The sequence below is a fragment of the Sphingomonas sp. Leaf4 genome, assembly GCF_920939515.1.
Classification (GTDB): Bacteria; Pseudomonadota; Alphaproteobacteria; order Sphingomonadales; family Sphingomonadaceae; genus Sphingomonas.
In genome coordinates, this window is sequence record NZ_CAKLBB010000001.1 from 285,542 (window position 1) to 400,124 (window position 114,583).

The window sequence follows — 114,583 nt, forward strand, 5'->3', positions numbered from 1 at the left end:
GGACCCGCCAGTCGAGCCGCCCGGTCCCGCCGCTCTCGACCACCGGGATCGTCGCCAAGCCGAGGCGATCGGCGGCACGTTTCGCCTCATCCGCCCGTCCGCGCGCGGTCAGCCAGCGCGGGCTTTGCGGCAGGCCGGTGAGCAGCACGAGGAACAGCGCGGCGGGCACCGCCGCCACGCCCAGCTTCCACCGCCATGCGACATCGGCCGAGGCGATCTGCGCGACCAGATAATTGCTCAGATACGCGATCAGGATACCCAGCACGATATTGAACTGGAACAGCCCGACCAGCAGCCCGCGCCGCTCCGGCGGGCTGATCTCGGCGATATAGACCGGGACCAGCACCGACGACGCCCCGATCGCCAGCCCACCGAGGACGCGAAACGCGATGAACGCCGGCAGCGAGGTGGCAACCGCGCAGCCCACCGCCGAGACGACATAGAGCAGCCCGATGACGCGCAATACGGCAAGGCTGCCGAACCGGTCGCCCGGCGCCCCGCTGAACAGTGCGCCGACCAGCGTGCCCCACAGCGCCGCCGATACGGCAAGGCCGAGGCCGCCCGGCGACAGCAGATATTCCGCGCGCAACGCATCGGTGACGCCCGAGATGACGGCGGTGTCGAACCCGAACAGCAATCCGCCGAGGCTCATCGCGACGACCGCGCGGGTGTGGGTCGCGCCGCTCATGCGCCGACGCTCCGCCGCAGGAAATCGCCATGCGGTTCGCTCAGGGCCAGCGTCCGGCCGATCGCCTCGCGCATCCGCGCGAAGGTGCCGGCCAGATCGGCCGTCTCGCACTGGTCGGCCAGTGGCGAATGCCGCGCGGGCAGGTCGCCGAAGCCGGCATACATGCTCAGCCAGCTATGATCCTGAAACGTGTCCCACTCGTAGCGCACAAACTCTCCCCCGCTTCGCCATGCGTCGATCTTCACTTGCAGCCCCTCGGGCGGCTCGATGCCGCGCATCCGGTCCCAAAAGGGTTCGCCGTCACGCCGGTTCGACCAGTAATGCAGGAACAGGAAGTCGCGCAGCCGTTCGAACTCCAGCACCGATTGCCGGTTGTAGGTCGCCGCCAGGCGCGGATCGAACCCGCGATCGGGAAACAGCGCGACGAAACGCTCCAGCCCCGACTGGATCAGCGAGATGCTGGTCGATTCGAGCGGTTCGAGAAACCCCGACGCGAGGCCCAAGCCGACGACATTGCCGTCCCAGAAGCGTGCGCGATGCCCGGTCGTGAACCGCAGCCGGTTGGGGGCTGCCAGCGGCTCGCCCTCCAGCGTGCCGAGCAGCGTCGCCTCGGCCTCGTCGTCGCTCAGATGATCCGAACAATAGACATAGCCGTTACCGGTGCGGTGGCGCAGCGGGATGCGCCATTGCCACCCGGCGGTGCGCGCGGTGGCGATGGTATAGGGCAGCGGATCGCCCGGCGTAGCGACGCACGGGATCGCCACCGCCCGGTCGCACGGGAGCCAGTGGCGCCAGTCGACATAGGGCACGCCCATCGCGTCGCCGAGCAACAGGCTGCGGAACCCCGAACAGTCGATCCACAGGTCGCCCGCGATCTCGCGTCCGTCGGCCAGCGTCACCGCTTGCAGCAACCCCGTTTCGCCGTCGCGCGCGACATGGTCGATCCGCGCATCGATATGCGTCACGCCATTGGCGAGCGCGAGGCGGCGCAGTAGTTGCGCGAACTTCGCTGCATCGAAATGCAGCGCGAAGTCGAACACGCCCAGATCGTTCGCCGGCTGGTCGGCCGGCGGCAGGAACCGGCCATGCCGCGCCAGTTGCGTGGCAAGGCAATAGTCGGCCAGCGGCCCGGCCTGTCTCGCCGCGTTCAGCTTCAGCCAGTAGTGATGGAACGCGACCCCGCCCGATCCTACGCCGTACAGGCCGAAGGGATGGAAGAACCGGTGCCCGTCCTCGCGCCATCCGTCGAAGCGGATGCCATATTTGATCGTGCCCTCGGTCTCGCGCAGCACGTCGCTTTCGCCAAGGTCGATCGCGCGCAGGAAGTCGCGGATCGCGGGCACCGTCGCCTCGCCCACGCCAACCGTGCCGATCGCCGAACTTTCGACGACGGTGATCGTCAGCTTGAGGTGCGCCAGCCGCCGCGCGCAATAGGTCGCGGCCATCCACCCGGCGGTTCCCCCGCCGACGATCACGATCGAACGCACCGGTTCGTGTGCCATCGTCGGTTCCTCCCTGTGTCGCTCGTAGCTTGGCGGACGATGACGCCCGGTTTCTGATCCTTGCCCGACCTCTCCTCCTCCGTCACCCCAGCGCAGGCTGGGGTCTCTGTGGGGGGAACCGCGGCACCCGCCTCATGGAGACCCCAGCCTGCGCCGGGGTGACGTGGAGGAAAAGGTCGGGCGGGATCGAAGGCTGCCGACCCGCCGCTCCGGTCCTCAGAACTTCGCGCGGACGCCGGCGATGAAACGACGCTCGAAGATGTTCTCGTTGAACACCTGGTCCTGCCAGGTGAGGTAGAACCGTTCCGTCTCGCCGGTCAGGTTCGATGCCTGGCCATAGAGGCTGAAGTTCGGCGTCACGTCATAGCTGATCGAGGCGTCGAGATAGTTGGTCGGCTGCTGATACTGCGCCAGCCCCTGGATGCCGCCATAGTTGGACGAGGCGAGCCGCTTCGAGCGATAGTTATAGGCGACGCGCGCCTGCAACCCGTATTTCTCGAACCACAGCGCGGCGTTCACCTGATGCTTGCTGTTGTCCTGGAACGGCTGGTTGTTGCCCGCCAGATCGACCCGGCCGGCATCGCCCAGCGACAGCGTGTAGTTGGCGTCGACGCCGAACCCGCCGAACAGACCGTTCACGCCATAATCCGCCAGCGACTGCCGCGCCGAGGCTTCGATGCCCTTGAGCGTGCCGCCTTCGCCCTGCGCCAGCGTGTTGGTGACGACCTGCCGCCGGATCACGCCGTCGTTGTCGGGAATGTCGCTGCGCAATTCGGTGGTGGTGGTGATGAAGCTGTCGACCGCGATGTAGAACGCGCCGACCGCGACGAGGCTGGAGCGACCGGTGTAATATTCGAGGCTCGCCTCGGCATTGGTCGCGCGCCACGGGTTCAGGTTCGGGTTGCCGCGCGAATCTGCGGTCCGCGCCTCGAACCGTGCCGGGTTCACCTGCGTGTTGATCGCATAGTTGACGTTCAGACCGCCGCCCCATTGCAGGAAGTCGAGCACCGTCATCGTCTTGGAGAAGGCGGCGCGCGCGCGCAGCTTGTCCGTCAGGTCGAACGCGACGTTGAACGCCGGCAGGAAGTCGGTGAACTCGCGCTTGGTCACGACGTCACCGGCATCGACGCCCGATACGCCGTAAGGCTGCGGCGCGCCGACGATGTTCTGGCGCACGTTCAGCCGGGTGTTGACCACCTGCAGGCCACCGTTCGCGCGGAACGGCAAGCCCAGCAGCACGCCTTCGCCCGACACCTGGCCATAGCCCGAGATCTGCGAGACGTTGACCGTGAACGAATCCGCCGGGTTCACCAGATTCTGGCTGCCGGGGTAGAATTTGTTCTGCCACGCCTCGCTGTCGTCCATCGCCTTGGGATCGAGCGCATAGAGCGCGGGCGTGCCGCCGGCGGGCAGGGCGTATTGCTTGATGAGGCCGTCGAAGATCGCGTTGGTCGCCTGCCGGGTATAGCCGGCGGTATAGGCATTGCCCTGCGCGTCGCGCACGCGGCACTTCTCGTCGGTCAGGTTGACGTCGAACGCCTTCCACTTGACGAGGCAGCCGCCCGCCGGATTGGCGGCATTGTCGCGGTTGCCGGCATAGAAGGGCGAGACGCGGTCGAAGGTGAACTGGTCGACGCTGCGCTCGCCATAGCGCCCGCCGAACGCGACGCGCACGCCGCCGTCCGAGGTATATTCGCCATCGGCGCGCACCGCCCACAGGTCGCCGTTCTGATACTGGTTGCCCTCCGACGAGATCGTCTTGAGGCCATAGCGCGACGGATCGGCGGCTTGCGCCAGAAACGCGGGCGAGAAGCCGAATACCGGCGCGCCGCTCGAATAGTCGACGGTCGCGGTCTGGCTGTAGATCTGATAGCCGGTCGGGTTGAAGCGCACGTCGCCGCCGATCGAGGCGGGATAGTTGCCGACGCCGTTATACGCCCATTGCGATCCGTTGGTCAGGCTGAACTGGGTATAGGCCTGATCGCGCTTGCGCGACGCCTTGCCATAGATGCCGCGAACGGTGCCCTTGAACTGGTCGCTTGGCTGCCAGTCGAGTTGCAGATTATAGTTCTGCGACTCGCTCTTCGTGCGGAAGGTTTCCGAATAGCTGTCGAAGCTGGGCAGGCTGTAGGTATATTGCTGCACCGTGTTGACGTTGTATCCGCCCACGACCGCGCCGGTATCGCGCGACTTGGTCGGCAGGAACGGCGACGACAGCCAGTCGACGTTCTGGAACTGGAAGCCGGCGGTGCGGTCATACTGCGTCTGGCGGGTATAGAAGCCGTCGGCGGTCAGCTTCAGCGCGTCGCTGATCTCGAACTGGAGCGAGGCATTGGCGCCGAAACGCTCGCGGTTGGTGATGCGGTTCCATGCGGTGTGCGACTGCGGGGTGATGAAGGCGTCGTTGACGTCGCCGTCGCCGTTCACGTCATAGCCGAGCAGATTGCCGGCCGAATTGCGGATCGGCCGGCCCCGGCTGACGCCGTTGTTGCCGACCGCGAAGTTGCCAGGGTTGGCGGGCGTGACCGAACCGTCGCGGTTCAGCACCGGGTCGCTGCCCCGTTCGTTGTTGAGCGCGACGCCGTAATCCTGAATGCCGCGGAAGCTGTTGCCGAGCGTCAGGTCGCTGTACGCCGCCGACACCAGCACGCCGAAGCGCTCGCCATGATAGGCGATGAGGCCGTTGGCCGACGGGCTCCACTTCTCGGTCTTGTCGCCATATTGGCCCTCGACCGCCGCCGACATCGTCAGCCCGCGCTTCAGGTCCATCGGCCGGCGGGTCAGCAGGTCGACCGTGCCCGACAGGCCCGCCTGTTGCAGCGACGCGGTCGGCGACTTGAACACCGTCGCGCCCGAAAAGAGCTGCGAGGGGATGTCGGTGAAGTTCGGCTGGACCGTCGTGACCGAATTGGCGCCGAGGAACTGTTCGCCGTTCAGCAGCGTCGTGACTTGCGGCAGCCCGCGGATGTTCACGGCGGCGCCTTCGCCCGCGTCGCGACGGATTTGGACGCCGGGGATGCGCTGGAGCGAATCGGAGATGGTGACGTCGGGCAGCTTGCCGATGTCCTGCGCGCTGATCGCGTCGACCACGCTGTCGGCGTTGCGCTTCACCTCGATCGATCGTGCCTGCGACGCGCGGATGCCGGTGACGACGATTTCGTCGCCCGCGCCATCGGTCTGGGTTGCCGGGGCATCGGGGGTGGTGCCGGTCGGCGTCTGCGCGGCGGCCGGAACGGCGAGGCCCAATACGGTGATCGATGCCGCACCCGACAGCAACGAACGAACCAGCGGCGACGAAGCGTAACGCATCCAACCCTCCCGTAAGTGCGCCATTCATTCCGTGGCGCTTTATTTATTAAACTTGGTTTGTTTAATTCTTTTGTCGTACGCTGTCAACGTCGATCTCCCCGCCGGACCGGTCGGTCGGCCCCGCACTTCGATCAGATTATCCGCCTGGGTCAGAGGCTTGTGGGCAAGACGGTCGCTTGTCGTCGGCGCACGCGAAAAGGGCCGGCTCCCGTGAAGGAACCGGCCCGATCTTGCTCCGCCCCGTTACGCTACCGGGGGAGAAGCGAAGCTTTTTCAGCGGCGGCAGCCGCGCGGCGCGTCCGACTTGTCGATCGCCCGGCCGGCCAGCGCACCCGCGCCACCGCCAAGGATCGTGCCGAGCAGGCGGTTCCCGTTGCCACCGATCTGGTTGCCGAGCAGACCGCCGGCGATCGCACCGATCACCGTGCCGCCGTCGCCGTTCTCGCAGCCGCGCTGACGCGAGCGATAGTTGCGGTCGTTGTAATACCCGCGGTCGCCGCGATATTCGCGATAGCCGCGATCCCCACGATATTCCCGCTCGTAGCGGTCCCCGCGCCAGTTCTGTGCCGATGCGGCGGTGGGGGCGGCGGCGGTGGCGACCGTGGCAAGCGCGGCAGCGGCGAGCGTCAGCTTCTTGAACATGGGTCTTCTCCCTCAAAATCTGGCGACGGCGATACATCCCGGTGGGGAAGTCCGTCTGTGATCTGGGGTATGCACCGATTCGCTTGAGCCGATACTGAATGCACCTGTTAGCTGGCGTTCATGGTCGGGCAGGGTGGGCAGGCCCTTTTCCGTCACTCCCGCGCAGGCGGGAATTCAGTCGTCACTCCCGCGAAGGCGGGAGTCCATATGCGCTGGTGTCGCGATCCTGCCGGGCCGTCGGCGTCAATGGATTCCCGCCTCCGTGGGAATGACGATCGCCTGGGGCATCGAACCGGCCCGCGCGCCGATGCGGGTTTTGCTTTAGTTTGGCCCACCGCAACCCTATAGGATTACTATGGCAACGAACCCCAATCAGAACGATTACGGCGCGGACTCGATCAAGGTGTTGAAGGGGCTGGACGCGGTCCGCAAGCGTCCCGGCATGTATATCGGCGATACCGACGACGGCTCGGGCCTCCACCATATGGTGTTCGAGGTGAGCGACAACGCGATCGACGAGGCGCTGGCCGGACATTGCGACCGCATCCTCATCACGCTGAACGCCGATGGCTCCGTCTCGGTCGAGGATAACGGTCGCGGCATCCCCACCGGCATCCACACTGAGGAAGGCGTGTCGGCGGCCGAGGTCATCATGACCCAGCTCCACGCCGGCGGCAAATTCGAGAACACCAACGACGACAACGCCTACAAGGTATCGGGCGGCCTCCACGGCGTCGGCGTGTCGGTGGTGAACGCACTCAGCGATTTCCTCGACCTCACGATCTGGCGCGACGGGCAGGAGCATTACATGCGCTTCCGTCGCGGCGATGCCGAAGCGCCGCTGAAGGTCGTCGGCCCGTCGGATAAGCGCGGCACCCGCGTTACCTTCCTGCCGTCGCCCGACACGTTCAAGATCCTCGAATTCGATTTCGACAAGCTCGAACACCGGTTCCGCGAACTGGCGTTCCTCAACTCCGGCGTCCGGCTGGTGCTGGTCGATGCGCGGCACGAGGAGCCGCGCGAGGTGGAGCTGTTCTACGAAGGCGGAATCGCCGCGTTCGTGAAGTATCTCGATCGCACCAAGAACCCGCTGATGCCCGATCCGATCGCGATCCACGGCTTCCGCGACGACGTCGGCATCGACGTCGCGCTGGAATGGAACGACAGCTATTATGAGAACGTCCTCGCCTTCACCAACAACATTCCCCAGCGCGACGGCGGCACCCACATGGCGGCGTTCCGCGCCGCGCTGACGCGCACGCTCAACAACTATGCCGACAAGTCGGGCATGTTGAAGAAGGAAAAGGTGTCGCTGACCGGCGACGACATGCGCGAGGGGCTGACCGCGATCGTCTCGGTCAAGCTGCCCGACCCGAAATTCTCGTCGCAGACCAAGGACAAGCTGGTGTCGTCCGAAGTGCGCCAGCCCTTGGAAGCGCTGATGGCCGACAAGCTGGCCGAGTATCTCCAGGAAAATCCGGCAAACGCCAAGGCGATCATCATGAAGGTGATCGACGCGGCGGCGGCGCGCGAAGCCGCCAAGAAGGCGCGCGAGTTGACCCGGCGCAAGGGCGCGATGGACATCGCCTCGCTGCCCGGCAAGCTGGCCGATTGTCAGGAGCGTGACCCCGCCAAGTCCGAACTGTTCTTCGTCGAGGGTGATTCGGCCGGCGGTTCGGCCAAGCAGGGCCGCGACCGTCATTTCCAGGCGATCCTGCCCTTGCGCGGCAAAATCCTGAACGTCGAACGCGCCCGGTTCGACCGGATGCTCGCCAGCCGCGAGATCGGGACGATCATCACCGCGCTCGGCACCGGCATCCGCGACGACTTCAACCTCGACAAGCTGCGTTACCACAAGATCGTCATCATGACCGACGCCGACGTCGACGGCGCGCATATCCGCACGCTGCTGCTGACGTTCTTCTACCGCCAGATGCCTGAGATCATCGAGGCGGGGCACCTCTATATCGCCCAGCCGCCGCTGTATAAGGCCACCAAGGGCCGCTCGGAGGTGTACCTCAAGGACGACAACGCGCTCGACGAATATCTGGTCGAGGCGGGGGTCGCGGCACATGTGCTGGAAAGCCCGGCGGGCGCGCGCAGCGGCGACGATCTGAAAGGCCTGCTCGGCCACGCCCGGCGGATGCGCACGCTGATGCGCTACGTCCCCCGGCGCTACGACATGGGCATCGTCGAGGTGCTGGCGCTGGCCGGGGTGCTCGACCCGCAGATTTCGAACGCCGACCGCCAGACGCGGCTCGACGACGCCGTATCGCGCATCGGCCGCACCGATACCGAAGCGACGTGGACCGCGCGCGTGACCGAGGACGGCGGATTGCAGTTCCAGCGGCGGTGGCGCGGCGTCACCGACACCCATGCGATCGAACCGGCGTTCCTGCTGTCGGCGGAGGGGCGCAAGCTCCACACGCTGGCCGGCGAGGAAGCGGCCAGCTACGCCGGCGTCTCGCGGCTGGTGAGCGCGCGCAGCGCCGCTGCCGCCGATCCGGTTGCCGAAACCGAGGAAGGCGAAATCCCCGCCGTCGCGCAAAAGGGCGAGACGATGGTCGCCCGGCCGAGCCAGTTGCTCGACGCGATCCTCGCCGCCGGGCGCAAGGGCCTGTCGATCCAGCGCTACAAGGGGTTGGGCGAGATGAACGCCGAGCAATTGTGGGAAACCACGCTCGACCCGTCGAACCGGTCGATGCTGCGCGTCGCGATCGAACAGGCCGACGTCGCCGACGAGATCTTTACCCGGCTGATGGGCGACGTGGTCGAACCGCGCCGCGACTTCATTCAGGAAAACGCGCTGAACGTCGCCAACCTCGACGTGTGAACGCTATCGTCGTCCCCGCTCGCACGGGGACGACGATTGGCAGTCAGCGCTTGCCCAGCCGCTTCGCGTTGGCGGTCGCCTTCGCGTGAATCGGGGCCAACGCGCGGCCACCCGCGCCGATCATGCTGTCGGTCAGGCGCATTGCCCGGTCGCCGCGCGCCGCCATCTGCCGGGCGGAGGGCAGGCGCTGGCTGGTCCCGGCCTGCCACATGTCCTGCATCGTCTGCATCCACAGGCCCTGCATCGCCGCCATGTCCTTCGCCAGCGATTCGCCCGCCTTGGCGAACGCCTGCGTCTTTTCCGTCACCATGCCGCTCAATTCGACATGATCGGCGGTGAACGGGTTGCGCATTCCCGCGTCGATCATCGGCATCCGCTTGTCGATCACCACGGCGGAGGCGGCCATCGTCTCCCAGAAGCGCATGCCCGTTTGCGCGGCGTCGGCCCACATCTGCCACCAGGCGAGCATCGGTGTCTTCGTCATCGGCTCGTTCCTTAGTTTCGCTGACCCGGTGCAGCCCCGCCGCCCTACCAGCCAAGCGCAACTTTGGACAGCGGCGTCGCGTCCTCCCTTGACCCGCACCCTGCCGCATTGCAGCAAGTGTGCCCATGACGACTCTGCCCCCCATCACGAACAATCCCGACATCCGCTTTCTCGGCCGGCTGCTCGGCGATGTCATCCGCACCTATGGCGGGGAGGCACTGTTCAAGCGGATCGAGCATATCCGCTCGACCTCGGTCGACCGGCATCGCGGCGTGGCGGGCGCGGATGCGATCGATCTCGGCCTCGACAATCTCGGACTGGACGACACCATCGCCTTCGTGCGCGGGTTCATGCTGTTCTCGATGCTCGCCAATTTGGCCGAGGACCGGCAGGGGATCGCCGCCGAGCCGGGGGCCGATGTCGCCACCGCGATCGAGAAATTGAAAGCCGAGGGGATCGACCGGGCGGCGGTGCTGGCGCTGCTCGACCATGCGCTGATCGCCCCCGTGCTGACCGCGCACCCGACCGAGGTGCGGCGCAAGTCGATGATCGATCACAAGAACCGCATCGCCGACCTGATGCTGCTGAAGGATCAGGGCCATGACGAAACGCCCGAGGGCGACCGGGTGGACGAGGCGATCCTGCGCCAGATCGCGCTGCTGTGGCAGACCCGCGTGCTGCGCCGCGAGCGGCTGTACGTCGCCGACGAGGTCGAAACCGCGCTCAGCTATCTGCGCGACGTGTTCCTCCCCACATTGCCCGCGCTCTATGCCCGCTGGGAACGGGTGCTGGGCGAACGGCCGCCGTCGTTCCTGAAACCGGGGAGCTGGATCGGCGGCGACCGCGACGGCAATCCGTTCGTCGATGCCGCCGCGCTGCGGCTGGCACTGGCGAAGGCGGCCGAAGCGGTGCTCGGCTATTATCTCGACCAGTTGCACAGCCTCGGCGCCGAACTGTCGATCTCGACCGAACATGTCGCGGTCGATACGGCGATCGCCGGTCTGGCCGACAAGAGCGGCGACGACGCCCTGTCGCGCGCCGACGAACCGTTCCGCCGCGCGATCAGCGGCATCTATGCCCGGCTCGCCGCGACGCATGCCTCGCTGACCGGCAAGCCCGCGCCGCGTCCCGGCAATCTGACCGGCGAACCCTATCCCGACCCCTCGGCATTCCGCGCCGATCTGGCGACGCTGGCACGCGGGCTGGTGCAGGAGGGCAACGGCCCGTTGTCGACCGGCGGTGCGCTCGGCCGGCTGATCCGCGCGGTCGAGACGTTCGGCTTCCATCTCGCCACGCTCGACATGCGTCAGAACAGCGTGATCCACGAAGGCGTCGTCGCCGAACTGCTCAAGGTCGCCGGCGTCGAGGCGGACTATGTCGCGCTGGACGAGGATGCGCGCGTCGCGCTGCTGCGCCGCGAACTGGAAAGCCCGCGCCCGCTCGTCAGCCCCTATGCCGACTATTCGGAGCAGACCGCGTCCGAACTGGCGATCCTGAAGGCGGCGGCGGAAGCGCACCAGCGCTACGGCCGCGCGTGCATCCGCCACTACATCGTGTCGATGGCGCAGTCGGTGTCCGATCTGCTCGAAGTGCATCTGCTGATGAAGGAAAGCGGGCTGTACGTGCCGGGCGACGATCCGCAGGCGCATATCATGGCGATCCCGCTGTTCGAGACGGTCGCCGATCTGGAGGCCGCCCCGGCGATCATGACCCGGTGGCTGGCGCTGCCCGAGGTCGCGGCGATCGCGCGCGCGCGTGGCCATCAGGAAGTGATGATCGGCTATTCCGATTCGAACAAGGACGGCGGCTATCTGACCTCTACATGGCAATTGTCGAAGGGGTCGACCGCGCTGGCGCCGGTGTTCGAGGAAGCGGGTATCGGCATGCAGTTGTTTCACGGGCGCGGCGGTGCGGTGGGGCGCGGCGGCGGATCGTCGTTCGCCGCGATCCGCGCGCAGCCGCACGACACGGTGCAGGGCCGCATCCGCATCACCGAACAGGGCGAGGTGATCGCCGCCAAATACGGCACGCGCGAGAGTGCCGTCACCAATCTGGAGGCGATGACCTCGGCGACCTTGCTCGCCAGCCTCGAACCCGAACTGCTTGCGCAAGCCGATGCGACCCGCTTCGCCCGCGCGATGGACACGCTGTCGGACACCGCGTTCCGCGCGTACCGCGACCTCGTCTATGGCACCGACGGCTTTACCCGCTTCTTCCGCCAGGCAACGCCGATCGCCGAGATCGCCGGCCTCAAGATCGGATCGCGCCCCGCCAGCCGCAAGAAATCGGACGCGATCGAGGATTTGCGCGCGATTCCGTGGGTGTTCAGTTGGGCGCAGGCGCGGATCATGTTGCCGGGTTGGTACGGCGTCGGCGCGGCGCTGCAATCGTTCGAGGACAAGGGGCTGCTGCGCGAAATGGCCAGCGCATGGCCGCTGTTCGCCGCGACGCTGGCGAATATGGAGATGGTGCTCGCCAAGTCCGACATGGACGTCGCGGCGCGCTACGCCGGGCTGGTCGAGGACAAGGCCCTGAGCGAGACGATCTTCGGGCGGATCCAGGGCGGCTGGCAGGCGACGCATGACGGCCTGCTGTCGACCACCCGCCAGACGCGGTTGCTGGAAAAAAGCCCGGCGCTCGAAGCGTCGATCCGGCTGCGCACGCCCTATATCGAACCGCTCAACCTGCTCCAGATCGAACTGCTCAAGCGCCACCGCGCAGGCGAGGACGATGCGCGGATCGGGGAGGGCATTCTGCTTTCGATCAATGCGATTGCTACGGCATTGAGGAATAGTGGGTAACGCGCGCCGGGCGAGGTGCAGGTAACTGCACCAAGCCGCACGAGGCGCGCGCGGCCGGCGGCGCGAGAAGCGCCGACCGACGACGCGGGCTTAGCCCGCGTCGCTGGCCGTACCCTCCGACTCCTCGTCCCGCTCCGCCGCGACCCCGCGCTGCTCGGCCAATATCCGCCATCCGGTAATGAACAGCGCGCCCGCCACCGGTCCGACGACGATCCCCGACAGCCCCAGCAGGTCGATCCCGCCCAGCGTCGTCACCAGCACCATCCAGTCGGGAATGCCAGTATCGCGCCCGACCAGCATCGGCCGCAGGATATTGTCGGCCAGCCCGATCACCAGCACGCCCGACGCGATCACCACCGCGCCCTGCCACACCGCGCCGGTCGCCAGCAGATAGATCGCGACCGGTCCCCAGACGATCGCCGGGCCGATCGCCGGCAGCAATGCGGCGAAGACCATGATGACGCCCCACAGCAGTGCGGCGGGCAGGCCGACGATCCAGAAGGTGATCGCGCCCAACGCGCCCTGCACCAGCGCGACGACGCCCGATCCCTTGATTGTCGCACGCACCACCGCGACGAACTTGTGCGCCAGCCGCTGCGCGACATCCGTTTCCAGCGGCAGGGTGCGGACGATCGCCGGTCCGATCCGGTCGGCGTCGCGCAACAGGAAGAAGGTGGCGTACAGCCCGACGCCGAACGACAGCAGGAACGAGGCGGCATTGGCCCCGATCGAAAAGGCCCGCTGCGTCAGCGAACTGGCGCTGCTGCTCACCGCCTGCGACAGTCGGCTCTGGATGCGTTCGAGGCTGCCGAAGCCCGCGCTGTCGAGCCAGCCGCGAATCCGCTCGGGCAGGGCATTGTGGACCTGTTCGAAATAGGTCGCGAAGTTGATCTGCCCGCCGCGAATCTGGGTATAGACGCCCGCCGACTGCTCGACGACCATGCTGGCGATGACGAGCGCGGGCAGCACCACCGCGACGGTGATGATGAGCAGCGTCAGCGCGGCGGCCAGATTGCGCCGCCCCGGAAAGCGGACGAGCAGCCACCGGAACAACCCCTGGAACAGCAACGCCGCCAGCCCCGCCCACAGCAACGCACCGAGAAAGCTGTAGACGACCGCCAGCAGCGCGACAGTGATGAGGGCCAGGAACACGATAAAACCACCGCGTTCGATGCGGTGCCGGACGATCGCCATGCAGTTTCCGTTTCAGCTTGAAGGACCGCCCGCGAACGGCCGGGATTGTTGCGATAGCGCAACGCCTTCAATGGCGATCGGGTTGCGTGAAGACATTCGCTCCCTCGCCCCCGAAAGGGGGAGAGGGATGCGCAGACTTGGTCTTTGCGCGAGCAAAGGCCTGGGACCGGTCGACATTCGGCTATTCGCGGTGCCGCTCTTGGTCAAAAAGGCCTTCCGTATCGTCACCCCGGACTGGTTCCGGGGTCCACCGGGCCGCAAACGCCGTCGATAGAGGCTCAAAGCACACCGATCGCCCGGCGGCGGACCCCGGACCAAGTCCGGGGTGACGATCGGAGCGTGAATGTCGATCGGCTCTAGCCGGAGCCGGGAGAAGGGTTGGCGCTCGCGATAGCGCGCGCGCGAACCTCTGGCTCGCTTCGCCCCGCTCCCAACCTGCGCTAGCCAGCAAGCTGGCAAGCTCCGGTATCCCTCTCCACGGTCCGGGGAGAGGGCAAACAGGTCCTACCGCGCCCAGTCGGCCACCGCCGCCGCCACCGTGTTCGCCGCCTGGTTGATCGCCGGGCCGACCGTGGTCGCGTCGATCACGCTCACCGGCACGCGCGCGGTGAAGCGGCGCTTCTCGAACGTCGTCGCACCCACCCGCTGGAGCGTGGCATCGAACGTCACCACCGCCTCGCTGCGCGTCGCATCGACGCCGAATTCGCGGAGTTCACCCGACAGTTGCGCGCCGGGATCGGTGAAGCCCTGCCGCGGGCTCAGCACCACCATCCCGCTGCGCGCGGTCAGCGTGTCGGACAGCAGCCGCGCGAACAGCCGCGCCGGCGGTTCGACCCATTGCGCTTCCTTGACATAGGCGATGCTGGTGTCGCTCGACTGCACCGGCACCCGCGTCACCGCCAGCTCCTGCGGCACCACCGGCACCTGCACCGTGATCGACTTCGTTCCTGCTGACGACTGGGTCTGTCCGGCGGGAATCGCGGTGGCCGGGGCCAGCGTCAGCAATGCGGCGGGCGGTTCGGCGCCGAAGCGGATGCAGGCGGCGAGCGGCAGGAGGAGCAGGACCGACAGCTTCTTCATGGCGTCTCTCACTTCTTGGGCTCGTAATCGGGCAGCTTCGACCGGCCGACCAGCGCGGTCGCTCCACCCTGATCGACCTTCTCGGCGACCGAGGCGAGCGCGCTGGTCATCGCGCGCAGGTCGCCGACCAACTGGTTCACCTGCGGCACGGTCTGCTTGCTGAACGCCTTCAACCCCGGCTGCGCGTCGCCGATCGCCGAATTGAGCGTCTCGGCGCTCCGTTGCGCGCTGGCGATCGTGCGGTTCAACTGCTGGATCGTCGGCTGGATGTCGTTGGCCAGCACGCCGTTGGTGGTCGCCGCCAGCTCGCCGATCTGCTGCGAGGCGACGCCGGCGCGCTGGATCGCGATCCGCGTCTCGGCCAGCGTCGCGGCGATTTCCGGCCCGCGATCGGCCAGTGCGTCGGTCAGCCGGTTGGTGCTGTCGAGGATCGCGGCGATCGAATTCTGGTTGCGGTCGGACAGCACGTCGGCCAGCCGCTCGGTCAGCGTCGTGACGCGCTCGAGCAACTGCGGCGCCGAACTCAGCAGCGCGGCGACGCCGCCCGCCTTGGGCGGGATCACCGGCACGCCCATCGGGCACGACTGTTCGGGGTTCACCTCGGGGCACTGGATCGGCGGTGCGCCCTTGACCGCGCCGTCGAGCGTGATCGTCGACACGCCGGTGAAGCTGCCGATGATCGTCGCGGTCGTGCCGAGCAGGACCGGCGTCTCGTCCTTCACCTTGATCCGCACGCGCACGAACTGCGGGTCCTTGGGCCACAGCGCGATGTCCTCGACCTGCCCCGACGGCACGCCCGAGAACGACACCGGCGATCCCTTGGCCAGCCCGTCGACCGCCTGTTTGAAGAAGACGTCATATTCCTTCTCGCTGCCGCCGCCGACCCGCGCGAGCCACACGGTGAACAGCGCCAGCATGGCGAGCAGGATCAGCACCACGGCGCCGACGAGGACATGGTTCGACCGGGTTTCCATCAGCGCCTCTGGGCTTGGGGCTTGGCCAGCGTCACGCCGGCCTCGTCATGTTGGGGGGCCGAGCGCGCGATGCGCTCCTGCGCATCGGTCGCGGCACGGCCACGGGGTCCGTTGAAATATTCCTGGATCCACGGATGATCCAGCGCCAGCAGCTCGTCGATCGTGCCGACCGCGATCACCCGTTTGTCCGCCAGCACCGCCACCCGGTCACAGATGGCGTGCAGCGTGTCGAGATCATGGGTGATGAGGAACACGGTCAGCCCTAGCGTCTTTTGCAACGACGCGGTCAGCTCGTCGAACGCCGCCGCGCCGATCGGGTCGAGTCCCGCCGTCGGCTCATCCAGAAACAGCAACTGCGGATCGAGCGCCAGCGCGCGCGCCAGGCCGGCGCGCTTCTTCATGCCCCCCGACAGTTCGGAGGGGTATTTCGGCCCGGCATTGGCGGGCAGACCGGTCATCACGACCTTGTAGCCGGCGATCTCGTCGAGCAGCGCGGGTTTGAGCTTCGGGTAGAATTCCTTGAGCGGCACCTGCACATTCTCGGCGACGGTCAGCGTCGAGAACAACGCCCCGCCCTGGAACAGCACGCCCCATTTCTTGCGGATCTCGGTCGCCTCGGTCTCCTCGCGCCCGATCGTGGTCTCGCCGAACACCTCGATCGTGCCGGCGGTGGGCGTCTGCAACCCGATGATCGATCGCATCAGTACCGACTTGCCGGTGCCCGAGCCGCCGACCACGCCGAGGATCTCGCCGCGCCGCACGTCGAGATCGAGGTTCTCGTGGATCACCTGATCGCCGAACTGGTTTTTCAGGCCGCGCACGCGGATGATCGAGTCGTCGTCGCTCATATCCATCCGATCCATGCGAAGAAGATCGCGAAAAACGCATCGAGCACGATGACGAGGAAGATCGCCTGCACCACCGCCGCCGTCGTCCGGCTGCCGACCTGTTCGGCGTCGCTCTCCACCTGCATGCCGTGGAAACACCCCGCCATGCCGATGATCGCGCCGAACACCGGGGCCTTGATGAGCCCGATATACAGGTCGGTGATCGGCACCACCTCACGGATGCGCGTGACGAAGGTGATCGGCGGAATGCCGAGCTGCGCCCAGCTCAACAGCCCGCCGCCGATGATCGCGATGATCGACGCATAGAAGCCCAAAAGCAGCATCATCACGATCGCCGCGATCACGCGCGGCAGCACCAGCGCCTCCATCGGCGACACGCCGATCGTGCGCATCGCGTCGATCTCTTCGGTCAGCTTCATCGTGCCGAGCTGTGCGGCGAACGCCGATCCCGACCTGCCGGCGACCATGATCGCGGTCATCAGCACGCCCAGCTCGCGGAAGGTCAGCCGCCCGATCAGGTTGATCGTGAACACCTCCGCGCCGAACTGGCGGAGCTGCACCGCGCCCTGCTGCGCGATGACCATGCCGATCAGGAAGCTCATCAGCCCGATGATGCCGAGCGCCGAGACGCCGACCACCTCGAATCGTTGCACCGTCGCGTTGAAGCGGAACCGCTTGGGATTGAGCACCACGTTGATGAAGGCGAGGACCGTCGCCCCCATGAACCCCAGCAGCCCGAGCATCTGCCGCCCGCTGCCCGACACCGCCTCGCCGATTTCCTCCAGCACGCGCACCGGCGGGCTGGACGGCCGTTCCTTGCGCACCACCGGATCGTCGGCCGCCGCCACCTGATCGAACAGATGCTGGCTGTCGGCGCTCAGTCCCTCGATTCGGACATCACGGTCGCGGGCGAAGCGGTGGATCACCCACGCGCCCACCGTATCGATCCGGTCGATCCCCGACAGGTCGATTCGGTCGACCTTCTCCTCCACGGCACCAAGCCGGTCGGGCAGGTCGCCGATATGCGCGAGAGACAGGTCGCCCGAGAAGCGAAGCGCCTGCCCGCCATCGGTTCGGACGTGCGAAAAATCGGCGGAAGCGCTCATCACCGCCATCCATCGGCGATTTGCGGCGTCGCGGCAAGATGGTACGCGCTTCGCCCATGCGACACCGCGATCTCGCCATCTATGACATGGACAAGACCATCACCCGCGTCGCGACGTGGACGCCGTTCCTGCGCCATGCCGCGCGCGAGCGGGGACGCAGCGCGCTGCTGCTGCTGCCAATCGCCGGCGCGGCGGTGGCGGGCTATGCGCTCAAACTCTATGGCCGCGACCGGTTGAAGGAAATGACCCAGCGGCTGATCCTCGGCCGCGCGGTGCCGGGCGAGCGGCTGGCCGATACCGCGCGCCGATTCGCGCAGGCGACGGTCGCCACCGGGCTGCTCGACGGCGCGCGCGACCGGATTGAGGCCGACCGCGCCGAGGGACGGATGCTGATCCTCGCCACCGCCTCCTACCGCTTCTACGCGCAGGAGATCGCCGACCTGCTCGGCTTCGACGCGGTGATCGCCACCGAAAGCGTCGGGCGCGAGGACGGCCATGTCCTGCCGCGCATCCATGGCGAGAATTGTTACGGCGCGGCCAAGCTGCGCGCGATTCGTGCATGGGTCGAGGGCAACGGCATCGCGCGCGACGACGTGCGCGTGCGCTTCTACAGCGATCATGTGTCCGACGCTCCCGTATTCGACTGGGCCGACGAGCCGTTCCCGGTCAACGCCCACGCGCCGCTGAAAGCACTGGCGAAAAAGCGCGGCTGGCCGATCCTCGACTGGCGAGGCTGACCTTCCGTTCCAGCCGGGGAGGGGGAGAGGCTCGAAACCCGAACCTCACCCACAGCGTCACCCCGGACCGGTTCCGGGGTCCACATCGCCACGAGCGATGGCCGCCCTGCGTCCTGCCGTACAGCAACCCCGAAACCCTCCCCTCCCTGACAAGGGAGGGGCCGGGGGTGGGTAGGCCGGTTGTGACGCGCCAAGCTTCCCTCACGAGCCAACCCAACCCCTCCCTTCGAGGAAGGGGAGCAGGTCGCGCGAACGGCAGCCCGCACCCCCATCACAACCACACATCCACGACATGGATGACCAGCCCGACCAGCCCGCCGACCAGCGTCCCGTTGATGCGGATATATTGCAGGTCGCGCCCGACCGCATTTTCCAGCCGCAGCGTGATCGTCGCCGCGTCCCAGCCACGCACCGTGTCCGACACCAGCCGGACGATCCCGTCGCCATAATCGGCGATACCGCCCACCACCGCGCGCCGGGCGAAGCGGTTGACCTTCGCCCGCAGTACCGCGTCCGACTGCAACGTCGCGCCCAGTTGGCGCAGCGCCTCGCCGATCGGACCGTTCAGCGCTCGGTCGGGGTCGCGGGCATGCGCCAGCATCGCCGCGCGGATTCGCTCCCACACCCCCATCCACCATGCCGCCACCGCCGGATTGTCGAGCAGTTCGTTCTTGAACCGCTCGACCTTCGCCTGAAGCTCGGGACTGTGCTGCAAGTCGTGGGCAAGGAGCGCCAGCCCCTCGTTCGCCTTGGCGCGTAAGGGGTGCGCCGGATCGGCCGCCACCTCGTCGAGCATCTTGCGCAGGCCGTTCAGCACCGAATTGGCCAGCGTCTCGTCGAGTCCCGTCCAGCGCAGCACCGATCCCGCGCGCTTGCGGATCATGTCGCGCACCATGTCCTCGTTGGCGTCGAGCGTCTTGGCGGTCCACCGAACGACCGCGTCGATCAGCGGCAGGTGGCGATCACCCTCGACCAGCGTGGTGAGCGTGCGCCCCAGCGTCGGCGCGACCGGCCATGCCCGCATCCGGTTGGCCAGCGCGCCGCGCACCGTCGTGCCGAACTGCTCGGGGTCGAGCGCCTCCAGCATGCTGACCGCGAGGCGCGACGCGCCGTGGCGCAACCGCCCCGATCGCGCCAGGGGATCGGCCAGCCAGCGCCCGGCGGCCAGCGCTAGATCGAACCGCCGCATCCGCCGCGCGACGATATGCGCGGTCAGGAAATTGTCGCGCAGGAACGCCGCGAGCGTATCGCCGATCCGGTCCTTGTTGCGCGGCACGATCGCGGTATGCGGGATCGGCACGCCCAGCGGATGGCGGAACAGCGCCGTGACCGCGAACCAGTCGGCCAGCCCGCCGACCATCGCGGCCTCGGCGAACGCCTGAACATAGCCCCAGCCGGAATGGACGTCGTGCAGCCGCCGCGACAGCAGGAACAGCGCGGCCATCGCCACCAGCAGCCCGGTCGCGACACGCCGCATCCGGCGCAGTTGAGGAGGAACCGCATCGCCCCCGCGGACGACGCCCGCAGATCGTGGCATCCCCGTAACAAAGGTCGAGCGGCGGTTTGGTTCAATCGGCAACGGTCGCTTTCGCAATGACCGACCCTGCTCCCCTCCCTGAGAAGGGAGGGGCCGGGGGTGGGTAGGCCGGTTGTGGCGCGCGTACCTTCCCTCGCGGACCGACCCACCCCCAACTCCTCCCTTGTCAGGGAGGGGAGCGGGTCGCGAGTACGGCTACCCCGTCACTCCGCCGCCGGCAGCCCCTTCGGCCCGTCATCCTTGGCCAACCGCCCGCCCGGCTGGTGATCGATCAGCGGCCCGTACGGATCGCCATCACCGGGCCGATAGGTCAGCAGCCGCCGCGCCATCTTCGGCCCGATCCACCGCTCCAGCCCGACCGCGAGGCTGAACGCCCCCGGCACGATCAGTAGCGTCAGCAACGTCGAGAGCGTCAGCCCGCCGATCACGGTGATGCCCATCGGCGCGCGCGACGACGCATCGCCCGACAGCGCCAGCGCGGTCGGCACCATGCCGGCGATCATCGCCACCGTGGTCATCACGATCGGCTGCGCGCGCTTGTGCCCGGCGTCGAGGATCGCGACTTCCTTGTCGACACCCTTCTCCATCTCCTCCAGCGCGAAATCGATCAGCAGGATCGAATTCTTGGCGACGATGCCCAGCAGCATCAGCAGCCCGATATAGACCGGCATCGAGATCGGATTGCCCGTCACCCACAGCGCCAGCAATCCGCCCAAGGGGGCAAGGAACAGCGACCCCATATTCACGAACGGCGGCATCACCCGCTTGTAGAGCAGCACCAGCACGCCGAAGACGAGGAAGATGCCCGAGATCACCGCGACGATGAAGTTCTGGATCATCTCCGCCTGCCACTTCGCCTGACCGACGCTCAGTTCGGATACGCCCAGCGGCAGGTTCTTCATCGTCGGCGTGTTCTTGATCGCGGCCATCGCCACGCCGGACACGACGCCCGGTGCCAGGTCCGCGCCGACGACCAGCCGGCGCTGCTGGTTGATCCGGTCGATCTTGGTAGGCCCCGCGCCGAACCCGATGTCGGCGACGACCGACAGCGGCACCGATGCGCCGCTCGCGGTCGGCACCGGCAGGTTCTGGATCGTCGACAGCCGTGAGCGCGCATCGCGCGACAGCGCGACCCGGATCGGGATCTGCCGGTCGGACAGCGAGAAGCGCGCGCTGTTCTGGTCGATGTCGCCCAATGTCGCGATGCGGATCGCCCCCGACAGCGCGGCGGTGGTCACGCCCAGGCTGGCGGCAAGGTCGCTGCGCGGGCGGATGATGATCTCCGGCCGTTGCAGATCGCCCGACACGCGCGGGGCGACCACCATCGGCAGCTTTTCCATGTCCTTGACCAACTGGTTCGCGGTCTGGTTCAGCTTGACCGGATCGTCGCCGCCCAGCGTGATCGACAGGTCGCGGCTCGACCCGCCCCAGCCGAACTGCGACCGGAACGACACCCGCGCATCGGGAATCGCCGCCAGTTGCGGCGCCAGGCCACGCTCGAACTCGACGCTCTTGACCGATCGCATCGCATCGAAGGCGGCATCGTCCATCATGCCCAGCGCATGGCGTACCCGCATGCCGAAGGTCGGCTTGTCGAGCAGTTCGGCGGTGACGCGACCGTTGCCGGCATAGGACGACGAATAGACCGATTTGACCAGCGGCTGTCCGTTCAGCAGATTCTCGACCCGCTTCACCACCACGGCGGTCTGTTCCAGCGTGGTGCCCGGCACCATCTCGATACTCGCCGTCACCCGGTCGCGGTCCTGCGGCGGCTGGAACGTCTGCGGCAGCACCATGAACATGACCACGGTCAGCGCCAGCGCGGCGACGCCGCCGACGATCGGTGCCCAGCGGTGCCGCAGCGTCCAGCGCAGCACGTCCATGTACCGGTCCATCAGCCAGCCCTCGCCGTGGACGGCCGACCCATGGGCTTTCAGGAAATAGGCGGCGATCATCGGTGTGATGAGCCGCGCGACCGCAAGGCTCATCAGCACCGAAACGACGACGGTGAAGCCGAAATTCTTGAAGAACTGGCCTGCGATCCCCGGCATCATCCCCACCGGCAGGAACACCGCGACGATCGCCATGGTGGTCGCCAGCACCGCGATGCCGATCTCGTCCGCCGCGTCGATCGATGCCTGGTACGCGGTCTTGCCCATCCGCATGTGCCGGACGATGTTCTCGATCTCGACGATCGCATCGTCGACCAGCACGCCCGCCACCAGACTGAGCGCCAGCAGCGTCATCTGGTTGAGCGTGAACTCCATCATGTCCATGAACCAGAAGGCGGGGATCGCCGACAGCGGAATGGCCAGCGCCGAGATCAGCGTCGCGCGCCAGTCGCGCAGGAACAGGAACACGACGACGATCGCAAGGATCGCGCCCTCGACCATCGCCGACATCGCCGAATGATACTGGATTTCGGTGAACTTGACCGAATTGGACAGCAGCGCGAAGCGGACCTGCGGGTTGCGCTTCTGAAGGTCGGCGATCTTCTTTTCCGCCTCGTGGAACACGGTCACGTCCGACGCGCCCTTGGCGCGCTTGATGTCGAACGCCAGCACCGGCCGGCCGTTATATTCGGCAAGGCTGGTCGGCTCGGCATAGGCGTCGCGCACGTCGGCGATGTCCGCCAGCCGCACCGATCGCCCGCCGCCCACCGGCACCTGCGTCTGGCTGAGCGCATAGGCGGTGGCGGCGTTGCCCAGCACGCGCACCGACTGTTGCGATCCGGCGATCTCCGCCTTGCCGCCCGCCGCGTTCAGATTGACCTGCCGCAGCGCCTGATTGACCTGGCTCGCGGTCAGCCCCTGCGCCTGCAGCCGTGCCGGGTCGAGCGTCACGCGAATCTCGCGGTCGACGCCGCCGACCCGCTCGACGGTCGCCATGCCCTCGATCGACAGCAATTCCTTGCTGACGGTGTTATCGACGTACCAGCTAAGCTGTTCGGGCGTCATGTCGTCGGCGATCGCCGTCCACGACGCGAGGTCCTTGTCGGTGGTGTTGGCGCGAAACACCTGCGGCTCGAGGATGCCGTCGGGCAGCGCGCTGCGGATCTGGTTCACCGCCTCGCGCACGTCGTTGACCGCGCGGTCGATCGGCGTGCCGATGTCGAGCTGGATGACGGTCTGCGACTGGCCTTCGCTCACCGTCGATTCGATCTGGTCGATGCCCTGCAACGACCGCACCGCCGCCTCGACGCGCTGCGTGACCTGCGTTTCCAGTTCGGTGGGCGCGGCCCCCGGCTGGCTGATGACGACGATCGCGACCGGGAATTCGATGTCCGGGTCCTGGTTCACGTCCATCCGCATGAAGCTGACGATCCCCGCCAGCGTGAGCGCGAGGAACAGCACCAGCGGCGCCACCGGGTTGCGGATCGACCATGCCGAGATGTTGCGAAAGCCCATCAGCGCTATTCCTTGCGTGCGGCGGCGCGCACCGGCACCACCTGCTGCCCCGGGTTCAGGAACGCACCCGCGCTCGCCACCACCCGCTCGTCGCCGATCAGCCCCGATCCGATCAGCGCGCCCTCGTCGGACACCTCGGCCACGCGCACGTCGCGGCGCACGGCCTTGTTCTGCGCGTCGATAACATAGACATAGCTGCCCTTGTCGTCGCTCAGCACCGCCGATTCAGGGAGCAGCGGCGCGGTCGACGCCCCGGCACCCACCCGCGCGCTGGCGAAGCCGCCGGGGCGCAGCGCCGGATCATATTTCAGCGCGATGCGGGCGATGCCCTGCCGCGTCTGCGGATCGATGATCGGCGACACCTGCCACACCTCGCCCTTGAACACGCGGGTCCCGCCTACCGGGACCACCTCGGCCGGCACGCCGGCGCGCACGCTCGCCAGATCGGCCTCGCTCAACTGCGCGCGCATCTCCATCTGCCCGCCCATCGCGATGCGGAACAGCACGCCGCTGCCACTGCCGACCACCTGCCCCGGCTCGACCACGCGGGTGAGGACGAGGCCGGCGGCGGGCGCGCGAATGTCGAGCCGGCGGTTGCGCGCCTGCGTCTCGGCCAGTTGCGCCTCGGCCACCCGCACCCGGGCATTGGCCGAATCGCGCGTCGCGGTCTTGCGGTCGAGATCGGCCTTGGACACGAAACCGCGCCCGACCAACTGGTTCGACCGGTCGAGTTCGGTCTGCGCGATCCGCGCGTCGGCGCGCGCCACGCGCACCTGCGCGGCCAGCGATTCGGCGGTCTGCGCCTGTACCGACCGGTCGACGCTGGCCAGCACCTGACCCGCCGCCACCCAGCTACCCGGCTCCACCAGCACGCGCGTGACGAGGCCGCCTTCGCCAACCACGCCGACCGGCATCTCGCGCCGCGCGGCCAGCGATCCGGTGCCGGTGACGGTGCGCGTCACCGTCTCGCGGCCGGGCACCACCACCGTCACCTTGGGCAGCGCGCTCGCCGGGGCGGTGGCGGCGGCCTTGGTCGCCGCGCCGTCGCTCTTGCCCTTGCCAAAGTCCCACCATGCGCCGATCATCACCAGCACCACGACGATGACCCCCACGATCACCGCCCGCCGGCGCGAACGCGGTGCCCCCGGCCCGGTCAATGCGTGCCGTTCCCCCGCGATCGTCGTCGATTCGTAGTTCATTCAGGCCATCCCGCTCGCAGGCCCCCCCTGCGTATCGGCGCTGTATTATCGTAATAAAGCACCGGTTTCAATCGCACCATCGCGTTTTTCGATAAGGATCACAAGGATCGCATCGATTGCGTTCAGCCGGCGTTACTCGACGTGACCGTAACGACCGGCCTTGCCGAATTTCACGCGAAGGAAACTGCCGATGCTCCGTTCCGCCCTGATCCTCGCCGCGATCGCCGCCACCCCTGCGACCGCGCAGCAAGCGACGCCGCCGGCACCGATGGCGGCATGGCCCGCCGATGCGACGCTGCTCGACGTGACCGCCGAGGGCAAGGCGACGCGCAAGCCCGACATCGCGACGATCCGCGCCGGCGTCGTCTCGCAGGCGCCGACCGCCGCCGCCGCGCTGGCGGACAATGCCCAGCGAATGACCCGCGTCGTCGCCGCGCTGCGCCGTGCCGGCGTCGCCGACCGCGATCTCCAGACCGCGCAAATCCAGCTCCAGCCGCAATATCGTTATGCTGAGAACCAGCCGCCGGCGATCACCGGCTATCAGGCGAGCAACAGCGTCGCGATCCGCTTCCGCGACGTGGCGAAGAGCGGTACGATCCTCGACGCGCTGGTCGCGCAGGGCGCGAACCAGATCGACGGGCCGACCCTCTCGGTCGAGGCGGCCGACGCCGCCCTCGACGAAGCCCGCACCGACGCGATCCGCCGCGCCCGCGGCCGCGCCGAGCTGTACGCCCGCGCCGCCGGCCTGCGCGTCGACCGCATCCTGACCATCGCCGAGGGCGGTGCTTCGTTCCCGCAGCCGCCGATGCCGATGATGGCGCGCATGTCGGTCCAGCGCGACGAGGCGACCCCGATCGTCGCGGGCGAACAGGAACTCACCGCCAGCGTCTCGGTCCGCTTCGTGCTGCGGTAAGGCACGCACCTTCTCCCCTCCCTGGAAGGGAGGGGTCGGGGGTGGGTAGGCTTCCGCAAGCGGCACATGGACACACCTGAACACCACGCTGTCCTACACCCCATCATCCGGTGCAGGCTCCGGCAATGCCGCCCGTTCCCGTCCACCCCGATCGCGCCAGACACATCGTCACCCCGGACCCGTTCCGGGGTCCACGGTCCCGCACGCACTGTCGGCAGCGGCTCCCGCCCCGTCATCACAGCCTGCGATTCATTCGCAACAAATGCGTCGTTAGTGTAAACTTTGTAAACTTAGGGCGGAATTCGGCCCCGCCACGGGCAAAGCCCGCGTCGTCGGACGGCGCTTCTCGCGCCGCCGGCCGGGCGCGCCTTGGGCGGCTCGGACGTAGCTTCGCTACGCCTTGCCCGGCGCGCACCACCCACTCTCGTCATTCCGGCGAAGGCCGGAATCCATACATGCCGACGTTGCGGCTCCTGCCCGGCAACGGTTCCACCGGTCCCGAACACCCGCCACGGGCAAAGCCCGTGCCGTCGGACGGCGCTTCTCGCGCCGCCGGCCGAGCGCGCCTTGGGCGGCTCGGCGTAGCTTCGCTACGCCTTGCCCGGCGCGCCGAGCACCTGCCTCGCCCTCCGGCAATCCTCCGCCATCTGCACCGTCAACGCCTCCAGCGAATCGAACTTCACTTCGGGCCGCAGATACTCGATCAGCGCCACCTCGATCCGCTGCCCGTACAGGTCGCCCGAGAAATCGAGGAAATACGTTTCCAGCAACTCGATCGGTGCCCCCTCGATCGTCGGGCGGATGCCAAGGCTCGCCGCCCCGTTCAACACCCGCCCATCGGCCAGCCGCCCGGTCGCGGCATAGATGCCGTAGGCGGGCCGCAGATAGCTGCCCAGCGTCAGATTGGCGGTCGGATAGCCGAGCGTCCGCCCGAGCTTCGCGCCATGCTCCACCACGCCTTCGACCGCGAACGGCCGGGTCAGCAGCGCCGCCGCCGCGCGCGGCTCGCCGCTGCGCAACAGGTCGCGGATGCGCGACGACGATACGACCGCCTGCCCGTCGCCGACCGGCGCGACCGTCTCGGCGACGAAGCCATGCGCTTCGCCCAGCGCCTTCAGCGTTGCGACATCGCCGTCGCGCCCCCGGCCGAAGGTGAAGTCGGTGCCGGTCACGACCCCGCCCGCCCCGATCAGCGCGACCAGCCGGTCGAGCGCGAACCGTTCGGCCGACAGCCCGGCAAGCGCGGCGTCGAAGCCGAACACCAGCATCGCATCCGCCCCGGCGGCGGCGAACAACCGCTCGCGCTGGTCGAGGCTGGTCAACCGGAACGGCGGTGTATCGGGCCGGAAGAAGCGGCGCGGATGGGGATCGAACGTCGCGACGATCGCCGGCCGGCCGGCGTCGCGCGCCCGCGCCACCGCGCGGGCGACCACCGCCTGATGCCCGGCATGAAATCCATCGAAATTGCCGAGCGCGACGATCCCGCCACGCAGAGGCGCCGGCACCGGGGCGCTGCCGTCCAGCCGCTCCATCGCCGCCCCTTACCCGGCGGCCGCCCGCCGCGAAAGGGGCTGTATACCGGCGCGCAGCACCCTGAGCGCATTGCCGCCCATCACCTTGTCCAGCTCGCGCTGGTTCAGCCCTGCCGCCCGCAGCGCCTCGGGCACCACCGCCAGATGCGCGGCGTCGAACGCGGTCGTTACCGCCCCGTCGAAATCCGATCCCAGCGCGACATGATCGATCCCCGCGACCTTGCGGACGTGCAGGATCGCGCGGACGATCGCCTGCGGGTCGGTCGAACACACCGCGCCCGCCCAATAGCCGATGCCGACCACGCCGCCGGTACGGGCGATGCCGCGCACCTCGTCGTCGGTCAGGTTGCGGTTGACCGGGCAGGTCGCCTGCACCCCGCCATGGCTGGAGACGACCGGCCGGCGCGCGCGGGCCAATACCTCGGCCAGTCCCGCGTGGCTCAGATGCGCGACATCGACGATCATGCCGACGTCTTCCATCCGCGCCATCACCGTCCGCCCGAACGGCGTGAGGCCGCCCTTGGCGCGGCCGTGCATCGATCCGGCGACCTCGTTGTCGTAGAAATGGGTGAGGCCGCCCATGCGGAACCCGCTGCGATACAGCCGGTCGAGATTGGCGAGGCTCCCGTCCAGTCCGTTCAGCCCCTCGATCGACAGCAGCGCGCCGACCGGTCGCACCCCTTGCGCCGCCGCCCGCGCCGCCAGCAGCGCATCCAGTTCGGCCGGGTTCGTCACCAGCCGCAGCGCCCCGTTCGAGGTGCGCGCGGTCCGGCGCAGCTTGGTCGCGTGCCACACCGATCGTTCGAGCAGCGACCCCCATGTCCGCACCGGCTGCAACTGCGCGACCACCAGCGGGGTGATGTTGTCGCTGTCGCCGTCGTTGGCGTCGTAATTCTGCCCGCGCGGCGTCTTCGTCACCGACGAAAAGACCTGGAGCGCGACATTGCCCGCCGCCAGCCGGGGCACGTCGACCTGGCCCCGCTGCGCCCGCGTCATCAGATCGCGCGACCACAGCAGCGTATCGGCATGGAGATCGACGATCGGCCCGGTAGCGGCCGGGGCGGGCGGCCCCTTGGCGAAGCGCGCGGCGAGCGCCGGGGTCGGCTCTACCTTGTTCATCGATCGCTCGACGATGCCGGGCACCAGCGCGAAGAACGCGGCCGCCGCGATCGCCAGCAACGCCACGCCCCACCAGATCGCCTTGCGCATCGCCGCCCTGTTCCCTTGGCGCCCAGCTTGGCGCTGGCGCGGCCCTTAGACCCGCGTGTCGGGCAGAGTCGAGCGGATCAGCGTCACGAAGCTGTACGCCGGCCGATCGCCCGTCGCACTGTGGTCCTCGCGCCACGTTTCGCGCCAACCGGCGAACGGGGGCACCACCGCATCCCCCGGCGGCGCGGCATGGACCTCGGTCAGCTCGATCCGCTCGATCCGGTCGAGCAACAGCGCGAAGATCTCCGCCCCGCCGATCACCGCCGCGTCCGGCCCGGCCAGCGCCAGCGCCGCATCCGGGTCCTGCGCGACCTCGGCCCCCGCCGCCGTCCAGTCGCGATCGCGGGTCAGCACGATATGCCGCCGACCGGGCAGGGGGGCGGGAAAGCTCTCGAACGTCTTGCGCCCCATCACCATCGCCCGCCCCATGGTCAGCGCCTTGAACCGCTTCAGGTCGGCCGGCAGATGCCACGGCAACTGCCCGTCACGCCCGATCACGCCATTGGTCGCGCGGGCAAGGATGGCATCGATCATCGGTGGCTCGGCCCTTCTGCTCGCCGCGCGTCCCCGGCGGCGTCCGTTATCGGCGTCGCTACAGCACCGTCCCGTCAAATACGACGCCGCATCGCCGGATCGGGCGGAAAGTTCGATGCGATTGGCTCCATAACGAAGCAATCGCGGAACCGCCGTGCCGCCGGCCCGCACCCCCGCCGATCCGCCGGTCGTTGCGCCGCCGTCCGGCCGCACCGGCCCGGTCGGCGATGGCAACGCCGGCCGGATCGGCCGGTGTTCGCTCGATAGCGGACCTAACGGCACGCGACGCCCGCCCCCGGCCGGTGGCATCGGGGCTCCGGCCACGATCCATATCGCTTCGATACGGTGGTGGGGCGGGGAACGTGCAATGTCGGGACTGGTAGAGTCCGCCAGCGCCATCATGCGGATGGCCGAGCGGCGGTTGGATGTCGTCGCCCATAATGTCGCCAATCTGGCGACGCCGGGCTACAAGCGACGGGTCGGCTTCGCACAGGCGCTGCGCGATGGCGCCAGCGTCGACGCACCGGCGATCGCCACCCGGTTGCAGCAGGATCAGGGCCGGATCACCGAAACGGGCAACCCGTTCGATCTGGCGATCAGCGGCGATGGCTATTTCCGGCTGCGCGCGGGCGAGACCACGCTTTTCACCCGGCAGGGCCAGTTCCGGCGCGATGCCGACGGACGGCTGATGACGCCGCAGGGCTATGCACTACAACAGGCGGGCGGCGGCGACGTGATCCTCGATGCCGCGACGATGCGGCTGGAGCGCGACGGCACGATGATGGCGAACGGCCGCGCGCTCGCCCGGCTCGCGATCGAACGGCCGGTCGATCCCGCCGCGCTGCGCATCGTTGGCGAAACCTTCGTCGCGGGCGAGATGCAGGAGGCATCCGACGCGATCGTGCGGCAAGGCGCGATCGAAGCGTCCAACGTCTCGCTCGGCGACGAGATGACCGGCAGCATGGCGGCGGTCCGCGAGGCGGAGAACGGCGCGAAGCTGATCCAGCTCTACGACGAACTGATGGGCCGGGTCGTCACGACCTTCGCCGGGGGCGGGCGATGAGCAGCGCCTATCACGTCGGCGCGGTCGGCCTGCGCACCCAGCAACTGGCGCTCGACGCGCTGGCCAACAACATCGCCAACATCAACACCGCCGGCTTCAAACGCTCCGACGTGCGCTTCGCCGATGTGGTCGCCAGCGCGGCGGACGGCGGCATGCCGATCGCCGACCTCGCCTCCGCCGCGCCGACGCTGGCCGGGGTCGCGCTCGACGTGCAGTTCATGCTGAACGACCAGGGCGAGGTGCAGCGCACCGGCACCACGATGGACGTGGCGATCGAAGGTGCCGGCCTGATCGAACTGATGGGCGCGGATGGCCGCACATTGTTGTGGCGCGGCGGTCGCCTGACCATCGGCGAGAGCGGGCAATTGTCCGGCCCCGCCGGCCTCGCGCTCAAATCGGCGATCACCGTGCCCGACGAAGCGTCCGACCTGACCATCGCCGCCGATGGCACCGTCCGCGCGGTGCTGGCGCAGGACGCCGAACCGGTCGTGCTCGGCCAGATCCAGTTGGTGCGGGTGAACGATTCGGCATCGCTCGAGCGGCTCGACGGCGGGCTGTACCGCGTGGCCGACGATAGCACGCTCGATGCCTTCGCCCCCGGCGAGGACGGGACCGGACGGCTGGTGCAGGGCGCGATCGAACGATCGAACGTGCAACTGACCGAAGAGATGGTGCGGATGATGCTGGTGCAGCGCGCCTATGCCGCGAATGCCCAGATCCTTCAGGCGGCCGATCAGATGATGGGCATCGCCAACGGCCTGCGCCGCTAGGGCCTTGGGGGAGCAAGCGACATGATGCTGGGCCTGGGAATGAGCTTCGTCATCGCCGCGACGGTGACGGTCGATCGGCGCGAGGTGACGGTCGGCGATCTGGTGCGCCACGCCGATGGCCGGCACTTTGCCGGGACGGGCGAAGCGCTGGCGGTGCTGCGCCTGCCAGCGGCGCGGCGGCAGACCGTGCTACCTGCGGCATCGCTCGCCGCGCTGGTGCGGCGGCGGTTGCCGGCGCTCGCCATCACGTCCGATGGCACGACGACGATCACGCTGCGACCGAACCCCGATACGGCCATGCAATGCTGGGCTACGCTCCGCGCGATTGCCGCAGATGAGGCGGTGACGCGCCGCGAAGTCGCCGCCGTGCCCTGCCTGACCGGACAACCCACCGCTGCCATGCGCACCGCGCGCGATGGCACCGCCTTCCTTGCGACCGCGCAACCCGCCGGCACGCCGCTCGGTCGCTTCCTGCCCGCGCCGGTGACGCGGATCGCTGCGGGAACCGCGCTGACCCTGCGGTCGGTCCATGGGCCGGTCGCGATCGAACGCCCGGTCGTAACGATGCAGCCGGGTCGTTCGGGCAATCGGGTGTTCGTCCGCGACGGCGCGGGCCGTGTCTTCGCCGCGCCGCTGACGATCGCGGAGGACGCGCGATGATCGCCGCCATCCTCGCCGCCACGCTGCTGCTGCCCGCCGACGATCTGTATCGCCGCGGCCGGTGGAACGCGCTCGCGACCGATCAGCGCGCGGGCGAGATCGGCGACGCGCTGACCGTCATCGTCTTTCAATCGGCGGAGGCGAGCAACACGCAACAGACCACGACGCGCAAGGCGACCGATCTCGATGCCTCGATCGACGCCGGATCGCTCCGCGAAGGCGGCCGGGCGACGATCGGCGGCGGCTTCACCGGTCGCGGCGATGCCCGGCGCAGCGAACGACTGGTCACGCGCCTCAGTGTCACCGTCAGCGACGTCCTGCCCAACGGCGACCTGATCGTGACGGGGACGCAGCGGATGCAGGTGAACGGCGAGCGGACCGAAGTCCGCCTGCGCGGCCGCATCCGCCCGATCGACATCACGCCCGACAACGCCATCTTTTCCAGCCGGATCGCCGATGCCGAGATCGATTACGGCGGGCGCGGCTTCGTGTCGCGCGGGGCGGGGCCGGGATTGCTCAACCGGCTGTTCAGCCTGCTGGGGCTCGGCTGATGCGGCGCGTGTTTGCCTTGTTGCTGGCGCTCGCCGCCCCGCTGCCCGCCGCCGCGCAGGAGGTGCCGCTCAAGGCGCTCGGCCGGTTCGACGGCTGGCGTGAGAATGCGTTGGTCGGCTACGGCCTCGTCATCGGCCTGTCGGGATCGGGCGATACCCGGCAAAGCGCGGTGACGCGGCAGGCGCTGCGCAATGCGCTCGGACGCCTGGGCACCAACGTCGAATCCGCCGAGATCAGCAGCCGCAACGTCGCGGTGGTGATGGTCACGGCTACGCTACCGCCCTCGGCCAACGTCGGCGACCGGATCGATGCGACGATCGCCTCGATCGGCGATGCCCGCAGCCTTGCCGGCGGTACGCTCATCATGACGCCGATGCTGGGGCCGGACGGACGCACCTATGCGCTGGCGCAGGGGCAGTTGCTGGTCGGCGGCCACCGCTTCGACAGCCAGTTGAACCGCGAACAGCGCAACTATCCGACATCGGCGATCCTTCAGGGCGGGGCGACGATCGAGGCGTCGGTCGACAGTTCGATCCTGAAGCCCGGCGGCGAATTGTCGTTCCTGCTCGCCGAACCCAGCTTCTCGACCGCCGAGCGGATCGCGGCGGGGATCGCGGGACGGCTGGGTCCCGGTATCGCGTGGGCGCGCAACGCCGATGAGGTGCGGGTGCGCTATGCCGGACCGGCGGCGAACCTCACCGCGTTCCTTGCCGACATCGAACGGGTAACGGTGCGGCCCGACGCCCCGCCGCGCGTCGTCATCAACGAACGCACCGGCACCGTCGTGGCGGGCGGCGACGTGACGCTGTCGTCGGTGGTCATCGCGCAGGGCGACATCAAGATTTCGGTGGTGGCCGAAAATGTCGCATCGCAGCCTGATTTCTATGCCGGTTTCGCCAGCGATCCCGGCGGCGTGCGCAGTCTGGTCGTCACCAACACCCGGCTGAGCGTCGCGCAAGGGGCGGGCGACCGCACCTTCCGCTTCCCGAGCACCACCATCGCCGATCTCGTGCAGGCGCTGTCCAACGCCCGCGTCGATACCCAGCGGATGATCGGCATCCTTCAGGCGATCAAGGCGGCGGGTGCGCTGCACGCCGACCTCGTCATTCGTTGACCGGAGCTTTCGTGATGAACGCCGATACCTCGCAACTGATCGTCAAGGCGCTCGACGGCCTGACCGCCCGTGCCGAGGCGACCGCGGCCAATATCGCCAATGCCTCGTCGCCCGGCTATCGCCCGGTGCGGGTCGCGTTCGAGGACGCGCTGCGCCGTGCGGCACCGCAGGGGCCGGCCGCGATCGCCGCGGTCCGGGCCGAGACGCTGCTCGCCGCGACGCCCGCCTATGGCACCGAGATGCGAGTCGACCTCGAACTTGCCACCGCATCGGACACCGCGCTGCGCTACTCTGCGCTGCTCGACATGCTCGGCCGGCAGGGCGCGATCCTGCGCAGCGCCATCGCCGGGGGGCGCTGAGTCATGAACGCCGCCGCGATCAGCCGGAGCGGGCTCGACGTCGAATGGCAGCGGTTGCAGGTCATTGCCGCCAACCTCGCCCATATGAACACCAGTGCCGCCGATGGTCAGCCCTATCGCGCGCAACGCCTTCTGTCCGGCCCGGCCGGTGGTTTCCCCGGCGCGATGCGCGGCGCGCAGGGTGTCGTCGCACAGGGACTGGCCCCGATGGCCGGCAGTCTGCGCCGCGTCCACGAACCCGGCCATCCCCATGCCGATGCTGAGGGGTTCGTAACCTATCCCGACATCGATCAGGCGGGGGAGATGGCGCTGATGATCCGTACCGCCCGCGCGTACGAGGCGAACCTGACCGCGCTCGGCATCGCGCATCAGATGATGACCCGCGCGCTCGATCTGGGGAAACAGGCATGAGCGTCGCCGCCATCCCCGCGCTGGCCGGTATCGATGCAGCACCGCTCGCGCTGCAACTGGGACCCGTGCTGTCCGCGCCGCCGCCCGCTACCGTCGCCGCGCCCGACTTCGGCGCGATGGTCATGGCTGGCCTGCGCGGCGTCGATGCGAAGCTCGCCAGTGCAGACGCGCTCGTCCGCCGTTTCGCGGTCGGCGACGACGTGCCGCTGCACCAGGTCACGATCGCGCTCGAACAGGCGCGGCTGTCGGTCGAACTCGCGATGCAGGTCCGCGCCCGGCTGGTCGAGGGCTACCGCGAACTGATGAACATGCAGTTGTGAGCGACGCGGTGCTTCCCTCCTCGCGGCGGCAGTGGGTCGTCATCGGCGCGGTGTTCGCGGCGGTCGTACTGCTGCTCGGCCTCGGCTATTTCCTGTTCCTGCGCGGCGGCTATGTCGTGCTGGCCGACGGCGTCCGGCCGGGCGAGGCGGCGGCGATCGTCGCCGAACTCGACAAGCGCGGCACGCCCTATGACCTGCGCGACGGCGGCACCACCATCCTCGTCCCCGATGACGAGGCCGACGCGACCCGCCTGGCGCTCGTCCGCTCGGATGCGGCGATGGCCGGGCAGATCGGCTTCGAACTCTTCAACAAGTCCGACATGGGGCTGACCAACTTCGCGCAGAAAATCAATTACCAGCGCGCGCTTCAGGGGGAACTGGTCCGGACCATCATGGCGATGGACGGCGTCGAGACGGCGCGGGTGCATCTCGCGCTGCCCGAGCGGGCGTTGTTCCGCGACGACCGGACCGCGCCGAGCGCCGCCGTCACCGTCGCGATGCGCGCCGGGCTGACCCCCGATCCGGGGCGGGTGGCGGGTATCCAGCGGCTGGTGTCGGCGGCGGTCGCCGATCTGCCGGCCGAGCGGGTGGTCGTGCTCGACGGCGATGGCCGCGTCATCAGCCAGGGCGCCAGTGCCGCACCGGTCGCCGATGCGGGCGCGAAGGGCGCGGTCGAGCAATATTACCGCGCACGGGCGCAGGCGGCGATCGATAGCGCGCGGCCGGACCTGCGCTATCTGCTCCGCGTCCTCGCGCTGCCGCAGGGCGACACGGTGATCGATCCGGCGCGCTGGACACCGGGGGAACAGGGCGGCAGCCGCGATTTCCGGCTGCGGATGACGCTGGTCACGACGCAGGCCGTCGACGCCGACACCCAGCGCCGCTTGCATGAGGTCGTCACCCCGGCGGTCGGCCTGAGCGAAACGCAGGGCGACGTGCTGCTGTTCGAGACGGGATCGATCGATCAGCCCGCCGCCGCACCCATGATGACCGCGACGCCGCGCATCGTGACCACCCCGCTGCCGACGACCGATCCGGTCGAACCGGCGACTGGCTGGCCCAGTGCGTGGTGGCTCGCACTCGTCGCGCTGCTCGTCGTGGCCGGCATGACGTGGCGTCGCCGCACCGCGAAGGCGATGCCCGAGCATGAACGCGATGCCTTTGCCGATGCGTTGCGCCGGCAGTTGGCGCGGGAAGGGGCCGATGATGGCCGCCGCTGAATTGACGCTCACGGCACTGGTCGAGCGGTTGCGCACGCTCGCCACCCCCGACCGACAGGCGATTCTCGACACCCTGCCACCGGCCGAACGCCGCCGGATCGCGGCGCGGATCGATGAGGCGGCCCCGTCACCCTATGGTCCGGCGATCGCCGCGCGGATCGCCGCCTGTACGGACGATGACGCCATGACTCCCGCCGCGCGTGAGGCGCTGGCACGGGCAGCGCGGCGTCCCGATACCGTCGCGGTGGTGGCGCGTGGCCCGACGCTGTTCGACCGGATGGTCGGACGAACCGGAGCGCGCCGGTCATGACCATGGTCCTGAAAGATGCCGCCGGACAGGGCGGCACCGTCCGTCGGCTGAGTGCGACGGTGCCCGCCGTCCCGGTGCCGCCGCCGATCGATCGCCACGCGGAAGCGCTGGCGGCGGCACAGGCTGAAATCACTCGACTGCGGACCGAGAGCGAGCGGTTGCGCCGGCAACTGGCGGACGCCGCCACCGCGACCCGCACCGCCGTCGTCGAGGCGAGGAAGGCCGGTCACGCCGAAGGCCATGCGGCCGGCCTCGCCGCCGCCGCCGACCGTGCGGCGGACCGGATCGCGCTGCTGGCCAAAGGTGTAGGAGAGGCGGGCGCAAGGATCGACGCGCGGCTGGCCGATATGGACCGGCTGGCGGCGGCATTGATTCACGCCGCGCTCGCGAAGCTGTTCGCCGACCCCGACGCGATGGCGGCAATGGTGGTCGCTACCGTCGCGCGGCACGCTGCGGTGCTGCGCGACGGCGCGTTGCTGTCGCTGCGGGTGAGCGGTCGCGATTTCGCCGATACCATGGCGATCGAAGCAGCGCTGGGCGATGGCGCGGTGCCGGTCGTGCTGTCGATCGATCCCGCCCTGCCGTCGGGCGCATGCCGTGCATCGTTGCGGTTGGGGGCGGTCGATCTCGACGTGCCGGCACAGGCCACGCGGCTGCTGCGGCTGATCGATGCGATGGCGGACGCATGACGCCGCACCGCTTCCTCGACGCCATCGCCGCCCATGCGGCGGTCGTGCCCTATGGCGAGGTCCGCCGGGTCGCCCCCGGCCGGATCGAGGCGAGCGGCCCTGCCGCGACGGTCGGCGATCTGTGCGCGATCGGCGAGGCCATGCTGCTCGCCGAGGTCGCGGCGGCGGGCGAGGACGGGTTGATCCTCGTCCCCGTTGCCGAAGCCGGGGACATCGGCGTCGGCGCGCGGGTCGAACGGTGGCGCGCGGCGGAATCGGTCGGCGTCGGCGATAGTTATGCCGGGCGGGCGATCGATGCGCTGGGGCGGCCGATCGACGGCGGCGGGCCGATTGCCGCGACGCGCTTCCAGCGTCCGCGCGGCGATCTGCCGCCGACGCTCGATCGCGTCGCGCCGCACCGCGTGCTGGAAACCGGCATCCGCGCGATCGACGGGTTGCTGACGCTCGGTATCGGCCAGCGCATCGGCATCTTCGCGGCGAGCGGGGTCGGCAAGACCAGCCTGGTCGAACAACTGGTCGCGCAGAGCGATGCGACGCGCTGTATCCTCTGCCTCGTCGGCGAGCGCGGGCGGGAGGTCGAACAGTTCTGGGCAAGCGTCGCGTCGCGGCGCGACCGGGATCGCTTCACGATCGTCGCGGCGACATCGGACGAAAGCGCGGTGTTGCGCGCGCGGTCGGTATCGGTCGCGCTGTGCCTTGCCGATCATTGGCGCGGGCAGGGCGAGCATGTGCTGCTGGTGATCGATTCGGTCACGCGGCTGGCGATGGCGCTGCGCGAGATCGGGCTGGCGGCGGGCGAGCCGCCGACGGCGCGCGCCTATACCCCCAATGTCTTCGCCGCGCTGCCACGGATGGTCGAGCGCTGCGGCGCGGTGCGTGGGCAGGGCGCGATCACCGCGGTGATGACGGTGCTCAGCGAAACCGACGAGGTCGACGATCCGATCGTCGAGACGATGAAGTCGCTGCTCGACGGCCATATCGTGCTGTCGCGCACGCTGGCCGAACAGGGGCATTTTCCGGCGATCGACCTGCCGCGCAGCGTCAGCCGGCTGGCGGGCGGATTGATGGCACCCGATCAGGCACATGCCGCACGCGCCGCCGTCGCGCAGTTGAGCCTGTTCGATGAGGCGCGGGTGATGATCCAGAGCGGCATCTATCAACGCGGCAGCGATGCCGCGACCGACGCGGTCATCGCCGGGCGCGAGGCGCTGCTGGCATTCCTGCGCCAGCCGAACGACCGCGCCGTCCCGATCGCCGAGACGAAGCGCGCGCTGCTCGCGATGATGCGGGGAGCGGCGCATGGCTGACCGGCGGCAGGCGATGCTGGCACAATGCCGCAGCGCGATTGGCGCGCGCCGGCGGCAGGCCGAGGTGCGGCACGCCGATGCGCTCCGCGCGCTGGATGCGGCCGAGGCGGCGCGGATGCAGGCCGGCGAAATGCTGCACGCCGCCGAGCGCGATTGGAACGGGCAGATGCGCGCGCGGTTCGATCCGTTGCTGGGCGTGCTGCTTGGTCGCGAGCTGCGCGAGCGGGCCGAACAGGTGGTGCGGGCGGACCGGCTGGCACGCGATGCCGCCACCGCCCGCGCCGGAACCGAAGCGGCATGGCGCTGCGAGGATGGTCGCTGGCGGATGCTCGACGACGCGGTCGCCGCCGCGAGGGCCGATGCAGCGCGACGGGCCGACGAGGCGCTGCTGACGGCGGCGGCCGACCGGCTGTGTTTCCAATGGAGCGCGCGATGATCCCGCCGCTGTGGGTCCAGCCACCGGCCGGTCCGGCCCGATCGCTCGTCGCGCCGCCGCAGGATGGCATGGCGGGAGCGCCGACCTTCGCGATGCTGCTCGTGCCGCCAGCGGTTGCCGAACCGTCGTCGTCGGTGCCGGTCGCGCTGGCCGTCGCCTCGGCGCAGACGGATGACGCGGAGCCGCCGACGATGGCGGGGCCGTCGGCGCTGTCAGCCGAAATACCGTCCTCCCCGTCATCGCTCGAAAGCCATCCGGTGGTGCCGCGTGACCTTGCGCCGGTCGTGGTCGACGCGATCGTTTCGCCGCTGCACGACGTGACCGTGGCCGGAGTGCAGCCTGCCGATACCCGGCTTGCTGCGGTCGATGGCGTGCCGATCGGGGCTGCATCGAATCATGTAACAGATGCCCGGGCGCGCGTTTTCAATCAGGACGGATTTTTCGGGACGGGGGTCATCGTTGCAGAAGCAACCGAACCGCCCGTGCAGGCTTCGTCGGCTGCCCTGCCGCAAGCGGCGGTGCTCATAGTCGGTAAGATGTCCGGAGAAGCTGCCCTGCCGGCGCTGGCCGAACGGACGACGATAACCGCCAAAGCATCGTTCGCCGGGACGATGGCCTCGCCCCCGCCGGTCCCGACACGCAACGGGCAAGCCGCATCGGGCGGATCGATCCTGCCGGTCGTCCTCGCCCGGACGTTCGCGAAGAACACGCCAGCGCGGGTCGCGGTTCTCACGCCACCGCGTCGCCCTATAGTACCGCCCCCGACCGCGTTCGTCGCAGTGGCGGTGCAGGCGGTAGCGCACGGGATCGACGTCGTCGCGCGGATCGATCGCCACGATCCGGCCGCCGGCCGCCTGTCGGACGAGATTGCCGCGCTGCTGTCGCGCCATGGCTATGCGCCGGGCCGGATCGCGGTGCTCGGGCCCCTCCAGCTACCCAGGGAACGCTGATGCAGATCGCCCCCACTACCCCGGCCACCGGCAGCGACCCCGCGCCGGCCACGACCACCGGCGCAACCGCTGCCAGCAGCGCCTTCGGGCTCGGCTTCGATGCGCTGCTGAAGATCATCCTGACCCAGTTGACCTATCAGGACCCGCTGAAGCCGATGGACAATTTCCAGTTCGTCTCGCAGCTCGCGCAATTCTCGCAGGTCCAGCAGGGGCAGACGACCAACGACCGGCTTCAGGCGCTGGTCGCGGCGCAGGCGACCACCCAGGCGGCGAGCCTGCTCGGCAAATATGTCGACGTGCCCGCCGGGACCGCGACCCTGAGCGGCACGGTCAGCGCGGTCGCGCTGTCGAACGGCACGCCCAGCGTCACCATCGAAACCGACGACAAGCGAACCATCAGTGGCATCGCCATCGCCAGCCTATCGCAGATCAGGGAGAAGAAATGATGTTCGGTGCGATCTATATCGGGCTGAGCGGCCTCAACGCCTATTCGCGCGGGCTGCAACAGGTCAGCAACAACGTCGCCAATCTGAACACCACCGGGTTCAAGGGGGCGAACGTGACGTTCCAGAACCTGACCGGGGCGGGCGGCGGCGGCGGGCTGGCGCTGACCGGGGCGAAGGGTGACGGCGACGGGGTGGAGGTCGGCGAGGGCAAGCTGAGCTTCAAGCAGGGCGAGTTGCGCGCCAGCGACCGCGATCTCGACCTGTCGGTCGACGGCAACGGGTTCCTCGTGCTGCTCGACGGCGACCGGACGCTGTTCGCGCGCACCGGCAGCTTCGAGGTGAACGGCGATGGCCATGTCGTGCTCGCCGGCACCGATTATCGGCTGGCGACACTGGGCGCGGACAACCGCCCGGTCAGCCTGTCGATCGATCGCCAGCGCACCAGCCCGCCCAAGGCGACGACGAGCGTCACCTTCGCCGATAATCTGTCGTCGGGCGCGGCCAGCTTTACCGTCGGCGACCTCAAGGTGACGGACGCCGGCGGGACGCAGCACGTCTGGACGGCGGCCTTCGCCAAGGATGCGGCGGCCACCGGCAATGCGTGGAACGTCACCGTCACCGACGCCAAGGGCGCGACGATCGGCACCAGGGCGCTGACCTTCACCGGCGGCATCGTCGATCCGGCGAGCGCGAAGCTGCGCTTCGGCGATGCGGCGGCGGGGCTCGACGTCGAGTTCGACTTTTCGGCCGGGGTCACGTCGTTTTCGGGCGGCGAGGTGTCGACGCTGCGCGCGAGCAAGGTGGACGGCTATGCCGCCGGCACCGTCACCGGGGTCGCGACCAACGCCTCGGGCCATCTGGAACTCAGCTATTCGAACGGCCAGAAGGTCGATCTGGGCGCGGTGGCGCTGGCCGACTTCCGCGATCCCGGCACGCTCGAACAGCGGCAGGGCGGAGTGTTCGCGCAGACGAGTCCGGGCGAGCACGCCTTCCTCGCCAGCAGCGATCCGCGCGTCGGGCAGGTGCGTTCGCGCCGGCTGGAGGCGTCGAACGTCGATCTGTCGCAGCAGTTCGGCGACCTGATCCTGATCCAGCGCGGGTTCCAGGCGTCGTCGCAGATTGTCAGCGTGTCGAACGACATGATCCAGCAGCTCTTTGGCATCCGGGGGCAGGGGTGAGCGACGCCACCCCTTGGCTGCCGGCCGGTGCCGTGCCACCGGCCTCGCTCCACGCCGGCCTTGCGGCACGGGTCGAGCGCTGGGCGGGCCGCTGGTTCGCGCTGCGGCCGCCGGCGTTGCAGGCGCCGGTCCGCGGCAGCCCGGCGGGGTTGCAGTGGCGTGGCAGCGGCGGAGTGATGATCGGCACCGCCGTCGACGCGATGATCGCCATCGGCGCGCGGATGCTCGACGTGCCCGCCGAGGATCGCAGCGAGGCCGAGCGGCAGTTGCTGGCGGAGGTCGCCGAGCCGTGCCTTGCCGAGCTGCGCACGCTGATCGCCGAGCGCGGCGACTGGCGGCCGGTGACGACGCTTCCGGCATGGAGCGCGACGATCGGCGAGGTACTCGCCATCGGCTGGAGTGCCGGGCAGTTCGCGACGCTGATCCGGCAGGGGCTGCCCGCAGCCGCACCGTCGCCGTTCGCCTCGCCGGTGCCGGCGCTCGCGGCGTTGCGGGTGCGGGTCGGCGCGGCGGCGGGGCGGGTGGCGATGACCGTCGCCGATCTCGCCGCCCTCGCGCCGGGCGATGTCGTGGTGCTGGACACCGGGGTCGCCGATCCGCTGCCGATCACGCTTAACGGCCGCGCCGCCGCGCGCGGGCGGGTGATGGTCGTCGCCGCCGACCCCGCGCCGTTCCTGAAAATCGTCGAACCTCTAGGCTGAACGAGATGCGCGTTGACCGATAGCAAAACCTCCACTTCCAAGATCAGCCCCAAGCTGATCGAAACCGTCGCGGTCGAACTGGACGCGGTGCTGGGCCAGGCCGGCATGACCGTTGGTGAATTGACCGCGTTGAAGGCGGGCGGCGTCGTCGCGCTCGACGCGCCGCTCAACCGGCAGGTCGAGCTGCGGCTGAACGGCGTCGCCGTCGCGCGCGGCGAGCTGGTCGCGGTCGACGACCGGTTCGGCGTTCGGATCGAGGATATTGTGGCATGGCCGGCCTGATGCTGCTCGCCGCCAGCGCGGCGAGCGCACCGCGACTGGCGGGCGGCGGCGCGCTCGACATTTCGCTGACTCGCATCGTCGCGGCACTGGTGCTGTGCCTGATGGCGGCCGCGCTGGCGGCGATCCTGCTCAAGCGTGGCGGGGGACGGATCGACCTGTCGCGGCTGGGCATGCTGCGACGGACGGTGCGCGAACGGCGAATCGCGGTGATCGAAAGCCGCCGGATCAGCCCGCACGCCGACCTGTGCCTGCTGCGCTGCGACGGCAACGAATATCTGATCCTGTCGTCGGCCACCGGGCAACAGATCGTCCGCGCCCGGCCGGTCGGCGAGGGCGCGGCATGACCATTGCTCCGCTGCTCGACGGTGCGATCGGCAGCGATGTCGTGCGCACCGCGCTCATCCTGACGCTGCTGGCGGTGGTGCCGGCAGCGATCATCAGCATGACCAGTTTTGTGCGTACCGTCATCGTGCTGTCGATGGTGCGCCATGCGTTCGGCATGCCCGAAACGCCGCCCAATCCGGTGCTGGTCGCGCTGGCGCTGTTCCTGACCGCGTTCACGATGGCGCCGACGTTCGAGCGGATCAACGCCGACGCACTGCAACCGCTGATCGCCGGGCGGATCGGCGTGGAGCAGGCGATGACCGCCGGCACCGCGCCGCTGCGCCGGTTCATGCTGGCGCAGACCCGCGACGCCGATCTGGAGGCGATCTACGCGATCAGCAAGACGCCGCTGCCCGCGCGCGCGGAGGATGTCGAGACGCTGAAGCTCGCCCCCGCGTTCATCCTCAACGAACTGCGCGTGTCGTTTACCATCGGCTTCGTCATCCTTCTGCCGTTCCTGCTGATCGATCTGGTCGTCGCCAGCATCCTGCTGGCGCTGGGCATGATGATGGTGCCGCCCGCCACCATCTCGCTGCCGATCAAGATATTGATGTTCGTGCTGATCGACGGCTGGGGGCTGGTGTTGCAGGGGGTGCTCGGCAGTTTCCGATGAAGGCACGTTCGGGCCTCGACATGCTGCTGGTGCCGCCGCGGGTCGAGGCGTCGCTGTGGCGCCGGCTGCGGCAGAACCGCGAATGGCGCTGTCGCGAGGCGTTGTTCGAGCGATACCGCGCGCTGGCGCGGGGTATCGCCCGGCGACAGCTCCATCGCCGGCCGCACCACGGCACCGAACTCGGCGATCTGGAACATTTCGCCTATGCCGGACTGCTCCAGGCGATCGATCGCTATGATCCATGGCGCGACGTGCCGTTCGGGGCCTATGCCCGGCGGCGGATCGTTGGATCGATCGCCGACGGCGCAGCGCGGATGAACGAAACCGACGCCTGCTACCGCGAACGGCGGCGGCAGGAGGTGGAGCGCGGCGGATCGCTCGTCGAAGACAGTGACGCGGCCGATCCGGTCGCCGCGCTCGGCGCGCTGGCGGCGGGGCTGGCGATCGGGCTGATGCTCGAACAGACGACGCTCGTGGTGGTGGGGGAGGGGGTGGACCCCCGGCCCGATGCGTATCAGTCGCTGGCATGGCGCGAACGCAGCGCGCTGCTGGGGCTGGCGATCGACGATCTGCCCGAACGCGAGGCGACGATCATCCGCCAGCATTATGGCGCGGGGGTGAGCTTCACCCATCTCGCGCAATTGCTCGGCCTGTCGAAAGGGCGGGTTTCGCAACTACATGCCGCAGCACTCGCCCGGTTGCGGCGACGGCTACACGACACCTAGAGCGGCTTTCGACCATGTTGCACCATCGTCATCGCCCTGGCGGGCGACCGCCGACGCGGCGGGCCGCTTTCGATCCGTGGCGGCGTTGCTCGTCGGTTACGATGCTTTGGCATCGCGCCCTCCTCGCGCCTTGCCACGAACCGAAATCGTCGCCGTGCCGATGATCCAATATGATCGAAAACCGCTTCAAGGAGGAACGATGACCGAGTGCAGCGACGAGGATATGGGGCGGCTGATCGCGGCGGCGCAGGACGGCGGTGGTGACGCGCTGGCGATCGCCAACCGGCTGATCGAGCGCCATCCGGGCGATGCGCGGCTGCATTTCCTGCGCGGGTCGTTCCTCGCCGCCGCCAACCGCCCGATCGAGGCGCATGCGGCGCTGGCGCAGGCGGTGGCGCTCGCCCCGGACTTCGCGCTGGCCCGGTTTCAACTGGGGCTGTTCGAACTGACGTCGGGTGAGGCAGCGCGGGCGATGGCAACATGGCAGCCGCTTGGGTCTTTGCCGGAAACGCACTATCTGACGCGGTTCGTCGCCGGGCTGACCCACCTGATCCACGATCGCTTCGCAGACGCGCGCGAGGCGTTGCTGGCGGGGATTGCCGTCAACAACGAAAATCTGCCGCTCAACCGTGACATGCAGTTGATCGTCGACCAATGCGCCGCCCTTCTGCCGACCATCGAAACGCCGGCACCCGGCGAGGCGGCATCGGCGACGTCGTTCCTGCTCGGCCAGTCGGGCGGGCATGGCACGATGCACTGATGACGCGGGTTACGGGGACCGATCAGGTCCTGCTGCTGCTGCGCGAACGACTGGCGCGGGGCGGCGCGACCAGAGATGCGTCGCGGAGCGGGCCGCTTGCCCGGCGCGAGCGTGCGCCGGTCGCCCGGCTGCGGGCGATGGCCGGCTTCGACGCGCTCGACCCCGACGAGCGCCGCCGGGCGGTGGTGCAGGGGCTGCTGATCGAGGAACTGGGCGAGGCGGTGGCCAATGACGCCGGGTTTCAGGCGATTCTCGGCGACGTGATGCGGATCATCGGTGAGATGCCCGGCGGCCCGGACCTGATCGACCGCGCGGCGACGGCGCTGCGCGGCCGGTAGTTATTGCTGGCGGCTGATCTGCCCGAGCGCGTCGGCGATCGTCCGGCCATCGGCGTTGATCGGTGTCGCCAGCGCGAGCGCCACGATCCGCTCGGCCTGTACAGCATCGCCGTCGCTTGCCGCCAGCATCGCGGCGGCGAGCGCGGCGGAAAAGGATTGCTGGTCGAGCCGGACCGCCACTGCGATGCCCGACCGGGCGGCGGCGGTATCGCCCGCCAGCAGGTCGAGCACCGCCATCGAGCCATGCGCCTCGGCAAAATTGTCGTCGATCGTCAGCGCCCGCGCGAAGCGTTCGCGTGCCGCCGCCCGGTCGCCCGCCAGCAGCCATGCCCAGCCGGCCGCGATCCACGATCCGAGATGCTCGCCGAAGATCGCCGCACCGCGATCCAGATCGGCGGCGGCGGCGGCGAAATCCTGGCGGTGGAGCCCAACGAGGCCCCGGCCGACCCAGGCGCGGCCGTTGCCCGGATCGCTCGTCAGCGCGGCATCGAACCGGTGCGCGGCGGTATCGGCATCCGCCGCATCGAGCGCGAGCACGCCCTGCGTGACCAGCGCGGCAGGATGCGATCCGGCGCGCTGCGCTGTCATGCGGGCCAGCGCCATGTCCTCAAGGTCGATCGCCAGCGTCGAAACATCGGCGTTCAGCCCGATATGATCGGGGAAACGATCGATCGCGGCACGCGCGGCGGCTTCGGCGGCGTCGAGGTCGCCGTGGTGGTGGAGCAGACCGACGTGCAATTGCGCCGCCTGCGGGATCTGCGCGACCACCGCGTCGTCGAGCAACGCCAGCGCCGCGTCGGGACGCCCGGCCATCGCGTGTGACCATGCGAGATTGAAGCGGATCGCCGGTGCGTCGACGCCGAGGTCGAGCAACCGGGCGAACGTGTCGCACGCCGCGTCCCAGTCCTGCCGCGCCATCGCCAGCAACCCGCGCAAATGGGTCATCGCCGGGCCGGGGCCGGCCAGCGCGTCGTGCCGGTCGGCGAGCGTTTCGGCCATGTCCCATTCGCCGGCGGCGAGGGCGGCCTGCGCGGTGTCGGCGAGCAGCGCGATATTGTCGGGATCGGTCGCGAGATAGGCGGCGAGCCGCGCATGGGCTTCGGCGGGCGTGGTCATGGGATCAACCCTGCGGTTCGAGGCGGACGATGTCGAAGGATTTGAGCGTGATCCGCATCGGGATCTCCCCCACCGACAGGATCGACAGATTGGGCAGGCTCCGCCGGGTGAGCGTGCGCAGATGGCGGCGCAGTTCCGCGCCGCACAGCAGCACCGGCGCGCGGCCTTCGCGGAACATCGCTTCGGTCAGCGGCACCAGCTTGCGCAGCAGTTGCTCGGCGAGGCGCGGATCGAACGCCATCGCCGTGCCGCCGCCGGCCGAGCCGAGGTTGGCGGACAATTGGTTTTCCAGCCGGGGATCGAGGCTCAGCACCGCCAGATCGGCGTGGCGGCCGCGCAGCTTGTGGCAGATCGCATAGGCGAGGCGCTGGCGCACCGCTTCGGTCAGCTCGATCGGGTCTTTCTGCGTTCGCGCCAGATCGACCAGATGCTCGACGATCAGGTCGAGATTGGCGATCGACACCCCTTCGGACAGCAAATTCTGCAACACCCGCTGGATGTCGGAGACGGAGAGGATCTGCGGCACCAGTTCCTCGACCAGTCCGGGCTGCCGTTTGCGCACGCCGTCGAGCAGTGCGACGACGGTGGCGCGGGTCAGCAGCGTCGCGACTTCCCCCCGGACGATCTCGCCGAAATGGGTGGTGAGCACCGTCAGCGGATCTATGATCGTGCAGCCGCTGGCGCGGGCGGCATCGGCGGCGGCGGGGGCGATCCACCATGCGGGCAGACCGAAGGCGGGGTCGACCGTCTCGATCCCGTCGAGCGCGGGACGCTGGCCGTTGGCGGGAACCGCCAGCACGCGATCGGGATGGATGTCGGCGGCGCCGTGGCGCGCGCCGAACAGGCGGATTTCATACTGATCGTCGCCCAGCCCCTCGCCATCCTCCAGCCGGACGGCGGGGAAGGCGATGCCGAACTGGTCCTCCTGCACCCGACGCAATCCGGCGATCCGGTCCATCAGCAGCGCGGCGTCGCCGGTCCAAGTGGCGGACAGGCGGCTGCCCAGCCGGATTTCGATCGGTGGCATGTTGCCGGTGTCGGCGGCGACCTCCTCGTCGAGCGGTGTGCCGACCGCTTGCCGGCGGGCGCGGCGGATGCGCCACCATGCGCTGCCGGCGAGGAGGGCGATGACCACGATCGGCCATTTGGGCATGCCGGGCAGCAGGAGCAGCGCCAGCAGGACGATCGCGACGATTACCGGGATGCGCGGCACCGATCCCAACTGGCGGAACACTTCGGTCGACAGTTCGCGGTCCGACGCGGAGCGGGTGACGATGATGCCGGTCGCGATCGAGATGATGAGGGCGGGCAACTGCGTGGCGATGCCGTCGCCGATGGTCAGCAGCGTGAAATGCTGGAGCGCTTCGGACCATGGCATGTCCAGCTGCGTCACGCCGACGATCCAGCCGGCGATGATGTTGATGAGCAGGATGATGATCCCGGCGATCGCGTCGCCCTTCACGAACTTGCTGGCGCCGTCCATCGCGCCATAGAAAGAGGCTTCCTTCTCCAGCCCCTTGCGCCGCGCCACCGCCTCGTCGCGGTCGATCAGGCCCATGTTGAGGTCGGCGTCGATGCTCATCTGTTGCCCCGGCATCGAATCGAGCGTGAAGCGCGCGGCGACTTCGGACACGCGCTGCGCGCCGCTGGTGACGACGACGTACTGGACGACGACGAGGATCGAGAAGACGACCAGCCCAATGACGAAATTGCCACGCACCGCGAATGCGCCGATCGATCCGATCACCTCCCCCGCGTCGCCGCCGGTCAGGATCAGCCGCGTCGCCGCGACGTTGAGCGACAGGCGATACAGCGTCGCGACCAGCAGCAGCGAGGGGAAGGTGGAGAATTCCACCGGCTTGGCGACGTAGAAGGTCAGCAGCATGATCGTCAGCCCCAGCCCGAAATTGGCGATGATCGCCAGATCGAGCAGCGCGGGCGGGATCGGCGCGAACAGGATGACGAGGATGCCGATCGTCGCGATGACGAGGGTCAGGTCCTTGTTGCCCTTGGGCAGCGTGGGCAACGCCGGGGTGGCGGTGGGCATGGGGGTCAGGTCCGTTGTAGCGCGATATAGAGGGCGGCGACGGCTTCGAACCGGTCGGGCGGGATGGTCGCGCCGATCGCGCAGTCGCGGAACAGCGCGCGGGCGAGCGGCGGATCGGGAAAGATGCGCAACCCCCGCCACCCCGCTTCCTCGCGCAGCCGCAGCGCATAGGCGTTGCGGCCCTTGGCGCTGACCTGCGGTGCGATCATGCCGGCGGGATCGTAGCGCAGCGCGACCGCGAAATGCTCGGGGTTCACGACCAGCAGGTCGGCCCCGACCAGCGTGCCCTTGCCCGCTTGGGTCATTTCGCGGTGCAGTTGCTTGCGGCGTTGCTTGATGCGGGGTTCGCCCTCGCGTTCGCGCGATTCGCGCGTCACGTCGCGGCGGCTCATCCGCATCTGCTTGGTGAACTCCCGGCGGACGAGCAACTGGTCGAGGATCGCGAAGCCGACCCCGACCAGCAGGAAGAAAAAGACCAGTCGCAGCCCGGCCGCGCGCAGCAACCCGGCGATCCGTTCGCCGTCCCCCGCCGCCTCGGCCTGCGTTGCGACCGCGCCACGCACCACCAGCCAGGTGACGGTGGCATAGGCGGCGAACTTGGCGATGCTCTTCAGCGTCTCTTTCAACAGGCGGAGCGAAAACAGCCGTTTCAGACCCTTTGCCGGGTTCAGCCGCGACCAGTCGGGTTTGAGCGGATGGAGCGTGAACAGGAACCCGCGCAACTGGATCAGTTCGAGCAGCACGACGATCGCGACCAGCGTGCCGCCGAGCAGCATCAGCGGCGACAGGATCGTGCCATAGAGCTGGCCGAGCAGTCCGGCCGCCCCGGTGGGTTCGTCGGCGATCGCGAACCCGCTCGACAAGGCGGTCCGCATCGCCTGCGCCAGCGTCGCGATCAGCGCAGGGCCGGCGATGAGGACGAAAGCGGCGAGCGTGACCAGCGTCGCGAGATAGCCCAGCTCGATGCTGCGCGCGACCTGTCCCTTCTCGCGCGCCTTTTGCAGTTTGAACGGGGTGGGCGCCTCGCTGCGATTCTGTTCGGACCCCTCGGCCATCAGGCGATCGCCGCCATCGTGTCGAGCGCATAGGCGATCAGCGTCGCGAACAGCGATCCCGACAAGGCCAGCGCGATCGGCAGCATGATGAGGGTCGCCAGCGTCTTGACCTGAAAGCCGAGCAGCAGGACGTTCATCTGTGGCAGGGTGCGCGACATCAGCGCGATGGCGAGGTCGAGCAGGAACAGCACCAGCAACACCAGCCCCGCCAGCCCGAAGGCGAGCAGGAACACCGCCGAGACATAGCCGATCAGCACGTCGCTGCGCGCCATGTCGAACGCGCTGCCGAGCGGCGCGCGTTCGAGCGACGCCGCCCAGATCGCCAGCAGCCGCGCCGGGCCATCGGTGGCGAAGAATACCGCCCCCCCGGCATAGGCGAGGACGGTGCCGATCAGCGGCAACTGGCTGCGCAGCGACGGATCGACCAGCACGGCAAGGCCATAGCCCGCCTGTATATCGATCGTCCGTCCGGCCACGAGTAGTGCTGCAAACGCCAGTTGCAGCGCAAGCGCCAGCGCGATGCCGAGCAGCAGTTCGCCCGCCGCCACTGCCGGAAGCGCGGCTTGCCAGCCGGGCGCGCGCCACGTTGCCTGCGGGTTGCCCGCGACCAGCCATGTCGCGAGCGCCACGGCCAGCAGCACGCGCACGATCGCGGGAATACGGATCAGCGTGAACGGCTGGGCAAAGGCGAGCGTCGGCGCGATGCGCAGCGACACCAGCAGCGTCGCCACCGCCTGAAGCACGAAGCCGTTCATCCGACCAGTGCCGGAATGGCGAGATAGAGGCCGCGCGCGAAATCGGTCACGCGGGTCATCATCCACGGACCGAGCACGATGACGAGCCCCGCCGCGACCAGCAGCTTGGGCACGTAGCTGAGCGTCGCTTCCTGAATCTGCGTCGCGACCTGAAACACGCTGATGACGAGCCCGATCGCGAGGGTGGCGAGCAGGATGGGCGCGGTGACGATCAGTCCCTGCCACAGCATGTCGTCCAGCAGATTGAGCGCCCGGTCGGCTTCCATCCCAGTCCCCGTCATTCCCGTCGGCGGCCATAGGCGCAGGCGGGAGGCGGGGCATTGCCAACTGCCACCATTTTCGATCGAACGGCCGCTAAACTTCTCCGCTTTGCCCGCGACTGGGGAATGGCGACACCGGCATGGGAGCGGTGTCGACTTGGGCGGGGACAAGGGCGATGGTTGCGATCTTTACCGGGGCGGGCACGGGTTTCGAGCGCGGTTCGGGCAATGTGCTGGGGGCGGGCGGCACCGCCGGCAATGCCGGCACGGGGCGGAATGGCGAGCAGGTGATGCTCAACGCCGCCAACGGCAATCTGGCGGTCAGCCAGCGCGACGATTTCCTCGTCGGGCGCGGTCCCGACGCGGCGATCCTGCGCACCTATAACAGCCACGGCGACTGGGTCGACGACAACAGCGACAACTGGCGGATGAGCAACCAGCGCCGGATCCATACGCTGACCGGTAGCGTCAACACCGCCGGCAGCACGGTGAAGCGCACCGGTGCCGACGGGTCGGTCACGACCTTCACATGGAGCACCGCCGAGAGCGCCTATGTCTCGACCGAGGGGAGCGGGGCATTCGACCAGATCCGCTTCGATCAGCAGTGGCGTTGGACCGATGGCGATACCCGGATCGTCGAAACCTATGCCGGTCCCGACAACCAGATCAGCGAGATCGCCGACCCCAGCGGCAACAGGATCAGCTTCTCGTATTCCGGCCTCAAGCTGACGCGGACGAGGACCGAGGATGGCGGGACGATCGATTATGAGTGGTCGGGCAACAATATCACCAAGATCACGACCGGCTACCGCGACGTGGCGACCAGCCTGACCGCCTCCGCCGTACGCACCCGTTATGGATATGATTCGCTCAACCGGTTGCAGACGGTCGAGGTCGATCTCAGCCCCGACGACAATTATACCGGCGATGGCAACACTTATGTCACGACCTATGCCTATCACGGCAATACCCGCAATCTGGCGGCGATCACCCAGTCGGACGGATCGTGGACCGCGTTCGATTACGACGCGGCGAGCCGGGTCAACCGCATTACCCAAGCGGTAACGGGCACGACCAACCGCGTCACGACGATCGCTTATGACAGCGGCGCGACGGTCGTTACCGATCCTGCCGGACAGGCGACGAAGTTCGAATACAACGCCGACGGATCGCTGCGCACGCTGATCGCGCCGCCGGCCAGCGCCGGTGAGGCGCAGCAGATCACGCGGTTCAGCTATACCGCCAGCGGCGACGTGGCGAGCGTCACCGATCCGGCGGGGCGCACCACGCGCCACGTCTATGACACGCGCGGCAACGCGGTCGCCACGCTGGAACCCGATGGCGGCGTGGTTGTGCGGACGTTCAACGCCGACAATCAGGTGCTGACCGAAGCGCGCGACGCCAACCGGGTGCCCAATGCCGCCGTCTCCTTCTCGTCGGAGGGATGGTATTATCCCTATGATCCCCACCACATCGCCAACGGTCCGATCCAGACCGGCAACTGGCAGAACAAGAACTTCATCCGCGGGCATTACAAGGCCACCGCGGCGGGACAGGTCATCTCGATCGGATCGAGCAACTTCGCGGTCCAGGGGGGCGAGCGGCTGTTCGTCGGCACCGGCCTGGAGGCATGGACGCCGATCAGCAGCCAGACGCTGAAGGTATGGTGGTCGGACAGCAGCGGCGCCGTGATCGGTGGGACCGACATCGCCTCGGTCAACGGACCGCAATATTATGATACCAAGGTTTCGGCGTTCATCGACGTACCGGCCAACGCCGTGAAGGGGCGTATCGAACTCTATGGCTGGTCGGCCGGTGCCGGCGAAGGGCATATGCTGCTCGTCGAGCCGACCGTCGTTCGCGTTCCGGTCGGGACGACCCAGGCACCGGCGTTCGGCGCCTATGCCGCCGACAGCGGTCCTTCGGTCAACCGCTATGTCTATGATTCGGCCAAGCGGCTGGCCTACGTCATCGACGGCGAGGGCGGCGTCACCGAGCATGTCTACAACGGCTTCGGTCAGGTCGGATGGACCGCGACCATGACCAACAAGTGGGTCGACAACGGATGGTTCGGGCCGACCGGTACGCCGAGCCTGACCGACATGCAGAACTGGATGAACGCGCAGGACCGGAGCGGCGCGATGGTCGCCGCCTATACCTATGATGCGCAGGGCAATCTGAACTCGGAGGTCCGTTACGGCACGACCGGATCGAACGGCTACGGCAGCGGCGCGGACGGCTACAGCTACACCACTTTCCAGTACGATCGTGCCGGCCAGTTGATCGGCCGGGTGAACGGGCGTGGCTGGCTTCAGGAGGCGCAGGAAGGGCGGCTGGGACGCTTTTTGCAGGAAGCGGGCATCCGCACCGGCGGGCAGACGCTGAGCAAGCGCTACACGCTCAACCCGGCAAGCGCACGAACCGCGATCGATGCCGATCTCATCAAGCTCGACAGTTGGGACGGCGAGCAGATGACGGTGTATCTGAACGGCACGGCCGCCTTCTCGTTCGTGCCGGAAACGGCTTTGGGAACCGGCGTCGATGCATTGTCGGGGCAGTTATCGGTCGGCGGCGTGACTGGCACCTGGTCGATCATTTCGCCCGGGCAGGATTTGCATGTCGCCGGTGCGGGGAACTTCAGCGACCGGGTCTATCGTCTGCACCTTGATCTGCGAGGAGCCGGTGGGGGGATCACGCTGGGCCTTGGTTCGACGCTCGATCAGGAGCGGGCGGATGAATCCTTCGGCATCGACAATATCGTCGTCACGCAGGACGGAGCGTTCGACGATTTCGAGAACGGGTCGCCCGCCGGCTGGACGCTGAACGGATCGCCCGCGCCGATCCTGCCGGTGCAGCGCGGCCAAAGCTCGGGAATGAGCGCGTCGCTGGGACTGATCGGCGGCAGCGGCGGGGCGGAAGCGCTGTCCAAGACCTATGGCCTGAACGCCGGGCAGCCCAAGGCGAATGTCGATTTCGACTTCACCAAGACCGATAGCTGGGACGGTGAGAGGCTGTCGGTATTCCTCAACGGCACGCGGATGTTCGATTTCGTGCCCCGCGCCTATTGGGGGCCGGGTGCGAACATGGCGAACGGCAGCTTCGATGTCGGCGGCCTGCGCGGCACCTATCGCATCACGCCGCTGGGCGAGGAACGTTTCGTCACCACCACTCCCGACTGGGAGGAACTGAGCTACCACGTCCAGATCGAGGTCGAGGGGACCGGCGGTTCGTTGCGGGTCGGCTTCGGCGCGACGCTCGACGAGGCGGTGTCGAACGAAGCCTATACGATCGACAGCGTCCGCGTGGGCCAGCCCGCGCAGGTCGACACCTTCACCGGCGACAGCCTGTCGGGCTGGGGTTCGCCCGGCGGTGCGCCGATCCTGGTCGGCAGCGGGGCGGGCGATCCGACCGTCCTGCCGGCGCAGGAAAGCTTCGTGTACGACGGTCTGGGGCGGTTGATCGCCTCGACCGACGCGAGCGGCGCGACGACGCGGATCGTGTTCGACGATCGCAATTCGCGCACGATCATGGCGGTGGCGACCGGGCTGACCACCGTGTCGACCTACAACCGTGCCGGCGAACTGATCGCCAGCAACCGGTCGGGCAGCTTCATGACGAGCGGCGCCGAGACGTTCGTGTACGACACGCTCGGCCGCCCGCGCATGCGCGTCGATGCGTCGGGCAACGCCAGCTACTGGCTGTACGATGCCGCCGGCCGCAAGGTCGCCGACATCGGCCACGGCGGGCAGATGACCGAATATCGCTACAATATCGCCGGGCAACTGACCGCGACGATCCAGCATGCCTTCACGGTCGCTGCCAACCACCTGAATACGCTGGCGAGCGGTGCCGCGATCGACATCGGCACGCTGCGGCCGGATCATCATAGCCAAGATGTCATCGTCTGGAATGTCTATGATGCCACCGGTCGGTTGACCGGACGGGTCGACGGGGCCGGCACGGTCGTCGAATATGGCTATGCCGCCAACCAGCAGGTGGCGTGGACCCGCGCGTATCGCAACCGGCTGAGCGTGGATACGGTCTGGCCGTTTCGCAACAATCCTCCGACCGGTCTGGTCCGGCCGCCAGTCAGTGCCACCGATTCGGTTTCGCGCAACTTCTATGACCGGGCGGGGCGGCTGATCGGCGCACTTGACGGCGAGGGGTATCTGACCCGGTACGAATATGATGCCGCCGGGCGCAAGACGCGCGAATTGCGTCCGTCGAAGGTAACGGCGGCCAACCTGCGCCAGTCGGGAAGCTATGCCGAACTGGCGGCGAGCGTCGGCCCCGATGGCCTCGATCACGACGAACGCTACATTTATGACAATCAGGGGCTGCTCCGCTTCAGGACGGATGGCGCGGGCCGGCTCACCGAATATCGCTACGACAGCGGGCAGAGCGTTACCTCGCCCAGCGGTCCGGTCCAGACCATCGTGTACGAACGGTCGGTCGGTGCGCTGAACGCCTATGATTTCGTGACGGTGCGGGATGCGATCGCGCAGCAGGGTCTCGGCACCTTGCCCGGCAACCGGACGAGCCATGCCGTGTACGATCGTGCCGGACGGCTCGCCTATACCATCGATGCCGAGGGCACCGTTGCCGGCATCGGCTATGACGCGGCCGGACAGCAGGTGCGATCGACGGTGTATGCACAGCGTCGCCCGACCGGATCGTTACCGTCCAAGGCCGAGATGGACCAGTGGGCGCGCGGCAACGCCAATGGCGGCGACCGGACCGTCCGCACGTTGCGCAATGCGGCGGGGCAGGTGCGCTTCACCGTCGATGGCGAAGGCTATGTCACCGGCAATGATTATGACGCCGATGGCCGCGTGCTGCGCACGATGCGCTGGGATACGCAGGTATCGATCGATGACGCCGCAACCGTCGCCACCCTTGCCGCGACGCTCGGCAATCCGGCCACGGCGAACCACTTCGTCTATGACGCGCTCGGCCGGCTGGTCGAGCAGGCCGATGGCGAAGGCAACCGCACCCGCCGCTTCTATGGCGCGACCGGCGTGCTGCAATATGAGATCACGCCCTTCGCGTCGGCCGGTCAGGTCACGACATGGTATGATTACGACGGTGCCGGTCGCGTGCGGCAACGGATCGATGCCGCCGGCAGTAGCGATGCGGCGACGACGCAGTTCGAATATGACGGTCTGGGCAATCTGACCGCCGAAACCGACCCGCTCGGCCGGACGACCCGCCACGAATATGACCGCGCCGGGCGGCGCACTGCGACGGTCGATGCGCTGAACGGGCGAAGCGTCTTCGAATATGACGCCTTCGACAATGTCGTCCGCGCGACCGATGCGCGGGGCAATGCGACGCTGCGCTATTACGACAAGCTCGACCGGGTCGTCGCGGTACGCGACGCCGAGAATTACGTCACCGAAACCAGCTACACCGCCTTTGGCGAAATCGCACAGGTCACGCGCCGCGCCAGCCGGGCGACCAACGCCGCCTCGCCGACCGATCGGCCGACCGTCGCCAGCGACGCGCGCGATGCTACGACCCGCTTCCGCTACGACAAGCGCGGGCAGGTGATCGTCACCACCGATGCCGAGGGTTTTTCCGAACATCGCTGGTACGACGGTTTCGGCAATGTCGTGCAAGTGCAGAACAAGGTCGGCGGTATCGTCCGGCGTTCCTATGACCGTCGCGGACTGATGGTCGGGGAAACGACGGCGCATGGATCGAGCGCCCCGGACGGGACGCGCCGTGCCGCCGATGTGTCGATCGCCGAACTGGATGTAGCGTTCTATCGCACGACCTATCCCGATCTGGCGGGCGTGGACGACAATGGTCTTCGCGCGCACTGGACGAACCACGGCTGGAAGGAAGGACGCCGCCCCAACGCCTTCTTCGATCCGGCCTATTATCTCAGCACCTATTCCGACGTCGCCGCCGCACAGATCGACCCGCTGAAGCACTATCGCGAATACGGCATGGCGTACGAAGCGCGGCGCGGTGCCGCCGCTGCCTCCACCATGCCGCTCCAGTCGACCGGTGGCACGGTAAGCTGGCTGCAATATGACGCCCGCGGCAATCTGACCCGGCGGATCGAGGCGGCGGGACTTCCCGAGCAGCGCTTCACCACCCTCGTCTACGACAAGGCCGATCGCCTGATCGAGACGCGCGGCGATACGTTCAGCACGGTCGATCCGACCACCTATCATTTCCAGCCGGCGACGGCACCGGTCGAGCGCACGATCTATGACCGACGCGGCAATGCGATCGAACGGATCGATGCGCGCGGCGGGCGTACGCTGGCGTGGTACGACGCGCTGAACCGCAAGATCGCCGAGGCGAACCCGGTCGGCACGCTGTCGACCTGGACCTACGACAAGATGGGCAACGTCATGTCGGCCAAGGTGTACGAAAAGCCGATCGCGCTGCCCGCCGATGCGCGCGGGGTGCCGCCGACACCGGTATCGGGATCGGACGTGCGCGAGACGCGGTTCGGCTATGACCAGTTGAACCGGCTGCAATGGCAGGAAATGGTCGGTGTCCGTTGGGGCGCGGGCGGTCCGGGGGCGTACCAGACGGCCATCGGCAATCTCCGCACGAGCTATGTCTACGACGCGAACGGCAACGTCCTGTCGTCGACCGACGGCGCGGGGATCACGCTCCATTCGACCTATGACCGGGCGAACCGCAAGCTCCGCCAGGCCGATGGCGAGCGGTTCGTCACCGAATGGCAATATGATGCGGAATCGAACGTGGTGCAGGAGCGGCGCTATGCCACTGCCGCCACGCAGGTCGCGCCGGGCGTCATCACCCCCGCCGACCAGTCGGGCGACGACCGGGTCACCAGCTTCACCTATGACTGCAACGGCCGGCGTACGAAGGAAACGCGCCACGGCGTCGTCGCCTATGCGACCAATGGCAATGGTGGCATCGTCGAGGTGGCCGCGCGCGACCAGAGCATCCGCTACGACTATACCGCGCTGGGACAGGTCTATGCCAAGACCGAGGCGACCGGCGAGGAAACCCGCTACGCCCATGATATGTCGGGGCGGCTGCGGTATGAATCGCGCGCGGCCTATGCCGACGCCGCGGGGCAGACGGTCAATCCGGCGGTAAGCTATTTCTACGACGCGGTCGGCAATCTCGTGCGGACCGAGCAGCACGGCAGCGCGGGCGTCAGCGCCCGCGTCACGACCTATGCCTATGGTCCCGGATCGCTGCTGTCATCGATGACCGATGCGGCGGGGGCCACCACCAGCTATTACTACAACGTCGCCGGCGACCTGCTACGGCAAGCCTATACCCGGACGACGATCGACGCTGCGGGCAGCAGCGACAAGGCCGAGGGCATTTTCTACACCCGCGACATCCTCGGTCGCGTGACCAGCGAGGCCAAGGGGAGCTGGGACGGATCGCAATGGGCGCGCGGCGATACCGTCCGTTCGCGCTACAACGGCTTTGGCGAGGTTGCGGCACGCGGCGTCGGCACGGCGGCCAGCACCAAGTTTCAGGAAAGCTTCCGCTACGATGGCGCCGGGCGACTGGCGGCAAGCAACACCGGCGACGGCGTCTGGCGCTACTATGTCTATGACGCTGCCGGACGTCAGACGCTGACGATCGCCAATCTGACGCGCGAGGACCTGCTCGACAAGACGCAGGACCAGGCGATGGAGGTCGCGCGGGGCGGCGGCAGCATGATCGGCGCGCAGAACGTCGGCGGGCTGCACCTGACGTTCCAGTTCCACGACGCGCGTGGCCTGTTGCTCGGAAGCAGCGAGCCCTTCGCCCAGACCGGGGCCACGACGACCGGCCGCTCGCGTTCGCTCGGCTATACCGCGTTTGGCGAGGTCGCGTTCGAAACCGACTTCCTCGGCAACCGGACAGACTACGGCTACAATACGATGGGTCGCGTCGCGACCGTGCGGCGGGCGCAGGTCGAAGCGTACGGCGAAGACGGAACGATGGCGCTGGTGCGCCCGCAGGAACGCAACTTCCACGACCGCTCGGGCCGGCTGATCGGCAGCGAGGATGCGCTGGGCCGGTGGCAGAGCCGCGAATTGCTGGCGGGGACCGGCTATGCCGGCAGCGAGGCGATCGCGACGCGGACATGGGCGAACGGCCCCGGCCGGGGCGTGCTGGTCCAGCGTTACGACGGGTTCGGCGACCTGCGCAGAAGCATCGACGAACTGAACAACGAAACCGCCATGGACTATGACGCCATGGGCCGGCTCACCGCCGTCTATCGTCCGGGCAACATCCGCGAATATTACCGCTACGACCAGCTTGGCCAGCGCATCAAGCACTGGAACGTCGGCTATGGCGAGGACAAGGCCGCGCTTACCCAATATGATATGCAGGGGCGCACGATCTGGACCCGCGCGCTCGGCGGGGCGGGGGCCGATACTGTTTCGACCACGCGGGCATGGGCGGATTCGATCGGCGTCAGCCATTTCGCGCAGCAAGGCGGATGGGCGGAGACGGCGACCTACGCCAACGGCAAGACGACCATCACCCGGACCGACCGCTTCGATCGCACGCTCGAGACGGTCGACATGGGCGGGGGGGCGAACGTGTATGGCTATGACTATGGTGGCCGGCTCACGAGTGAACTCCGCAAGGCGAGTTCCAGCGGCGCGGTGCTGCGCGAAACCATCTACGAAACGCTCAACACCGGCGTCGTCAGCCGCGTGCTTCGTCAGGAGGTCGAACCCTACGGCCCCCGGTCGGATTCGATGGAAACGACGGCCGGCTACGACCTGAACGGTCGCAAGACCAGCGAGAAATCGTGGCGGTGGGAAGCGGGAACGAAGATCCAGACGCAGAACGCGACCTCGACCTATGATGCGCTGGGACGCCGGACGAGCTGGATCGAGGCGGGCAGTGGCCGCGACGCCCCGGCCGCATCGATAACGCATCGCTATGACGCGGTCGGCAACATCCGCAGCACGAAAACGGCGTCGAAGGGGCTCAACGATCAGGGGAATGAATATGCGAGCTTCGAAACGAACGAGTGGTTCCGCTACGATCATCGTAACCGGGTAGTTCACAGCAGCAAACGCAATCCCGACGGCACGACGATCCAGGGGAAGAGCGTCGACACGCTGTACAACGACGCCGGGCAACGGGTGACGGCAACCTATGCGATCTGGTTGCCGGCGACGGTCAACAATCCATGGGATTATGATGATCGTCAGTCGAGCATCGAGACTTCGTTCGAGGGGAAGCGTCGGGAAGACTATACCTATACTGCGCAGGGAACCTTGTCCGAAGTTCGGATCGCCGAATCCGGCTATTCCGACAATGGCGACGGCACGGCGACCGGCATCGATCCCACCGCTCCGGGACGTCTGACCGCACGCTATACCTATGACGAACTGGGTCGTATGCGGCGTCAGGTCGAATGGTCCGGCGACGGCTCGCGGGTCATCCACGACCGGCAGACGCATTACGATGCGTTCGGCCGTTTCGCCTGGGAAAGTAGCGTCACGCGCGATGTCAGCAATGTCATCCGCCGGACGAACAGCTTCAACAGCTACACGCGCGGCGGCGAATATGCGCTGGGCACGGTTCTGACGCAGTTGGTGAAGACCTTTACCATCGCTTCGACCAACGCGAACGCCTCGTCGAGCGAGATCACCGAGGAGGGCAAGTTCGAGTATGAGGCGACGACGCAGAGCTATGTCGGGTGGTACGGCGGTGCGGTGACGGCCTCGACGGTCACGAAGCAGAAGGACAAGACCGACCGCACCAGCAGCTATGGCTACGACGTCTCCGGCACGCTGACGTCGGTCGCGATCACCGATGCGCGTTCGCGTACCGTATCCTATCGCAACGATCTCGCCGGACAGGTGCTGGAGCGGCGCGAGCAGGACGGGAACACGGGCAAGGGCGATCCGCGCGCCGTCACCTACCGCTTCGACGGCCAGCAGCAACTGGAGATCGGCAACGACGGCACCGACGCGGTCGATTATCAGACCTCGCTCGACCGGCGGCGGGCGGTGCAGGGGACGAATGCTTTCCGGAACGGCGCGCTCTCCGGCGAGAGTCACATGCAGGGCGGGCAGGGCGCGGACGTCATCAACAGCGTGTCGCAAGGCTCGGCGGCGGGCAGCTACACGGTGCGCGGTGGCGAGACGCTGGGCGATATCGCCCGGCAACTGTGGGGCGATGCGAGCCTGTGGTACAAGCTGGGCGAGGCCAATGGGCTGGGCGCCGGTGCCGCGCTGTTCGAGGGGCAGCGGCTGACGATCCCGCCGAACGTCCTGCGCGTGGCCAACGGCGCGACGACGTTCGAGCCCTACGACCCGGCATCGGCGATCGGCGACACCAGCCCGACGGCGGCGGTGCCCAAGGGGCGGCGCAACAAGTGCGGTGGCCTGGGCGCGGTGCTGGTCGCGGCGGTCGCGATCGTGGCGGCGGTGTATCTCGCGCCGGCGATTATCGGGGGTACCGCAGCCACAGGTGCCACCGGGCTGACTGCTCTTCTTGGTGGTACGACTGCCGCGAGCGGCTCGGCTGCGGCGATCGGCGCGGGAGTCATCGGCGGTTCGATCGCTGGCGCGGCCGGTTCGATCGCGGGTCAGGGGCTGGCATTCATGACCGGCCTGCAGGACCGCTTCAACTGGAGCAGTGTCGCGCTGGCGGCGATCGGCGGGGGCATCGGCGGGGGCATCGGCGGTGCCGGTATCCTGAATGCGACGAAGGGCGTCTCGGCGTTTCTCGAAGGCGGCGTGCGCGGGGCGTTCGGCAACGTCCTGACGCAGGGTGCGTCGATGGCGTTCGGCCTCCAGAAGAAGTTCGACTGGGCGGGGCTTGCCGTCGCCGGTGTCGCCGGCGGTGTCGGGCAGGGGATCAGCGGATCGAACACCTCGACCGGCCGGCAGATCGTGTCGGGATCGGCCGCGACGATCGCCGGTGCCGCGATCCGCGCGGCGGTGACGGGCAAGAGCTTCGGCGACAATGTGCTGGCCGTGTTGCCCGACGTGATCGGGACGACCGTCGGGCGGCTGGTCGGGAATGCGGTGGCGCGGCAGGCGGCGGTAACGGTGGAATCGACAGCCGCCGTTAGTCAAGATGACGGCAGTTACGCGGACAATAGCAGTTACGCCGTGGAGGAAACTTCGCTTGAGGACATCGCTCAAGCCAGTCGTATCCAGACGGCACTGACACTTGCCGACGGTAACGTCGACAGCGCACGGCAGTTATTGAAAATACTCCACGGCAATAGCTACGATGTAGCATCACAGGCTGCATCTGAAGCAGCGCAAAGCACCAACATCGTCAACGGTACGATATTGGATGGAGACCACAAGGGATACACCGGACCCATCGCCATAGGTAATTTCGGTGACCATTGGGACCGGAACGCGACCAGCTTCGGACACTATCAAGAGACCAAGGGTAAGTACCATTGGGTAGAGAACACGACGGTAATGGTCAAGGCCAACGCCGACCTCGCATCGTTCGATCGGCAGGTCGGCATCGCCCTTGCGGCTCCGATCGTGCTGAGCGGGCTGGCTGCGGCGGGTGCGCCGATCGTGCTTTCGGGTGCGCGCATGGCCATGTCCGGGATACGCGGGTTTGCTTACTCCAATGCGCTTCGTCTCAGTGTGCTGGGTGAAATCGGCGGAGAAGTAATTACCGGTGTGCCCAGTGTCGTTTCGGTCGCGGCAGTCGGCACAGGTGGGGTGGCGCATTCATCAAAGATAACGAATTTCAGGATTGCGTCGCTCTTTGACATGGGCACTAGTTCGCCCCGGTTGACGTTTAAGTCCCCACTGCTTGCCGCAGAGAGGGCAGTGCTGGGTGAGGCTAATTTCGCCCAGAAATCTTTCAAGGCTACTTTCAGTGAGGAAGGGGCATTTGCTGGTCGGAGGGTAAGCGATGTGGCTAGTGATATTCGTGCTGGCCGCATCTCGCCTTCTGATGTGCCGCTTGATTATATAGTTCGCGAGGGTAAACCTATCATACTGAACACGCGGTCCGCACAGGCACTCGAACAAGCAGGTGTGCAGAGAAGCCAATGGAACGGCGTCAATAGAACAGGAGATGCGTTTTTCGAGGAACTGCTAAGCGGCCAACTGAGCCGCAACAAGCTGGGGCCTCAAGGAACGCCTACAGTTCGACCAGGAAGCGGGCGACACTAGTATGACTAACCGAACTGCCTTGTATAAAATACCAGTTCCATCGACCGATTTTGTCGATGACGCGGTTTTATGCGGAAATATTGTAAGATATGGATATCTGAAAGGCAATGTTGAATTGAAATCTGGAATAGTTTTTAGCAATGTCAAGGCAAAGAAGACTCGTGCTCAAATCGCATGCACTCCTTGGCATATTAAAGATGCATATGATGTTCTGGTCGAGATAGAGGAATCGGATTGGGTAAACGAGATTCTACTCGAAACAAGAGATAGGCGAAAGCGGAGTGGTGAGGTATGGGAGCTTCATCATTATCTGATGTATCTAGATGGGTCGGGCTGTATTGAAGTTGTCGCAGCATCTTGGAAGGCTCTCGAAGAGGAGCGCGGATCGTGGACTTAACCCCTTTGAGCCGCGTCGTCTCACATGCTCTTCGCCACGAGCCGTGGCTGTATGAGCTGGAACTGGACGATAGTGGGTGGGTGTCCGTGGATGCCCTGCTTGCCGCGCTTCGTGCCGAAAAACCTGCTTGGGCGGGCTTGAGCGAGGCCGATCTGTCGCGGATGATCGAGCAATCGGACAAAAAACGTCACGAACTGCGCGCTGGTGGAATCCGTGCGCTATACGGCCATTCGACCGTCCGGAAGCTCATGAAGGAACCTGCTCAGCCACCTGCCGTATTGTTTCATGGCACGGCCCCTGAAACCGCAAGGCTGATACGGGAAGAAGGGCTGAAGCCGATGGGGCGGCAGTATGTCCACCTATCAACCGACAAGGTTACTGCTAAGCAGGTTGGCAGGCGCAAGGCCGAAGACCCGATAATCTTGCATATTCAGGCGGATGAGGCATACAAGTCAGGCGTTCCCTTTTACCGTGGTAATGATTTGGTTTGGCTGGCCGATATCATAGTGCCTGAGTTCATTGGATAAGGCTGCTAATAGAGATCAATATGAAATAATATGTCGAGACTTGTTCACAGTCGGTGCCGGTAGTGGTCATCACCGTTAGGATTTAAGTTCTGATCAACCAGACTGAAAGACGACTCACACCGCCACCTCGCCCCGGATCGCCGCATGGGGAGCATATCCCTCCACAACGAAATCCCCGATCGCATAGCCATCGATCCCCGCCGCCCGCCGCGCCAGCCGCATCGTCGGTAATGCCCTCGGCTCCCGCCCACATTGCTCGCGCGCCTGGTCGAGATGGTTCAGGTACAGGTGCGCATCCCCCGCCACCCACACCAGTTCCCCCGGTCGCAGGTCGGCCTGATCGGCGAGCATCAGTTGCAGCGCGGTCGCGCCGACGAAGTTGAACGGTGCGCCGAGCAGCAGGTCGACCGAGCGCTGGAACAACAGGCAGTTGAGGCGGCCGTCCGAGGTGACGTGATACTGGTACACCATGTGGCACGGCGGCAGCGCCATCTGGCCCAGCTCGCCGACGTTCCAGCCGTGGAACAGCATCCGCCGGCTCGCCGGATTGGTGCGCAGCGCGTGGACGAGGTCGGCGATCTGGTCGTGTTCGCGGCCGTCGCTGCCTAGCCAGCGGCGCCATTGCTTGCCGTATACCGGCCCCAGGTCGCCCCAGCGCGCGGCGAAGGCGTCGTCCTCGACGATGCGTTGTTCGAACGCTTCCTGCGTGATCGTCTCGCCGGTGTCGCGGCGATAGGCGGCGAGCGGCCAGTCGGTCCAGATGCGGACGTTGTCGCGCAGCAGCGGTTGGATGTTGGTGTTGCCGGTCAGGAACCACAGCATCTCGCGGACCGCCGTTTTCCAGTAGACGCGCTTGGTCGTCAGGATCGGCACCTGCCCCTGGCTCAGATCGAAACGCAGCATCGCGCCGAAGACCGAGCGGGTGCCGACCCCGGTGCGGTCGATCCGTTCGTCGCCATGGTCCAGCACCTGCCCCAGCAGATCGAGATACTGGTGTTCGGGGTGGCGCATCGTCGGGGTCTTTCGCTTCACGGCGTAGGGTTGCGCCGGCCTAGGCCAGCGGCCGCCAATAAAAAAGAGGGCCGGTGCGTCGCCGCACCGGCCCAGTGTTTTTCCGCAGGAGGAAACTGTTGGTCGGGTGGGGGAAGGTCGCCCCGCCACCCGAAAGAAAGATCAGATGTTGTAGGCGCGTTCGCCGTGTTCGCCGAGGTCGAGACCTTCCAGTTCGACTTCCTTCGAGACACGGCCACCGGTGAGCGCCTTGGCAACGAACCACGCGATGGTGGTGCCGACGGCGGCCCAGACGATGGTGACGAGCACCGCGAAGACCTGCACGCCGAGCTTGGCGCCCATGTCATAGTCCGCCGCACCCGGTCCGCCGAGCGACGGGGCATAGACCACCGCCGTGCCGATCGCGCCGATGATGCCGCCGATCCCGTGGATGCCGAAGGCGTCGAGCGAGTCGTCATAGCCAAGCTTGGGCTTCACAACGGTGACGGCGAAGAAGCAGACGACCGAGGCGACGGCACCGAGCACGATCGCGCCGAACGGACCCGAGTTACCCGCTGCCGGGGTGACCGCGACGAGGCCGGCGATGATCCCCGAGCAGAAGCCCAGTGCCGAACCCTTATGCCCCGAGAACTTCTCGGCAAGCATCCAGAACAGGCCGGCCGATGCGGTGGCGACGAAGGTGTTAATCATGGCGAGGCCGGCGGTGCCGTTGGCTTCGAGCGCCGAGCCGGCGTTGAAGCCGAACCAGCCCACCCACAGCAGCCCGGTGCCGACCATGGTGAGGGTCAGCGAGTGCGGTGCCATGCGCTCGGTCGGGAAGCCGAGGCGCTTGCCGAGGAGCACCGCCAGCACCAGCGACGAGACGCCGGCGTTGATGTGGACCACGGTGCCGCCGGCGAAGTCGAGCGCGCCCGCCTTGAAGAAATAGCCGCTCGATGCCCACACCATGTGCGCGATCGGCAGGTAGGTGATCGTCAGCCACACGATCGCGAAGACCATGACCGCCGCGAACTTGATCCGCTCGACGACCGAGCCAAGCACCAGCGAGATGGTGATCGCGGCGAAGGTCATCTGGAAGCAGATGAAGACATATTCGGGGATTTCGACCCCGGCGGTGAAGGTCGCCGCCTGCGAGGCCGGCGTGACCCCGGCGAGGAACGCCTTGGCCGGGCTGGCGATGAAATTGGCCAGCGTCGCGCTCGACACGTCGGGGCCGAAGGCGAGCGAATAGCCGTACATCACCCACAGCAGCATCGCGAGCGCGCTGACCGCGCCGATCTGCGTCATGACCGACAGCATGTTCTTGGTGCGGGTAAGTCCGCCGTAGAACAGCGCGAGGCCGGGCAGGATCATCATCAGCACGAGGATGGTCGACACCATCATCCAGGCGGTATCGCCCTTGTCGACGGTTGCCGCCGGTGCGGCGGCGGGTGCCTGAAGTGCGGCATCCTGCGCCCATGCGGGCAGCGCGGCAAACAGGCCGAGGCCGGCACCGGCCAGCAATTTCATTGGATGTTTCATGATGCCCCCCATCACAAAGCGGTCAGATCGGTTTCGCCGGTGCGGATGCGCACCGCCTGGCCGACGTCGAGCACGAAGATCTTGCCGTCGCCGATCGCGCCGGTGTTGGCGGCGACCTGCACCGCCTCCACGACGCGCGCTGCGATGTCGCTGTCGCAGACGACCTCGATCTTGATCTTGGGCACCATGTTGGTGCTGTATTCCGCGCCGCGATAGATTTCGGTCTGGCCCTTCTGCCGGCCGAATCCCTTGACCTCGGTCACGGTCATGCCCGCGACCCCGATCTCGGTCAGCGCTTCGCGTACCTCATCCAGCTTGAACGGCTTGATGATGGCGATGACTAGTTTCATGTCGCCCCCTCGTCGCTTGTTTCCCTTAGGCGGCTACATCGCAAGGGGCGTGCCAACCGCAAGAACGGCGCGTTTCGGGCGGTTCCGCCGCTGCCTCAATCGTTACCAAGCGGTAAAATTGTGCAACGCGGCAGAGTTGCCTATTTTTCAGGCAGGATCGGCCAGCAACGCGCGGGCAGCAGCGAGGTCATCCTCGTCGACCATGACGCGCACCGGGACCAGCAACCAACTCCCCTCGGCGAAACTGGTTTCGCTGTCGAAGGCGATCGCGGGCAATCCTTCGCTTGTTAGCCGGCCGACGATGATCTGCGCCTCGACGCGGGGAAAGCGGCCGAGTTCGACCAGCGCCATCAGGCGGTGCCGCCGACGGTCAACCCGCCGACCAGCAATGTCGGCTGGCCGACGCCGGCGGGGACCGATTGCCCGGCCTTGCCGCACATGCCGATGCCTTCGTCGAGCGCGAAATCGTTGCCGACGCCGAGCACCTTGGTCAGCACGCTGGGGCCGTCGCCGATCAGCGTCGCACCCTTGATCGGGGCGCCGATCCGGCCGTTCTCGACCCGGTACGCCTCGGTGCAGGAGAACACGAACTTGCCCGAGACGATGTCGACCTGCCCGCCGCCGAAGGATTTGGCGAAGATGCCGTTCTTCACCCGCGAGAGCAGCTCGGCCGGATCGTCGTTGCCGGCGGTCATGAAGGTGTTGGTCATGCGCGGCATCGGCGCATGGGCGAAATCCTGTCGCCGGCCGTTGCCGGTGGGGGCGACGCCCACCAGCCGCGCGTTCAGTCGGTCGTGGATATAGCCTTTGAGGATGCCGTCCTCGATCAGCACATTTTCCTGCGTCGGCGTGCCCTCGTCGTCGATCGAGAGCGAGCCGCGCCGGTCGGCGATCGATCCGTCGTCGATCACGGTCACGCCGGGGGCGGCGACGCGCTCGCCGATGCGACCCGAAAAAGCACTGGTGCCCTTGCGGTTGAAGTCGCCTTCGAGGCCGTGGCCGATCGCTTCGTGGAGCAGGATGCCGGGCCAGCCGGGGCTGAGCAGCACGGTCATCTCGCCCGCCGGGGCGGCGACCGCGTCGAGGTTCACCAGCGCCTGGGCGAGCGCCACGTCGATCGCGCGGTTCCACGTCGCCGGGTCCATCAGCGAATCGTAGAGATAGCGGCCGCCGATGCCGAAGCTGCCGGTTTCGCGGCGGCCGTTCTGTTCCACGACGATCGAGACGTTGAGGCGAACGAGCGGACGGACGTCGGTGGCGACGAAGCCGTCGGGGCGGACGATCTCGACGACGCTCCACGATCCGAGCAGGCTGGCCGAAACCTGGCAGACGCGCGGGTCGCGGGCGCGGGCGGTCGCGTCGATCGCCTGACACAGCGCCACCTTGTCGGCGAAGGGCACGAGGTCGAGCGGGTCGGCGGCGGTATAGAGATGGCGGTTGTTCCCGCGCGGCGGCGGGGCCTTGGCACCCTTCGCCGGATCGATCAGCGCCATCGTTTCGCCGGCGCGGCGGATGGCGGCTTCGGACAGTTCGTTGGCATGGGCGAAGGCGGTCGTCTCACCCGACACCGCGCGCAGACCGAAGCCGGCGTTGGTGTCGTAGGACGCGGTCTTCAGCCGCCCGTCGTCGAAGCCGAATGCTTCCGAGCGGCGGTACTGGAGGTAGAGTTCGCCGTCCTCTGCGTTCGCGAGCGTAGCCTGCGTGGCGCGTAGCGCGGCGGCGGGATCGAGGTCGCCGGAATAGAGGTACGAGCGGGGGTCGGTTGGGGTCATTTACCCAATATAGGGCGGCGGGAGTGTGGGGGAATGGGGCGGCAAAGTTTACACTAACCGAGGTGTCCGGCGGGGTGCGCGGTCAGGTTGTCTGGTCAGGTTCGCACGATTTTGCCGGGGCCAAAGGTTACACGCCGGTCGTTCGCCAAGGGCCGGATCATTCCGCCGGCGGGTGATCCCGGGATGGCGAGTCATCGCAATCGCGTGCTTTTCCGACCGACGGGCTGGTGTCAGTGGGGGTCGTCCGCGCTGTAAATATCGAGGTCGAGCAGCAGGCCGCGCTCGCCGGTCCTGGTTAGCGTTTCCGGCTGGAAGGTCACACCCTCGTTGCCGCTGGCGAGGAACAGGCCGCAGAAAATCCGTCCGCGATACCGCCCGGCCAGCGAGCGCCACCGGGGCAGATCATCCGACAGGCGATCGAGCAAGTCGTTGATCTGACCATCGGGATCACCGGGCTGGCGGCGTTCGGATACCAGCCGCCACTGGCCCCGGGTGGCGATTTTCTCCGCGCCGGTGGCGGTGTGCCAAGGGTCGCCTTTCCTGACGCCGACGGTGGGTGTCGCGCCGAGCGCCTGCGTAATCTCTACTGGATCGAGATCGTCGCCGAAGAAGCCGAGCGAAACTGCCGAGGTGTGGAGTTGTCCCATACGTGTTGGATTGCACGATCACCGGACGACCGGCAACGCGCGGGTGCAGAGGTGAGGGCTGCACGATTCAAGGAACGTGCGGTAGCCTGTCAGGTTGCGGGCGTGTAGGACAGGGGGGTCGGGCGCGCCGCGGCGAAGCCGCGTCGTCGGTCGCGGGGCAAGGGCGAGCTTGCCCTGCGCCGGCCGGCCGGGCGCTGGTATTCGCTCGACCTTCGGTCGATCTCAGCGCCCGGCGCCGTCCCCATGATCCTTCAACGTCGACTGGTCCGCGCCATCGGCCGGGCTGCCCGCCAGGATGAAGCGGCGGTCGCAATAGCCGCAGTCGACATAGCCGGTTTCGTCGATCTGGAGCCAGACGCGCGGATGGCCGAGTGCGGGCGCGATCTCGCCGCCACCGTCGCAGGCGACGCGAGGGGAGGTGACGCGGAAGGTTTCGGGCGGTGGCAACATGGATAGCGCGAATAGCAACGTGGCCGCCGCGCGACAAGTTGGATCGGCACTTGGCGGCGCACGCCCATGCGCGTAATCGCCACAGCCATGACCAGCCCCCACACCGACGCCGCCATTTCGATCCGCGACCTGTGCAAGACCTATGCGGGGGGCAAGGGCGGGGCGGAACCCAAGCGCGCGCTGGATGGGGTGTCGTTCGATGTGCCTCGCGGGCAGATTTTCGGGCTGCTGGGGCCGAACGGGGCGGGCAAGTCGACGCTCATCAACACGCTGGCGGGCCTCGTGAACAAGACATCGGGCACGGCGTCGATCTGGGGCTTCGACATCGACAAGCACCCGCGCAACGCCAAGGCGTCGATCGGGATCGTGAACCAGGAAATCCTGTTCGATCCGTTCTTCACACCGTCCGAGACGCTGGAGATTCAGGCCGGGCTGTACGGCGTGCCCAAGGGGCAGCGGCGGACGATGGACCTGCTGCGCGCGGTACATCTGGAGGACAAGGCCAACGCCTATGCCCGGACGCTGTCGGGCGGCATGAAGCGGCGGTTGATGGTGGCCAAGGCGATGGTCCATTCGCCGCCGGTGCTCGTGCTCGACGAGCCGACCGCCGGGGTGGACATCCAGCTTCGCCAGCAACTCTGGGATTATGTGCGCGACCTCAACGCGCAGGGGGTGACGGTGGTGCTGACCACCCATTACCTCGAGGAAGCCGAGCAATTGTGCGACCGGATCGCGATCATCAACCACGGCCGGGTGGTGGCGAATGAACCGACGCGCGCGCTGATCGGGCTGGCGCAGGAGAAGGTGGTCGAACTGACGCTGGACCGCGACGTGGCCGCGCTGCCCGATGCGGGCTGTTTCGAGAAGGTCGAGCGCAAGGGCGAGCGGGTGCTGGCGGTGACGTATCGCAAGGACGTGGCGAACGCGGGCGAGGTGCTGGCGGCGGTCGCGGGGCAGGGATACGGCATCGTCGACGTAGTGACGCGCGAGGCCGATCTGGAGGATGTGTTCCTCAATCTGACCAACGTTTGAGGGGTTAAGAAGGCCGGTTCACGCGAAGGCGCGGAGACGCGGAGGGGGTGCGTGGCCGGATGCGCCCTCGTTTCTTCCCCGGCGGTGATGGTGGCGGACGTGATCGGCAGGCGGGACCGCTCTGCGCCTCCGCGCCTCTGCGCGAACAACCTTCTTTCAGCCTTGCCGGGTTTTCGGGACCATCGCCCAATCCGATCACCTCCGTCATCCCGGCGAAGGCCGGGATCCATGGTTCCGCGAGCGCCGACGCCGGCGGGTGCGCGGCGCGGTGGATCCCGGCCTTCGCCGGGATGACGAAATGGGTGTGGCGGGTGTCCAGGGGTCATCGCTGGCGTGGATAAGAGGTTCGCGCGGAGGCGCGGAGGCGCAGAGGGGCGCTCGCTCGTGGTGGCTGGCGTGGTTGTCGTGAACGGGTTGTGGTAACGGCGGCGCTTGTGGGACGCCGGACCCCCTTCGTGTCTCCGCGCCTTCGCGTGAACGCCTGGCTCCCCCTACCGCCTTGTAACCCGCCGGCAAACCCGCGTAGGCGGGGGTGAAACGAACCGCGGAGAGCCCCTTGCCCAACGATGCGTGCCAGTCCGACGTCCTCATCATCGGATCGGGTGCGGCGGGGCTTACCGCCGCGCTGAACCTTGCCGAGCGGTTCCGGGTGACGGTGCTGGCCAAGGGCGCGCTGAACGAAGGGTCGACCGCGTGGGCGCAGGGCGGGATCGCCGCCGTGCTCGAACCCGGCGACACGTTCGAGAACCATGTCGAGGACACGATGGTCGCGGGCGCCGGCCTCAACGACCGCTCGGCGGTGGAGTTCGTGGTCGAGGGCGCGCCGGCGGCGATCGAGCGGCTGGCGAAGCTGGGCGTGCCGTTCAACATGAACGGCGACGCGCTGCACCTGACGCGCGAGGGCGGCCATTCGCACCGCCGCATCGTCCATGTCGACGACGCCACCGGATGGGCGGTGCAGGAAGCGCTGATCCGCGCGGCGAAGGCGCATCCCAACATCACCCTGCTGCCCGACATGGTCGCGGTCGACCTTGCGACCAGCCGGCACGAGCAGCGTTATTCGGGGGCAGGGAATGTATGGGGGGCCTATGCCTTCAACCGCGCGACCGACCGGGTGGAGCTGTACACCGCGCGGGCGACGATCCTCGCCACCGGGGGGGCGGGGCGGACCTATCTGTTCAGCACCGCGCCGCGCGGGGCGACCGGCGACGGCATCGCGATGGCGTGGCGCGCGGGGTGCCGCGTGTCGAACATGGAATTCATGCAGTTCCACCCGACCTGCCTCTACAATCTGGAGGTCAAGAACTTCCTGATTACCGAGGCGGTGCGCGGCGAGGGCGGCAAGCTCCTCAATCCCACGACGGGCAAGAATTTCATGCCCTATTATGATCCCCGCGCCGAACTGGCACCGCGCGACATCGTCGCGCGGGCGATCGATGCCGAGATCAAGCGCTTTGGCCTCGATTACGTCCATCTCGACATCAGTCACATGGACCCGGACTTCGTGCGCGGGCACTTCCCCAACATCCACGACAAGCTTTTGGGGCTAGGCATCGACATGACGCGGCAGGGCATCCCGGTGGTGCCGGCGCAGCATTATACCTGCGGCGGGGTGGTGATCGACCGCGCGGGGCGGGCCGACCTGCCCGGGTTGTATGCGGTGGGCGAGGTATCGCAATCGGGACTGCACGGCGCCAATCGCCTCGCGTCCAACTCGCTGCTCGAATGTTTCGTGTTCGGCGAGGCGGCGGCGGCGGACATCGCCGCCCGCTGGGGCGACCTGCCGCCGCCGCCCGCGATCCGGCCGTGGGACGAAAGCCGCGTGGCCGATTCGGACGAGGAAGTCGTCATCAAGCAGAACTGGACCGAAATCCGCCGGTTCATGTGGAATTACGTCGGCATCGTGCGCACGACCAAGCGGCTGGAGCGCGCGCGGCACCGCATCGCGATGCTGAACGAGGAAGTGGCCGACTATTACGGGCATTTCCGGGTGACGCCCGACCTGATCGAACTGCGCAACCTGTTGCAGTCGGCCGATCTGATCGTGCGATCGGCGTTGCACCGCAAGGAAAGCCGGGGGCTGCACTATACGCTCGATTATCCCGAGACGGCGGCGGCGGCGGTGGACACGATTCTGGTGCCCTGAAAGCGGTTTCGCGGTTCGTCGTTCGTACCGGGTATTTCGTCGCAACCGCTCGGTCGCGCGCTTTGCCGTTCACCCGATACCAACCATGGTGCGGGTAGCGGGGTGTGATGGGCGTAGGCATGAAGAAGTTGGTCCGGTCGCGTGGAGCGATGTTGGCGGTGGGACTGGTGAGCGTAGGCGCGATCGGCGTGGCGACACGGACGATGCCGCCACAGGCGCATGCCAGCGCCGAACGCTATTCGGTGGCAGTGCCGCTGCCCGCGCAGACCCGGCCCGCGCCGGCAGCACTGGTGCAGGCGATCAACGCGCTGGGCGGCGGGTTCCAGGGCCATGTCGGCATTGCCGTGCGCAGCATCGACGACGGCTGGGTCGTCGGCCATGCGATGGACCGGCGGATGCCGCAGCAATCGGTCAGCAAGCTGTGGGTGGCGATGACCACCATGAGCGCGATCGACGAGGGCCGGCTGGCGCTGACCACCCCGGTCGCGATCACGCGCAGCGACCTGACGCTGTTCCACCAGCCGATCGCCTATCTGATGAAGGACGGCGTGTTCAACACGACGGTCGGCGACCTGCTGCGCCGGGCGCTGACGATGAGCGACAATACCGCCAACGACAAGCTGCTCAACCTCGTCGGCGGGCCGGTGGCGGTGCGCGACTTCATCGCCAGCCGGGGGCTGGGCAACATCCGCTTCGGTCCGGGTGAGCGGTTGTTGCAGGCGAGGACCGCCGGCCTGCCGTGGAAGCAGGAATATTCGCAGGGCAATGCGTTCGCGCAGGCGCGGTCGCGGCTCGACCCCAACGTGCGGCGCGCGGCCTATCAGGCCTATGTCGCCGATCCGCCCGATGGCGCGGGCGCGGGGGCGATTGCCGACGCGCTGGCGCGGCTGCACCACGGCATGCTGTTGTCGCAGCAGTCGACCGCGTGGCTGCTCGACACGATGGCGCATACCCGTACCGGGCGCGCGCGCATCCGCGCCGCGCTGCCGCCTGGGTGGAGCGTCGCGCACAAGACCGGGACCGGACAGGATCTGGCCGGGCGCACCGCCGGGTTCAACGACATCGGCATCATCACCGCGCCGGACGGCAAGGCCTATGCGATCGCGGTGATGATCGGCGATACCGCGCGGCCGGTGCCCGAACGCCAGCAGTTGATCCAGACGGTGGTGTCGTCGATCGTGGCGGTCCACGGCTGAGCTTGCCGGCAGGCGGGGGAGGCGGCATCCTGCGCTGAACAGGCGGGGGGCGGGGATGTGCTGCGATCGATCGCGACGGTGCTGGGGGCGATGGTCTGGCTGTCGGCGACGGTCGAGCCGTCGTGTGCCGATAGCTGGGAACTGCCGGAGGTCATGACCTATCCATCGGCCAACGGGCGGGCGCGGATGATCGTGACGCCGCGCGATCTCGACAGCCAGTTGGCGTATTTCGAGGATATGGTCGACGGCAAGGCAACGCCGGGGCAGCGTGAGGACGGGTCGAAGGCAGCGCGGGCACGCGTCGAGACGATCCAGGGCGGCCAATGGCGCGTGGTATGGGACCGGCCAATCCCCAACGGGGTGGCCCCGGTCAAGGCGATCGTGCGCGACGACGGGCGCTACGCCGCGACGTTCGACGACTGGCACGGCACCGGTTACGGCCCGAACGCGGTCGTGCTGTATGGGCCGGACGGCAAGGTCGTGCGGCGGCTGTCGCTCGGTGATGTTTTGCCGGCATTCTATGTCGATGCGTTGCCGCACTCGGTCAGTTCGATCGACTGGCGGGGCGTGCCGCGCTTTTCCGACAATGGGTCGCGGATCATGCTGCCGATCGTCATTCCCGAGCACGGCTATGTGCGCGACGCGCGTACCGTCGACCTGACGATTCGCGTGTCGGACGGGGCGGCGTCATTCGCCGATGCGTGGGACTGGGGGCGGGCGCGCACGGCGGGCTGCCGCGTCTACCGCGCGAAGCTGGCGGCCGAGGCCGAGCACAAGGCAGCGTTCCTCGCCCCGTTGCGCCGACCAACGATCAACGATGAGCGAAGCTGGCACGACTATCTGAACGAGGCGAGGGCGCGCCGGTTCGGCGACGGCCGCAGTTCGTGGACGACAGTGCTGCGCAAGCCAGACGCGCCCGACTATGCCGTATCCGAAGGCTGGGTGCGCGAGCGGCTGACCGATCCGACGATGGGCGATGCAGCGTTCGCTACCTTGTCGGAGGAGCATCTGGTCGCGGTGGTGCGCCGGATCGCGGCGAGCGTGCCGGCGTGGCGGATGCGCGGCACGACGCTGTATTTCGCGGTTTCCGCCGATCGCTGGTCCGCGATCGAAGCGGCGCTGCGCCACACCGGCGCGACGCTGGTGCAGTTCGATCCCGATGTGTCGATCGCGCAGCGCCGCGATCGGATCGCGTCGCGCTATGGTGCCTGAAGGTCAGCGATAGTCGGTGATCGCGTAGGTTCCCTCTTCTGCGGCGACACGCGGTCCGACGATGGCGACGGCGGCGCCCGCCGCCTTGCCCGCCGCGACGCCGGCCGGCGAGTCCTCGAACACCAGACAATCCTCCGGGGCGACGCCCAGTCGCTGCGCGGCGAGGCGGAAGCCCTGCGGGTCGGGCTTGCCTTCGCTCACATCCTCGGCGGTGACGAACACCGGCGGCAGCGGCAGGCCGATCGCGTGCAAGCGGACTTCGGCGAGGTTGCGCGGCGCGGAGGTGACGATCGCCCAGTCGGTCAGGGCGAGGGTGGCGATCAGTTCCCGGATGCCGTCGATCGCGACGATGCCGTCGACATCCGCCAACTCGGCGGCGTTGAGCCATGCCGCCTCGGCGTCGACATCCATGCCCGGCGTGGCGAAGCGGCGTACCGTGTCTTCGCCGCGGACGCCGTGGCAGACCGCGATCAGCGCGTCGGCGTCGATGCCGTGGCGCTCGCACCAGCGCCGCCACACGCGCTCGACCGCCGCGCTGGAATCGAGGAGCGTGCCGTCCATGTCGAACAGGAAGGCGGCGTAGGGCGTATCGCGGAACATCGGCATGGAGTGCCGGTAGCGTGGGCGGTGGGGTGAGGCAATTGCGGCGGACGTTGCGGTTCCTCGCTGGCCCCCCTCCCCCGGCCCCTCCCCTGTTCGGGGAGGGGGGAGTTTCGGGATCAGTGGCGGAAGTGGCGCATGCCGGTGAAGACCATCGCCAGACCCGCTTCGTCGGCCGCCGCGATCACCTCGTCGTCGCGGATCGAGCCGCCGGGCTGGATCACCGCCGTGGCCCCGGCTTCCACCGCCGCGAGCAGGCCGTCGGCGAAGGGGAAGAAGGCGTCCGACGCGACCGCCGAGCCGAGGGTGCGGGGGCTGTCCCAGCCAGCCTTGTCGGCGGCGTCCTTCGCCTTCCATGCGGCGATGCGCGCGGATTCCAACCGGTTCATCTGCCCCGCGCCGATGCCGGCGGTGCTGCCGTCCTTGGCATAGACGATCGCGTTCGACTTGACGTGCTTGGCGACGGTCCAGGCGAAGCGGCAGTCGGTGAGTTCCTGTTCCGTCGGCTGGCGCCTGGTCACGACCTTCAACTCGACCTGCGCCAGATTGCCGGCGTCGCGCGACTGGACGAGGAGGCCGCCGGCGATGCTCTTGACGGTCAGGCCGCCGCGCGCCGGATCGGGCAGGTCGCCGGTCAGGAGCAGGCGCAGGTTCTTTTTCGCGGCGAACACTGCCTTCGCCTCGTCATCGGCATCGGGCGCGGCGACGACTTCGGTGAAGATGCCGCTGATCGCGCGCGCCGTCTCACCATCGAGCGGCCGGTTGACCGCGATGATCCCGCCGAACGCCGACACGCTGTCGCACGCCAGCGCGGCCTTGTACGCTTCGATCAGCGTGGTCCCGCTGGCGACGCCGCAGGGGTTGGCGTGTTTGACGATGACGACGGTCGGCGGACCGTCGCGGAATTCGCTGACCAGTTCCAGCGCGGCATCGGCGTCGTTGTAGTTGTTGTAGCTCAGCGCCTTGCCCTGCACCTGCTGGGCTTGCGCGATGCCCCGTGCGCCGGGTCCGCGCGGGATATAGAGCGAGGCGGACTGGTGCGGGTTCTCGCCGTAGCGCAGCTCGGCACCGCGGGTGAAGGCGAGCGGGAGCGTGTCGGGGAACGCCTGTCCCTGATCGGCGAAAGCGAACCACTGGGCGATCGCCGAGTCATAGGCGGCGGTGGCGGCATAGGCTTTCGCGGCGAAGCGGCGGCGGGTGGTGAGCGTGGTCGCACCGCCCGTCTCGGCCAGTTCGGCGATCAGCGCGGCGTAATCGGCCGGGTCGGTGACGATCGCCACCGCATCATGGTTCTTGGCCGCCGAGCGCACCATCGACGGGCCGCCGATGTCGATATTCTCGATGATCGTGTCGCGGTCGGCACCCTTGGTCACCGTCGCCTCGAACGGATAGAGGTTCACGACGACAATATCGATCGCGCCGATGGCGTGTTCGTCCATCGACGCGACATGCTCGGGATTGTCGCGCACCGCGAGCAGCCCGCCGTGGACGATCGGGTGCAGCGTCTTGACGCGGCCATCCATCATCTCGGGGAAACCGGTCAGGTCGGCAATGTCGCGGACGGCGAGCCCGGCGTCGCGCAGCGCGGCGGCGGTGCCGCCGGTCGAGACGAGCTCGACGCCGTGGCCCACAAGGGCGGTGGCGAGATCGACGATACCGGTCTTGTCGGAGACCGAGAGCAGGGCGCGTTTCGCGGGGACGTTTTCCATGGGCGCGCCCTTTCGCGCGAATGGCGGGGGAGGGCAAGGGGGCGGGAGGCGGACGATTGCGATCCGGTCGCTACCGCGTCTTGTGGAACCGCCACGACAGGTCGTGGCCGCCGGGCGGGGTGGTGCCCGCCAGCACCAACTGGAACGTCTCTACGGGCAGGCCGTCGGGGCCGATCCACAGGCTTTCCTCGACCGAGAGCAGCGCGCCCTTCGCGCGGAATTGCCAGACGGGGCCGTTTGGCAGGCGCAGGAAGGCGGTCTGGTCGTCGGGGCCGGCTTCGATCGCGATGCCGGGGGCGAGGTGGAAGCGGACGACGAACGGCGTGTCGCCACGCCGCGCGCGGCGGCCGGTGGGGATCAGCATGTCCTCGCCCTGCACGTCGCGGCCGTCGGCGCTGAGCGTCAGGACGCGGCGGTGCTGGAAGCCGAGGCGCCTGGCATAGCCGTCGTGGCTCCCCTCGATCCGGCTGATCGCGTCGCTTTCCTGCCGGGCCATGTCGACCACGCCGACGCCCTTGCCGAGCGAGCCGTCGGGCTGGATCGCGGTCGAATTGGTGTCGGACAGCACCAGGGTCGAATGTGCGGCGGTGGAGCGCAGCGCGCGGCGCAGATCGGCCGACAGCGTCAGCGCGGCGATGTTCGCCCCGCCGCAGTTGACGACGATCCGCTGCCCGCCGTCGGACAGTTCGAACGCGAGCGTCGAGGCGCATCCCTCGTGCGCGGCGCGGGCGACCGGGGGCGGGGCGGCGTCGATGATCGCGATGGTGCGCCCCGCCGCCAGCCGCTGATAACCCCAGTCGCCGGCATGGCGAAGCGGGCGGGTGCGGACTCCGGTGGCGGCGACGACGTCGGCGATACGCTCGCCCGGCACCGGCCCCGCGCCCTGCCAGCATGACAGGCCACCGTCGCCGTGACACACGCCGAGCAGCGCCGACACCATGATCGTCAGATGCGCGGCGACCGGTTCGGGCATGGTCATCCGCCGCGCGGCATAGATTTCGCGCAACGCCGCGAGCGTCATCACCGCGTCGAGCTGATCGGCGGGCGAGCGGCCGACGAGGCCGCCGGTCTCGAACACGCTGGTCGTCAGCGCGCGGATCAGGCCGGTTTCGCCGAAGGCGCGGCGAGCATCACCGCCGGGAATGACGAGGCCGGCGGCGACCACCCCGGTCCATGCGACGATCGCGGCGATCCCCGCCGGGGCCTTGCCCGCTTCGCCGTCGAGATGGCGCGCGGTGCGGGCAAAGGCGTGCAGCACCTGCGAGCGATAGAGGAGGTCGGTCGACGACAGGATCAGCGGCGCGTGCGCGATCCATGACAGCATCCGCCGGCCGCAGGTGGCGGCGTTCCATGCCGGTTCGGTAATGCGTTCGCCATGATCGGCCAGCCATTGCAGCATGATCGTCTCGGCGATCGGCACCGCCGTCACGCGCGGCGCGACGCTGGAGAGGTCGCGCAGCCATGCGAAGCCGTGGAGATGTTCGGCGAAGGCGGCGGAGAATTTGGGGCGGGCCAGTTCCAGCCGGTCGAGCGGCAGCGCTTCGCCGCGCACCATCAGCTTGCCCGCGAGCAGCGCCGCGCCGCGATCCAGATCGCCGAGGAACGGATCGTCGGCGACCGCGATCAGCTTGAGCGGATGGCGGCCCTTCAGCCGCAGCCCGTGGAGCGGGGTGCGCCACGCGAGGCGTTGCAGCTTGTCGCGCACCCGTTCGGACAGCGACAGCCCGGTGCCGCCGCCCTGCCGCACCAGCCGCTTGCCGACATCGATTCCGTCGCGCGGCTCGTCGATCGGCGGCGGTTCGGTCATGCGCCGCGCAGGGCGGCGATGTTCGCGGCATAGGCGGCGGGGCCGCCGGTGAAGGTCGCGGTGCCGGCGACGAGGCAGTCGGCCCCGGCGGCGATCGCGCGCGGCGCCGTCACGCGGTCGACGCCGCCGTCGACCTGCAGGTCGATTTGGCGGCCGGTCGCATCGATACGGCGGCGCAGGCTCTCGATCTTGGTCAACTGGCTGTCGATGAACTTCTGTCCGCCGAAGCCGGGATTGACGCTCATGACCAGCAGCAGGTCGACCAGGTCGATGACCTGATCGACCACCTCGACCGGGGTCGCGGGGTTCAGCACCACGCCGGCGCGCTTGCCCAGCGCCTTGATCCGCTGGAGCGTGCGGTGAAGGTGCGGGCCGGATTCGGGATGGACCGAGAGGATGTCGGCCCCGGCCTCGGCAAAGGCGTCGATCAGTGGGTCGACCGGCGTCACCATCAGATGGACGTCGAACGGCTTGGCGGAGTGGGGGCGCAGCGCCTTTACCACCATCGGGCCGATGGTGAGGTTGGGGACGAAATGATTGTCCATGACGTCGACATGGATCCAGTCGGCCCCCGCCTCGTCGATGGCGCGGACCTCCTCGCCCAGCCGGGCGAAATCGGCGGAAAGGATCGAGGGGGCGATGCGGACGGATGACATAGGTTGTTGTCCTAGCATGGTCTTTGGGGGCGGCAAGGGTCGGGGCGGGTGTGGCGATCGATTGGGTTCACGCGAAGGCGCGAAGGGCGCGAAGGGAGAAGAAGTTCTGGTTCACGCGGAGGCGCGGAGGCGCGGAGTAGAAAGTAGATTGGTTCGCGCAGAGGCGCAGAGGCGCGGAGAGAATGCGTTCGGGGCGGAGTTCGCTGCGTAGCGGCTGTCCGGTGCGAACGTCTCCCGCTAGCGAGCGGGTCGCCCGGGGCAATACTTCCTCTGCGCCTCCGCGCCTCTGCGCGAACCAATCTACTTTACTTCTTCGCGCCCTTCGCGCCTTCGCGTGAAACCCCTTACCCGGCCCGACGCAGACGGACGACGAAGAAACCGTCCATGCCGCCGGCCTCGGCCAGCATGCCGGGCAGCGTGCGGACATAGCCGCGTTCGTGCGGCATGACGCCTTCGGGCAGTTCGTCCACGCGCGCCGGTTCGACCGTGAAATTGCTGCGCTCGCTTAGGAAACGGTCGAGTTGCACTTCGCCCTCCGCCGGTTCGAGCGAGCAGGTGGCATAGACCAGCCGCCCGCCCGGCTTCACCCAGTCGGCGGCGCGACCCAGCAGGCGCTTTTGCAGCGCCGCCGTTTCGGCGATCACCGAGGGGCGGACGCGGTGGAGCACGTCGGGGTGGCGGCGGAAGATGCCGGTCGCGCTGCACGGCGCGTCGAGCAGCACCGCGTCGGCCGGCTCGGCCGGTTTCCACACCAAAGCATCGCCGGTGACGATCTTCGCCGACAGGCCGGTGCGCGCCATATTCTCCTCCAGCCGCGCAAGCCGCGCTGCCGACGAATCGAGCGCGGTCACGTCCCATCCGGCGGCGGCGAGTTGCAGCGTCTTGCCGCCCGGCGCGGCACACAGGTCGAGCGCGGTGCCCGGCCCCGGTCCCAGCAGCCGCGCGGGGATCGAGGCGGCGAGGTCCTGCACCCACCAGTCGCCCGCCGCATAGCCCGGCAGGTCGGCGATCGGCCCTGCTTCGCTCAAACGGCGGTGACGCGGGGCAAGCGTGGTGCCGTCCGGCCCCGCATCGCCCTTCAACGACAGGTCGAGCGGAGGTTGCTGCGCGATCGCCTGCGCGGCGGCGATCACCATGTCCTCGCCCCATGCCGTTACCCAGCGGGCATCGGTGTCGGCGGGCAGGCTGGCGGCATCGGGCAGGCGGGCGTTGCCGCGCATCAGCGTGCCGAACACGCCGTGCACCAGCTTGCGCGGGCCGCCGTCGACCAGCGGCAGCACGGTGGCGATCGCGGCATGCGGCGGGGTGCCGAGCACCAGCGCCTGCCCCAAGGCGATGCGCAGCGCGAAACGCGCCTTGGCATCGTCGGGCAGCGGGCGCTGCGTCGCGCTGTCGATCAGCGCGTCGAGATCGGGCAGGCGGCGCAGCACGGCGGCGGCGATCGCGTGGGCAAGCCCGCGATCCTCGCGCCGGTCGAGATCGCCGGTGGCGGATGCGAGCGCCGCTTCGAGCGGCAGGCCGCGTCGCAGCACGGCATCGAGCAGGCGCAGCGCGGCGCGGCGGGCGGGAACACCGGGCGCTTCGGGAGCGAGGCGGGGGCGGGCCATGTCAGCGCACCTCCGAACGGGGCATGAAAAGATCGATCACTTGAATCCTGTCGCTGGTCCGCCGAGATCATGCCCGACGGAACCGGATAAGGAGTCCCCTATGGGCAACCGCCCCGCTCATGTGAAGCCGCCTGCGCATCTCTCCAAGTCGCCGCCGGTGCCCACCCCCGAACCGCTGCCGCCCAAAAACGACACCGACGATCCCTTGGGCCTCAGCCCGACGCGCTATGGCGACTGGACGCACAAGGGCATCGCGGTCGATTTTTAGCGGGGCGCGTCGCAAGACATCCTACACTCGTCATTCCCGCGAAGGCGGGAATCCATACACGCCGGGGTTTCGGCTGGTTGCGCGACGGCAGCGTTTATGGACCCCCGCCTGCGCGGGGGTGACGATGAAAGAAGGCGGTCGGTTGTCAGGTGCTTCCTTCGCTTTGGGGAAAGAGGTGTCGGGCGGACGCAACCTTCACCCCTGTCAGTAATTCCATTGCGCCCATGGAACGAACCGCCGGGTTCGGGCTTGTCGCTCCATGGCTTCGCTTCCCCGATTCTGGCGGTATCTTCTGGGCGGTTTCGCTGCCCTTCTGTTGCTCGTGCTGCTGGTCCTCGCCGCCTTTCCATGGGGGGTGCTGCGCGACCGGGTAAGTGCGAAACTGGCCGAGCGGTTCGGGGCTGACGTGTCGATCGGCACGATCGAGCGCGTTCAGCCGCTGTCGTTCTCGCCGACACTGATCGTGCGTGATCTGCGCATCGCGCAGCCGAGCTGGGCTGGCCCCGGCGATCTGGTGCGGCTCCACCGGATCGACCTGCGCTTCCGCGTCCTCCCGCTGCTGCGCGGCAAGTTCGACCTGACCGCGCTGGCGGTCGACGGCGGGCGGGTGGCGATGGTGCGCGCCAAGGACGGCACCAAGAACTGGGCGCCCGACAAGCGCGGCAAGGGCGGATCGGCGTCGGACATCACCAGCCTGACCGTGCGCGACCTCGTGATCGATTATCGCGACGCGGTGCAGAACCGGCAGTTCGCGGTGACGGTCACGTCGAACGACCAGGGCTTCCGCGCGAGCGGGACCGGGGCAATCGACAATCGCCCGGTGCGGGTGGCGCTGACCGGCCCGGTGATCCGCAGCGACGGCGACTGGCCGTTCGTCGCGCGGGTCGACGGGCCGACGATCACCGTCGACGCCAAGGGGGTGATGGCCGCACCGCTCAACACGAAGCGGATGACGGTCGAGCTGACCGCACGCGCCGACAATCTCAAGACGCTCGATGCGCTGATCGAGGCCGGGCTGTTCGGGACGCAGCCGGTGCGGTTGAGCGCGAAGGTGCGCCACGACGATCCGACATGGACGGTCGAGCGGCTGTCGGGGACGATCGGTGCGTCGCGGCTGTCCGATGCGCGGGCGAGCGTGACCAAGGATGGCGACACGACGAAGATCGACGGCCGGCTGCGCTTCGCCTCGCTGGCGTTCGCCGATCTGGAAACCGACGAGGGGCGGGCGCGGGCGGCGGCGATCGAGGCGCGGATCGGGTCGCGCGTGGTGCCCGGCACGCGGATCAACCTTGCCAAGCTCGCCAATCTCGACGGGCGGCTGGCGGTGCACGTCGACCGGCTGCGCGAGGCGGATGCGGTGCGCGGCCTTGATGCGACGCTAGCGATCGCCGATCGGCGGCTGACCGTCGCGCCGCTGACGATCGCGCTGTCGCAGGGGAAGATCGCGGGACAAGTGATCGTCGACCAGCGCGGGCGGCGCGTGCCGCGCGCGACCTTCGACCTGACGCTGTCCGATTCGCGCATCTCGACCTTTGCCGGGGGGGCGCCGGTCGACGCGCCGCTGCGCGCGCGGCTGAAGCTGGTCGGCAGCGGCGATACGGTGCGCGCGGCGATCGGCCGGGCGGACGGCACGATCGGTTTCGCCGCCCGCGACGGCACGCTGCCCGCCAAGCTGGCCTCGCTGCTCGGTGCCGATGTCGCGCGCGGGGTGACGACCGATGACGATGCGCAGGCGCGGCTGCGCTGCCTCGCGCTGCGGCTCGACGTGACCAACGGGATCGGCCGGGTCGATCCGCTGGTGATCGACACCTCGCGCGCGCAGACGCGGGGGAGCGGCCGGGTGAATCTCGTCGACGAGACGCTGGCACTGTTGCTGACCGGCGCGCCGAAACAGGCGACGCTGCTGCGGCTCGACCGGCCGGTGATGGTAACGGGGCGGCTGCAATCGCCGCAGGTGGCGATTCCGCCGGGCACCAAAAGCGTCGGCGGCGTGCTGCGGATGCTGGGCAAGGCGATCGGCGGCCGGCAGGACCCGCTGGCAAGCGATGCGAATTGCGGCGCATTGATCGCGCGGGCGATGCGGTAGCGCGAATCGACATTCAACTTTGGCAGGGGAAATTTGCCGTCGAACCCCGCGTCATCCCCGCGCAGGCGGGGATCCATATACGCCGACGCCGGTGATAGCATCGCGCCCGTTGCGTCTATGGCTTCCCGCCTGCGCGGGAACGACGAAACGCGGTGGCATTGGCTGAAGGTCGATCTGTCTTGGGATTTGATCGACGCGCGCGGATGCGGCAGCATGGCGTCGATCCTGCCGGGAGCGATGACGATGACCGATTTCCCCGCCGAGCGCGAACTGGTGCTCGACCGGCTGCTACAGGCCCCGCGCGAGGCTCTCTTCCGCTGCTGGACCGAGGCGCATCTGTTGCGGCGCTGGTTCGTGCCCGCGCCATGGACGATCGCCGATGCGGTGGTCGATCCGCGGCCGGGCGGGGCGTTCGACGTGACGATGCGCAGCCCCGAGGGGGCGGACATGCCGCATCACGGCGTCTTTCTGGACGTGGTGGCGAACGAGCGGATCGTGACGACCGATGCGTTCACCGCCGGCTTCGTGCCGCGCGACGGCGCGCCGTTCATGGTCGCGACGATGACCTTCGCCGACGAGGATGGCGGCACCCGCTATATCGCCCGCGCCCGCCACTGGACCGCCGAGACGCGCGATCAGCATGCGGCGATGGGGTTCGAGCCGGGCTGGAACCAGTGCGCCGACCAGTTGGAGGCGCTGGCGGCGAGTTTGTGATTACCGCCCCTCCGACCTGAGCGGGCGGCTGAGCAGCGCTTCGATCACTTGGCCCACCGGGGTGCCGGTCAGCAGCGCGCCGACCGCCTGCGTTACCGGCATGTCGATCCGCGCGTCGGCCGCCGCCTGCGCCAGCACCGGGGCGGTGAACGCGCCTTCGGCCACGGTGCGGCGATCGGACAGCAGCTCGGCGGCGGCGCGGCCCTGCCCCAGCCCGACGCCCAGCGAATAGTTGCGCGAGGCGGTCGACGAACAGGTCAGCACCAGATCGCCCAAGCCCGACAGGCCGGCGAGCGTCTCCGCCCGCGCGCCGCGCGCCATGCCGAAGCGGGTCATCTCGGCGAAGCCGCGCGCGATCACCGACGCGCGGGCGTTCTGCCCCAGCCCCGCGCCCTCCACCACGCCGCAGGCGATGGCGAGGACGTTCTTGACCGCGCCGCCGATCTCCGCGCCGATCACGTCGTCGCTGGCATAGGGGCGGAACCCCGGCGCGGCGAGGCGCGCGGCAAGGCGATCACGCAAGACCGGATCGGCGCAGGCGAGGGTGACGGCGGTCGGCTTGGCGCGGGCGACCTCGTGCGCGAAGGTGGGGCCGGAGAGGACCGCGACCGGGGCGTTCGGGTGGACGGCGCGGGCAACCTCGCCGACCAGCAGCTTGCTGCCCGCCTCGATCCCCTTGGCGCACAGCACCAGTGCGCGGGTGCCGACGTCGATTTGAGAGAGGACCGCGCGGACGTGCTGCGCCGGGCAGACGACCAGCAACGCATCGGCGTCGCCCAGCGCCGCGCTGTCGGTCGTCGCGTGAATCGCGGGGGAAAGCGGGATACCGGGCAGGTAGAGCGGGTTCTCGCGCGCGGTGTTGATCGTGTCGGCCAGCGCGCCGTCGCGGACCCACAGGGTCACGTCGCCACCGCGCGCCGCGACCTGCGCCAGCGCGGTGCCCCACGCCCCGCCGCCGATGACGCCGATCCTCATGCCTTCACTCCCGCACCGCGCACCTTTTCCGCATTCGGGTCGAGCGGCCAGCGCGGGCGGGCGGCGACGTCGAGCGGATCGCTGTGCCCCGCCATGAACCGTTCGGCCCCGGCCCATGCGATCATCGCGCCATTGTCGGTACACAGCCATAACGGCGGGGCGACGAAGCGCAGGCCGTGCGTGGTGGCGAGCGCCTCCAGCGCGCCGCGCACGCCGCGATTGGCGGCGACCCCGCCCGCCACCACCAAAGCCTCGACTGGGCCGGCCAGCGCCAGCGCCAGTCTGGTGCGGTCGACGAGGCAGTCGATCACCGCCTGGCTGAACGAGGCGGCGATGTCCGGCACGCTGTAGCGGCCCGATTCATGCGCGCGCAGCACCGCGCTTTTCAGGCCGGCGAACGAGAAATGCGGATCGGGCGTGCCGGTCAGCGGGCGGGGCAGCGGGACGGCGCGCGGATCGCCCTGCGCCGCCGCCGCCTCGACCCGGGGACCGCCGGGATAGCCGAGGCCGAGGACCTTGGCGGTCTTGTCGAACGCCTCGCCCGCCGCGTCGTCGATGGTCGTGCCGAGCCGGCGATAGGTGCCGACCCCGTCGACGCGCAGCAACTGGCAATGCCCGCCCGACACCAGCAGCAGCAGGTACGGAAAGGCGAGGTCGGGATCGGTCAGGCGCGGCGACAGCGCATGCCCCTCCAGATGATTGACCGCGACCAGCGGCTTGCCCGCCGCCAGCGCCAGCGCCTTGGCGGTGACGAGGCCGACCATCACCCCGCCGATCAGGCCGGGGCCGGCGGTGGCGGCGATCGCATCGACCTGATGGAGCGTGACGCCCGCATCGGCGAGCGCGCCTTCGACTAGCGCGGGCAGGATCTCGACATGGGCGCGCGCCGCGATCTCGGGCACGACGCCGCCATAGGGGGCGTGGGCGGCTTCCTGTCCGGCGAGGCGGTGCGACAGGATGGTACGGTCGCCACGCACGATCGCGACGGCGGTCTCGTCGCAACTGGATTCGATGCCGAGGATGAGGGGATAGGGCATTTTTGCTGCTCTAGCGTGGTTTGGAGGCGGGGGCGATATTTGGTTCACGCGACGGGCGCGAAGAAGGGCGGTTCACGCGAAGGCGCGGAGACGCGGAGGGGTTGCGTTCGGGACTGGCCTTGCCGCGTAGCGGCTATCGTCGTTCGTCTGCCGGAGGCGACCGGTTTACCCGGAACGCAACATTCTCCGCGCCTCTGCGCCTCTGCGCCTCTGCGCGAAAATTCCTTCCCTTTTTCTCCGTCTGCCAGAAAGCAGGAAGAAGTGATTTTCGCGCAGAGGCGCAGAGGCGCAGAGGCGCAGAGGCGCAGAGGCGCAGAGGCGCAGAGGCGCAGAGGCGCGGAGGGGGTCGCGTTCGGGGCGGGGCTTGCCCCGTCGTCCGCTGGCGTTGTCGTCTCCCGGTCGCGGGCGGCTGGCCCGGATCGCAACTCCCTCCGCGTCTCCGCGCCTCCGCGTGAACCAACCCCTTCGCGTCCTTCGCGCCTTCGCGTGAACCCATCCGCCTTGCCCAACACGCCAACGATGCGTAGCGAGCAACGCCATGATGTTCAGACTGGGCACGCGCGGATCGCCGCTGGCGCTGGTACAGGCCCATGCCACGCGCGCGGCGCTGGCGGCGGCGCATGGGGTGGACCCGGGCGAAATCGAGATCGTGCCGATCCGCACCACCGGCGACCGGGTGCAGGACCGCGCGCTGGCCGAAATCGGCGGCAAGGCGCTGTGGACCAAGGAACTCGACCGGGCGCTGTGTGGCGGAGAGATCGACGCGGCGGTCCATTCGATGAAGGATGTCGAGACGATCCGCCCGACCGAGATCCGCATCGCCGCGATGCTGCCGCGCGCCGACGTGCGCGACCGGCTGGTCGGGATCGCGAGCTTGGCCGATCTGCCGCCGAACGGCGTGGTCGGCACCAGTAGTCCGCGCCGCGCGGCGCAGGTGCTGCGCCACCGCCCCGATGCGCGGATCGTGCTGTTTCGCGGCAATGTCGACACGCGCCTCGCCAAGCTGGCGGCGGGCGAGGTCGATGCGACGCTGCTCGCCGCCGCCGGGCTCGAACGGCTGGGGCGGCACGCCGTCGGCCATGCCGTGCCGGTCGACACGCTGCTGCCCGCCCCGTCCCAGGGCGCGGTCGGGATCGAGGTGCGCGCCGAGGATGCCGCCGCGCTCGCTTTCGTCGCGGCGATCGATGACCTGCCGACGCATCAGGCGGTGCGTGCCGAGCGCGGGTTCCTGGCAGCGCTGGGCGCCGATTGCCATTCGCCGGTCGGCGCGCTGGCGCGGATCGAGGGCGACGTGCTCACGCTGACCGCGCAATTGCTGGCGCAGGACGGCAGCGCGCATGTCACCGGCAGCACGAGCGGCGCGATCGACGACATCGACCTGCCGCGCGCCCTTGCCGAACGGCTGCTCGACGAAGCCCCCGAAAGCGTCGCGCGGCTGTTCGCGCGGTGAGCGTGCCGTTGGCGGTGCTGCGCCCCGAACCGGGCAATGCGGCGACCGTCGCGGCGATCCGGGCGCTGGGGGGGGAGGCGATCGCGCTGCCGTTGTTCGCTGTCGTGCCGCTGGCGTGGGAACTGCCGGCGGACGGCCACGACGCGCTGGTCCTGACCAGCGCCAATGCGGTGCGCCATGCCGGGGCGGGGCTGGCCGCGCTCGCTCATCTGCCGGTCCATGCGGTCGGTGCAGCGACCGCGCGGGCGGCGCGCGACGCGGGATTGCGCGTGGTCGCGACCGGGGCGGGCGATGGTCGCACGCTGCTCGATGCGGCGGGCGCGGCGGGGGTGCGGCGCGCGCTGCTGCTGACCGCGCGCGACCGGGCGGTGGCGGCGCATGGCGTGGTGGCGACGATCCGCGCGGTCTATGCCGCCGTGCCCACCGAACCGGTCGGGATGGATCGGCTGGCGGGCAGCGTGGCGCTGGTCCATTCGCCGCGCGCGGCGGTGCGGCTGGCGGCGCTGGTGGCGGATCGCGGCACCACCGCGGTCGCGGCGATCTCGCCGGCGGCGGCGGCGATGCTCGGCAACGGCTGGCGCGCGGTCGCGGTGGCCGCCATGCCGAGCGATCCGGCGGTGATCGCCGCCGGCCTTGCGCTTGCCGGTGATTGACCCGGTCGGCGCGCACGGGGATAAGGCGCGCATGACCAGCGACGACGCGCCTTTCATGGCGGCAAACGGCCCGACCCGGCGGGCGAAGGGCGGGCGATGGATGGCGGCGGCATGCGTCGCCTTCCTGATCGGAATCGGCGCGACGCTGGCGGTGCTCTATTATGTCGCCCCGCGCCTCGGCTGGACGCTGCGTGCCGCGACCACGACGCCGGTCGCCCAGCCGACCCCGGCGGCGAGCGCCGCGCCGGTTGCCGCCGCCTTGCCGAACCTCGCTGCGCTGTCGGCGCGCGAGGCGACGCTGTCGGCACAGGTGGCTGAGCTGGAGACGCGGATCGCCGCGATCGACACCGGCGCGCGATCGGCGGCGGGCTTCGCCGCGCGTGCAGAGAATATGATGATCGTGATCGCCGCGCGCCGCGCGCTCGATCGCGGGTTGCCGCTCGGCTATCTCGAAAACCAGTTGCGGGTGCGCTTCGGCGCGGCGCGGGGCGATGCGGTGCGCACCATCCTTGCCGCCGCACGCCAGCCGGTAACGCTCGACGATCTGCGCAGCGGGCTCGATTCCTCGGCCAACCAGTTGCTGGCCGGTCCCGCCGATCAGAACTGGTGGCAGTCGCTGCGGCGCGAGGCGGGGCAGTTGATCGTGATCCGCCAGGGGCCGACGCCGAGCAGCCGCCCGTCCGACCGGCTGGAGCGGGCGCGCCGCCGGCTCGACACCGGTCGCGTCGAACTGGCGATCGGTGAGGTCGAGCGGATGCCCGGCGGGGCCAGCGCCGCCGACTGGAACGCCGCGGCCAAACGCTATGTCGATGCGCGCAAGGCGCTGATCGAGCTGGAGGCGCTGGCGCTCGACACGCCGTTGCCGCAGGTGGCCCCGGCCCCGGTGGCGCAGATCGCGCCGCCACCCGTCCCGCTCCCGACCCCGTCGGCGACGCCCGACCCGCTCGCCCCCACGCTGTAAGGACAATCACCATGGCCGATATGGGCCGCTTCGACTGGCAGGACCCGTTCCTTATCGATCAGCAACTGACCGAGGAGGAACGGATGGTCCGCGACGCGGCGCACGGCTATGCCCGCGAGAAATTGTTGCCGCGCGTGACCCGCGCGTTTCTCGACGAGGATTTCGCGCGCGAGATCATGAGCGAGATGGGCGAACTAGGGTTGCTCGGTCCCACGATCGATCCAGAATATGGCGGGGCGGGGCTCGGCTATGTCGCCTACGGCCTCGTCGCACGGGAGGTCGAGGCAGTCGATTCAGGGTATCGCAGCGCGATGAGCGTGCAGTCGAGCCTCGTGATGCACCCGATCAACGCCTATGGTTCGGAGGCGCAGAAGCGCAAATATCTGCCCCGCCTCGCCAGCGGCGAATGGGTCGGCTGTTTCGGGCTGACCGAACCCGATGCCGGCTCCGACCCGGCGGGGATGCGGACGCGCGCCGAAAGGATCGACGGTGGCTACCGGTTGAGCGGGTCCAAGATGTGGATCACCAATTCGCCGATCGCCGATGTCTTCATCGTGTGGGCAAAGTCCGACGCGCATGACGGCAAGATTCGCGGCTTCGTGCTCGAGAAGGGCATGGCGGGGCTGTCGGCGCCCAAGATCGAGGGCAAGCTGTCGCTGCGTGCCTCCGTGACCGGCGAGATCGTGATGGACGGCGTCGAGGTGGGTGAGGACGCGCTGCTGCCCAACGTCGAGGGGCTGAAGGGACCGTTCGGCTGCCTCAACCGCGCGCGCTACGGCATCGCATGGGGCACGATGGGGGCGGCCGAGTTCTGCCTCCACGCCGCGCGGCAATATATGCTCGACCGCAAGCAGTTCGGCGTGCCGCTGGCATCGAAGCAACTGGTGCAGTTGAAACTGGCCGACATGCAGACCGAAATCGCGCTGGGGTTGCAGGCGGCGCTGCGCGCGGGGCGGATGTTCGACGAGGGGACGCTGGCCCCCGAAGCGATCAGCATCATCAAGCGCAACAATTGCGGCAAGGCGCTCGCCATCGCGCGGGTCGCGCGCGACATGCACGGCGGCAACGGCATCGCCGCCGAATTCCATGTGATGCGCCATGCGATCAATCTCGAAACGGTCAACACCTATGAAGGCACGCACGACGTCCACGGGCTGATCCAGGGCCGGGCGATCACCGGTATCGCCGCGTTCTGATGAACCGCCAGCCGGTATTGCGCGGCCAACTGGTCACGATCACGCCGAGCGTCGCGGACGATTATGATGCGCTGTTCGCGGTCGCGTCCGACCCGGCGATCTGGGACCAGCATCCCGCGCACGACCGCTGGCGGGCGGACGTCTTCCGTGCCTTCTTCGACGAGGGGATGGCGGGCGGCGGCATGCTGACCATCCGCGATGCCCAGGACGGCAGCGTGATCGGATCGAGCCGCTACGGTCCCTACGACCCTGACGCCGACGAGATCGAGATTGGCTGGACGTTTTTCGCGCGCGACCGCTGGCGGCGTGGGTATAACCGCGAAACCAAGCGGTTGATGATCGATCACATCACCCGGTACGCGGCGACCGTCACCTTCCATATCGGGGAGGCCAATGCCCGGTCGCGCACCGCGGTGGCGGCGCTGGGCGCGGTGCTGCGCCCCGGCACCATCGATGTGCTGCGGGGCGGGCGCATGGTCCCGCATGTCGTGTACGCGCTGCGCCGGCCGTGAAGCCGCTCGCCGGGGTCCGCGTGGTCGAATTGGCGCGGATTCTGGCCGGGCCATGGTGCGGGCAGTTGCTCGCCGATCTGGGCGCGGAGGTGGTGAAGGTCGAGCGGCCCGGCGCGGGCGACGACACCCGCCACTGGGGGCCGCCGTTCGTGACCGACGATGCGGGGCGCAACCGCGACGCAGCCTATTTCCACGCGACCAATCGCGGCAAACGCTCGGTCGCGATCGATATTGGCACGCCCGAGGGTCAGGCCGAGGTCCGCGCGCTGGTGGCCGGGGCCGATGTCGTGATCGAGAATTACAAGGTCGGCGGCCTCGCCCGATACGGCCTTGACCATGCCGCGCTGTCGGCGGTGCGGCCGGGGCTGGTGACGTGCTCGATCACCGGCTTCGGCCAGACCGGGCCGTACGCGCACCGTGCCGGCTACGACTTCGTCATCCAGGCAATGGGCGGCGCAATGTCGCTGACCGGCGAGCCCGACGGGCCGCCGCAAAAGGCCGGGGTCGCCTATGCCGATCTGTTCACCGGCGTCTATTCGGCCGTGGCGATCCTCGCCGCGCTGCGCCGCCGCGACCTGACCGGGGAGGGCGCGCATATCGACATGGCGCTGCTCGATACGCAGGTGGCAGTGCTGGGCAATCAGGCGCTCAACTATCTGGCGGGCGGCACCGTGCCGGGGCGGATGGGCAACGGCCACGCCAATCTCGCGCCGTATCAGGCGTTCGAGACGGCGGACGGCGCGCTGGTGATCGCGGTGGGTAACGACACGCAGTTCGCGCGGCTGTGCGGGGTTCTCGGGCTGGACCTGCATCTCGATGCGCGGTTCGCGACCAATCCGGGGCGGGTGGTGCATCGCGGCGCGCTGATCCCGATGGTGCAGGTGGCGGTCGGCGGCTGGCGCAAGGCGGCACTGGGCGAAGCGCTGGAGGCGGCGGGCATCCCGGCGGGGCCGATCAACCTGCTGAACGAGGTGTTCGCCGACCCGCAGGTCATCGCGCGCGGCATGCGGATCGCGCCCGATGGACTGCCCGGACTGGCCGGACCGATCGTGATCGACGGCGAGCGGATGGTGGCGGACGGCAGCGCGCCGCTGCGGGCGGGGTAGGGGCGGGGGTAGGGCGGTTTCCCTCCACCCTCGTCACGCTGACGAAGGATCATTCCACGTCGCTGTATTCCGCCAAGAGTTTCATGGTGTCGTTATCGTAGCAATATACCGGTGAATCGCCGATTGCCCCGCGTTCGATCCGAAGCTTCACGCACGACAGGCCGATACCCTGGTTGCGCGTCGGAAGGAACATCAACTGCGGAAACCACATTCCTTTCACCTGATCGACCGGCGCGCCCGCCTTGACGGACCAGCGTCGATAGGCGTCGTCGATCTGCGCTTCCGAACCGGGCCAGTATTCGGGGTCGTAAGGCGACGTCGATGGTGCCGACGGGCGCAAGCCATAGCCGGCCATGAAAGCCAGGCCGATCGCAGCCAGAAACAGCACGACCGTCACGATCCGCATGGGCCACCCCTGTCCCTGATTGGTCGGCACGCTACCGCCCGATGAACCCCAGCATCTGTTCGACCATCAACCGCAACTGCGCATCGGCGCGGTCGAGCGCGCCGTCCTCGGCGGTGTTGATCGCCACGCCGACCGGGGTCGGCCAGCCGCGCAGCGCGTGGGCGACGGTGCGCAGCGTCGCCATCGTCGCCACCGCCGCCTGCCAGCCCGCTGCCGTCGCGACGATGCCGACCGGCATCCCGTCGAAATAGACCCGGTCGTCGCGGCGCAGCAGCTCGACATGGTCGAGCGCGTTCTTGACGAGGCCCGACAGCGTCCCGTGATAGCCCGGCGAGCCGACGATCACCCCGTCCGCCCCGCGCAGCGCCGTGACGAACGCCTGGATGCCGGCATGGCCCGCAGCACTTTCCGGTTCGTAATTGGGAAAGTCGATCGCCGGCCCGGTCAGCAGCGTCGTGCGCGCGCCGAGCGACCGGGCATGGGCTAGCGCCTGTTCCAGCGCGGTGGCGGTGGCGGAGGTCGGACGAAGCGTGCCGCCCAGCGCGACGATATGCGGTTGCGTCATGGCGCGTGCGCTACCCGATGGCGGGGCGGTGCGCTAGGCTCGGGATGCTATTCCCCGTCATTCCCGCGAAGGCGGGAATCCATACACGCAGCGGTTGCGATGGAGCCGGAACGTCAGTGTCTATGGATTCCCGCCTGCGCGGGAATGACGGACCGGCTACTTCGGCCGCACCATCTCCCACGCCTCGGCGATGTCGGCGATCGAGGCGGCGGCGTCGGTGAACGGCACCGGATCGTCACCGATGCTGGCGTCGGCGATCTGCTGGCGCAGGCCGGCGTACAGCCGCGACAGCGTGCGCGACAGGTCGCCGCCCTTGTCGAAATCGAGCCCCGCCTCCAGCGCGAACAGGATCGCCATCGCCCGCGTCACCCGTTCGCTCTTCATCTGGAACCGGTAGTTGGTCGCCGCCCATGCGGCCGATCGCAGCGCGCGGATCGCTTCCTCGTACAACAGCGAAACGAGGCCGTGGGCATCGGCCCCGCCGGTGCGCCCGGCCAGATCGACCTGGCGATAGGTTTGCGCCGGATCGCCGGCAAGGACGGTCGCATAGCGGGCCATCAGCGATCCGCCGTCCACATCTTGACCATGGTTTCCATCTGCGCCTGCTGCGCCTTGTACGCCGCGACCCGCGCTTCGGATGCGGCGAACTGCTGCGTCATCCGCGTGCTGACGGTTTCGGACTGGGTCGTCACCTTGGTCTTTTCGTCGTCGATCGCGCTCTGCGCCTTGGTATAGCGGGCCGAGGTCGCACCCAGACCAGTCTGGGTATCCACCGCCGCCAGCGAGATCGCGTTGAGCGCCGCCGACAGCCCCTTGCCGGTCGCACCGGTGCCCGCCACGAACATCGCCTCCAGCGCGGCGGGGTTGTCCGCCAGCGCCTTGGCCAGTTGCGCCGTCTCGACGCGCAGCGTGCCGTCGCGGTTGGTCGCGACGCCGATCTGCGCCAGCCGGCTGGGGGTGTCGTCGGTAGCGGTGGTCAGTTCGGTCAGCGTCAGCCGCTGGAGCGACCGCTTGAGCGACGCCGTCGCCGGATCGGCGCGCAACGCGCCGGTGATCGGATCGGTCGCCTTCTGCACCGTCGCCATCACTTCGTTATAGGTCGCGACGAAATCGGTCACGGCCTGGCTGATCGCATCGGTCGGCGGCGTGGTGCCGATCGTCGCCGGCACGCCGGCGGTCAGCCCGGTCAGCTCCAGCCGCACGCCCGGAATCGCGCCGGTCACGCTGTTGGTGTCGCGCGACAGTTCGACGCCGTCGACGGTCAGTTGCGCATTGCCCGCCTGCGTCACCATCCGCGCACCGCTGGTCGAACCGTCGAAACCGACGTTCAGCTTTTCGAGGCCATTGTTGGCGGTATCGGGGGTCGCGGTCAGGGTGAACGCCTGTTCCTCGCCGCTGGCCCCTTTCAGCACCAGCCGCTGGCCATTGGCGTCCGACACGACGCTGGCAGTCACGCCGGCCTTGGCGGACGTGATCTTGTCGGCGATCCCTTGCAGCGAGGCGGCATCGCCACTGGTGAGGACGATCGGGTCGATGTCCTTGCCGTTCCAGTTGAAACTGCCGTTGCCGTCGACCTTGCCGAATTTCAGCGTGAGGCTGCCGGTGCCGAGCGCCGTCCCCTCGGGAACCGCATCGCGCGTCACCGCCACCTGCGCGCTCGCCAGCCGGGTGACGCTGACGCTCGCCATCGTTCCCGCCACGCGCGCGCCGGGCAGCACCGATGCCCGCACCACGCCGCTGCTGCTGGTCAACTGCGTCGCCAGCGTGCCGTTCTTGACCAGCGTGGTCAGCGCATTGGCGAAGCCGGTGATGCCGCTCTTGACCTCGGACAGCGTCGACACCTGCGAGGTCAGCGTATCCTGCCGCTTGGTCAGTTGCGCGGTCTTGCCGGCGAACTGCGCGTCGACCAGGCTTTTCACCAGCGCGACCGTATCCGTGCCCGATCCGAGGCCCAGCGATTTGGCGATGTTGCCGGTCGTGCTGTTGGTGCCGGTGGTCGTCGTCTTGGCCGCCGTGGTGGTGGCCGGCGTCGCGGTGCTGGTGCTGGTGGTGATGGCCATCGTACTTGTCCCCGCGCGTCTCTATCCATCAAGCGGCAGCGACGCGGTTTTCTTTAGAGATTCCGTTCGGAAACCCGGGTTTCCTGTGCGGTGCCGGCCCGCTCACGCGGATGCGCCGGCGAGATTGCCGTTTTCGTCGAACCGCGCGGCGGCGGGCACGTCGATCGGCGGCTGGATGCCGCCGGCCTGCACGTTCACCCCGAACACGAACGCCAGCACGGTGGCGATGGCGAGGTACAGGTCGTCGCGCACCTCCTGCCCATCCTGACTGGTATAATAGACCGCACGCGCGAGCTGCGGATATTCCAGCACTGGCACCTTCGCCTCGCCGGCCAGTTCGCGGATGGCCAGCGCGGTGGCGCCGCGCCCCCGCGCGACCACCACCGGCACCGAATCGCGCCCCCGGTCATACCGCAGCGCGACTGCGAAATGGGTCGGGTTGGTCAGCACGACATGCGCCTCGCCCACCGCCTTGCGGAAACCGCCCTTCAATATCTGGTGGCGGCGCTGGCGGATTTGCCCCTTCACATGCGGATCGCCCTCGCTCTCCTTATGCTCGTCGCGCACCTCCTGCTTGGTCATGCGCAGCCGGTTCATCCGCTGGAACAGCGCCAGCGGCACGTCCAGCCCGGCGATCAGCACCAGCCCGCCGGCCATCACGAACAACAGCGTCAGGAACGTGCCGCCGAGATCGCCGACCGCCTGCTCGACGTTCGACGACACCAGCCCCAGCGAACTGTGCGACGCCGATTTGAGCATGACATAGCCGATCGACCCGAGCAGCACGACCTTCAGCAGCGACTTGCCAAGCTCGATCCACCCCTGCGGCCCGAAGATGCGTTTCAGGCCCGAGGCGGGGTTGATCCGCGATCCCTTGGGTGCCATCGCCTTGCCGTCGAAGCGGATGCCGGTCAGCCCCGCCTGCGCGGCGATCCCCGCCACCACCGCGAACGCGAGGATCGCGCCGAGCGAGGGGGCGAGCTTCCATCCGGCTTCGATGAGGGGCCGCCACGGCTGGAAATCCTCGATGTCACCGCGGCCGAAGGTGAAGCTGGCGGTCATCACCGCCTTGCACGCCGCCACCAGCGACGGCCCGAACATCGCCAGCCAGCCGCACCCGGCAAGGATGACCAGCGCGGTGCCCAGTTCCTTGGACTTGAGGATGTCGCCGTCATCGCGCGCCTTGTCGAGGCGCTTCTGGGTTGGGCTTTCGGTTTTGTCCTCGCTCATCTCAGGGGTCCAACCATGGCCGGGACAGGGTCATGACGGAGCCGATCAGCGCGCCAGGCTAGGAGCAAGGAGGACGCGATGCGGTTGCATCGTGGCCGACGCGCGACGCCGCATGGCGCGCTGATCGGCCCGCCGCCGCAGGCGGTCCCCCAAGAAGGACCGTCGAGCCGCGTCGCTTGCTTGCGCGTGGCGCCGCCACGCGACTGCGCTGCGCTCCTTGTCGACGGTCCTTCTTGGGGGATCATGATCCCTGTCCCGGTCATGGTTGGACCCCCAACACCAGCGTTTTTGTGGCGTCGAGCGACTCGCGCACGATCACCAGCATGTAATCGCCCATCGCCGGCATCGCGACGAACAGCGCGACGACCCCGACGAACAGGCTGGCGGGCAGCCCCACCGCGAACAGGTTGAGCGCCGGGGCCGAGCGCGACAACATGCCGACGACGAGGTTGAGGCACAGCAGCAGGAAGCCGACCGGCAGTGCCAGCAGCAATCCGGCAAGGAACGCATAGCCGCCGAACATCGCGATGTTCTGAAGCTTGCCCGCCGACAGCCATGCCGCGCCCGGCGGCAGGATTTCATACGACCGCACGATCAGGTCGACGAGGATCAGATGCCCGTCGAGCGACAGGAACAGCAAGGTTAGCAGCACCGACAGGAAGGTGCCGAGCGCGGGCGTCGGCGCGCCGCTCTGCGGGTTCACCATCGCGGCGAAACCGATGCCCATCGAAATGCCGATCACTTCCGACGCGATCAGCGGTGCGGCGAACGCGATCTGGAGCACGAAGCCCAGCGCCAACCCGACCAGCGCCTCGGCGGCGATGCCGAGGAAGGTCGTGAACGAAAATATCTCGGTCGGAATGGCGAAGCTCTGCGCGTGCAGCACCAGCACCGCGATCGCCCCCGACAGCAGCACGCGCACCTGCACCGGCATCGCCACCGCGCCGAACACCGGCGCCACGACGAACGCCGCGCCGACCCGCACCATGGTGAACAGCAACGCCCAAAGCTGCGGCTCGACCGCGAGGCCGAGGCCTAGCATGGCCGGCCCTGTCCCGCTGCCGTATCCCCGCGAAGGCGGGGACCCAGTGCCACGATCGCGACCGCGAGGGCCGATCGACGTTCAGTTGAACAGCTAGCAAAATTGCTCCCCTCCCTGGAAGGGAGGGGTTGGGGGTGGGTTGGCATGCGAGGGAAGGTCACGCCCGCCAACGGGCCGACCCACCCCCGACCCCTCCCTTCCAGGGAGGGGAGGAGTCGAACCCTTAGCTGAATGTCGACTCCGTCATTCCGGCGAAGACCGGAATCCATTGTGTCGGGTGTCATCGAGGAAGCGCAGCCGTCCCCCCATCCATGGACTCCGGCTTCCGCCGGCGTGACGGGGAGAGAGGACGAAAGAAAATTCACCGGACCAGTTCCGGGATTCGCTCGAAGATGCTGGTCGTGAAGTCCCCCAGCAACCCGAGGATCATCCCCCCGAACACGGCAAGGCTGATGCCGACCACCGCCAGCTTGGGCACGAACGACAGCGTCTGTTCGTTGATCGACGTCGCCGCCTGGATCATGCCGAGGATCAGGCCGCTGAGCAGCGCCGGGATCAGGATGGGCGCGGCGACCAGCGCCAGCACCCACATCGCCTCGCGCGCGACGGTCATGAAATAGCCTGCGTCCATGTTACCTCACGAAGCTTGCGGCAAGGCTGCCCATCGTCAGCGCCCAGCCATCGACCAGCACGAACAGCAGCAGCTTGAACGGCAGCGAGATGATCGTCGGCGACAACATCATCATACCGAGCGACATGAGCACGGTCGCGACCACCAGATCGATGACGATGAACGGCAGGAAGATCAGGAACGCGATCTGGAACGCGGTCTTGAGTTCGGAGGTGACGAAGGCGGGCAGCAGGATCGAAAACGGCGTGTCGGCGGGCGTCGCGATCGGCCCCGATTTCGCCATGTCGGCGAACATCGTCACATCCTTGGTCCGCGTCTGCTTGAGCATGAAGGCGTGCAAGGGACGCCCGGCGGTCTCGATCATCTGGGTCGAGGTCATCTGCCCGGCGGCATAGGGTTTCAGCGCGCTGTCGTTGATCTGGGTGAAGACCGGGGCCATCACGAAGAACGACAGGAACAGCGACAGGCCGATCAGCACTTGGTTGGGCGGCGTCTGCTGCAACCCCAAAGCCTGACGCAGCACCGACAGCACGATGATGATCCGGGTAAAGCTGGTCATCATGAGGAGGATGCCGGGCAGGACCGACAACAGCCCCATCAGGATCAGGACCTGCAACGACAGCGCCATCGGCGCGTCGTTGGCCCCGCCCAACTGCCCGAGCGCCCGGTCGAGCGCGTCGGCGGCACCCGGCGCGGCGACCGGGGCAGGGGCCGCCGGCACCGCTTGCGCGAACGCCGGCACCGCGAGGAACAGCATCAGCAACAGGCCGATGGCCGCCAGCACCAGCTCCAGCCGCCATTGCGGCAGCGCCCGCGCGGGCCGGCGGACCTTCACCACCTTCGCGATCGGCAGCGTGTTCACTTGTTGCCCCCGTCCAGCAACGTCACACCGCTACGGCTGACCGACACCAGCAACTGGCGGCCCTGGAATTCCAGCACGGCGATCTTGGTGCCGGTCGACACCATCATCGTCTCGCGCACCTTCACCAGCCGCTCGCCCTGGTTGCCCGGCATCCGCGCTTCCAGCCGACGCCAGAGATACAGGCAGCCGATCATCAGGCCGCACACCAGCGGCAGCAGCACGACCAGCTTGAGGATGTACGACCACATCATCAGCGCTGGACCCGCTTGTCGGGGCTGACCAGTTCGGTCATGCGCACGCCGAAGCGGTCGCCCACCGTCACCACCTCGCCCCGGCCGATCAGCGTGCCGTTGACGAACACGTCGAGCAGTTCGTTGGCGGCGCGGTCCAGCTCGATCACGCTCGATTCGCCCAGTGCCAGCAGTTCGCGCAGCGTCAGGTGGGTTGAACCGATCTCGACGGTCAGCCGCACGTCGACGTCCTGCAACAGCTTGAAATTGGCGGCGAGCGACGCCTCGGCGGGGAAGCCGCCGGTCATGTCGTTCATTGGAAATCCTCTTCGAAACCGGGGTCGATGGAGATGAGCTTGATCGCTGCCTGCCCGTTGGCGGTGCCGACGGTGCCGGTGCCCAGTCGCTGGTTGGCGACCCATACGGGCACTTCGGGGCCGAAGCTGATCGGGATGACGTCGCCTTCCTTCAGCTCCAGCAGCACGCCCAGCGACACGACCGGTTCGGCCAGCACCGATCGCACCGGCAGCTTCACGGTCATGACCGCGCGGGTCAGGCCCGATCGCCAGCGCGGATCGGGGGTCGCGGTCTTGCCGTGAACCTTGGTGGTGAGCTGCGGCGCGTGCGGCTTGAGCGCCGCCACGGGATAGAGAATGTCAATGAAGGTCGGGCGGCCCTCATGCGCGGCGATGCCGAAGCGGGTCGCGACCACCGCGTCCTCGCCGTCGATCGCGCTGAGCATCGCCGGATTGGCCTCCGGGTTGCCCGCCTCGAACGCGATGCCGGCCAGCGGCCCCCATGCTTCCGACAGCGGCTGCGCGATCGCCCGGGCGAGGCGGCGCAGCATCGCCTCGGCGGCGGGCGAGAATTCGCTCGGCAACGGATTGGGCACGTCGCCGAACCCGCCGAAGAACAGGTCGAGCGTTTCGAGCAGGAACGCGCCGTCGATCACCAGGATCGCCGGGCTGCCCCCGCTCGACAGCGTCAGCGGCACCCACGCCGTCAGCCCCGTCCCCTTGCGCCCCGCGCAGAACCCCGCGAACCGGTCGACCTCGACCGGTTCGGCCCAGCTTCGCACGGCGCGGCGCAGCAGTGGTTCGAACACCTGCCGCATCGACCGCGCCATACGCGTCGACAGATGCTCGAAGGCATGCAGGTCGCCGAACGGGTTAAGGTTCGTCGCGCCCAGCGTCGCGACATGCGTCGCCGTGGCGGTGCGTCGGGCCTTCTCGCGCCGGTCGGCGGGGGCGGGGGTTGCGGGCGTGTTAACCATGCCCGTTCACTGAACAACGAAATTGGTAAAGTAGACGTTACCGATCCCGCCAAATCCCTCCTTTTGCACCAGCGTGTCGTTGATCGCCTTCTTCAGCCGCAGCGCCAGTTGCTTCTTGCCATCGGCGGTGAACACCTGATCCTCGGTCGTCTCGCCCAGCGCCATCAGCACCGCCGATCGCACCGCGATCTCGTGAGTCTTGAGGTTATCCAGCACTTTATGGTCATAGGGTGTCGAGATGGCGACGCCGATCTGCGCGAAATGGACGCTGTCGGCCAGGTTCGCGGTGAACTCCTTTTCCATCGCGTAATAGCTCGACGCATAGCGATCGCCGCCTTCGCCCTCGGGCGTCGGCTTGCCGCCCTCGGCGACGGTTTCGTTGCCGCCGCCCGACTCGCCGCCTTCGCCGCCGCCCGATTCGCCGCCCGATTCGGCACCGGCCTTAACCTCTTCGGACTTGGGCACCAGCTTGGGGGTATCGGGATCGGCCGCTTCCTTGTGGCCGCCGCCGCCGATCAGCCCGGCCGAGCTGGCATAGAGGCCCGCCCCCACGCCGCCGCCCAGCAGCACCAGCACGCCAACCCCCAGGACGAGCATCTTGCCCATCTTGCCCTTCTTCTTGACCGGCGCGTCGGCCGGCTTGTCCTTGTCACTCATGGTTCAGTTTCCTCAGGCGATACGAAGGTCGTCGGTAACGGGGTCGGGCGACTGCGCGCCCGAGAACGGTTGCGGCCGGCGCGGGGCCGGGGGCGGATCGTGGCGGGGCTCGCCCTGCCGCGATCCGACGTCCACCTGCATGCCGCCCAGCTTCAACCCGCGCTGCGCCGCCATTTCGGCAAGGCGCGGCTGGGCATCGGCCAGCAGCCGCCCGGCATCGGCGGTGTCGCTGGCGAAGCGGACGGCCACGCCGTCCTCGCCGTGGCTCAGCACGATCTCGACGGTGCCCAGCGCATCGGGCGACAGGCGGATGCGCGTCTCGCCAGTCCCGGCCTGTTCGCCCTGCAACGTCTCGATATGGTCGATCATCCCCTGCATCCAGCGATCGTCGCGCAGGTCCAGCCGCGCGTCATCGGCGGCGGCGGGCGCGGCGATCGGGCGCGGCACCGCCTCGGCCATGCCGGCGATGCTCCACGGCATCGCCACGTCGCCATCGCGCGGCGTGGCGGAATCGCGTTCCTCCGGCAGCGCGTCGGCCAGCAGCGCGGGCGCGGCATGGGCGACCTGTACGGGAACAGGCGGGGCAGGGGGCGCGATCGGCACCACCGGCGCACTGGCTTCCCCGGCCATCCGGTGGCGTGGGGCCACCGGCAGGTCGGACGCAGCGGCCGGCAACGTCTTGCCCTCCGCCATTGCCGGCGGCGGCGCGCCCTCGGCCGGCGGCGGTGCCAGCGGCAGGCCGTCGATCGTCTCCGCCACCGGCGATACGCCGGGCGCGGCAGGCGGCGGCGCGATCCCGGGCGGCGATGGCGGTACGGGCGCGGTGCCGGCCACGGCGGCGGGCGGCGTTTCCACCACCGGCGGCGTCACCGGCACCACCGGCGGCGGGATCAGCCCCGCCAGCAGCAACGCCGGATCGGGCGCTCCTTCCGGCAAGCGTTTGCCGCCCGGCGGGGCAGCGGGCTGCCGTACGTCGTCGCCGGCCGCTTCGCCGACCCCGGCGAGCAGCGCGGCAAAGGCGTCATCGCCGGCATCGCGCCGTGCATGCCGGCCCGGCGGGGCGATCGATCGTTCGAGAGGGGAAAGTGGCTGCATGCGCTGGTCCGTCGAGAGTTCGACGGACCCATCAGCAAGGATCGTGCCGGTTTGGCTTGCGCACCGGCGGCGCATTTTCCAGCGCGCGCATTTCCTTGAGCGCGCTTGCCGCATCGGCGCGCGCGATCAGCTTTTCGACCGCGCTCTGGTCGCGCCTTGCTTCGAGGGTGGCGGAGCGCGCTTGTTCCAGCCCGACGTCGGCCTGCGCGACCCGCCGTTCGGCCAGTTGCGCCGACACATGCAGCCGTTCGCGATAATGCGCCGCCGCGCCTAGGCTCGACGCGCTGGCCACCGGCGTCGTCACCGGCGCGATCGCCTGCGCCAGACTGAGAATGCGGTCGCGCATCGCCGCCTCGTCCGCCACGCGCGCGGCTGCGCGCGCCTCGTCGGCCTGGGTCAGCCCCAGTTGCAGCGTGCGGACGCGCAGCACGCGCGCCAATCTTTTGGACTTATCCGTCACCGAACACGCCGGTCAGCTCGGCGACCGCATCGGGCAGCGACACGATCTCGTCGGCGTCCTGGCGGATATATTCCATCACCGCCGGTTGCGCCGCGATGGCATGGTCGATCGCCGCGTCGGTGCCGGTGCGATACGCCCCCATCAGCACCAGATCGCGGTTCTCCTCGAACGTCGCCAGATGCCGCCGCAGCACCCGCGCGGCGGCCAGATGCGGCTTGTCGGCGATGTCGGTCATCACCCGGCTGACCGAGGGGCCGAGGTCGATCGCCGGATACACGCCGCGCTCGGCCATCTGCCGGCTGAGCACGATATGCCCGTCGAGGATCGATCGCGCCGAATCGACCACCGGGTCGCTGTTGTCATCGCCGTCGGCCAGCACGGTATAGATGGCGGTGATCGACCCGCCGCTGCGCACGCACGTTCCCGCGCGCTCGATCAGCCCCGGCAGCATCGCGATTGCCGAGGGCGGATAGCCGCGCGCCGACGCCGGTTCGCCGAGCGCCAGTCCGATCTCGCGGCCGGCATGCGCCACGCGGGTCAGCGAATCGATGATGAGCAGCACCTTCTTGCCCTGCTCGCGAAATCCTTCGGCGATCGCGGTGGCGCGCAGCGCGCCGCGGATGCGCAGCACCGGCGAATGATTGGCGGGCACCGCGACCACCACCGATCGCTGGCGGGCATCGCCCTTCAGCTTGGTTTCGAGGAAGTCGGACACTTCGCGGCTGCGCTCGCCGATCAGCCCGACGACGACGACATCGGCCTTCGCCGCGCGCACCATCATGCCGAGCAGCACCGATTTGCCGACGCCCGATCCGGCCATGATGCCGACGCGCTGCCCCTGACCGATCGTCAGCAGCCCGTTGATCGCACGGACGCCGACATCCATCGGTTCGAGCACACGCCCCCGGTCGAGCGGCGATTGCAGCTTGCCGCCCAGCGGCCAGCGGCCCGCCCCCCGGATCGGTCCCTTGCCATCGATCGGCTTGCCCGCGCCATCGACCACCCGGCCGAGCAGCGCGTCGCCGATCTCCGCCTCGCCCGGCGCGCCGCCCGGCCGCACCAGTGCGCCGGGCAGGAGCGGCGCGGGGCCGCCCAGATTCATCATCAGCGTGCGCCCGTTGCGGAAACCGATCGCCTCCGCCTCGATATGGCCGCCGTCGCCGGTCGCGACCTGACACACGGTGCCGACCGGCAGCGACAGCCCGACCGCCTCCATCAGCAACCCGTCGTACGACGCCAGCCGCCCGGCGACCCGCGCCTGCGGGCGATAGCCGGTGGGGGCGAGCGCCCCCAGATAGTCCTCGGCGAAATGATTCAGCATGCGCTCGGCACCGGCACGCGGTCGATCGCCACGCCCAACTGGTCGAGCCACAGCGACGGCCCGTCCTCGACCACGGTCGATGCGGATTCGAGGATGAAGCCGCCGCGCTCGACGCCCGGGTCGGCGACCGGGAACACCGCCTTGGGCAGCTTGCCCTCGACCAGCGGTATATCGGCGGCGTGCATCCGCAGGATCGCCGATTCGGCGCCATCGGCCAGCAGGTCGGCGGCGGCATCTATCCGTTCGGCCAGGTGATTGGCCGACACGCCGATCTCACCGACGATCTGGCGCACCAGCGTCATGACCGTCAGCCGCAGCCGTTCGGCCATCGCGTCGCGGTCGATGTGCGTCGCCTTGCCCAGCGCGTCGGCCAGATGGACCAGCAGCGCCTGATCGCGCGCCATGTCGATCCGCGCGGCGGCATCGCCCGCCGCCTGTCCCTCGGCGAACCCCGCCGCATGCGCCTCGGCGACCACATCGACCACCGGCGCCTCGACCACCGTGTCGAACGGGTCCCAGCCCTCGGTCGCCTTGCTGTCGGGATCGGCCGGGTGGAAATGCTTCGGGGTGGCATCGGGGGCCGCGCCGGCGAAGCCGCGCGGCGGGGCCGGCACCACCCCGGTCGCCGCGAACGGGCCGGGCGCGCCGAACGCGCGCGCCAGGATGTCGGCGGCGGCGACATGGCGGCTGGCGAACCCTGCGACGAAATCGGCGCTGGGGGCGGGGGACATCGGCACGGCACCCTCAAACATAATCGTCCTCGCCTCCGCCCATCATGATCGTGCCGTCCTTCGCCAGTTGCCGGGCGACGGTGATGACGCCCTTCTGCGCGTCGAGCACCTCGGACAGCTTCATCGGCCCGCGCGCTTCCATCTCGTCGCGGATGCCGTCGGCGGCGCGCGCCGACATGCAGCCGAGGAAGCGTTCGCGGATGCTCTCGTCGACGCCCTTCAGCGCCCGCACCAGCATGTCGCTGTCGACGTTGCGGATCAGCACGCCGAGGTTCTTGTTGTCCATCTCCAGCAGGTTGTCGAAGACGAACAGCGCTTCCTCGATCGCCTTGGCCACGTCGCGGTCGATCTTGGCGATCTTGGGCATGACCCGCGTCTCGGTTGCCTTGCGGCCCGACGACAGGATGCGCGCCGCGTCCTTGGTCCCGCCCAGTTGCAGCCCGGCCGACGACTGGCGCGCGCCCATCCGCCGCGACAGCATCGATTTCAGCGTCTCGATCGCCTCGGGCGTGATCGGCCCCAGCCGCGCGATCCGGTGCAGGATCTGCGGCTGGATCGCCTCGGGCATGCTCTCTAACACCTGCGCGGCGATGCCGGAGTCGAGGTTGGCGAGCAGCACGGCGACGATCTGCGGATGCTCGTCCTTGATGAGCCCCGCGATCTCGCCCGCATCCAGCCAGTCGAGCAGGTCGATCGCGCACGCCGCTTCGGCCGGGATAATCCGCGCCAGCACGCTCTCGGCCTTGTCCGGCCCCAGCGCGCGGGTCATCACCGTCTCGATATGCGGGCGCGGGTCGAAGCCCACTGCGGTGCGCTCGCGCGCCCGGTCGACGAAATCGTCGAGCACCAGCGTCACTTCATGTTCGCTGACGTCGGCCACCGCGAACATCGCCTTGCCGAGCTGGCGGACCTCCTCGGGCTCCAGCTTCTGGAGGATCGCGGCGGCTTCCTCCTCGCCGACCAGCATCATCAGGACGGCGGCACGTTCGACGCCGGAATAGATTCGGGTGGGCGCGTTCATTGCTTGGCATCCGACTGGATCATGTCCCGCACCGCCAGCGCGGCACGGGCGGGATTGTCGCGGGTGAAGCCCCGCACCAGCCCGACGCGGTCGTCGTAGCTGCGCGCGCTCTCCAGCATCTCGATGCTCACCGCCTCGCGCGGCGGCGCGCCGGGGGCGGCCCCGGCCAGCGGCTCGCCATTCTCGTCGAGCGTCACGGCATCGGGCGCGGGCAGCGCGCCGCCCATCGTCATCCCCGCGTCGGCGGGCGCCTCGCGCTTCTTGAGCAGCGCCTTGGCCATCGGCCGCACGCCGAGGAACAGGACCAGCAGCGCGATCAGCAGCGCGGTGCCGTTGCGCGCCGCCATCGGCACCCATCCCGCGTCATACCACGGCCGCGCCGCCATCTCGACGACGTCGGGGGAGAATTTGCGGCTGATGACGGTGACGGTGTCCTGGCGCTGCGCGTTATAGCCGACCGCCGCCTTCACCAGATCATTGATCTGCTGCACCTCGGCCGCCGAACGCGGCTTCCCGCCCTCGGCCTCGCGCAGCAGCACCGCGACCGACAGGCGGCGGATGCCGCCCGGCGCCGCCCGCGTTACCGACACTTCCTTGCCGGTGTCATAGGCGCGGCTGAAATTCTCGGCGGTCTTGACCGGGGCGGTCGCCCCCGGCGCGGTGCCCGGCTGGACCGTGGCCCCCGCCGGACCCGGCGTCGCCGCGCTCAGCGTCGATGCGGCGGGCGGCGTGTTGCTCAGCGCACCGGGGATGCCGCCGGGCGTCGCCGCCTCCGGGCTGTTGCCCTGCCAGTTGCCCTGTTCGGCGCGCACCACGCCCTGCTTGTCATAGCTTTCGCGCGTCGCCTGGCTCTCGTCCAGATCGACATCGGCCTGAATCTCGGCCGAGAAATTGTTCGCACCCAAGAGCGGGGTGAGCAGCGTGGTCAACTGCGCGCGATACTTGTCCTCGACGCGGCGCTGGTAATCGATCCGCGCGTCGGTCAGCGAATCATTGCCGCTGCCGTCGCCGGGCTTGGACAGGAGCGCGCCCATCTGGTCGATGATCGTCACCTGATCCGCCTTCATCCCCGGCACCGAGGAGGCGACGAGGTTGACGATCGAGCGGACCTGCGACTGGGTGAGGCTGCGTCCCGGCTCCAGCCGGACGATGACCGAGGCGGACGGCTGGGCATTGTCGCGCACGAAGACGCTCGATTCGGGCATCGCCAGATGGACGCGCGCGTCAGACACCGAATCGATCTCGCCGATCGACTTGGCCAGTTCGGTTTCGCGCGCCTGCCGCAACCGCTCGCCCTCGACCGCGCGGCTCACCCCCATCGGCAACTGGTCGAGGATCGCATAGCCGCCCGGCGCGGCCTTCGGCAGATCCTGTCCGGCGAGCAGGATGCGCGCGCGGTGGTAATCGTCCTCGGCCACGGTCACGCCGCCCGAATCGTCGACATGGTTCTCGATGTTCGCCGCGCTCAGCGCATCGACCACCGCCTGCTTGTCGCTGTCGGGCAGTTGCGGGAACAGCACCCGCTGCGGCGGGGTGGCCAGCGCCATCCACGCGATCGCCGCCGACAGGATCAGGCCGATCATGAAGATCATCGGCAGGCTGCGCTTGACCGCCGGCTGTTTCAGCAGGCCGCCCAACTGCCCCACCGGATTGGCGAAGCGGCCGGGCGCGGCGGGGGTGCCGCCACCGGCGGCGGGAGTGATCGCGTTTTCCATATCAGACCGGCATGCTCATGATGTCCTTGTAGGCGGACAAGAGTTTGTTCCTGACCTGCAGCGTCGCCTCGAAGCCGACCGATGCCTGCTGGCGCGCCATCATCACCTTGGCGATGTCGACCGTCTCGCCGCGCTCGTACATCGCCGACAGCTCGCTCGCGCGGTTCTGCTGGGTGTTCACCCCCTTCAGCGCCTGCGTGAAGGTATCGGTGAAGCTCGCCGGGCGGACCGGTTCGGCCACCGCCGGCATCGGCTGCGGCGCGATGCTGGCATTGGCGCGCGACAGCGCCTGGTTGCGTTCGAGGATCTGCGCGCGAAGCTGCATCACCCGGTCGATGCTCATCGCACCGCCGACACCGCCGATCCCGCTCATGCCGACACCGCCATCGCGCGGGCGATCGGCTCACCGGCCTCGCGCGCCTTGGCCAGCCGGTAGCGCAGCGTGCGCTCGGAAATGCCCAGCCGCTTCGCCGTCTCGATCCGGCTGCCGCCGCATTCCTCCAGCGTCCGGCGGATCGCGGCGAATTCGTGGATCTGCACGATGTTGCCCAGCGTCCCCGCCTTCGTCTCGATCGCGCCACGGGTCGATCCGGCGGGCCGGTCGAAGATGATGTCGCGCGCCTCGATCGCCTCGCCCACGCCCAGCAGCAGCGCGCGCTGGATCACATTCTCCAGCTCGCGGGCATTGCCCGGCCAGTCGTGGCGGACGAGTGCGGCCAGCGCATCGTCGCTGACCCATGGCAGCTCGCCCCGGTGCCCGGCATGGCGCGCGATCATCGCGGCGGCCAGCGCCGCCACATCGTCGGGCCGCTCGCTCAGCGGGCGGGTGGTGAGCGGAAAGACGCTCAGCCGGTAATAGAGATCGGCGCGAAACCGCCCGGCCGCCACCTCTTCCTGCAGATCGCGGTTGGCGCAGGCGACGACGCGCACGTCGATCGCCTCGGCCTGCGTCGCGCCGATCGGCACCACCTCGCGCTCCTGCAACACCCGCAGCAGCTTGGCCTGGAGGGAGAGGGGCAGCTCGGCGATCTCGTCGAGCAGCAGCGTGCCGCCGTTCGCCGCGCGGAAGAAGCCTTCGCCCGCCGCCGCCGCCCCGGTGAACGCGCCCTTCACATGGCCGAACAGCATCGCCTCCAGCATCGATTCGGGCAGCGCGGCGCAATTGATCGCGATGAACGGGCCGTCCGACCGGTTGCTCTCGGCATGGATCGTGCGCGCCAGCACTTCCTTGCCGGTGCCGGTCGGGCCGTTCACCAGCACGGTGATGTCGGCGGTCGCGACCCGGCGGGCGAGCGCATAGAGCGCGAGGCTTTCCGGGTCCGCCGCCACCGCCTCGTGCCGGCCGCGCAGGAGTGCTGCGGCAAAGGCATGCGCCAGCTCGGCATCGCCGTTGGTGTAGGTGAGCCGCGCCGGACGCCCGTCGGCGAACGGCACCGCGCGGCAGGGGCCATCGGCGAGGATCAGCGTGCGCGCCGCGATCGGCGGCACCTCGCCGTCCATCACCACGAACACATCGCCCGGTCCCGGCTTCTGCCCGGCATTCGCCAGCGCGAAGCCCTGCGCACGCAGCGACGAGACGAGCGTGAACTTGGAAGCGAGCACGGCGGCGGATGGATAGATCGAGCGCATCGGCGAATGGTTCCCCACTGGATGACAATCCTTTGCCGCGAGTCTGGTTAACACCCGGTAAAATGACTCCCGATTCGGCTCTGTACTCCGCGTACGTACTCGCGCGCGCGCGAGCCGCCGGAAAAGCCCGCATTTTTTCGCTTAAATCCGCCGCCGGGCCGCCGTTACTCCCTGTGGCAGCTTCGTTCCCGAACGCTTTTCAGGGGGGATGCGGGGTCGCCGAAGACAGACTGGAGAACATTACCATGAGTGTTATCGGTACCAACATCGGCTCGCTGCGCGCCGCCAACGCCAACACCCAGGCGAACGAAGCGCTGAAGAGTTCCATGGAGCGCCTGTCGACCGGCAAGCGCATCAACTCGGCCAAGGACGACGCCGCCGGCATGGCGATCTCGTCGTCGATGACCTCGCAGATCCGCGGCATGAACCAGGCCGTCCGCAACGCCAACGACGGCATCTCGCTCGCGCAGACCGCCGACGGCGCGCTGAACGAAGTGTCGAACATGCTGCAGCGCGTTCGCGAACTGGGCGTGCAGGCCAAGTCGGGCACCTACAGCACCGACGACCGCGCCACGATCCAGACCGAAGTCTCGGCGCTGACCGCACAGATCAACGACGTGCTCGACCGCACCGAATTCAACGGCGTGAAGCTGTTCGACAAGACCGGCCAGGACGCCAACAGCAAGTCGCTGACGATCCAGGTCGGCGCGACCTCGGACAACACGGTCGACATCAAGATCAAGTCGCTCGACGCCACGAAGCTGACCGCCGACGGCCTGAACGTCGCCGGTTCGACCGTGACCGCCACGGCGCTCAAGACCGCCAAGACCGAGCAGGTTTCGGCGCAGACCAACTACGACGCCAGCCTGCAGTCGCTGAACGATGCCAAGGCATCGCTCGCCATCTCGACCGCCAAGGGCACCAACACCGCCGCACAGCAGACCGCTGTCGACGACGCGCAGAAGGTCGTCGACGGCGATCCCTCGGCGACCGACGCAGCGCTGAAGGCAGGCACCAAGGCGATGCTGGCATCGGCCAACATCGTGGTGTCGACCGCGCAGAAGTCGGCCGACGCATCGGCGGCGACCGCATCGGCGACCACGCTGACCAACGTCGACAATGCGCTCAAGGACGTGAACGGCCTGCGTGCATCGCTCGGCGCCACGCAGAACCGCCTCAGCTCGGCGGTCAACAACCTGACGCAGAACATGACGAACCTCACCGACGCGCGCAGCCGCATCGAGGACGCCGACTTCTCGACCGAAACGACGCAGCTCGCCAAGTCGCAGATTCTCGCCCAGGCCTCGACCGCGATGCTCAGCCAGGCGAACCAGTCGCAGCAGGGCGTGCTCAAGCTGCTCGGCTAAGCCCCACGCTGTCCGGTCCCGACGTCTCCCCCCTGCTCGACAGGCGGCGGGACCGGACCAAGGCTGCGAACCGCGAACCCCCGGTGGCCCACGCGCCCCCGGGGGTTTCGCGCGTGCGCTGTCCTACAGGGTGCGCATTATACTAGGCCGGGCGGATGCCGCTCCGCCGCCGCTCCGCACCGCGACCCGTGTTGCTCGTTCGCAGCCCGCGGGCGGCGAGCGTCGTATGGCGAACCGTCCGTACCCCCCACCATCGTCATTCCGGCGAAGGCCGGAATCCATATACGCCGACGCTGCGGTTCCTGACCGGGAGTGGTTCCGACGGACTCGATGTCCCGCCACGGGCAAAGCCCGTGTCGTCGGACGGCGCTGTCAGCGCCGCCGGCCGGCCGCGCCTCGTGCGGCTCGGCGTAGCTGCGCTACGCCTTGCCCGGCGCGTCGTTAGTGTAAACTTTGTCAACTTTGGGGGGAATTGGGTGGCACTGCGGACGCGACATTCCGCTCCGTATCGTCACCCCGAACTTGTTCCGGGGTCCACGGTTCGGCAATCGGTGTCGCCCGAGCCTTGTGCGGTAGCGTGTGTGGCTAGGTGGACCCCGGAACAAGTCCGGGGGTGACGAAGCGGATAGCGCGTTCGATCCGAAATGCCGGTTGGTGCGCTGCGGAGCGCCGAATGTCGATCGGACGCGGGCGACCGAGGGCGAACCGCCCGTACCACCCACCATCGTCATTCCGGCGAAGGCCGGAATCCATACACGCTGACGTCGCGGCTCCTGCCCGGCAGTGGTTCAGTTCCTCCCCTCCCTGGAAGGGAGGGGGCGGGGGTGGGTCGGCCGGTTGTGGAGCGCAACCTTCCTACTGGGAAGCAAGATTGTCGGCGTTCCACTCGAAGGTCGATCGGACCCATGGCCCGCCACGGGCAAAGCCCATGTCGTCGGACGGCGCCTACAGCGCCGCCGGCCGTGCGCGCCTCGGGCGGTTCGGCGTAGCTGCGCTACGCGTCACCCGGCGCGCAACGCCTTCTTCAACCTATCATGCGCACTCTTCTTGATCTGGCACACCCGCGCCGCGCCGACGCCCAGCACCTGCCCGATCTCCTCGAGGTTCAACTCCTCGACGTAATAAAGCTGCACCACCTGCGCCTCGCGCTCGGGCAAGGCCGAGATCGCCGCGATCAGCCGGGTGCGCAACTCGCCCTCGGCCAGCGCCTCGAACGCATCGGGGCCTTCGTCCATGAACCACGGCCCTTCGTCGGTATAGACGTCGTCGATCGAATCGAAATGCAGCGACTGGATGTCGGCATAGTCCTGCCGGAGCTTGGCCAGCGGCACGCCCAGCCGCGTCGCGATCTCGGCCGGCACCGGTGCCCGGCCCAGTTCGGTGGTGAGGCCCGTCACCGCTTTTTGATACTGCCGCCGGCGCTGCATCGCGCCCCGGCTGATCGTCGCCTGCCGGCGCAGCTCGTCGATCATCGCCCCGCGCAGCCGCGTGGACAGATATTGCTCGAACGTTACCTGGCCGCGGTCCTCGAACATCGGCACCGCCTCGACCAGCGCGACGAGGCCGATCTGCACGAGGTCCTCGACGTCGACCATGCTGCTCATATGGCCATGGACGTGCCACGCGATCCGGCGGACCAGCGGCAGATGACGGCGGACGATCGCGTCGGTATCGCCGCTCGCCCGCTGGGTGCGGGTATAGAGGGCGGGTGCGGGCTGAAGCTGCGTCATGCGGCGAGTGCCTCCGGTGCGCCGATCACGGCGACGACTTCGACGGCCTTGTCCTCGGGAACCTCGAAGAAGCTCATCACCGGGGTATCGGGCAGGCAGGTCTTGACGAGTTTGCGGATCGCTAGCCGGATCGACGGCTGCACGACCAGCGCGAACGGCTTGGCCTCGGCCATCAGCGGCTGCGCGGCATGGGTCAGCGCGTCGACGATGCGCCGGCCGAGATCGGGCTCGATCGCATGGCGGCGCGACGGATCGGCGCGCATCGCCTGTCCCAGCAGCGCCTCCAGATGCCCGTCGAGCGTCATCACCCGCAGCGGCTCGCGCACGCTGCACAGCTTCTGGATGATGAGCGCGCCCAGTTGCGGCCGGATCAGCTCGACGATCTCGTCGGCATCCTGCGTCCGCTGCGCGACGACCGCGATCGCCGAGGCGATCCGGCGGAACTCCTTGAGCGGGATGTTCTCCGCCAAGAGCGCGCGCAGCACCTGTGTCAGCGTGGTCAGCGTCAGCGGCTGCGGGCAGATCGCGGCGACGAGGCTGGCGGCGCGCTCCTTCAACCCGTCGAGCAACGACTGTGCCTCGTCCGGCCCCAGCAGGTCGGCGGCGTTGGTCGTCAGGATATGATTGAGGTGGGTGGCGATCACCGTGCTCGGATCGACCACGAGGTATCCGGCACCGGTCGCCGCATCGGCGTCACCCGGCTGGATCCACACCGCGTCCAATCCGAAGGTCGGGTCCTTGGCGAGCTTGCCGTCGAGCATGCCGACCGCCTGTCCGGTATCGAGCGCCAGCATCTCGGTCGCCGACGCCACGTCCTCGCCCACCACGACGCCGCCGATGATGATGCGATAGGTATAGGGGGCGAGGTTGATGTCGTCGCGCACCCGCACCTGCGGCACCACGAAGCCCAGATCCTTGGACAATTGCCGGCGCACCCCGGTGATCCGCCCCATCAGCGGCGCGCCCTTGCGCTCGTCGACCAGCGGGACAAGGCCATAGCCGACGTCGAGCATGATGTTGCAGGTGTCGGCCACTTCGTCCCAGCCGATCCGCGACAGGTCGACCGCTTCGGGCACCGGCGGCGGGGGCGGGGGGGTGGCCTTGGCGCGGCTCAATCGCCACGAGCCATAGCCGGCGATGCCGGCGGCGGGGGCGAGGACGAGGAACGGCATCCCCGGCAGCATCGCCAGCAGCCCGAGGATGCCGGCGACCGGCGCCCAAGTGCGGTGGGAGGCGAACTGCGTGGCGATCTGTCCGGCCAGATCCTGGTCGGAGGTGGAGGCGACGCGGGTGACGATCGCGGCGGCGGCGATCGACAGCAGCAGCGAGGGCACCTGCGCGACCAGCGCGTCGCCGATCGCCAGCAGCACATAGGTCTGCGCTGCCTGACCCACCGCCATCTGGTGGCTGACCACGCCGAGGATGAGGCCGCCGACGATATTGATCGCGAGGATCAGCAGCCCGGCGACCGCGTCGCCCTTCACGAACTTCGACGAACCGTCCATCGCGCCGTAGAAATCGGCTTCGGCCCCGGTCTCGATCCGCTTGGCGCGGGCTTCGTCGGGGGTGATGAGCCCCGCGTTCAGATCGGCGTCGATCGCCATCTGCTTGCCCGGCAGCGCGTCGAGGGTGAAGCGCGCCGACACTTCGGACACGCGCCCCGCGCCCTTGGTCACGACGATCATGTTGATGATGATGAGGATCGAGAAGACGAACAGCCCGACGACATAGTCGCCACCGATCAGGAACGATCCGAACGCCTCGATCACATGGCCCGCCGCCGCCTCGCCCTCATGCCCGTGGACCAGCACCACGCGGGTCGACGCGACGTTGAGGCCGAGGCGGAACAGCGTGGCGAACAGCAGCACCGTCGGGAAGGCGGAGAAGTCGAGCGGCTTCTGCGCGTTGAGCGCGACCATCAGGACCGCGATCGAGATCATGATGTTCATCACGAAGAAGATGTCGAGCATGAACGCCGGGATCGGCACGACCATCAGCAGCACTAGCAGCAGGATCGCGCCGGGCAGCGCCGATCCGCGCAGCATCGGCAGCAGCAGGCGGGGGTTGCTCAGCACCGCCTGCATCATGACACTCCCAGATTGGCGAGGATCGAATAGGCCAGCCGCGCCGAATCGGGCGTCGGGCGATAGAGCGAGGCGACGGAGAGCGGCACGTTCATCGTGCTGCGCTTGCCGCGCACGACGTTCAGGTTGGCGAGCGTCGTCGCCAGCCACGCATCGTCATTGCCCTGCGCCTCGTTGCCCAGCACGACCTCGCCGTCGAAGCCGTTCAACTGCACCGCGCGCTGCATCATCCCCGATGCGTTGCCCGAACCGCCGCCCGCCACCGTCCCGCGATCGAGCTTGGCGGCGAAGCGCTGGTAGATGTCGGTCAGCGAGCGCGGCTGCCCGCCCTCGCCGAAGAAGATCGAGCGGTTCGCGCGAGCCGCCGCTGGAAACATCGCCGCGCCCGACCGGCCGGGATTGTCTGCCATGGCGGCAAGGAATTGCCGTGCGCCGCCCAGCCCGAGGAAATGCGCCATATACAGGTCGGTGCCGCTCGCCTCGCGCCCGAACGTGCCTTCCAACGCGGCCTTGTTGTCGGCGGCATGTTCGGCGGCCATCAGCGAGGCGGCCTGCGGATCGTTGCGAAGGCCGAGGATCGCCTGTCGCGTCGCGCCATCGGCGACGTAATAGCGTCCCGAGCTGCTGCGCTGGATACTGTCCGCCGCCCAGCCGAGGCCATGTTCGGCGCCATGCGCTTTCACCACGCCCAGCCAGCTCTGTTCGACGAACTGGTACAGGCCGGTCGCCGACGACGTGCCCGCCCGCGCATCGGCGCGCAGGCCGCTTTCGACCTGCGCCTGCCCCAGCAGATAATGGAAGTCCACGCCGGTCCGCGCGCTCGCGCTGGCGATGGCGTTCTGGACGGATGCTCGGTTGTGTAGCGGAACGACGCTCATCGGCTCGACTTTGCTTCCCCTGTTCGGGGATACGCAGAGCAAGGGGCGTGCCAGTTCCAACGGTTGTCGGGATTAAACCGCTCCCCTCCCTGACAAGGGAGGGGCTGGGGGTGGGTAGGCTCGGGGCGGATGCTGTCGTTCCCTCGCAGGCCGACCCACCCCCGACCCCTCCCTTGTCAGGGAGGGGCGTACTATAGTCCTACCCCACCAGCGCCATGCGCGGGCTGCGGGCGGCAGCCGTTGGCCGGTAGGACGGCAACGCCCCGCCGCCCAGTTGCTCGATCCGGCGGCGGACGTTGGCGGCCATCAGGTTGACGTAGATGCGCGCGGTCTCGTTCAGCCGCTTCGCCTCGCCGGTCAGCATGCGCAGCTCGTCGTCCATCGGCGTATCGTCGTTGGCGGCCACCGCCTCGACGCTGGCCAGCTTGGTCGCGGTGGCGGTGGTGAGCGCGGTCATGTCGTTGGCCTGCAATGCCGCGATCTCGGCATGCAGGCTGTCGATGACGCGGATCAGGGCTTCACGACGGTT

At 68.4% G+C, this 114,583-nt stretch carries 103 protein-coding genes (3 of these 103 running past the window's edge); 43 read left to right on the top strand and 60 right to left on the bottom strand.

Translation table 11 applies throughout. The features are described from left to right. The 4 genes from LRA89_RS01230 to LRA89_RS01245 all read right to left on the bottom strand — a co-directional run. Positions 1–688, bottom strand: partial view of a sugar porter family MFS transporter gene (locus LRA89_RS01230; protein WP_230635764.1) — the 5' portion only. The gene continues 617 nt to the left of window position 1, outside the view; the window shows 688 of its 1,305 coding nt (coding positions 1–688); the start codon lies at positions 686–688; its stop codon lies off the left edge, out of view. Continuing rightward, a complete protein-coding gene (locus LRA89_RS01235; RefSeq protein WP_230635766.1) occupies positions 685–2,190 on the bottom strand; it encodes a tryptophan halogenase family protein in 1,506 nt (501 codons plus the stop codon). Before LRA89_RS01235 ends, LRA89_RS01230 begins: the two co-directional genes overlap by 4 nt. A gap of 216 nt (positions 2,191–2,406) precedes the next feature. Continuing rightward, positions 2,407–5,499 carry a TonB-dependent receptor gene (locus LRA89_RS01240; RefSeq protein ID WP_230635768.1) on the bottom strand — a complete coding sequence of 1,031 codons (3,093 nt, stop codon included), beginning with the start codon at positions 5,497–5,499 and terminating at the stop codon, positions 2,407–2,409. A gap of 273 nt (positions 5,500–5,772) precedes the next feature. Next, complete coding sequence (locus LRA89_RS01245) at positions 5,773–6,141, bottom strand: glycine zipper 2TM domain-containing protein (protein WP_055757923.1); 369 nt, start codon at positions 6,139–6,141, stop codon at positions 5,773–5,775. Positions 6,142–6,496: 355 nt separating this feature from the next. Between LRA89_RS01245 and gyrB the strand changes: the two genes are divergently transcribed. Continuing rightward, a complete protein-coding gene (gyrB, locus tag LRA89_RS01250; protein ID WP_056498749.1) occupies positions 6,497–8,974 on the top strand; it encodes a DNA topoisomerase (ATP-hydrolyzing) subunit B in 2,478 nt (825 codons plus the stop codon). Between the two features lie 43 nt (positions 8,975–9,017). On the opposite strand, the gene LRA89_RS01255 is transcribed toward gyrB, so the two are convergent. After that, positions 9,018–9,458: a hypothetical protein gene (locus tag LRA89_RS01255; RefSeq protein WP_230635770.1), complete on the bottom strand. Its 441-nt coding sequence runs from the start codon at positions 9,456–9,458 to the stop codon at positions 9,018–9,020. A 125-nt stretch (positions 9,459–9,583) separates the two neighbouring features. Here LRA89_RS01255 and ppc point away from each other — a divergent pair, with 125 nt between their 5' ends. Next, positions 9,584–12,259, top strand: coding sequence for a phosphoenolpyruvate carboxylase (ppc, locus tag LRA89_RS01260; protein ID WP_055757931.1), 2,676 nt, complete (start codon positions 9,584–9,586; stop codon positions 12,257–12,259). A gap of 90 nt (positions 12,260–12,349) precedes the next feature. Here ppc and LRA89_RS01265 read toward each other — a convergent pair whose 3' ends face one another. The 5 genes from LRA89_RS01265 to LRA89_RS01285 form a co-directional block, all read right to left on the bottom strand. Then, entirely contained in the window at positions 12,350–13,453 is a 1,104-nt protein-coding gene (locus LRA89_RS01265; RefSeq protein ID WP_230635772.1) for an AI-2E family transporter, read from the bottom strand. A 504-nt stretch (positions 13,454–13,957) separates the two neighbouring features. Then, positions 13,958–14,533, bottom strand: coding sequence for an ABC-type transport auxiliary lipoprotein family protein (locus LRA89_RS01270; RefSeq protein ID WP_230635774.1), 576 nt, complete (start codon positions 14,531–14,533; stop codon positions 13,958–13,960). An 8-nt stretch (positions 14,534–14,541) separates the two neighbouring features. Beyond that, on the bottom strand, positions 14,542–15,507 hold the full coding sequence (locus LRA89_RS01275) for an MlaD family protein (RefSeq protein ID WP_056498756.1): 966 nt from the start codon (positions 15,505–15,507) through the stop codon (positions 14,542–14,544). Further along, positions 15,507–16,355 carry an ABC transporter ATP-binding protein gene (locus LRA89_RS01280; protein WP_230635776.1) on the bottom strand — a complete coding sequence of 283 codons (849 nt, stop codon included), beginning with the start codon at positions 16,353–16,355 and terminating at the stop codon, positions 15,507–15,509. Before LRA89_RS01280 ends, LRA89_RS01275 begins: the two co-directional genes overlap by 1 nt. Next, on the bottom strand, positions 16,352–17,461 hold the full coding sequence (locus tag LRA89_RS01285; RefSeq protein ID WP_230635778.1) for an ABC transporter permease: 1,110 nt from the start codon (positions 17,459–17,461) through the stop codon (positions 16,352–16,354). The genes LRA89_RS01280 and LRA89_RS01285 overlap by 4 nt, the downstream gene beginning before the upstream one ends. 56 nt (positions 17,462–17,517) lie before the next feature. On the opposite strand from LRA89_RS01285, the gene LRA89_RS01290 reads away from it, so the two are divergent. Continuing rightward, the gene (locus LRA89_RS01290) at positions 17,518–18,198 is read left to right on the top strand and encodes an HAD family hydrolase (RefSeq protein ID WP_230635780.1); all 681 of its coding nucleotides are present in this window, start codon (positions 17,518–17,520) and stop codon (positions 18,196–18,198) included. Between the two features lie 271 nt (positions 18,199–18,469). On the opposite strand, the gene LRA89_RS01295 is transcribed toward LRA89_RS01290, so the two are convergent. The 3 genes from LRA89_RS01295 to LRA89_RS01305 form a co-directional block, all read right to left on the bottom strand. Continuing rightward, the gene (locus tag LRA89_RS01295) at positions 18,470–19,675 is read right to left on the bottom strand and encodes a DUF445 domain-containing protein (RefSeq protein WP_230635782.1); all 1,206 of its coding nucleotides are present in this window, start codon (positions 19,673–19,675) and stop codon (positions 18,470–18,472) included. Positions 19,676–19,938: 263 nt separating this feature from the next. Next, complete coding sequence (locus LRA89_RS01300; RefSeq protein WP_056498765.1) at positions 19,939–23,142, bottom strand: efflux RND transporter permease subunit; 3,204 nt, start codon at positions 23,140–23,142, stop codon at positions 19,939–19,941. Between the two features lie 5 nt (positions 23,143–23,147). Next, complete coding sequence (locus tag LRA89_RS01305; protein ID WP_230635784.1) at positions 23,148–24,341, bottom strand: efflux RND transporter periplasmic adaptor subunit; 1,194 nt, start codon at positions 24,339–24,341, stop codon at positions 23,148–23,150. 190 nt (positions 24,342–24,531) lie between these two features. Between LRA89_RS01305 and LRA89_RS01310 the strand changes: the two genes are divergently transcribed. After that, the gene (locus tag LRA89_RS01310) at positions 24,532–25,254 is read left to right on the top strand and encodes an SIMPL domain-containing protein (protein WP_055757954.1); all 723 of its coding nucleotides are present in this window, start codon (positions 24,532–24,534) and stop codon (positions 25,252–25,254) included. A gap of 590 nt (positions 25,255–25,844) precedes the next feature. Here LRA89_RS01310 and LRA89_RS01315 read toward each other — a convergent pair. From LRA89_RS01315 to LRA89_RS01325, 3 genes are read right to left on the bottom strand one after another with little or no spacing between them, the layout of a single operon-like run. Further along, positions 25,845–26,786 carry a bifunctional riboflavin kinase/FAD synthetase gene (locus tag LRA89_RS01315; protein ID WP_230635786.1) on the bottom strand — a complete coding sequence of 314 codons (942 nt, stop codon included), beginning with the start codon at positions 26,784–26,786 and terminating at the stop codon, positions 25,845–25,847. Between the two features lie 9 nt (positions 26,787–26,795). Next, positions 26,796–27,995, bottom strand: a complete 1,200-nt coding sequence (locus LRA89_RS01320; protein ID WP_230635788.1) for a dipeptidase — start codon at positions 27,993–27,995, stop codon at positions 26,796–26,798. A gap of 45 nt (positions 27,996–28,040) precedes the next feature. Beyond that, positions 28,041–28,529: a dihydrofolate reductase gene (locus LRA89_RS01325; protein ID WP_230635790.1), complete on the bottom strand. Its 489-nt coding sequence runs from the start codon at positions 28,527–28,529 to the stop codon at positions 28,041–28,043. Positions 28,530–28,896: 367 nt separating this feature from the next. On the opposite strand from LRA89_RS01325, the gene LRA89_RS01330 reads away from it, so the two are divergent. The 23 genes from LRA89_RS01330 to LRA89_RS01440 all read left to right on the top strand — a co-directional run bounded on the left by LRA89_RS01330 (position 28,897) and on the right by LRA89_RS01440 (position 44,117). After that, positions 28,897–29,592, top strand: a complete 696-nt coding sequence (locus LRA89_RS01330; protein WP_230635792.1) for a flagellar hook-basal body protein — start codon at positions 28,897–28,899, stop codon at positions 29,590–29,592. Next, positions 29,589–30,362: a flagellar hook-basal body protein gene (locus LRA89_RS01335; RefSeq protein WP_230635794.1), complete on the top strand. Its 774-nt coding sequence runs from the start codon at positions 29,589–29,591 to the stop codon at positions 30,360–30,362. The genes LRA89_RS01330 and LRA89_RS01335 overlap by 4 nt, the downstream gene beginning before the upstream one ends. A 21-nt stretch (positions 30,363–30,383) precedes the next feature. Further along, a complete protein-coding gene (locus LRA89_RS01340) occupies positions 30,384–31,022 on the top strand; it encodes a hypothetical protein (protein WP_230635796.1) in 639 nt (212 codons plus the stop codon). Further along, positions 31,019–31,573, top strand: a complete 555-nt coding sequence (locus LRA89_RS01345) for a flagellar basal body L-ring protein FlgH (protein WP_230635798.1) — start codon at positions 31,019–31,021, stop codon at positions 31,571–31,573. The genes LRA89_RS01340 and LRA89_RS01345 overlap by 4 nt, the downstream gene beginning before the upstream one ends. Further along, positions 31,573–32,688 carry a flagellar basal body P-ring protein FlgI gene (gene flgI / locus LRA89_RS01350; protein ID WP_230635800.1) on the top strand — a complete coding sequence of 372 codons (1,116 nt, stop codon included), beginning with the start codon at positions 31,573–31,575 and terminating at the stop codon, positions 32,686–32,688. Before LRA89_RS01345 ends, flgI begins: the two co-directional genes overlap by 1 nt. Positions 32,689–32,702: 14 nt before the next feature. Beyond that, on the top strand, positions 32,703–33,047 hold the full coding sequence (locus LRA89_RS01355; RefSeq protein ID WP_230635802.1) for a flagellar basal body rod protein FlgB: 345 nt from the start codon (positions 32,703–32,705) through the stop codon (positions 33,045–33,047). A gap of 3 nt (positions 33,048–33,050) precedes the next feature. Beyond that, positions 33,051–33,458: a flagellar basal body rod protein FlgC gene (locus LRA89_RS01360; RefSeq protein WP_230635804.1), complete on the top strand. Its 408-nt coding sequence runs from the start codon at positions 33,051–33,053 to the stop codon at positions 33,456–33,458. Continuing rightward, entirely contained in the window at positions 33,455–33,778 is a 324-nt protein-coding gene (locus LRA89_RS01365; RefSeq protein WP_230635806.1) for a flagellar hook-basal body complex protein FliE, read from the top strand. The genes LRA89_RS01360 and LRA89_RS01365 overlap by 4 nt, the downstream gene beginning before the upstream one ends. After that, positions 33,775–34,998, top strand: coding sequence for a flagellar basal-body MS-ring/collar protein FliF (gene fliF / locus LRA89_RS01370; RefSeq protein ID WP_230635808.1), 1,224 nt, complete (start codon positions 33,775–33,777; stop codon positions 34,996–34,998). Before LRA89_RS01365 ends, fliF (LRA89_RS01370) begins: the two co-directional genes overlap by 4 nt. Next, positions 34,985–35,308, top strand: a complete 324-nt coding sequence (locus LRA89_RS01375) for a hypothetical protein (protein ID WP_230635810.1) — start codon at positions 34,985–34,987, stop codon at positions 35,306–35,308. The genes fliF (LRA89_RS01370) and LRA89_RS01375 overlap by 14 nt, the downstream gene beginning before the upstream one ends. After that, positions 35,305–35,997 carry a hypothetical protein gene (locus LRA89_RS01380; RefSeq protein WP_230635812.1) on the top strand — a complete coding sequence of 231 codons (693 nt, stop codon included), beginning with the start codon at positions 35,305–35,307 and terminating at the stop codon, positions 35,995–35,997. Before LRA89_RS01375 ends, LRA89_RS01380 begins: the two co-directional genes overlap by 4 nt. Then, positions 35,994–37,304, top strand: a complete 1,311-nt coding sequence (locus LRA89_RS01385) for a FliI/YscN family ATPase (protein ID WP_230635814.1) — start codon at positions 35,994–35,996, stop codon at positions 37,302–37,304. The genes LRA89_RS01380 and LRA89_RS01385 overlap by 4 nt, the downstream gene beginning before the upstream one ends. Beyond that, complete coding sequence (locus LRA89_RS01390; RefSeq protein WP_230635816.1) at positions 37,297–37,740, top strand: hypothetical protein; 444 nt, start codon at positions 37,297–37,299, stop codon at positions 37,738–37,740. The genes LRA89_RS01385 and LRA89_RS01390 overlap by 8 nt, the downstream gene beginning before the upstream one ends. Further along, positions 37,737–38,690, top strand: a complete 954-nt coding sequence (locus tag LRA89_RS01395) for a hypothetical protein (RefSeq protein ID WP_230635818.1) — start codon at positions 37,737–37,739, stop codon at positions 38,688–38,690. Before LRA89_RS01390 ends, LRA89_RS01395 begins: the two co-directional genes overlap by 4 nt. Then, positions 38,690–39,136 carry a flagellar hook assembly protein FlgD gene (locus LRA89_RS01400; protein ID WP_230635820.1) on the top strand — a complete coding sequence of 149 codons (447 nt, stop codon included), beginning with the start codon at positions 38,690–38,692 and terminating at the stop codon, positions 39,134–39,136. Before LRA89_RS01395 ends, LRA89_RS01400 begins: the two co-directional genes overlap by 1 nt. Next, positions 39,133–40,314, top strand: coding sequence for a flagellar hook-basal body complex protein (locus LRA89_RS01405; protein ID WP_230635822.1), 1,182 nt, complete (start codon positions 39,133–39,135; stop codon positions 40,312–40,314). The genes LRA89_RS01400 and LRA89_RS01405 overlap by 4 nt, the downstream gene beginning before the upstream one ends. Next, positions 40,311–41,015 (top strand): FliM/FliN family flagellar motor switch protein, encoded by a 705-nt coding sequence (locus LRA89_RS01410; RefSeq protein WP_230635824.1) that lies wholly within the window; start codon positions 40,311–40,313, stop codon positions 41,013–41,015. The genes LRA89_RS01405 and LRA89_RS01410 overlap by 4 nt, the downstream gene beginning before the upstream one ends. Before the next feature lie 12 nt (positions 41,016–41,027). Then, complete coding sequence (locus LRA89_RS01415) at positions 41,028–41,297, top strand: FliM/FliN family flagellar motor switch protein (RefSeq protein WP_230635826.1); 270 nt, start codon at positions 41,028–41,030, stop codon at positions 41,295–41,297. Continuing rightward, positions 41,285–41,641, top strand: coding sequence for a hypothetical protein (locus tag LRA89_RS01420; protein WP_230635828.1), 357 nt, complete (start codon positions 41,285–41,287; stop codon positions 41,639–41,641). Before LRA89_RS01415 ends, LRA89_RS01420 begins: the two co-directional genes overlap by 13 nt. Then, positions 41,638–42,294, top strand: a complete 657-nt coding sequence (gene fliP / locus LRA89_RS01425) for a flagellar type III secretion system pore protein FliP (protein ID WP_230635830.1) — start codon at positions 41,638–41,640, stop codon at positions 42,292–42,294. The genes LRA89_RS01420 and fliP (LRA89_RS01425) overlap by 4 nt, the downstream gene beginning before the upstream one ends. Further along, positions 42,291–43,019, top strand: a complete 729-nt coding sequence (locus LRA89_RS01430) for a sigma-70 family RNA polymerase sigma factor (protein ID WP_230635832.1) — start codon at positions 42,291–42,293, stop codon at positions 43,017–43,019. The genes fliP (LRA89_RS01425) and LRA89_RS01430 overlap by 4 nt, the downstream gene beginning before the upstream one ends. Before the next feature lie 199 nt (positions 43,020–43,218). After that, positions 43,219–43,779, top strand: coding sequence for a hypothetical protein (locus LRA89_RS01435; RefSeq protein WP_230635834.1), 561 nt, complete (start codon positions 43,219–43,221; stop codon positions 43,777–43,779). Continuing rightward, on the top strand, positions 43,779–44,117 hold the full coding sequence (locus LRA89_RS01440; protein WP_055758018.1) for a hypothetical protein: 339 nt from the start codon (positions 43,779–43,781) through the stop codon (positions 44,115–44,117). The genes LRA89_RS01435 and LRA89_RS01440 overlap by 1 nt, the downstream gene beginning before the upstream one ends. Here LRA89_RS01440 and LRA89_RS01445 read toward each other — a convergent pair whose 3' ends face one another. Genes LRA89_RS01445 through fliQ (LRA89_RS01465) form a run of 5 tightly spaced genes read right to left on the bottom strand, consistent with a single transcriptional unit; the run spans position 44,118 to position 49,356 of the window. Beyond that, positions 44,118–45,233 carry a tetratricopeptide repeat protein gene (locus tag LRA89_RS01445; protein WP_230635836.1) on the bottom strand — a complete coding sequence of 372 codons (1,116 nt, stop codon included), beginning with the start codon at positions 45,231–45,233 and terminating at the stop codon, positions 44,118–44,120. A gap of 4 nt (positions 45,234–45,237) precedes the next feature. Further along, positions 45,238–47,280: a flagellar biosynthesis protein FlhA gene (locus LRA89_RS01450; RefSeq protein ID WP_230635838.1), complete on the bottom strand. Its 2,043-nt coding sequence runs from the start codon at positions 47,278–47,280 to the stop codon at positions 45,238–45,240. A 5-nt stretch (positions 47,281–47,285) separates the two neighbouring features. After that, positions 47,286–48,335 (bottom strand): EscU/YscU/HrcU family type III secretion system export apparatus switch protein, encoded by a 1,050-nt coding sequence (locus LRA89_RS01455; protein ID WP_055758026.1) that lies wholly within the window; start codon positions 48,333–48,335, stop codon positions 47,286–47,288. Next, positions 48,335–49,090 (bottom strand): flagellar biosynthetic protein FliR, encoded by a 756-nt coding sequence (locus LRA89_RS01460; protein ID WP_055758029.1) that lies wholly within the window; start codon positions 49,088–49,090, stop codon positions 48,335–48,337. Before LRA89_RS01460 ends, LRA89_RS01455 begins: the two co-directional genes overlap by 1 nt. Continuing rightward, positions 49,087–49,356, bottom strand: coding sequence for a flagellar biosynthesis protein FliQ (fliQ, locus tag LRA89_RS01465; protein WP_055758032.1), 270 nt, complete (start codon positions 49,354–49,356; stop codon positions 49,087–49,089). The genes LRA89_RS01460 and fliQ (LRA89_RS01465) overlap by 4 nt, the downstream gene beginning before the upstream one ends. A gap of 170 nt (positions 49,357–49,526) precedes the next feature. Between fliQ (LRA89_RS01465) and LRA89_RS01470 the strand changes: the two genes are divergently transcribed. Together LRA89_RS01470 and LRA89_RS01475 are read left to right on the top strand one after the other, a co-directional pair. Next, the gene (locus LRA89_RS01470; RefSeq protein WP_230635840.1) at positions 49,527–61,469 is read left to right on the top strand and encodes a LysM peptidoglycan-binding domain-containing protein; all 11,943 of its coding nucleotides are present in this window, start codon (positions 49,527–49,529) and stop codon (positions 61,467–61,469) included. 387 nt (positions 61,470–61,856) lie between these two features. Next, complete coding sequence (locus LRA89_RS01475) at positions 61,857–62,393, top strand: RNA 2'-phosphotransferase (protein ID WP_230635842.1); 537 nt, start codon at positions 61,857–61,859, stop codon at positions 62,391–62,393. A gap of 114 nt (positions 62,394–62,507) precedes the next feature. Here LRA89_RS01475 and thyA read toward each other — a convergent pair whose 3' ends face one another. The 7 genes from thyA to LRA89_RS01510 all read right to left on the bottom strand — a co-directional run bounded on the left by thyA (position 62,508) and on the right by LRA89_RS01510 (position 68,144). Continuing rightward, positions 62,508–63,404 carry a thymidylate synthase gene (thyA, locus tag LRA89_RS01480; RefSeq protein WP_230635844.1) on the bottom strand — a complete coding sequence of 299 codons (897 nt, stop codon included), beginning with the start codon at positions 63,402–63,404 and terminating at the stop codon, positions 62,508–62,510. Positions 63,405–63,566: 162 nt separating this feature from the next. Next, positions 63,567–64,925: an ammonium transporter gene (locus tag LRA89_RS01485; protein ID WP_230635846.1), complete on the bottom strand. Its 1,359-nt coding sequence runs from the start codon at positions 64,923–64,925 to the stop codon at positions 63,567–63,569. 11 nt (positions 64,926–64,936) lie between these two features. Beyond that, a complete protein-coding gene (locus LRA89_RS01490; protein ID WP_230635848.1) occupies positions 64,937–65,275 on the bottom strand; it encodes a P-II family nitrogen regulator in 339 nt (112 codons plus the stop codon). A gap of 147 nt (positions 65,276–65,422) precedes the next feature. Continuing rightward, a complete protein-coding gene (locus LRA89_RS01495) occupies positions 65,423–65,626 on the bottom strand; it encodes a putative signal transducing protein (RefSeq protein ID WP_055758042.1) in 204 nt (67 codons plus the stop codon). Further along, a complete protein-coding gene (tldD, locus tag LRA89_RS01500; RefSeq protein ID WP_230635850.1) occupies positions 65,626–67,047 on the bottom strand; it encodes a metalloprotease TldD in 1,422 nt (473 codons plus the stop codon). The genes LRA89_RS01495 and tldD overlap by 1 nt, the downstream gene beginning before the upstream one ends. A 230-nt stretch (positions 67,048–67,277) precedes the next feature. Further along, positions 67,278–67,694: a DUF4279 domain-containing protein gene (locus LRA89_RS01505; protein ID WP_230635852.1), complete on the bottom strand. Its 417-nt coding sequence runs from the start codon at positions 67,692–67,694 to the stop codon at positions 67,278–67,280. A gap of 222 nt (positions 67,695–67,916) precedes the next feature. Further along, positions 67,917–68,144 (bottom strand): zinc-finger domain-containing protein, encoded by a 228-nt coding sequence (locus LRA89_RS01510; RefSeq protein WP_056498779.1) that lies wholly within the window; start codon positions 68,142–68,144, stop codon positions 67,917–67,919. An 87-nt stretch (positions 68,145–68,231) separates the two neighbouring features. Between LRA89_RS01510 and LRA89_RS01515 the strand changes: the two genes are divergently transcribed. The 4 genes from LRA89_RS01515 to LRA89_RS01530 all read left to right on the top strand — a co-directional run bounded on the left by LRA89_RS01515 (position 68,232) and on the right by LRA89_RS01530 (position 73,730). Further along, positions 68,232–69,176 carry an ABC transporter ATP-binding protein gene (locus LRA89_RS01515; protein ID WP_230635853.1) on the top strand — a complete coding sequence of 315 codons (945 nt, stop codon included), beginning with the start codon at positions 68,232–68,234 and terminating at the stop codon, positions 69,174–69,176. A gap of 556 nt (positions 69,177–69,732) precedes the next feature. Beyond that, a complete protein-coding gene (nadB, locus tag LRA89_RS01520; protein ID WP_056498782.1) occupies positions 69,733–71,322 on the top strand; it encodes an L-aspartate oxidase in 1,590 nt (529 codons plus the stop codon). 119 nt (positions 71,323–71,441) lie between these two features. Next, positions 71,442–72,518, top strand: coding sequence for a serine hydrolase (locus LRA89_RS01525; RefSeq protein ID WP_230635855.1), 1,077 nt, complete (start codon positions 71,442–71,444; stop codon positions 72,516–72,518). Positions 72,519–72,575: 57 nt separating this feature from the next. Further along, entirely contained in the window at positions 72,576–73,730 is a 1,155-nt protein-coding gene (locus LRA89_RS01530; protein ID WP_230635857.1) for a hypothetical protein, read from the top strand. A 3-nt stretch (positions 73,731–73,733) separates the two neighbouring features. Here the strand turns inward: LRA89_RS01530 and LRA89_RS01535 are convergent, their stop codons facing one another. The 5 genes from LRA89_RS01535 to LRA89_RS01555 all read right to left on the bottom strand — a co-directional run bounded on the left by LRA89_RS01535 (position 73,734) and on the right by LRA89_RS01555 (position 80,109). Beyond that, positions 73,734–74,336: an HAD-IA family hydrolase gene (locus LRA89_RS01535; protein WP_230635859.1), complete on the bottom strand. Its 603-nt coding sequence runs from the start codon at positions 74,334–74,336 to the stop codon at positions 73,734–73,736. A 113-nt stretch (positions 74,337–74,449) separates the two neighbouring features. Next, positions 74,450–76,039 (bottom strand): bifunctional phosphoribosylaminoimidazolecarboxamide formyltransferase/IMP cyclohydrolase, encoded by a 1,590-nt coding sequence (gene purH / locus LRA89_RS01540; protein ID WP_230635861.1) that lies wholly within the window; start codon positions 76,037–76,039, stop codon positions 74,450–74,452. Between the two features lie 70 nt (positions 76,040–76,109). Beyond that, positions 76,110–77,846, bottom strand: a complete 1,737-nt coding sequence (locus LRA89_RS01545; RefSeq protein WP_230635863.1) for a heparinase II/III family protein — start codon at positions 77,844–77,846, stop codon at positions 76,110–76,112. Beyond that, positions 77,843–78,502, bottom strand: a complete 660-nt coding sequence (gene rpe, locus LRA89_RS01550; RefSeq protein WP_230635865.1) for a ribulose-phosphate 3-epimerase — start codon at positions 78,500–78,502, stop codon at positions 77,843–77,845. The genes LRA89_RS01545 and rpe overlap by 4 nt, the downstream gene beginning before the upstream one ends. 344 nt (positions 78,503–78,846) lie before the next feature. Beyond that, positions 78,847–80,109 carry an RsmB/NOP family class I SAM-dependent RNA methyltransferase gene (locus LRA89_RS01555; protein WP_230635867.1) on the bottom strand — a complete coding sequence of 421 codons (1,263 nt, stop codon included), beginning with the start codon at positions 80,107–80,109 and terminating at the stop codon, positions 78,847–78,849. Between the two features lie 100 nt (positions 80,110–80,209). Here LRA89_RS01555 and LRA89_RS01560 point away from each other — a divergent pair, with 100 nt between their 5' ends. The 3 genes from LRA89_RS01560 to LRA89_RS01570 all read left to right on the top strand — a co-directional run bounded on the left by LRA89_RS01560 (position 80,210) and on the right by LRA89_RS01570 (position 83,177). Further along, a complete protein-coding gene (locus LRA89_RS01560; protein WP_082448120.1) occupies positions 80,210–80,377 on the top strand; it encodes a DUF1674 domain-containing protein in 168 nt (55 codons plus the stop codon). Positions 80,378–80,636: 259 nt separating this feature from the next. Further along, on the top strand, positions 80,637–82,463 hold the full coding sequence (locus LRA89_RS01565; protein WP_230635869.1) for an AsmA family protein: 1,827 nt from the start codon (positions 80,637–80,639) through the stop codon (positions 82,461–82,463). A 213-nt stretch (positions 82,464–82,676) separates the two neighbouring features. Continuing rightward, positions 82,677–83,177, top strand: coding sequence for an SRPBCC family protein (locus LRA89_RS01570; protein WP_230635872.1), 501 nt, complete (start codon positions 82,677–82,679; stop codon positions 83,175–83,177). On the opposite strand, the gene LRA89_RS01575 is transcribed toward LRA89_RS01570, so the two are convergent. Next, positions 83,178–84,152 (bottom strand): NAD(P)H-dependent glycerol-3-phosphate dehydrogenase, encoded by a 975-nt coding sequence (locus LRA89_RS01575; protein WP_230635876.1) that lies wholly within the window; start codon positions 84,150–84,152, stop codon positions 83,178–83,180. It lies immediately after the preceding gene. Next, positions 84,149–85,189 (bottom strand): tRNA (adenosine(37)-N6)-threonylcarbamoyltransferase complex transferase subunit TsaD, encoded by a 1,041-nt coding sequence (gene tsaD / locus LRA89_RS01580; RefSeq protein WP_230635880.1) that lies wholly within the window; start codon positions 85,187–85,189, stop codon positions 84,149–84,151. Before tsaD ends, LRA89_RS01575 begins: the two co-directional genes overlap by 4 nt. Before the next feature lie 538 nt (positions 85,190–85,727). Here tsaD and hemC point away from each other — a divergent pair. Genes hemC through LRA89_RS01610 form a run of 6 tightly spaced genes read left to right on the top strand, consistent with a single transcriptional unit; the run spans position 85,728 to position 91,067 of the window. Then, positions 85,728–86,639 carry a hydroxymethylbilane synthase gene (gene hemC, locus LRA89_RS01585; RefSeq protein WP_055758082.1) on the top strand — a complete coding sequence of 304 codons (912 nt, stop codon included), beginning with the start codon at positions 85,728–85,730 and terminating at the stop codon, positions 86,637–86,639. Further along, positions 86,636–87,292 carry a uroporphyrinogen-III synthase gene (locus LRA89_RS01590; protein ID WP_055758085.1) on the top strand — a complete coding sequence of 219 codons (657 nt, stop codon included), beginning with the start codon at positions 86,636–86,638 and terminating at the stop codon, positions 87,290–87,292. The genes hemC and LRA89_RS01590 overlap by 4 nt, the downstream gene beginning before the upstream one ends. A gap of 31 nt (positions 87,293–87,323) precedes the next feature. Then, positions 87,324–88,253 (top strand): hypothetical protein, encoded by a 930-nt coding sequence (locus LRA89_RS01595; RefSeq protein ID WP_230635882.1) that lies wholly within the window; start codon positions 87,324–87,326, stop codon positions 88,251–88,253. A gap of 11 nt (positions 88,254–88,264) precedes the next feature. Further along, positions 88,265–89,449, top strand: coding sequence for an acyl-CoA dehydrogenase (locus LRA89_RS01600; RefSeq protein WP_230635884.1), 1,185 nt, complete (start codon positions 88,265–88,267; stop codon positions 89,447–89,449). Beyond that, complete coding sequence (locus LRA89_RS01605) at positions 89,449–89,961, top strand: GNAT family N-acetyltransferase (RefSeq protein ID WP_230635886.1); 513 nt, start codon at positions 89,449–89,451, stop codon at positions 89,959–89,961. Before LRA89_RS01600 ends, LRA89_RS01605 begins: the two co-directional genes overlap by 1 nt. Then, complete coding sequence (locus LRA89_RS01610; protein WP_230635888.1) at positions 89,958–91,067, top strand: CaiB/BaiF CoA transferase family protein; 1,110 nt, start codon at positions 89,958–89,960, stop codon at positions 91,065–91,067. The genes LRA89_RS01605 and LRA89_RS01610 overlap by 4 nt, the downstream gene beginning before the upstream one ends. 49 nt (positions 91,068–91,116) lie before the next feature. On the opposite strand, the gene LRA89_RS01615 is transcribed toward LRA89_RS01610, so the two are convergent. The 20 genes from LRA89_RS01615 to LRA89_RS01710 form a co-directional block, all read right to left on the bottom strand. Then, on the bottom strand, positions 91,117–91,473 hold the full coding sequence (locus LRA89_RS01615) for a hypothetical protein (RefSeq protein WP_230635890.1): 357 nt from the start codon (positions 91,471–91,473) through the stop codon (positions 91,117–91,119). Positions 91,474–91,504: 31 nt separating this feature from the next. Continuing rightward, positions 91,505–92,038, bottom strand: a complete 534-nt coding sequence (locus tag LRA89_RS01620) for an NADPH-dependent FMN reductase (RefSeq protein WP_230635892.1) — start codon at positions 92,036–92,038, stop codon at positions 91,505–91,507. Positions 92,039–92,194: 156 nt separating this feature from the next. Then, complete coding sequence (locus tag LRA89_RS01625; RefSeq protein WP_055758765.1) at positions 92,195–92,596, bottom strand: flagellar export chaperone FliS; 402 nt, start codon at positions 92,594–92,596, stop codon at positions 92,195–92,197. Next, positions 92,596–94,098, bottom strand: coding sequence for a flagellar filament capping protein FliD (gene fliD, locus LRA89_RS01630; RefSeq protein ID WP_230635894.1), 1,503 nt, complete (start codon positions 94,096–94,098; stop codon positions 92,596–92,598). The genes LRA89_RS01625 and fliD overlap by 1 nt, the downstream gene beginning before the upstream one ends. A gap of 102 nt (positions 94,099–94,200) precedes the next feature. Beyond that, positions 94,201–95,328, bottom strand: coding sequence for a flagellar type III secretion system protein FlhB (gene flhB, locus LRA89_RS01635; RefSeq protein WP_230635896.1), 1,128 nt, complete (start codon positions 95,326–95,328; stop codon positions 94,201–94,203). 259 nt (positions 95,329–95,587) lie between these two features. Next, positions 95,588–96,370 carry a flagellar biosynthetic protein FliR gene (gene fliR / locus LRA89_RS01640; protein ID WP_230635898.1) on the bottom strand — a complete coding sequence of 261 codons (783 nt, stop codon included), beginning with the start codon at positions 96,368–96,370 and terminating at the stop codon, positions 95,588–95,590. 361 nt (positions 96,371–96,731) lie between these two features. Next, complete coding sequence (gene fliQ, locus LRA89_RS01645) at positions 96,732–97,001, bottom strand: flagellar biosynthesis protein FliQ (protein WP_055758114.1); 270 nt, start codon at positions 96,999–97,001, stop codon at positions 96,732–96,734. A gap of 1 nt (position 97,002) precedes the next feature. After that, the gene (gene fliP, locus LRA89_RS01650) at positions 97,003–97,854 is read right to left on the bottom strand and encodes a flagellar type III secretion system pore protein FliP (RefSeq protein WP_443024922.1); all 852 of its coding nucleotides are present in this window, start codon (positions 97,852–97,854) and stop codon (positions 97,003–97,005) included. 5 nt (positions 97,855–97,859) lie between these two features. Further along, the gene (locus LRA89_RS01655; protein WP_055758118.1) at positions 97,860–98,114 is read right to left on the bottom strand and encodes a flagellar biosynthetic protein FliO; all 255 of its coding nucleotides are present in this window, start codon (positions 98,112–98,114) and stop codon (positions 97,860–97,862) included. Then, positions 98,114–98,410 carry a flagellar motor switch protein FliN gene (gene fliN, locus LRA89_RS01660; RefSeq protein WP_055758121.1) on the bottom strand — a complete coding sequence of 99 codons (297 nt, stop codon included), beginning with the start codon at positions 98,408–98,410 and terminating at the stop codon, positions 98,114–98,116. Before fliN ends, LRA89_RS01655 begins: the two co-directional genes overlap by 1 nt. Further along, a complete protein-coding gene (locus tag LRA89_RS01665) occupies positions 98,407–99,366 on the bottom strand; it encodes a flagellar motor switch protein FliM (RefSeq protein ID WP_055758124.1) in 960 nt (319 codons plus the stop codon). The genes fliN and LRA89_RS01665 overlap by 4 nt, the downstream gene beginning before the upstream one ends. A gap of 6 nt (positions 99,367–99,372) precedes the next feature. Further along, on the bottom strand, positions 99,373–100,023 hold the full coding sequence (locus LRA89_RS01670) for a flagellar basal body-associated FliL family protein (protein WP_056498839.1): 651 nt from the start codon (positions 100,021–100,023) through the stop codon (positions 99,373–99,375). A 12-nt stretch (positions 100,024–100,035) separates the two neighbouring features. Continuing rightward, positions 100,036–101,118 carry a flagellar hook-length control protein FliK gene (locus tag LRA89_RS01675; protein WP_230635900.1) on the bottom strand — a complete coding sequence of 361 codons (1,083 nt, stop codon included), beginning with the start codon at positions 101,116–101,118 and terminating at the stop codon, positions 100,036–100,038. A 31-nt stretch (positions 101,119–101,149) separates the two neighbouring features. Then, the gene (locus LRA89_RS01680) at positions 101,150–101,548 is read right to left on the bottom strand and encodes a hypothetical protein (RefSeq protein ID WP_230635902.1); all 399 of its coding nucleotides are present in this window, start codon (positions 101,546–101,548) and stop codon (positions 101,150–101,152) included. Positions 101,549–101,567: 19 nt separating this feature from the next. Further along, positions 101,568–102,899 (bottom strand): FliI/YscN family ATPase, encoded by a 1,332-nt coding sequence (locus LRA89_RS01685; RefSeq protein WP_055758135.1) that lies wholly within the window; start codon positions 102,897–102,899, stop codon positions 101,568–101,570. Beyond that, complete coding sequence (locus tag LRA89_RS01690; protein WP_230635904.1) at positions 102,893–103,630, bottom strand: FliH/SctL family protein; 738 nt, start codon at positions 103,628–103,630, stop codon at positions 102,893–102,895. The genes LRA89_RS01685 and LRA89_RS01690 overlap by 7 nt, the downstream gene beginning before the upstream one ends. A 13-nt stretch (positions 103,631–103,643) precedes the next feature. Beyond that, entirely contained in the window at positions 103,644–104,651 is a 1,008-nt protein-coding gene (fliG, locus tag LRA89_RS01695) for a flagellar motor switch protein FliG (RefSeq protein WP_055758138.1), read from the bottom strand. Then, on the bottom strand, positions 104,648–106,366 hold the full coding sequence (fliF, locus tag LRA89_RS01700) for a flagellar basal-body MS-ring/collar protein FliF (RefSeq protein ID WP_230635908.1): 1,719 nt from the start codon (positions 106,364–106,366) through the stop codon (positions 104,648–104,650). The genes fliG and fliF (LRA89_RS01700) overlap by 4 nt, the downstream gene beginning before the upstream one ends. 1 nt (position 106,367) lies before the next feature. Beyond that, the gene (gene fliE / locus LRA89_RS01705; protein ID WP_055758144.1) at positions 106,368–106,739 is read right to left on the bottom strand and encodes a flagellar hook-basal body complex protein FliE; all 372 of its coding nucleotides are present in this window, start codon (positions 106,737–106,739) and stop codon (positions 106,368–106,370) included. Beyond that, on the bottom strand, positions 106,736–107,995 hold the full coding sequence (locus LRA89_RS01710; protein WP_230768865.1) for a sigma 54-interacting transcriptional regulator: 1,260 nt from the start codon (positions 107,993–107,995) through the stop codon (positions 106,736–106,738). The genes fliE and LRA89_RS01710 overlap by 4 nt, the downstream gene beginning before the upstream one ends. 245 nt (positions 107,996–108,240) lie before the next feature. On the opposite strand from LRA89_RS01710, the gene LRA89_RS01715 reads away from it, so the two are divergent. After that, positions 108,241–109,362: a flagellin N-terminal helical domain-containing protein gene (locus LRA89_RS01715; protein WP_055758150.1), complete on the top strand. Its 1,122-nt coding sequence runs from the start codon at positions 108,241–108,243 to the stop codon at positions 109,360–109,362. A gap of 1,001 nt (positions 109,363–110,363) precedes the next feature. Here LRA89_RS01715 and LRA89_RS01720 read toward each other — a convergent pair. Then, positions 110,364–111,092 carry a sigma-70 family RNA polymerase sigma factor gene (locus tag LRA89_RS01720; protein WP_230635911.1) on the bottom strand — a complete coding sequence of 243 codons (729 nt, stop codon included), beginning with the start codon at positions 111,090–111,092 and terminating at the stop codon, positions 110,364–110,366. Then, positions 111,089–113,176: a flagellar biosynthesis protein FlhA gene (gene flhA, locus LRA89_RS01725; protein ID WP_230768866.1), complete on the bottom strand. Its 2,088-nt coding sequence runs from the start codon at positions 113,174–113,176 to the stop codon at positions 111,089–111,091. The genes LRA89_RS01720 and flhA overlap by 4 nt, the downstream gene beginning before the upstream one ends. Next, positions 113,176–114,054 carry a lytic transglycosylase domain-containing protein gene (locus LRA89_RS01730; protein WP_230635913.1) on the bottom strand — a complete coding sequence of 293 codons (879 nt, stop codon included), beginning with the start codon at positions 114,052–114,054 and terminating at the stop codon, positions 113,176–113,178. The genes flhA and LRA89_RS01730 overlap by 1 nt, the downstream gene beginning before the upstream one ends. 199 nt (positions 114,055–114,253) lie before the next feature. Beyond that, a protein-coding gene (locus tag LRA89_RS01735) for a hypothetical protein (protein ID WP_055758158.1) crosses the window boundary here: on the bottom strand, positions 114,254–114,583 show its 3' portion. 3 nt of this gene lie beyond the right edge of the window; only the last 330 of its 333 coding nucleotides appear in the window; its start codon lies off the right edge, out of view — the gene reads right to left on this strand; it ends in the stop codon at positions 114,254–114,256. Then, positions 114,573–114,583 carry the final stretch of a flagellar biosynthesis anti-sigma factor FlgM gene (gene flgM / locus LRA89_RS01740; protein ID WP_082448124.1) on the bottom strand. The gene runs 289 nt beyond the window's last position, so the window shows 11 of its 300 coding nt (coding positions 290–300); its start codon lies beyond the right edge, outside the window — the gene reads right to left on this strand; it ends in the stop codon at positions 114,573–114,575. The genes LRA89_RS01735 and flgM overlap by 14 nt, the downstream gene beginning before the upstream one ends.

Coding starts and splice junctions, on each gene's coding strand:
- LRA89_RS01730 (WP_230635913.1), bottom strand. CDS start 114,054: ATGAGCGTCGTTCCGCTACACAACCGAGCATCCGTCCAGAACGCCATC.
- LRA89_RS01290 (WP_230635780.1), top strand. CDS start 17,518: ATGCGACACCGCGATCTCGCCATCTATGACATGGACAAGACCATCACC.
- flgI (WP_230635800.1), top strand. CDS start 31,573: ATGCGGCGCGTGTTTGCCTTGTTGCTGGCGCTCGCCGCCCCGCTGCCC.
- LRA89_RS01690 (WP_230635904.1), bottom strand. CDS start 103,630: ATGTCCCCCGCCCCCAGCGCCGATTTCGTCGCAGGGTTCGCCAGCCGC.
- LRA89_RS01545 (WP_230635863.1), bottom strand. CDS start 77,846: ATGACCGAACCGCCGCCGATCGACGAGCCGCGCGACGGAATCGATGTC.
- LRA89_RS01320 (WP_230635788.1), bottom strand. CDS start 27,995: ATGCGCAAGGCGATCTGGTGGGGCGTGGCGTTGCTGGCGATCGCGGCG.
- LRA89_RS01710 (WP_230768865.1), bottom strand. CDS start 107,995: ATGCGCTCGATCTATCCATCCGCCGCCGTGCTCGCTTCCAAGTTCACG.
- tsaD (WP_230635880.1), bottom strand. CDS start 85,189: ATGCCCTATCCCCTCATCCTCGGCATCGAATCCAGTTGCGACGAGACC.
- flhA (WP_230768866.1), bottom strand. CDS start 113,176: ATGCAGGCGGTGCTGAGCAACCCCCGCCTGCTGCTGCCGATGCTGCGC.
- LRA89_RS01305 (WP_230635784.1), bottom strand. CDS start 24,341: ATGAACTACGAATCGACGACGATCGCGGGGGAACGGCACGCATTGACC.
- LRA89_RS01570 (WP_230635872.1), top strand. CDS start 82,677: ATGGCGTCGATCCTGCCGGGAGCGATGACGATGACCGATTTCCCCGCC.
- LRA89_RS01270 (WP_230635774.1), bottom strand. CDS start 14,533: ATGAAGAAGCTGTCGGTCCTGCTCCTCCTGCCGCTCGCCGCCTGCATC.
- LRA89_RS01335 (WP_230635794.1), top strand. CDS start 29,589: ATGAGCAGCGCCTATCACGTCGGCGCGGTCGGCCTGCGCACCCAGCAA.
- LRA89_RS01510 (WP_056498779.1), bottom strand. CDS start 68,144: ATGTTGCCACCGCCCGAAACCTTCCGCGTCACCTCCCCTCGCGTCGCC.
- LRA89_RS01280 (WP_230635776.1), bottom strand. CDS start 16,355: ATGAGCGACGACGACTCGATCATCCGCGTGCGCGGCCTGAAAAACCAG.
- LRA89_RS01685 (WP_055758135.1), bottom strand. CDS start 102,899: ATGCTGAATCATTTCGCCGAGGACTATCTGGGGGCGCTCGCCCCCACC.
- LRA89_RS01375 (WP_230635810.1), top strand. CDS start 34,985: ATGGCCGCCGCTGAATTGACGCTCACGGCACTGGTCGAGCGGTTGCGC.
- fliE (WP_055758144.1), bottom strand. CDS start 106,739: ATGAGCGGGATCGGCGGTGTCGGCGGTGCGATGAGCATCGACCGGGTG.
- tldD (WP_230635850.1), bottom strand. CDS start 67,047: ATGACCCCAACCGACCCCCGCTCGTACCTCTATTCCGGCGACCTCGAT.
- LRA89_RS01340 (WP_230635796.1), top strand. CDS start 30,384: ATGATGCTGGGCCTGGGAATGAGCTTCGTCATCGCCGCGACGGTGACG.
- purH (WP_230635861.1), bottom strand. CDS start 76,039: ATGGAAAACGTCCCCGCGAAACGCGCCCTGCTCTCGGTCTCCGACAAG.
- LRA89_RS01420 (WP_230635828.1), top strand. CDS start 41,285: ATGGCCGGCCTGATGCTGCTCGCCGCCAGCGCGGCGAGCGCACCGCGA.
- LRA89_RS01330 (WP_230635792.1), top strand. CDS start 28,897: ATGTCGGGACTGGTAGAGTCCGCCAGCGCCATCATGCGGATGGCCGAG.
- hemC (WP_055758082.1), top strand. CDS start 85,728: ATGATGTTCAGACTGGGCACGCGCGGATCGCCGCTGGCGCTGGTACAG.
- fliP (WP_230635830.1), top strand. CDS start 41,638: ATGACCATTGCTCCGCTGCTCGACGGTGCGATCGGCAGCGATGTCGTG.
- LRA89_RS01365 (WP_230635806.1), top strand. CDS start 33,455: ATGAGCGTCGCCGCCATCCCCGCGCTGGCCGGTATCGATGCAGCACCG.
- LRA89_RS01490 (WP_230635848.1), bottom strand. CDS start 65,275: ATGAAACTAGTCATCGCCATCATCAAGCCGTTCAAGCTGGATGAGGTA.
- LRA89_RS01300 (WP_056498765.1), bottom strand. CDS start 23,142: ATGGGCTTTCGCAACATCTCGGCATGGTCGATCCGCAACCCGGTGGCG.
- LRA89_RS01455 (WP_055758026.1), bottom strand. CDS start 48,335: ATGGCCGAGGGGTCCGAACAGAATCGCAGCGAGGCGCCCACCCCGTTC.
- LRA89_RS01460 (WP_055758029.1), bottom strand. CDS start 49,090: ATGAACGGCTTCGTGCTTCAGGCGGTGGCGACGCTGCTGGTGTCGCTG.
- LRA89_RS01345 (WP_230635798.1), top strand. CDS start 31,019: ATGATCGCCGCCATCCTCGCCGCCACGCTGCTGCTGCCCGCCGACGAT.
- LRA89_RS01670 (WP_056498839.1), bottom strand. CDS start 100,023: ATGAGTGACAAGGACAAGCCGGCCGACGCGCCGGTCAAGAAGAAGGGC.
- LRA89_RS01665 (WP_055758124.1), bottom strand. CDS start 99,366: ATGGTTAACACGCCCGCAACCCCCGCCCCCGCCGACCGGCGCGAGAAG.
- LRA89_RS01675 (WP_230635900.1), bottom strand. CDS start 101,118: ATGCAGCCACTTTCCCCTCTCGAACGATCGATCGCCCCGCCGGGCCGG.
- LRA89_RS01265 (WP_230635772.1), bottom strand. CDS start 13,453: ATGGCGATCGTCCGGCACCGCATCGAACGCGGTGGTTTTATCGTGTTC.
- LRA89_RS01715 (WP_055758150.1), top strand. CDS start 108,241: ATGAGTGTTATCGGTACCAACATCGGCTCGCTGCGCGCCGCCAACGCC.
- fliG (WP_055758138.1), bottom strand. CDS start 104,651: ATGAACGCGCCCACCCGAATCTATTCCGGCGTCGAACGTGCCGCCGTC.
- LRA89_RS01235 (WP_230635766.1), bottom strand. CDS start 2,190: ATGGCACACGAACCGGTGCGTTCGATCGTGATCGTCGGCGGGGGAACC.
- fliQ (WP_055758032.1), bottom strand. CDS start 49,356: ATGGAAGCCGACCGGGCGCTCAATCTGCTGGACGACATGCTGTGGCAG.
- LRA89_RS01310 (WP_055757954.1), top strand. CDS start 24,532: ATGCTCCGTTCCGCCCTGATCCTCGCCGCGATCGCCGCCACCCCTGCG.
- LRA89_RS01390 (WP_230635816.1), top strand. CDS start 37,297: ATGGCTGACCGGCGGCAGGCGATGCTGGCACAATGCCGCAGCGCGATT.
- LRA89_RS01595 (WP_230635882.1), top strand. CDS start 87,324: ATGACCAGCGACGACGCGCCTTTCATGGCGGCAAACGGCCCGACCCGG.
- LRA89_RS01555 (WP_230635867.1), bottom strand. CDS start 80,109: ATGGCCCGCCCCCGCCTCGCTCCCGAAGCGCCCGGTGTTCCCGCCCGC.
- thyA (WP_230635844.1), bottom strand. CDS start 63,404: ATGCGCCACCCCGAACACCAGTATCTCGATCTGCTGGGGCAGGTGCTG.
- LRA89_RS01485 (WP_230635846.1), bottom strand. CDS start 64,925: ATGAAACATCCAATGAAATTGCTGGCCGGTGCCGGCCTCGGCCTGTTT.
- LRA89_RS01495 (WP_055758042.1), bottom strand. CDS start 65,626: ATGGCGCTGGTCGAACTCGGCCGCTTTCCCCGCGTCGAGGCGCAGATC.
- LRA89_RS01385 (WP_230635814.1), top strand. CDS start 35,994: ATGACGCCGCACCGCTTCCTCGACGCCATCGCCGCCCATGCGGCGGTC.
- LRA89_RS01600 (WP_230635884.1), top strand. CDS start 88,265: ATGGCCGATATGGGCCGCTTCGACTGGCAGGACCCGTTCCTTATCGAT.
- LRA89_RS01615 (WP_230635890.1), bottom strand. CDS start 91,473: ATGCGGATCGTGACGGTCGTGCTGTTTCTGGCTGCGATCGGCCTGGCT.
- fliR (WP_230635898.1), bottom strand. CDS start 96,370: ATGCTAGGCCTCGGCCTCGCGGTCGAGCCGCAGCTTTGGGCGTTGCTG.
- LRA89_RS01470 (WP_230635840.1), top strand. CDS start 49,527: ATGGTTGCGATCTTTACCGGGGCGGGCACGGGTTTCGAGCGCGGTTCG.
- LRA89_RS01450 (WP_230635838.1), bottom strand. CDS start 47,280: ATGCCCACCGCCACCCCGGCGTTGCCCACGCTGCCCAAGGGCAACAAG.
- LRA89_RS01240 (WP_230635768.1), bottom strand. CDS start 5,499: ATGCGTTACGCTTCGTCGCCGCTGGTTCGTTCGTTGCTGTCGGGTGCG.
- LRA89_RS01355 (WP_230635802.1), top strand. CDS start 32,703: ATGAACGCCGATACCTCGCAACTGATCGTCAAGGCGCTCGACGGCCTG.
- LRA89_RS01445 (WP_230635836.1), bottom strand. CDS start 45,233: ATGACCACGCCCGCCGAAGCCCATGCGCGGCTCGCCGCCTATCTCGCG.
- LRA89_RS01620 (WP_230635892.1), bottom strand. CDS start 92,038: ATGACGCAACCGCATATCGTCGCGCTGGGCGGCACGCTTCGTCCGACC.
- LRA89_RS01560 (WP_082448120.1), top strand. CDS start 80,210: ATGGGCAACCGCCCCGCTCATGTGAAGCCGCCTGCGCATCTCTCCAAG.
- LRA89_RS01525 (WP_230635855.1), top strand. CDS start 71,442: ATGAAGAAGTTGGTCCGGTCGCGTGGAGCGATGTTGGCGGTGGGACTG.
- LRA89_RS01295 (WP_230635782.1), bottom strand. CDS start 19,675: ATGCGGCGTGTCGCGACCGGGCTGCTGGTGGCGATGGCCGCGCTGTTC.
- LRA89_RS01395 (WP_230635818.1), top strand. CDS start 37,737: ATGATCCCGCCGCTGTGGGTCCAGCCACCGGCCGGTCCGGCCCGATCG.
- fliN (WP_055758121.1), bottom strand. CDS start 98,410: ATGAACGACATGACCGGCGGCTTCCCCGCCGAGGCGTCGCTCGCCGCC.
- LRA89_RS01720 (WP_230635911.1), bottom strand. CDS start 111,092: ATGACGCAGCTTCAGCCCGCACCCGCCCTCTATACCCGCACCCAGCGG.
- LRA89_RS01285 (WP_230635778.1), bottom strand. CDS start 17,461: ATGAGCGCTTCCGCCGATTTTTCGCACGTCCGAACCGATGGCGGGCAG.
- LRA89_RS01440 (WP_055758018.1), top strand. CDS start 43,779: ATGACGCGGGTTACGGGGACCGATCAGGTCCTGCTGCTGCTGCGCGAA.
- LRA89_RS01575 (WP_230635876.1), bottom strand. CDS start 84,152: ATGAGGATCGGCGTCATCGGCGGCGGGGCGTGGGGCACCGCGCTGGCG.
- LRA89_RS01605 (WP_230635886.1), top strand. CDS start 89,449: ATGAACCGCCAGCCGGTATTGCGCGGCCAACTGGTCACGATCACGCCG.
- LRA89_RS01505 (WP_230635852.1), bottom strand. CDS start 67,694: ATGGGACAACTCCACACCTCGGCAGTTTCGCTCGGCTTCTTCGGCGAC.
- rpe (WP_230635865.1), bottom strand. CDS start 78,502: ATGTCATCCGTCCGCATCGCCCCCTCGATCCTTTCCGCCGATTTCGCC.
- LRA89_RS01275 (WP_056498756.1), bottom strand. CDS start 15,507: ATGGAAACCCGGTCGAACCATGTCCTCGTCGGCGCCGTGGTGCTGATC.
- fliF (WP_230635908.1), bottom strand. CDS start 106,366: ATGGAAAACGCGATCACTCCCGCCGCCGGTGGCGGCACCCCCGCCGCG.
- gyrB (WP_056498749.1), top strand. CDS start 6,497: ATGGCAACGAACCCCAATCAGAACGATTACGGCGCGGACTCGATCAAG.
- fliD (WP_230635894.1), bottom strand. CDS start 94,098: ATGGCCATCACCACCAGCACCAGCACCGCGACGCCGGCCACCACCACG.
- LRA89_RS01360 (WP_230635804.1), top strand. CDS start 33,051: ATGAACGCCGCCGCGATCAGCCGGAGCGGGCTCGACGTCGAATGGCAG.
- LRA89_RS01315 (WP_230635786.1), bottom strand. CDS start 26,786: ATGGAGCGGCTGGACGGCAGCGCCCCGGTGCCGGCGCCTCTGCGTGGC.
- fliQ (WP_055758114.1), bottom strand. CDS start 97,001: ATGGACGCAGGCTATTTCATGACCGTCGCGCGCGAGGCGATGTGGGTG.
- flhB (WP_230635896.1), bottom strand. CDS start 95,328: ATGAGCGAGGACAAAACCGAAAGCCCAACCCAGAAGCGCCTCGACAAG.
- LRA89_RS01625 (WP_055758765.1), bottom strand. CDS start 92,596: ATGGCCCGCTATGCGACCGTCCTTGCCGGCGATCCGGCGCAAACCTAT.
- LRA89_RS01430 (WP_230635832.1), top strand. CDS start 42,291: ATGAAGGCACGTTCGGGCCTCGACATGCTGCTGGTGCCGCCGCGGGTC.
- LRA89_RS01380 (WP_230635812.1), top strand. CDS start 35,305: ATGACCATGGTCCTGAAAGATGCCGCCGGACAGGGCGGCACCGTCCGT.
- LRA89_RS01325 (WP_230635790.1), bottom strand. CDS start 28,529: ATGATCGATGCCATCCTTGCCCGCGCGACCAATGGCGTGATCGGGCGT.
- ppc (WP_055757931.1), top strand. CDS start 9,584: ATGACGACTCTGCCCCCCATCACGAACAATCCCGACATCCGCTTTCTC.
- LRA89_RS01565 (WP_230635869.1), top strand. CDS start 80,637: ATGGCTTCGCTTCCCCGATTCTGGCGGTATCTTCTGGGCGGTTTCGCT.
- LRA89_RS01515 (WP_230635853.1), top strand. CDS start 68,232: ATGACCAGCCCCCACACCGACGCCGCCATTTCGATCCGCGACCTGTGC.
- LRA89_RS01655 (WP_055758118.1), bottom strand. CDS start 98,114: ATGATGTGGTCGTACATCCTCAAGCTGGTCGTGCTGCTGCCGCTGGTG.
- LRA89_RS01400 (WP_230635820.1), top strand. CDS start 38,690: ATGCAGATCGCCCCCACTACCCCGGCCACCGGCAGCGACCCCGCGCCG.
- LRA89_RS01535 (WP_230635859.1), bottom strand. CDS start 74,336: ATGCCGATGTTCCGCGATACGCCCTACGCCGCCTTCCTGTTCGACATG.
- LRA89_RS01435 (WP_230635834.1), top strand. CDS start 43,219: ATGACCGAGTGCAGCGACGAGGATATGGGGCGGCTGATCGCGGCGGCG.
- LRA89_RS01405 (WP_230635822.1), top strand. CDS start 39,133: ATGATGTTCGGTGCGATCTATATCGGGCTGAGCGGCCTCAACGCCTAT.
- LRA89_RS01255 (WP_230635770.1), bottom strand. CDS start 9,458: ATGACGAAGACACCGATGCTCGCCTGGTGGCAGATGTGGGCCGACGCC.
- LRA89_RS01245 (WP_055757923.1), bottom strand. CDS start 6,141: ATGTTCAAGAAGCTGACGCTCGCCGCTGCCGCGCTTGCCACGGTCGCC.